The sequence below is a fragment of the Acinetobacter soli genome, assembly GCF_000760595.1.
Taxonomy (GTDB): Bacteria; Pseudomonadota; Gammaproteobacteria; order Pseudomonadales; family Moraxellaceae; genus Acinetobacter; species Acinetobacter soli.
Window position 1 is genome coordinate 1 of sequence record NZ_BBNM01000001.1, and the last position, 115,343, is coordinate 115,343.

118 protein-coding genes and 1 tRNA gene (1 of these 119 running past the window's edge) are annotated in these 115,343 nt (G+C 41.2%); 53 read left to right on the top strand and 66 right to left on the bottom strand.

Features of this window, described 5'->3' with window-relative positions:
- From Aso01_RS00005 to Aso01_RS00030, 6 genes are all read right to left on the bottom strand, one after another.
- On the bottom strand, window positions 1–657 hold a 657-nt coding region (locus Aso01_RS00005), incomplete at its 3' end, for a thioredoxin family protein (RefSeq protein ID WP_042065046.1).
- A gap of 113 nt (window positions 658–770) precedes the next feature.
- Window positions 771–1,682, bottom strand: a complete 912-nt coding sequence (locus Aso01_RS00010; protein WP_004938461.1) for a hypothetical protein — start codon at window positions 1,680–1,682, stop codon at window positions 771–773.
- Window positions 1,683–1,707: 25 nt separating this feature from the next.
- Window positions 1,708–2,814, bottom strand: a complete 1,107-nt coding sequence (locus Aso01_RS00015) for a toxic anion resistance protein (RefSeq protein ID WP_171063761.1) — start codon at window positions 2,812–2,814, stop codon at window positions 1,708–1,710.
- 32 nt (window positions 2,815–2,846) lie between these two features.
- Window positions 2,847–3,638, bottom strand: coding sequence for a hypothetical protein (locus tag Aso01_RS00020; protein ID WP_025094768.1), 792 nt, complete (start codon window positions 3,636–3,638; stop codon window positions 2,847–2,849).
- A gap of 162 nt (window positions 3,639–3,800) precedes the next feature.
- Window positions 3,801–5,054 (bottom strand): serine hydroxymethyltransferase, encoded by a 1,254-nt coding sequence (gene glyA, locus Aso01_RS00025; RefSeq protein ID WP_004938470.1) that lies wholly within the window; start codon window positions 5,052–5,054, stop codon window positions 3,801–3,803.
- Window positions 5,055–5,209: 155 nt separating this feature from the next.
- Complete coding sequence (locus Aso01_RS00030) at window positions 5,210–6,433, bottom strand: alpha/beta hydrolase (RefSeq protein WP_004938473.1); 1,224 nt, start codon at window positions 6,431–6,433, stop codon at window positions 5,210–5,212.
- A 177-nt stretch (window positions 6,434–6,610) separates the two neighbouring features.
- On the opposite strand from Aso01_RS00030, the gene Aso01_RS00035 reads away from it, so the two are divergent.
- Both Aso01_RS00035 and Aso01_RS00040 read left to right on the top strand, forming a co-directional pair.
- The gene (locus tag Aso01_RS00035; protein ID WP_004938476.1) at window positions 6,611–7,303 is read left to right on the top strand and encodes an exonuclease domain-containing protein; all 693 of its coding nucleotides are present in this window, start codon (window positions 6,611–6,613) and stop codon (window positions 7,301–7,303) included.
- 533 nt (window positions 7,304–7,836) lie between these two features.
- Window positions 7,837–7,913, top strand: a tRNA-Arg gene (locus Aso01_RS00040).
- 256 nt (window positions 7,914–8,169) lie between these two features.
- Here Aso01_RS00040 and Aso01_RS00045 read toward each other — a convergent pair.
- Window positions 8,170–8,745, bottom strand: coding sequence for a DUF2726 domain-containing protein (locus Aso01_RS00045; protein ID WP_004938479.1), 576 nt, complete (start codon window positions 8,743–8,745; stop codon window positions 8,170–8,172).
- 1,381 nt (window positions 8,746–10,126) lie between these two features.
- Between Aso01_RS00045 and Aso01_RS00055 the strand changes: the two genes are divergently transcribed.
- Both Aso01_RS00055 and Aso01_RS00060 read left to right on the top strand, forming a co-directional pair.
- Window positions 10,127–10,579: a BLUF domain-containing protein gene (locus Aso01_RS00055; protein WP_004938485.1), complete on the top strand. Its 453-nt coding sequence runs from the start codon at window positions 10,127–10,129 to the stop codon at window positions 10,577–10,579.
- A gap of 33 nt (window positions 10,580–10,612) precedes the next feature.
- Window positions 10,613–11,080: a BLUF domain-containing protein gene (locus Aso01_RS00060; protein WP_004938488.1), complete on the top strand. Its 468-nt coding sequence runs from the start codon at window positions 10,613–10,615 to the stop codon at window positions 11,078–11,080.
- Window positions 11,081–11,124: 44 nt separating this feature from the next.
- Here the strand turns inward: Aso01_RS00060 and Aso01_RS00065 are convergent, their stop codons facing one another.
- Complete coding sequence (locus tag Aso01_RS00065; protein WP_004938491.1) at window positions 11,125–11,607, bottom strand: pyridoxamine 5'-phosphate oxidase family protein; 483 nt, start codon at window positions 11,605–11,607, stop codon at window positions 11,125–11,127.
- 709 nt (window positions 11,608–12,316) lie between these two features.
- Here Aso01_RS00065 and Aso01_RS00075 point away from each other — a divergent pair.
- From Aso01_RS00075 to Aso01_RS00110, 8 genes are all read left to right on the top strand, one after another.
- Complete coding sequence (locus Aso01_RS00075; protein WP_004938498.1) at window positions 12,317–13,261, top strand: ABC transporter ATP-binding protein; 945 nt, start codon at window positions 12,317–12,319, stop codon at window positions 13,259–13,261.
- Window positions 13,258–14,031, top strand: a complete 774-nt coding sequence (locus Aso01_RS00080) for an ABC transporter permease (protein WP_004938501.1) — start codon at window positions 13,258–13,260, stop codon at window positions 14,029–14,031. The genes Aso01_RS00075 and Aso01_RS00080 overlap by 4 nt, the downstream gene beginning before the upstream one ends.
- Entirely contained in the window at window positions 14,028–14,843 is an 816-nt protein-coding gene (gene queF / locus Aso01_RS00085; protein WP_004938504.1) for an NADPH-dependent 7-cyano-7-deazaguanine reductase QueF, read from the top strand. Before Aso01_RS00080 ends, queF begins: the two co-directional genes overlap by 4 nt.
- A 22-nt stretch (window positions 14,844–14,865) precedes the next feature.
- Window positions 14,866–15,519: a hypothetical protein gene (locus Aso01_RS00090; protein ID WP_004938507.1), complete on the top strand. Its 654-nt coding sequence runs from the start codon at window positions 14,866–14,868 to the stop codon at window positions 15,517–15,519.
- A gap of 123 nt (window positions 15,520–15,642) precedes the next feature.
- Complete coding sequence (gene rodA, locus Aso01_RS00095) at window positions 15,643–16,785, top strand: rod shape-determining protein RodA (protein WP_004938509.1); 1,143 nt, start codon at window positions 15,643–15,645, stop codon at window positions 16,783–16,785.
- A 38-nt stretch (window positions 16,786–16,823) separates the two neighbouring features.
- Window positions 16,824–17,825, top strand: a complete 1,002-nt coding sequence (gene mltB / locus Aso01_RS00100) for a lytic murein transglycosylase B (protein ID WP_004938512.1) — start codon at window positions 16,824–16,826, stop codon at window positions 17,823–17,825.
- Between the two features lie 281 nt (window positions 17,826–18,106).
- Window positions 18,107–18,721, top strand: coding sequence for a septal ring lytic transglycosylase RlpA family protein (locus Aso01_RS00105; protein ID WP_004938515.1), 615 nt, complete (start codon window positions 18,107–18,109; stop codon window positions 18,719–18,721).
- Window positions 18,722–19,189: 468 nt separating this feature from the next.
- Window positions 19,190–19,633: an Mpo1 family 2-hydroxy fatty acid dioxygenase gene (locus Aso01_RS00110; RefSeq protein WP_004938518.1), complete on the top strand. Its 444-nt coding sequence runs from the start codon at window positions 19,190–19,192 to the stop codon at window positions 19,631–19,633.
- A 57-nt stretch (window positions 19,634–19,690) separates the two neighbouring features.
- On the opposite strand, the gene Aso01_RS00115 is transcribed toward Aso01_RS00110, so the two are convergent.
- From Aso01_RS00115 to rpsB, 3 genes are all read right to left on the bottom strand, one after another.
- Window positions 19,691–20,155 (bottom strand): DUF3465 domain-containing protein, encoded by a 465-nt coding sequence (locus Aso01_RS00115; protein WP_004938521.1) that lies wholly within the window; start codon window positions 20,153–20,155, stop codon window positions 19,691–19,693.
- 69 nt (window positions 20,156–20,224) lie between these two features.
- The gene (gene tsf, locus Aso01_RS00120) at window positions 20,225–21,100 is read right to left on the bottom strand and encodes a translation elongation factor Ts (RefSeq protein ID WP_004938524.1); all 876 of its coding nucleotides are present in this window, start codon (window positions 21,098–21,100) and stop codon (window positions 20,225–20,227) included.
- 138 nt (window positions 21,101–21,238) lie between these two features.
- Window positions 21,239–21,988, bottom strand: coding sequence for a 30S ribosomal protein S2 (gene rpsB, locus Aso01_RS00125; RefSeq protein WP_004938527.1), 750 nt, complete (start codon window positions 21,986–21,988; stop codon window positions 21,239–21,241).
- A gap of 208 nt (window positions 21,989–22,196) precedes the next feature.
- Between rpsB and map the strand changes: the two genes are divergently transcribed.
- The 3 genes from map to Aso01_RS00140 all read left to right on the top strand — a co-directional run bounded on the left by map (window position 22,197) and on the right by Aso01_RS00140 (window position 25,553).
- A complete protein-coding gene (gene map, locus Aso01_RS00130; protein ID WP_004938530.1) occupies window positions 22,197–23,021 on the top strand; it encodes a type I methionyl aminopeptidase in 825 nt (274 codons plus the stop codon).
- A gap of 203 nt (window positions 23,022–23,224) precedes the next feature.
- Entirely contained in the window at window positions 23,225–24,349 is a 1,125-nt protein-coding gene (locus Aso01_RS00135) for an OmpW/AlkL family protein (protein WP_004938535.1), read from the top strand.
- Between the two features lie 247 nt (window positions 24,350–24,596).
- A complete protein-coding gene (locus tag Aso01_RS00140; RefSeq protein ID WP_004938540.1) occupies window positions 24,597–25,553 on the top strand; it encodes a TauD/TfdA dioxygenase family protein in 957 nt (318 codons plus the stop codon).
- A gap of 130 nt (window positions 25,554–25,683) precedes the next feature.
- Here Aso01_RS00140 and sthA read toward each other — a convergent pair whose 3' ends face one another.
- Window positions 25,684–27,099 carry a Si-specific NAD(P)(+) transhydrogenase gene (gene sthA, locus Aso01_RS00145; protein WP_004938543.1) on the bottom strand — a complete coding sequence of 472 codons (1,416 nt, stop codon included), beginning with the start codon at window positions 27,097–27,099 and terminating at the stop codon, window positions 25,684–25,686.
- Between the two features lie 199 nt (window positions 27,100–27,298).
- Between sthA and lipA the strand changes: the two genes are divergently transcribed.
- The 3 genes from lipA to Aso01_RS00160 all read left to right on the top strand — a co-directional run bounded on the left by lipA (window position 27,299) and on the right by Aso01_RS00160 (window position 31,597).
- Window positions 27,299–28,312, top strand: a complete 1,014-nt coding sequence (gene lipA / locus Aso01_RS00150; protein ID WP_004938546.1) for a lipoyl synthase — start codon at window positions 27,299–27,301, stop codon at window positions 28,310–28,312.
- A gap of 328 nt (window positions 28,313–28,640) precedes the next feature.
- Window positions 28,641–31,139: an acyl-CoA dehydrogenase gene (locus tag Aso01_RS00155; protein ID WP_004938549.1), complete on the top strand. Its 2,499-nt coding sequence runs from the start codon at window positions 28,641–28,643 to the stop codon at window positions 31,137–31,139.
- 65 nt (window positions 31,140–31,204) lie between these two features.
- Entirely contained in the window at window positions 31,205–31,597 is a 393-nt protein-coding gene (locus Aso01_RS00160) for a carboxymuconolactone decarboxylase family protein (protein ID WP_004938552.1), read from the top strand.
- Here Aso01_RS00160 and Aso01_RS00165 read toward each other — a convergent pair.
- Window positions 31,594–32,646, bottom strand: coding sequence for a sensor domain-containing diguanylate cyclase (locus tag Aso01_RS00165; RefSeq protein WP_004938555.1), 1,053 nt, complete (start codon window positions 32,644–32,646; stop codon window positions 31,594–31,596). The two genes, Aso01_RS00160 and Aso01_RS00165, sit on opposite strands and share 4 nt — an antisense overlap.
- A gap of 508 nt (window positions 32,647–33,154) precedes the next feature.
- On the opposite strand from Aso01_RS00165, the gene proP reads away from it, so the two are divergent.
- Complete coding sequence (gene proP / locus Aso01_RS00170; RefSeq protein WP_004938558.1) at window positions 33,155–34,636, top strand: glycine betaine/L-proline transporter ProP; 1,482 nt, start codon at window positions 33,155–33,157, stop codon at window positions 34,634–34,636.
- A gap of 58 nt (window positions 34,637–34,694) precedes the next feature.
- On the opposite strand, the gene Aso01_RS00175 is transcribed toward proP, so the two are convergent.
- A complete protein-coding gene (locus Aso01_RS00175) occupies window positions 34,695–35,237 on the bottom strand; it encodes a cysteine peptidase family C39 domain-containing protein (protein WP_004938561.1) in 543 nt (180 codons plus the stop codon).
- A 233-nt stretch (window positions 35,238–35,470) separates the two neighbouring features.
- Here Aso01_RS00175 and ahcY point away from each other — a divergent pair, with 233 nt between their 5' ends.
- The 10 genes from ahcY to Aso01_RS00225 all read left to right on the top strand — a co-directional run bounded on the left by ahcY (window position 35,471) and on the right by Aso01_RS00225 (window position 46,154).
- Window positions 35,471–36,853 carry an adenosylhomocysteinase gene (ahcY, locus tag Aso01_RS00180; RefSeq protein ID WP_004938564.1) on the top strand — a complete coding sequence of 461 codons (1,383 nt, stop codon included), beginning with the start codon at window positions 35,471–35,473 and terminating at the stop codon, window positions 36,851–36,853.
- A gap of 73 nt (window positions 36,854–36,926) precedes the next feature.
- Entirely contained in the window at window positions 36,927–37,763 is an 837-nt protein-coding gene (metF, locus tag Aso01_RS00185) for a methylenetetrahydrofolate reductase [NAD(P)H] (RefSeq protein ID WP_004938566.1), read from the top strand.
- A 20-nt stretch (window positions 37,764–37,783) separates the two neighbouring features.
- Window positions 37,784–38,503 (top strand): 16S rRNA (uracil(1498)-N(3))-methyltransferase, encoded by a 720-nt coding sequence (locus Aso01_RS00190; RefSeq protein WP_004938569.1) that lies wholly within the window; start codon window positions 37,784–37,786, stop codon window positions 38,501–38,503.
- Window positions 38,504–38,773: 270 nt separating this feature from the next.
- A complete protein-coding gene (locus Aso01_RS00195; RefSeq protein WP_004938572.1) occupies window positions 38,774–41,044 on the top strand; it encodes an NADP-dependent malic enzyme in 2,271 nt (756 codons plus the stop codon).
- A gap of 87 nt (window positions 41,045–41,131) precedes the next feature.
- The gene (locus tag Aso01_RS00200; protein ID WP_004938575.1) at window positions 41,132–42,373 is read left to right on the top strand and encodes a multifunctional CCA addition/repair protein; all 1,242 of its coding nucleotides are present in this window, start codon (window positions 41,132–41,134) and stop codon (window positions 42,371–42,373) included.
- 448 nt (window positions 42,374–42,821) lie between these two features.
- A complete protein-coding gene (gene cydP / locus Aso01_RS15955; RefSeq protein ID WP_025094787.1) occupies window positions 42,822–43,010 on the top strand; it encodes a cytochrome oxidase putative small subunit CydP in 189 nt (62 codons plus the stop codon).
- Window positions 43,010–44,596: a cytochrome ubiquinol oxidase subunit I gene (locus tag Aso01_RS00210; protein WP_004938578.1), complete on the top strand. Its 1,587-nt coding sequence runs from the start codon at window positions 43,010–43,012 to the stop codon at window positions 44,594–44,596. The genes cydP and Aso01_RS00210 overlap by 1 nt, the downstream gene beginning before the upstream one ends.
- Window positions 44,593–45,738, top strand: coding sequence for a cytochrome d ubiquinol oxidase subunit II (gene cydB, locus Aso01_RS00215; protein WP_039909976.1), 1,146 nt, complete (start codon window positions 44,593–44,595; stop codon window positions 45,736–45,738). Before Aso01_RS00210 ends, cydB begins: the two co-directional genes overlap by 4 nt.
- A gap of 14 nt (window positions 45,739–45,752) precedes the next feature.
- Window positions 45,753–45,854 carry a cytochrome bd-I oxidase subunit CydX gene (gene cydX / locus Aso01_RS00220; protein WP_004938584.1) on the top strand — a complete coding sequence of 34 codons (102 nt, stop codon included), beginning with the start codon at window positions 45,753–45,755 and terminating at the stop codon, window positions 45,852–45,854.
- A gap of 3 nt (window positions 45,855–45,857) precedes the next feature.
- Window positions 45,858–46,154 carry a cyd operon YbgE family protein gene (locus Aso01_RS00225; protein ID WP_004938587.1) on the top strand — a complete coding sequence of 99 codons (297 nt, stop codon included), beginning with the start codon at window positions 45,858–45,860 and terminating at the stop codon, window positions 46,152–46,154.
- 38 nt (window positions 46,155–46,192) lie between these two features.
- Here the strand turns inward: Aso01_RS00225 and Aso01_RS00230 are convergent, their stop codons facing one another.
- From Aso01_RS00230 to ftsY, 4 genes are all read right to left on the bottom strand, one after another.
- Window positions 46,193–46,729, bottom strand: a complete 537-nt coding sequence (locus Aso01_RS00230) for a GNAT family N-acetyltransferase (protein ID WP_004938590.1) — start codon at window positions 46,727–46,729, stop codon at window positions 46,193–46,195.
- Between the two features lie 80 nt (window positions 46,730–46,809).
- On the bottom strand, window positions 46,810–47,448 hold the full coding sequence (locus tag Aso01_RS00235) for a DUF2057 family protein (protein WP_004938593.1): 639 nt from the start codon (window positions 47,446–47,448) through the stop codon (window positions 46,810–46,812).
- 163 nt (window positions 47,449–47,611) lie between these two features.
- On the bottom strand, window positions 47,612–48,208 hold the full coding sequence (locus Aso01_RS00240) for a nitroreductase family protein (protein WP_004938596.1): 597 nt from the start codon (window positions 48,206–48,208) through the stop codon (window positions 47,612–47,614).
- Window positions 48,209–48,402: 194 nt separating this feature from the next.
- The gene (gene ftsY, locus Aso01_RS00245; RefSeq protein WP_004938599.1) at window positions 48,403–49,524 is read right to left on the bottom strand and encodes a signal recognition particle-docking protein FtsY; all 1,122 of its coding nucleotides are present in this window, start codon (window positions 49,522–49,524) and stop codon (window positions 48,403–48,405) included.
- 231 nt (window positions 49,525–49,755) lie between these two features.
- On the opposite strand from ftsY, the gene Aso01_RS00250 reads away from it, so the two are divergent.
- A complete protein-coding gene (locus Aso01_RS00250; RefSeq protein ID WP_042065102.1) occupies window positions 49,756–51,099 on the top strand; it encodes a M16 family metallopeptidase in 1,344 nt (447 codons plus the stop codon).
- A 3-nt stretch (window positions 51,100–51,102) separates the two neighbouring features.
- Window positions 51,103–52,614 carry a M16 family metallopeptidase gene (locus Aso01_RS00255; protein WP_004938604.1) on the top strand — a complete coding sequence of 504 codons (1,512 nt, stop codon included), beginning with the start codon at window positions 51,103–51,105 and terminating at the stop codon, window positions 52,612–52,614.
- A 9-nt stretch (window positions 52,615–52,623) separates the two neighbouring features.
- On the opposite strand, the gene Aso01_RS00260 is transcribed toward Aso01_RS00255, so the two are convergent.
- Together Aso01_RS00260 and Aso01_RS00265 are read right to left on the bottom strand one after the other, a co-directional pair.
- Window positions 52,624–52,950, bottom strand: coding sequence for a hypothetical protein (locus Aso01_RS00260; protein ID WP_004938607.1), 327 nt, complete (start codon window positions 52,948–52,950; stop codon window positions 52,624–52,626).
- An 85-nt stretch (window positions 52,951–53,035) separates the two neighbouring features.
- A complete protein-coding gene (locus tag Aso01_RS00265) occupies window positions 53,036–53,395 on the bottom strand; it encodes a hypothetical protein (RefSeq protein WP_004938610.1) in 360 nt (119 codons plus the stop codon).
- A gap of 223 nt (window positions 53,396–53,618) precedes the next feature.
- Here Aso01_RS00265 and Aso01_RS00270 point away from each other — a divergent pair, with 223 nt between their 5' ends.
- The 3 genes from Aso01_RS00270 to Aso01_RS00280 all read left to right on the top strand — a co-directional run bounded on the left by Aso01_RS00270 (window position 53,619) and on the right by Aso01_RS00280 (window position 54,916).
- The gene (locus tag Aso01_RS00270) at window positions 53,619–53,852 is read left to right on the top strand and encodes an SEL1-like repeat protein (RefSeq protein ID WP_004938612.1); all 234 of its coding nucleotides are present in this window, start codon (window positions 53,619–53,621) and stop codon (window positions 53,850–53,852) included.
- Between the two features lie 126 nt (window positions 53,853–53,978).
- Window positions 53,979–54,353 (top strand): DUF2750 domain-containing protein, encoded by a 375-nt coding sequence (locus tag Aso01_RS00275; RefSeq protein WP_004938614.1) that lies wholly within the window; start codon window positions 53,979–53,981, stop codon window positions 54,351–54,353.
- A gap of 131 nt (window positions 54,354–54,484) precedes the next feature.
- Entirely contained in the window at window positions 54,485–54,916 is a 432-nt protein-coding gene (locus Aso01_RS00280; protein ID WP_004938616.1) for a CBS domain-containing protein, read from the top strand.
- A 103-nt stretch (window positions 54,917–55,019) separates the two neighbouring features.
- On the opposite strand, the gene Aso01_RS00285 is transcribed toward Aso01_RS00280, so the two are convergent.
- The 8 genes from Aso01_RS00285 to Aso01_RS00320 all read right to left on the bottom strand — a co-directional run bounded on the left by Aso01_RS00285 (window position 55,020) and on the right by Aso01_RS00320 (window position 61,400).
- Window positions 55,020–56,207 (bottom strand): vWA domain-containing protein, encoded by a 1,188-nt coding sequence (locus Aso01_RS00285; protein WP_004938618.1) that lies wholly within the window; start codon window positions 56,205–56,207, stop codon window positions 55,020–55,022.
- A gap of 12 nt (window positions 56,208–56,219) precedes the next feature.
- Window positions 56,220–57,071 carry an AAA family ATPase gene (locus Aso01_RS00290; RefSeq protein WP_004938619.1) on the bottom strand — a complete coding sequence of 284 codons (852 nt, stop codon included), beginning with the start codon at window positions 57,069–57,071 and terminating at the stop codon, window positions 56,220–56,222.
- An 18-nt stretch (window positions 57,072–57,089) separates the two neighbouring features.
- A complete protein-coding gene (locus tag Aso01_RS00295; RefSeq protein WP_025094797.1) occupies window positions 57,090–57,476 on the bottom strand; it encodes a hypothetical protein in 387 nt (128 codons plus the stop codon).
- Window positions 57,469–57,774, bottom strand: coding sequence for a YcgL domain-containing protein (locus tag Aso01_RS00300; RefSeq protein WP_004938621.1), 306 nt, complete (start codon window positions 57,772–57,774; stop codon window positions 57,469–57,471). Before Aso01_RS00300 ends, Aso01_RS00295 begins: the two co-directional genes overlap by 8 nt.
- Window positions 57,775–57,864: 90 nt before the next feature.
- A complete protein-coding gene (locus Aso01_RS00305; RefSeq protein WP_004938622.1) occupies window positions 57,865–59,007 on the bottom strand; it encodes a ribonuclease D in 1,143 nt (380 codons plus the stop codon).
- A gap of 218 nt (window positions 59,008–59,225) precedes the next feature.
- Window positions 59,226–59,822 carry a recombination mediator RecR gene (gene recR / locus Aso01_RS00310; protein ID WP_004938623.1) on the bottom strand — a complete coding sequence of 199 codons (597 nt, stop codon included), beginning with the start codon at window positions 59,820–59,822 and terminating at the stop codon, window positions 59,226–59,228.
- Window positions 59,823–59,835: 13 nt separating this feature from the next.
- Complete coding sequence (locus Aso01_RS00315; RefSeq protein WP_004938624.1) at window positions 59,836–60,165, bottom strand: YbaB/EbfC family nucleoid-associated protein; 330 nt, start codon at window positions 60,163–60,165, stop codon at window positions 59,836–59,838.
- Between the two features lie 44 nt (window positions 60,166–60,209).
- Window positions 60,210–61,400: an O-succinylhomoserine sulfhydrylase gene (locus tag Aso01_RS00320; RefSeq protein ID WP_004938625.1), complete on the bottom strand. Its 1,191-nt coding sequence runs from the start codon at window positions 61,398–61,400 to the stop codon at window positions 60,210–60,212.
- A gap of 139 nt (window positions 61,401–61,539) precedes the next feature.
- Here Aso01_RS00320 and Aso01_RS00325 point away from each other — a divergent pair, with 139 nt between their 5' ends.
- Both Aso01_RS00325 and Aso01_RS00330 read left to right on the top strand, forming a co-directional pair.
- A complete protein-coding gene (locus tag Aso01_RS00325) occupies window positions 61,540–62,637 on the top strand; it encodes an alpha/beta fold hydrolase (RefSeq protein ID WP_025094800.1) in 1,098 nt (365 codons plus the stop codon).
- Window positions 62,638–62,641: 4 nt separating this feature from the next.
- Window positions 62,642–63,514 carry an NAD(P)-dependent oxidoreductase gene (locus Aso01_RS00330; RefSeq protein ID WP_004938627.1) on the top strand — a complete coding sequence of 291 codons (873 nt, stop codon included), beginning with the start codon at window positions 62,642–62,644 and terminating at the stop codon, window positions 63,512–63,514.
- An 82-nt stretch (window positions 63,515–63,596) separates the two neighbouring features.
- Here Aso01_RS00330 and Aso01_RS00335 read toward each other — a convergent pair whose 3' ends face one another.
- The gene (locus Aso01_RS00335; RefSeq protein ID WP_004938628.1) at window positions 63,597–64,115 is read right to left on the bottom strand and encodes a hotdog fold domain-containing protein; all 519 of its coding nucleotides are present in this window, start codon (window positions 64,113–64,115) and stop codon (window positions 63,597–63,599) included.
- Window positions 64,116–64,448: 333 nt separating this feature from the next.
- Between Aso01_RS00335 and Aso01_RS00340 the strand changes: the two genes are divergently transcribed.
- The 3 genes from Aso01_RS00340 (at window position 64,449) to Aso01_RS00350 (ending at window position 66,495) form a co-directional block, all read left to right on the top strand.
- Window positions 64,449–64,718: a YARHG domain-containing protein gene (locus Aso01_RS00340; protein WP_004938629.1), complete on the top strand. Its 270-nt coding sequence runs from the start codon at window positions 64,449–64,451 to the stop codon at window positions 64,716–64,718.
- A gap of 31 nt (window positions 64,719–64,749) precedes the next feature.
- Window positions 64,750–65,163 carry an HIT family protein gene (locus Aso01_RS00345; RefSeq protein ID WP_004938631.1) on the top strand — a complete coding sequence of 138 codons (414 nt, stop codon included), beginning with the start codon at window positions 64,750–64,752 and terminating at the stop codon, window positions 65,161–65,163.
- Between the two features lie 240 nt (window positions 65,164–65,403).
- A complete protein-coding gene (locus Aso01_RS00350) occupies window positions 65,404–66,495 on the top strand; it encodes a porin (protein WP_004938633.1) in 1,092 nt (363 codons plus the stop codon).
- A gap of 39 nt (window positions 66,496–66,534) precedes the next feature.
- On the opposite strand, the gene Aso01_RS00355 is transcribed toward Aso01_RS00350, so the two are convergent.
- The gene (locus tag Aso01_RS00355) at window positions 66,535–67,161 is read right to left on the bottom strand and encodes a YidB family protein (protein WP_004938635.1); all 627 of its coding nucleotides are present in this window, start codon (window positions 67,159–67,161) and stop codon (window positions 66,535–66,537) included.
- Window positions 67,162–67,265: 104 nt separating this feature from the next.
- Window positions 67,266–67,727 (bottom strand): DUF6231 family protein, encoded by a 462-nt coding sequence (locus Aso01_RS00360; RefSeq protein WP_004938637.1) that lies wholly within the window; start codon window positions 67,725–67,727, stop codon window positions 67,266–67,268.
- 33 nt (window positions 67,728–67,760) lie between these two features.
- On the opposite strand from Aso01_RS00360, the gene Aso01_RS00365 reads away from it, so the two are divergent.
- Window positions 67,761–68,630, top strand: a complete 870-nt coding sequence (locus Aso01_RS00365) for a DUF2797 domain-containing protein (RefSeq protein WP_004938639.1) — start codon at window positions 67,761–67,763, stop codon at window positions 68,628–68,630.
- A 30-nt stretch (window positions 68,631–68,660) separates the two neighbouring features.
- Here Aso01_RS00365 and lpxB read toward each other — a convergent pair whose 3' ends face one another.
- The gene (gene lpxB / locus Aso01_RS00370; protein ID WP_004938641.1) at window positions 68,661–69,836 is read right to left on the bottom strand and encodes a lipid-A-disaccharide synthase; all 1,176 of its coding nucleotides are present in this window, start codon (window positions 69,834–69,836) and stop codon (window positions 68,661–68,663) included.
- 232 nt (window positions 69,837–70,068) lie between these two features.
- Between lpxB and Aso01_RS00375 the strand changes: the two genes are divergently transcribed.
- The 6 genes from Aso01_RS00375 to Aso01_RS00400 all read left to right on the top strand — a co-directional run bounded on the left by Aso01_RS00375 (window position 70,069) and on the right by Aso01_RS00400 (window position 76,637).
- Window positions 70,069–72,231 (top strand): TonB-dependent siderophore receptor, encoded by a 2,163-nt coding sequence (locus Aso01_RS00375; protein WP_039910081.1) that lies wholly within the window; start codon window positions 70,069–70,071, stop codon window positions 72,229–72,231.
- 62 nt (window positions 72,232–72,293) lie between these two features.
- Complete coding sequence (locus Aso01_RS00380) at window positions 72,294–72,587, top strand: hypothetical protein (protein WP_004938655.1); 294 nt, start codon at window positions 72,294–72,296, stop codon at window positions 72,585–72,587.
- Window positions 72,588–72,590: 3 nt separating this feature from the next.
- Window positions 72,591–74,162 carry a PepSY-associated TM helix domain-containing protein gene (locus tag Aso01_RS00385; RefSeq protein ID WP_004938658.1) on the top strand — a complete coding sequence of 524 codons (1,572 nt, stop codon included), beginning with the start codon at window positions 72,591–72,593 and terminating at the stop codon, window positions 74,160–74,162.
- Window positions 74,159–74,443, top strand: coding sequence for a hypothetical protein (locus tag Aso01_RS00390; protein ID WP_004938660.1), 285 nt, complete (start codon window positions 74,159–74,161; stop codon window positions 74,441–74,443). Before Aso01_RS00385 ends, Aso01_RS00390 begins: the two co-directional genes overlap by 4 nt.
- Window positions 74,444–74,547: 104 nt before the next feature.
- A complete protein-coding gene (locus Aso01_RS00395) occupies window positions 74,548–75,423 on the top strand; it encodes a sulfite exporter TauE/SafE family protein (RefSeq protein ID WP_039910083.1) in 876 nt (291 codons plus the stop codon).
- 122 nt (window positions 75,424–75,545) lie between these two features.
- The gene (locus Aso01_RS00400) at window positions 75,546–76,637 is read left to right on the top strand and encodes a 3-deoxy-7-phosphoheptulonate synthase (protein ID WP_004938664.1); all 1,092 of its coding nucleotides are present in this window, start codon (window positions 75,546–75,548) and stop codon (window positions 76,635–76,637) included.
- 53 nt (window positions 76,638–76,690) lie between these two features.
- Here Aso01_RS00400 and Aso01_RS00405 read toward each other — a convergent pair whose 3' ends face one another.
- Window positions 76,691–78,220, bottom strand: a complete 1,530-nt coding sequence (locus tag Aso01_RS00405; RefSeq protein ID WP_004938665.1) for a TerC family protein — start codon at window positions 78,218–78,220, stop codon at window positions 76,691–76,693.
- A gap of 754 nt (window positions 78,221–78,974) precedes the next feature.
- Here Aso01_RS00405 and Aso01_RS00410 point away from each other — a divergent pair.
- Window positions 78,975–79,439: a MarR family winged helix-turn-helix transcriptional regulator gene (locus Aso01_RS00410; RefSeq protein ID WP_004938667.1), complete on the top strand. Its 465-nt coding sequence runs from the start codon at window positions 78,975–78,977 to the stop codon at window positions 79,437–79,439.
- On the opposite strand, the gene Aso01_RS00415 is transcribed toward Aso01_RS00410, so the two are convergent.
- The 4 genes from Aso01_RS00415 to Aso01_RS00430 all read right to left on the bottom strand — a co-directional run bounded on the left by Aso01_RS00415 (window position 79,436) and on the right by Aso01_RS00430 (window position 84,984).
- Entirely contained in the window at window positions 79,436–80,095 is a 660-nt protein-coding gene (locus Aso01_RS00415) for an SOS response-associated peptidase (protein WP_004938669.1), read from the bottom strand. The genes Aso01_RS00410 and Aso01_RS00415 overlap by 4 nt on opposite strands.
- Window positions 80,096–80,233: 138 nt before the next feature.
- Complete coding sequence (locus Aso01_RS00420) at window positions 80,234–82,396, bottom strand: malate synthase G (protein ID WP_004938670.1); 2,163 nt, start codon at window positions 82,394–82,396, stop codon at window positions 80,234–80,236.
- A gap of 346 nt (window positions 82,397–82,742) precedes the next feature.
- The gene (gene zapE / locus Aso01_RS00425; protein ID WP_039909978.1) at window positions 82,743–83,885 is read right to left on the bottom strand and encodes a cell division protein ZapE; all 1,143 of its coding nucleotides are present in this window, start codon (window positions 83,883–83,885) and stop codon (window positions 82,743–82,745) included.
- Window positions 83,886–83,973: 88 nt separating this feature from the next.
- The gene (locus Aso01_RS00430; RefSeq protein WP_004938675.1) at window positions 83,974–84,984 is read right to left on the bottom strand and encodes an AraC family transcriptional regulator; all 1,011 of its coding nucleotides are present in this window, start codon (window positions 84,982–84,984) and stop codon (window positions 83,974–83,976) included.
- Window positions 84,985–85,137: 153 nt separating this feature from the next.
- On the opposite strand from Aso01_RS00430, the gene Aso01_RS00435 reads away from it, so the two are divergent.
- Window positions 85,138–86,649, top strand: a complete 1,512-nt coding sequence (locus tag Aso01_RS00435; RefSeq protein WP_004938678.1) for a flavin-containing monooxygenase — start codon at window positions 85,138–85,140, stop codon at window positions 86,647–86,649.
- Between the two features lie 46 nt (window positions 86,650–86,695).
- Window positions 86,696–87,604 (top strand): LysO family transporter, encoded by a 909-nt coding sequence (locus Aso01_RS00440; RefSeq protein WP_004938684.1) that lies wholly within the window; start codon window positions 86,696–86,698, stop codon window positions 87,602–87,604.
- Here the strand turns inward: Aso01_RS00440 and pyrF are convergent.
- A complete protein-coding gene (gene pyrF / locus Aso01_RS00445) occupies window positions 87,601–88,284 on the bottom strand; it encodes an orotidine-5'-phosphate decarboxylase (protein ID WP_039909979.1) in 684 nt (227 codons plus the stop codon). The two genes, Aso01_RS00440 and pyrF, sit on opposite strands and share 4 nt — an antisense overlap.
- A 112-nt stretch (window positions 88,285–88,396) precedes the next feature.
- Window positions 88,397–88,945 carry a helix-turn-helix domain-containing protein gene (locus Aso01_RS00450; protein ID WP_004938688.1) on the bottom strand — a complete coding sequence of 183 codons (549 nt, stop codon included), beginning with the start codon at window positions 88,943–88,945 and terminating at the stop codon, window positions 88,397–88,399.
- Window positions 88,946–89,033: 88 nt separating this feature from the next.
- Here Aso01_RS00450 and Aso01_RS00455 point away from each other — a divergent pair, with 88 nt between their 5' ends.
- Together Aso01_RS00455 and Aso01_RS00460 are read left to right on the top strand one after the other, a co-directional pair.
- The gene (locus Aso01_RS00455) at window positions 89,034–89,690 is read left to right on the top strand and encodes an AzlC family ABC transporter permease (protein WP_004938691.1); all 657 of its coding nucleotides are present in this window, start codon (window positions 89,034–89,036) and stop codon (window positions 89,688–89,690) included.
- Window positions 89,687–90,013, top strand: a complete 327-nt coding sequence (locus Aso01_RS00460; RefSeq protein WP_004938694.1) for an AzlD domain-containing protein — start codon at window positions 89,687–89,689, stop codon at window positions 90,011–90,013. Before Aso01_RS00455 ends, Aso01_RS00460 begins: the two co-directional genes overlap by 4 nt.
- Window positions 90,014–90,087: 74 nt before the next feature.
- On the opposite strand, the gene Aso01_RS00465 is transcribed toward Aso01_RS00460, so the two are convergent.
- The 25 genes from Aso01_RS00465 to Aso01_RS00585 all read right to left on the bottom strand — a co-directional run bounded on the left by Aso01_RS00465 (window position 90,088) and on the right by Aso01_RS00585 (window position 110,388).
- Window positions 90,088–90,453, bottom strand: coding sequence for a lipopolysaccharide assembly protein LapA domain-containing protein (locus Aso01_RS00465; protein WP_004938696.1), 366 nt, complete (start codon window positions 90,451–90,453; stop codon window positions 90,088–90,090).
- Between the two features lie 28 nt (window positions 90,454–90,481).
- Window positions 90,482–90,787 (bottom strand): integration host factor subunit beta, encoded by a 306-nt coding sequence (locus Aso01_RS00470; RefSeq protein ID WP_004938699.1) that lies wholly within the window; start codon window positions 90,785–90,787, stop codon window positions 90,482–90,484.
- 157 nt (window positions 90,788–90,944) lie between these two features.
- The gene (gene rpsA / locus Aso01_RS00475) at window positions 90,945–92,618 is read right to left on the bottom strand and encodes a 30S ribosomal protein S1 (protein ID WP_004938702.1); all 1,674 of its coding nucleotides are present in this window, start codon (window positions 92,616–92,618) and stop codon (window positions 90,945–90,947) included.
- 113 nt (window positions 92,619–92,731) lie between these two features.
- Window positions 92,732–93,412, bottom strand: a complete 681-nt coding sequence (cmk, locus tag Aso01_RS00480) for a (d)CMP kinase (protein ID WP_004938704.1) — start codon at window positions 93,410–93,412, stop codon at window positions 92,732–92,734.
- A 10-nt stretch (window positions 93,413–93,422) separates the two neighbouring features.
- On the bottom strand, window positions 93,423–93,857 hold the full coding sequence (locus tag Aso01_RS00485; protein WP_004938706.1) for an SRPBCC family protein: 435 nt from the start codon (window positions 93,855–93,857) through the stop codon (window positions 93,423–93,425).
- Window positions 93,858–93,957: 100 nt separating this feature from the next.
- Window positions 93,958–94,470, bottom strand: a complete 513-nt coding sequence (gene tadA / locus Aso01_RS00490) for a tRNA adenosine(34) deaminase TadA (RefSeq protein ID WP_004938709.1) — start codon at window positions 94,468–94,470, stop codon at window positions 93,958–93,960.
- Window positions 94,471–94,475: 5 nt separating this feature from the next.
- The gene (locus tag Aso01_RS00495) at window positions 94,476–95,600 is read right to left on the bottom strand and encodes an enoyl-CoA hydratase/isomerase family protein (RefSeq protein ID WP_004938710.1); all 1,125 of its coding nucleotides are present in this window, start codon (window positions 95,598–95,600) and stop codon (window positions 94,476–94,478) included.
- Window positions 95,597–96,310, bottom strand: coding sequence for a uracil-DNA glycosylase (gene ung, locus Aso01_RS00500; RefSeq protein ID WP_004938711.1), 714 nt, complete (start codon window positions 96,308–96,310; stop codon window positions 95,597–95,599). The genes Aso01_RS00495 and ung overlap by 4 nt, the downstream gene beginning before the upstream one ends.
- Window positions 96,311–96,364: 54 nt before the next feature.
- On the bottom strand, window positions 96,365–96,961 hold the full coding sequence (locus tag Aso01_RS00505) for a 6-pyruvoyl trahydropterin synthase family protein (protein WP_025095495.1): 597 nt from the start codon (window positions 96,959–96,961) through the stop codon (window positions 96,365–96,367).
- 164 nt (window positions 96,962–97,125) lie between these two features.
- A complete protein-coding gene (gene gspK, locus Aso01_RS00510; RefSeq protein WP_004938715.1) occupies window positions 97,126–98,094 on the bottom strand; it encodes a type II secretion system minor pseudopilin GspK in 969 nt (322 codons plus the stop codon).
- 16 nt (window positions 98,095–98,110) lie between these two features.
- On the bottom strand, window positions 98,111–98,734 hold the full coding sequence (gene gspJ / locus Aso01_RS00515) for a type II secretion system minor pseudopilin GspJ (RefSeq protein WP_004938718.1): 624 nt from the start codon (window positions 98,732–98,734) through the stop codon (window positions 98,111–98,113).
- The gene (gene gspI / locus Aso01_RS00520; RefSeq protein WP_004938722.1) at window positions 98,731–99,117 is read right to left on the bottom strand and encodes a type II secretion system minor pseudopilin GspI; all 387 of its coding nucleotides are present in this window, start codon (window positions 99,115–99,117) and stop codon (window positions 98,731–98,733) included. The genes gspJ and gspI overlap by 4 nt, the downstream gene beginning before the upstream one ends.
- Window positions 99,107–99,652 (bottom strand): prepilin-type N-terminal cleavage/methylation domain-containing protein, encoded by a 546-nt coding sequence (locus Aso01_RS00525; protein ID WP_004938724.1) that lies wholly within the window; start codon window positions 99,650–99,652, stop codon window positions 99,107–99,109. Before Aso01_RS00525 ends, gspI begins: the two co-directional genes overlap by 11 nt.
- A gap of 9 nt (window positions 99,653–99,661) precedes the next feature.
- Window positions 99,662–100,273, bottom strand: coding sequence for a TetR/AcrR family transcriptional regulator (locus Aso01_RS00530; RefSeq protein WP_004938726.1), 612 nt, complete (start codon window positions 100,271–100,273; stop codon window positions 99,662–99,664).
- Between the two features lie 38 nt (window positions 100,274–100,311).
- Window positions 100,312–101,085: a TatD family hydrolase gene (locus tag Aso01_RS00535; RefSeq protein ID WP_004938730.1), complete on the bottom strand. Its 774-nt coding sequence runs from the start codon at window positions 101,083–101,085 to the stop codon at window positions 100,312–100,314.
- Between the two features lie 15 nt (window positions 101,086–101,100).
- Entirely contained in the window at window positions 101,101–101,445 is a 345-nt protein-coding gene (locus Aso01_RS00540) for a PilZ domain-containing protein (RefSeq protein ID WP_004938732.1), read from the bottom strand.
- A gap of 2 nt (window positions 101,446–101,447) precedes the next feature.
- Window positions 101,448–102,434 carry a DNA polymerase III delta subunit-related protein gene (locus Aso01_RS00545; RefSeq protein ID WP_004938735.1) on the bottom strand — a complete coding sequence of 329 codons (987 nt, stop codon included), beginning with the start codon at window positions 102,432–102,434 and terminating at the stop codon, window positions 101,448–101,450.
- 14 nt (window positions 102,435–102,448) lie between these two features.
- Window positions 102,449–103,210 carry a 3-deoxy-manno-octulosonate cytidylyltransferase gene (gene kdsB, locus Aso01_RS00550; protein ID WP_004938738.1) on the bottom strand — a complete coding sequence of 254 codons (762 nt, stop codon included), beginning with the start codon at window positions 103,208–103,210 and terminating at the stop codon, window positions 102,449–102,451.
- Between the two features lie 9 nt (window positions 103,211–103,219).
- Window positions 103,220–104,227 carry a tetraacyldisaccharide 4'-kinase gene (gene lpxK, locus Aso01_RS00555; RefSeq protein WP_004938739.1) on the bottom strand — a complete coding sequence of 336 codons (1,008 nt, stop codon included), beginning with the start codon at window positions 104,225–104,227 and terminating at the stop codon, window positions 103,220–103,222.
- Between the two features lie 6 nt (window positions 104,228–104,233).
- Entirely contained in the window at window positions 104,234–105,958 is a 1,725-nt protein-coding gene (gene msbA, locus Aso01_RS00560; protein WP_004938741.1) for a lipid A export permease/ATP-binding protein MsbA, read from the bottom strand.
- 321 nt (window positions 105,959–106,279) lie between these two features.
- On the bottom strand, window positions 106,280–107,170 hold the full coding sequence (locus Aso01_RS00565; RefSeq protein WP_004938745.1) for a ParB/RepB/Spo0J family partition protein: 891 nt from the start codon (window positions 107,168–107,170) through the stop codon (window positions 106,280–106,282).
- Window positions 107,167–107,949 carry a ParA family protein gene (locus tag Aso01_RS00570; protein ID WP_004938750.1) on the bottom strand — a complete coding sequence of 261 codons (783 nt, stop codon included), beginning with the start codon at window positions 107,947–107,949 and terminating at the stop codon, window positions 107,167–107,169. Before Aso01_RS00570 ends, Aso01_RS00565 begins: the two co-directional genes overlap by 4 nt.
- Window positions 107,950–107,962: 13 nt before the next feature.
- The gene (gene rsmG / locus Aso01_RS00575) at window positions 107,963–108,601 is read right to left on the bottom strand and encodes a 16S rRNA (guanine(527)-N(7))-methyltransferase RsmG (protein WP_004938752.1); all 639 of its coding nucleotides are present in this window, start codon (window positions 108,599–108,601) and stop codon (window positions 107,963–107,965) included.
- Between the two features lie 69 nt (window positions 108,602–108,670).
- On the bottom strand, window positions 108,671–109,375 hold the full coding sequence (gene murU / locus Aso01_RS00580) for an N-acetylmuramate alpha-1-phosphate uridylyltransferase MurU (protein ID WP_004938753.1): 705 nt from the start codon (window positions 109,373–109,375) through the stop codon (window positions 108,671–108,673).
- Complete coding sequence (locus tag Aso01_RS00585) at window positions 109,372–110,388, bottom strand: aminoglycoside phosphotransferase family protein (RefSeq protein ID WP_004938755.1); 1,017 nt, start codon at window positions 110,386–110,388, stop codon at window positions 109,372–109,374. Before Aso01_RS00585 ends, murU begins: the two co-directional genes overlap by 4 nt.
- A gap of 120 nt (window positions 110,389–110,508) precedes the next feature.
- On the opposite strand from Aso01_RS00585, the gene Aso01_RS00590 reads away from it, so the two are divergent.
- Window positions 110,509–112,959, top strand: coding sequence for an LPS-assembly protein LptD (locus tag Aso01_RS00590; RefSeq protein WP_039909982.1), 2,451 nt, complete (start codon window positions 110,509–110,511; stop codon window positions 112,957–112,959).
- A complete protein-coding gene (locus Aso01_RS00595; RefSeq protein WP_004938760.1) occupies window positions 112,959–114,299 on the top strand; it encodes a peptidylprolyl isomerase in 1,341 nt (446 codons plus the stop codon). Before Aso01_RS00590 ends, Aso01_RS00595 begins: the two co-directional genes overlap by 1 nt.
- A gap of 94 nt (window positions 114,300–114,393) precedes the next feature.
- Here the strand turns inward: Aso01_RS00595 and hfq are convergent, their stop codons facing one another.
- Both hfq and miaA read right to left on the bottom strand, forming a co-directional pair.
- Window positions 114,394–114,909 carry an RNA chaperone Hfq gene (hfq, locus tag Aso01_RS00600; protein ID WP_004938763.1) on the bottom strand — a complete coding sequence of 172 codons (516 nt, stop codon included), beginning with the start codon at window positions 114,907–114,909 and terminating at the stop codon, window positions 114,394–114,396.
- Window positions 114,910–115,000: 91 nt separating this feature from the next.
- A protein-coding gene (gene miaA, locus Aso01_RS00605) for a tRNA (adenosine(37)-N6)-dimethylallyltransferase MiaA (protein WP_004938765.1) crosses the window boundary here: on the bottom strand, window positions 115,001–115,343 show its 3' end. Its footprint extends 602 nt past the window's final position; 343 of the gene's 945 nt are visible here — the last part of the coding sequence; the start codon falls outside the window, past its right edge; it ends in the stop codon at window positions 115,001–115,003.

The following is a 115,343-nucleotide window of genomic DNA, read 5'->3' on the forward strand; positions in this document are numbered from 1 at the left end:
GGCACCGACCACCAGCACATCAAAGGCAGCTTTGGCATTGATGGCCGCAGCGTCTTTTTCAGCCGAATTATTGTCGAGTTTAGCTACAATCTCTTCAAGCGTCATGCGGCCCTGACCAATATGCTGACCGTTTTGGAACACCATCGGCACAGCCATGATCTTGCGTTCTTCAACCTCATCCTGGAAGAAGGCACCGTCAATCATGGTGGCTGTTGCATTCGGGTTATAAATGGCAATCAGGTTGAGGGCCTGTACAACATCTGGACAGTTATGGCAGCTTAACGACACAAATACATCAAAATGATCGCTCACCTGCAAGCCTTTAATCTGCTCTAAAAGCTCAGGCGCAACTTTAGGGGCATAGCCTGATACCTGTAGCAACGCCAGAATCAATGAGGTGAACTCATGGCCCATTGGCAAGCCAGCAAAAAACACACGTGGCTGTTCACCCGCTTTGGCAATACCAAAGCTTGGACGGCGTGGATTCTGGCCATCAAAACGAGCGGTCACGCGATCAGAGAGTTCTGCGATTTCAGTCACCAGTTCTTTGATCTTTGCGGCTTTATCCGAATCATCAAGCGCAGCAACCAGTTCGATTGGGCTTTCTAAGCGTTCTAGGTAAGTTTTAAGTTGAGTCTTGATATTTTGGTCTAACATGCCTAACAGCTCCAAAGGAGTAAATAATTTAACTTGTTGAGAAGAATAAGATAAATGCATTGATAGGTGAAACGGTATGTTTTTATCAATACAATCGGTTTTTTGAATAAAAACTAAAATCGAGCTTCAATCCGCCGAATACGAGCTTTAAGGTTTACATTTAAGCCATAAAGTATTGCCCCAGCCAAAAACGCCACAAAGCTTAATCCCCAGCTCAATCGCTGAGTGACCTCACTGATACGTGATGCTTGACGTGCTTGCGCATCGATACTTTGCGCCATCGGTGTAATGCTTTTTCCGTAAACTTGATGCTGAATGGTCCACAATTGCTCGCGTTTGAGGCCGTATTCAAAAAAATGTGGATCCGTGCGTTCGGCACGAATCAGACTACTGGTGTAGGATACAGCAGCATCCTTATCTATGGGACGATGTAACAGCGCAGTTTGCGCGAGTAAATAATCTTTGACGGGTTGAGGTGAATGGGCTTGTTGTAAATATTGAAAAATCGGACTGGTCTGAATGCGCTGATCATATTGAACCAACTCAGCATACGCTTGCGCCTCATCACTTTGCTGATGATATTGGAGAAAGGTTAAGCCAGACCAAATCAAAATCCATCCAATAAGCCATGCCACAAAGCGTAAAATCAAAGATTTAAATCGGACTTTAAAAAAACGGAATTTTTTAAGTAGGCGTACAAAAATAAAAGCACCAAAAAAACTCACCGTAAGTTTGAGTATCAACCACCCCAACCATGACAATAAGGTTATTAAATAATCGGGTTGCTCATCGACAAACAATTGTCCCTCAAATCCCGCTGGAATATGAAGCTGCTTGATTTGTGTACTCAAATCAAAAAAGCCATAAATTACAGGCTGAAGTGTAAATGAAAACAATACCGCAAGTGCACATACACTGAGTGCAGCAATCCCGAATACACTTAAGCCTCGCTGTCTTTTTTTCAAATTGACAAGACGAGCTTGGATATCTTCGGGGTGAATGGGGTAATGTTTGACAGATGGCAATGTTTTCTCCCAAAGCGTATTTCAATCAAGTTTCTGTTTTGGTGCGACTTGAATCAATCACCAGTTGCTGCAAATTATCTTGTAATGCACGTAAACGAACGGTAGCTTCATCGCGCTTTTGCATGCCCTCTTTTTGAATCTGAATCACATCATTGACCGTTTTAATCAGCGTATTTTGAACGTGCTCAAGTGTTTCAATATCAATAACAGATCGTTGATTGGCCTTCGCGGTGTCAATTGAATTTTGATGTAGTAATTCTGCATTACGTCGTAAAAGTTCATTGGTGGCATCATCAATATGTTTGGCAAGCTGCACACTGTTTTGTTGCTCTTGCAAGGAAATTGCCAAGCTAATCTGATTTTTCCAAGCGGGTAATGTAATGTTTTTTATGGCATAAAATTTATCCACTAGCATTAAGTTATTCGATTGAATAATCCGGATCATAGGCAATGTCTGCATGGCGGATTGCTGCAATACTTGTAAATCACTCACACGCTTTTCAAGATTATTGGATAAATGATTTAAATCGTAAATGGCCTGAGTATGCTGCTGAGCATTGGAATCTTCGGTTAATTGCTGAATTTGTGCTTGTAATTGTTGCTGCTTGATTTTTCCTGCTGCAACCAAAACCCCGAGTTGTTTGTGTTCATCTTGTACAGCTGTAAACATTTTATCGAGAGTATTCACTCGAGTTTTTAAGCCGATTTGCGTGGTCTCGATCTCTTTTACCAAGCCATCAATCTGCTCTTTGGTATTGACAAAGTTTTGATCAAAGCTTTGTTTTGCGCCCTTCATACGATTCAGAAGTCCGCCAATCAGTGGAATGGTCGAGGTTTTAGGTTTATTTAAAATACTTGAAGTGTTGAGCTGTTTGGCCACGTGTACCACTTCGTTCAATTTCTTACCCGTTTCATCGAGATCCTTACTACGCACCAAGTGTAAAAGCTCGTCGGTATATGCAGAGGTTACGCTGGCAATGTCTTTACCATATTCGGCAACAGTAGCGTGATTTAAATCTGCAAGCTCACGATGAGCATCCTGCACATGAATAAAATCCTCCGGCTGTAAACCTAACGCTTTTAAATCCAATCCATCAAATTCATGCTGCGTGAGAGCAGTGTCGGATTTCATCACATTCGGCTGTTGGTCTGACTCAAACTGCGTCATGGTTCTACCCTCTTTTCTAATGATTGTCTTAAAATAGTTAATAAACTTTCGCGGCTATGATCAAGTTTTTGCAATTCAAGTGCCGAGCTGTTTTGCATACTTTGTTTCAAATGATATTGCCAAGCTGGAATCAGTACTTGCTGAGCTTCTTTAAAACGATCAAGCAAACCAAACGAGAGCTGTTGGGTTAAAAACATTTGCGTGATGGCAAGATCATTACTGGCTTGTAGTGTTTGCAAACTATTGATTTTTTTAGATAGCCGCTCTGAAAAGTGATCGAGTGGATGCTGATGGCGGATAAAAGCAGGATATTCACCCAAAAATTCTTGTGCAGCCACGATATAAAGTGCCATTTGTTCGCGCAGACCAAGTAACTGTTGAATTCGTGATTGTGATTTTTGAATTTCGACTGCAAGCTGCTGACTCAATCGATCCGCCTGCTCGATTAATGCATCTAATCCATGCAAATAATTGAGTTGTGTCTGATCATGCTCGATGTCTACGCCAAACCATTTTTGCAAACGATTAAAAGATTTTTTCTTAATGACCTTGTCAGATTTAGACAATTTATCAATCAAATGAGAAATCACACGACTTAAATCATGCGTAAGTTCAGGCGAAATTTGGTTTAGCAATACAGCCTGAGCTTGAATCAGCTGATCGGCATAGTGATTTAATCGGTACGGATTGTCGAGTAGTGGCACAAGATCCATACGTTTGATCGCCAAGACCTGTTTTGGGTCTGTATCAATCTGATCAAGCGGAATTAATGCATTCAACTGAGCCATAACCATGAATTGAACTGATGAATACCATCATAGGATGATTTTAAGTAAACACCTAGATGATAAACTTAGCAAGATGATGGATTTATGTTAAACATTTTTTACACACCCCAAAAACCGATATAAAAAAACCTCCCGGATGGGAGGTCTTTTTTTCAGTATGACTTAGTTCGCATAAACTGGGAACTTCGCACACACTGCTTCAACTTTTGCTTTTACTTCAGCGATCACGCTTTCGTCGCCTTTGCTATCAAGTACATCAGCAATCCAGCCCGCCAATTCACGCGTTTCAGACTCACCAAAACCACGCGTAGTTACCGCCGGAGTACCAATACGGATACCAGAAGTCACAAATGGTGAACGTGGATCGTTTGGTACGGCGTTTTTGTTAACGGTGATGTTGGCAGCGCCTAACCATGCATCAGCTTCTTTACCAGTGATGTCTTGTTTGATAAGTGACAACAAGAACAAGTGGTTGTTTGTACCACCCGATACGATGTCGTAACCGCGCGCGATTAACACATCTGCCATAGCTTGCGCGTTTTTAACAACTTGTTGTTGATACGTTTTAAATTCAGGCGTCATTGCTTCTTTAAAGCAGATTGCTTTTGCAGCAATAGCGTGTACAAGCGGACCGCCTTGATTGCCTGGGAACACAGCAGACTGAAGTTTCTTCTCGATTTCTTCATTTGCTTTCGCCAAGATCAAGCCAGAACGTGGGCCACGAAGTGTTTTGTGAGTCGTTGTTGTAGTAACGTCCGCAATTTGAACTGGGTTTGGATACACACCAGCTGCAACCAAACCAGCGATGTGTGCCATATCAACAAATAGATATGCACCCACTTGATCCGCGATATCACGGAAACGCTGCCAGTCGACAATACGGCTATAAGCAGAGAAACCAGCAACGATCATACGTGGCTTGTGCTCAAGTGCCAAACGCTCAACTTCGTCATAATCGATTTCACCAGTTTCTGGATTTAAACCGTACTGTACAGCATTGTAAGTTTTGCCAGAGAAGTTAACTTTTGCACCGTGAGTCAAGTGACCACCGTGTGCAAGGCTCATACCCAAAACCGTATCGCCTGCATTTAAAAGTGCAAGATATACCGCAGCATTTGCTTGTGAACCAGCATGCGGTTGAACGTTTGCATAGTCAGCACCAAAAAGCGCTTTTGCACGGTCAATTGCAAGTTGTTCGATTACATCTACATATTCGCAGCCGCCGTAATAGCGTTTGCCCGGATAACCTTCTGCATATTTATTGGTAAGCTTTGATCCTTGCGCTTCCATCACCGCAGGAGAGCAATAGTTTTCAGATGCAATTAACTCAATATGCGCTTCCTGGCGCGCATCTTCAGCTTCAATTGCTTTGGCCAATTCTGGATCAAATTCAGAAAGAGAAATGTTGGCAAACATTAGCGAGGGTCCTATGTAGTAGGGCTTTTAAGCCGTGCTAAGATTGGACGCTATTGTATCATGAAGTTTGAGTTTAAGCAGGGCGAAGTTGCTCAGTTATGCATAAAAATGGCTCATCCTGCGCGGATCAGCCGTTTTGCCATAAAAAGTTTAACTCACTGGGTAAACAAAGTATTTACGTCGGTGACAATATTGGAAATATTCAAGCTATACGCACTGCCGTGTGTCCAAGTCGGATTGGTAATAAAGTTGATATTCGTACCGGCTAATTTTGCTTCCGTAACAAGCTTGTTGGTTGCAATAAATGGCACCGTAGTATCGGCCTGCCCCTGATAAATCTTAATAGGCGTTGAAACTTTAACTGTTAGTGGTTGCCCATCTGTACTGGTAAAATTTTTCACTACAGGTAAATTGAGAAAGCCATCCTGAGTACGACCATAGCCAGTTAAGCTATTGTTGTTCTGATTAGCATACGCTGTCAGCCCTACCGCAAATGATTGTGCCAAGGCTGGCGCACAGACACTTTCTGCTTGAGCGGCAATTTTATCTGAAGGGCTTTTAAAAATTTGACTGTATTGCAAGGACGGATTTGGATTGCGCAGTCCGGCAGTAATTAAGGCTGTGTAAGTATCTAAATTGGTATATGTTGGAATTTGGACAGCCACAGGCTGGTTTGCAGCTGAAAGCTCCCCGGCGTTTAAAATAAGATCCAGATTTGATGCTGGTGCTACAGCGATTGTACCTTTATAGGTCAGCTTTGCACGCGACGCATATTGTGCTGCTCCGAGCGCGGCCTGTCCACCTTGCGAGTGCCCCACTGCGACCCACCTTGTGGCAGCTTTTGCTCCCAAATAGCTTTTTGCTGCTACAACCGCATCGGTAATTGAATACGCTTCACTTTTTACATTTAAGAAAGGATGAATTTCTTTACCATTCGGCTCTCCCAATCCTTCATAATCTGGTGCTACAACAACATAACCCTGCGCCAGCAACTGAGTGATCATGGTTTTTACATTTTCATCCATGACATTACGACTTGGCGCACAAATATCAGCCACACCTGTCGTTCCATGTGCCCAAGCCACAATTGGCCAACCTGCACTTGGTGGTGTACCTTTTGGTGTGAAAACCAGTGATGTTGCCAATACTTCTTGCCCACTTATTCCGAGCATTTTGTAAGTCATGACCACACTTTCACCAGCAACCTGATCCATACCAGATTGAGTATATGCTGCAGGTATTCCTACAACAGGATTCTGAATATTATTTTCAGGCACATTACTTGATGAGCTTGATGAATCGGAGTCACTACTATCATTACAGGCGCTTAGAAAAATACAGGCACTGAGTGTGGTTAAAACCATGAGATGTTTTTTCATTGTTGCTTTGTCCTTTAAGCTTCTTTGCTGATTGTATTTATTTTCTGTTTAAACATAGCGGAAAAGTTAGCGGTTCACAAGCATCGCTTGCAGGTTGATCAAACCACCTTTTAAAGGCTTTGCCTGATTACAAGAGAATGATAAATTGACAAATCACCTGTCAGCTTACTGAGCAATATGAACGCCATTATTTTAGATACCGAAACGCATCAGTTAAACGGTAATCCAATTGAAATTGCTTATGCGCCTGTAGAAATCTTTGAAGGTAAATTAACGCTCGACAAGAGTGAGCTATTTGATCAACTTTATAGTGTAGATGAGCCGATTTCATATGCTTCAATGGCCGTTCATCATATTCTAGAATCTGATCTGGAGCATCAACCACATTTCACGACCTTTTCTTTACCTAAGCAAACACAATACATTATTGGACATAATGTCGATTACGATATCAATGCAATTGCGAGATGTGGTGTCGATACCTCACAGATTAAGGCAATTTGCACATTGGCACTTGCGCGTAAAGTGTGGCCACAAGCTGAGGCACACAATATCTCTGCGTTGATTTATCTGATCTCAAAAGGCAGTACAAAAGCACGAGAAATGCTTAAAGGTGCCCATCGTGCCGATGCAGACATTATTCTGACAGCCAATATACTGATGCATATCGTACATCATTTAAATATTTCAAATATCGACGCCCTTTATGTCGCCTCGGAAGAAGCACGGATTCCTGAACAAATTAACTTTGGTAAACACCGTGGCACTGCAATCAAGGATTTACCACACGATTATGTGCAATGGCTACTACGTCAGGATGAACTCGATCCTTATCTTAAAAAAGCCTTGGAAACCAAGGCCATTTCATAAGTGAAATCCTGCCAGATTTTATAAAAAACAAGTTATATATTTAAGGTCTATTACTGATAACTGATAGACCTTATAACTATATAAGTCTTAAAAACTCGATCTTGAGTTTGATTTAGATGCGGTTTGTCTAAGTACATCTATGCTATTTTTGCATAGATGTACTAAAGCCACTCAACAATTTTAATTTTATTATAATTTTAAGGTTTTGTTTTCTATGATTTTTATTTTAAAAATTAAAACCAAGCTATTAGATGACGACTGGCACGTCTAAAAAATAATCGAACTACGACTAAAGACGAAGAAACATTTATTGAAATTCTTAGTATGATGCTATGAATTTTCAAAATATGCATATTTATAATTCTTATGGATATGCAAGATTTAGCCCTTTAGCCCATCTCGATGGGCTCTTTTTATTTGTACACCAATAAAGATCAATTGCTTACAATTGATGATTTAATAAACATAAGAAAAACTTCTGTGTATGAGTCACTTTACCCCAGGCCTTTTTTTGCCTATGATGTGCTTCGCATGCGCTCGTAGCTCAGTTGGATAGAGTACAGGTTTCCGAAGCCTGGGGTCGTGGGTTCGATCCCCGCCGAGCGCACCAATATTTCTTTAATTATATAGCTTACAACCTACTTTGGCGCAAATCTGGCGTAACATTATAAAATAGCACAGGTTCGAATTCACTTTCAGCGTTCCAAATCTTCAAAACAGAATTCATCTTTTTAATTCAACTTATACGGCTATAGAATCAGATTAGTTCAATCATTTGTTCTATGAAGTTGGACCATGCAAAAATGCTACATCAAAAAATCGATTTACGCTTGCACACCCGACACTCACCAATCAAGGTATCTGAACTATTCAGATAGCTTTTTCCGCTCCCCTAATTCTGATTGAAAAATAAAAGCATCTGTAATAATTTTGGTTTTTTCTAAATTTTCTTCAGATTCTTTGATTGGGTTAGATTCAGGAACAGATTGGGCGATGGGAAAAACCCCAAAATCTTTTTGTACTTGTGCAAAATCTGGGGTTCTCTTGTATCGAATCACTCGGAAACCTGCTTCAGCAACTAATGCATCTCTGTCTGCGTCTTTATCTTCTTTTCCGATATGTGATGAATCATCCAACTCAACAATTGCAACTATATTGAGTGATTTATCTAACACTACAAAATCTGCAACTTTACGATTGAATAAATTACGTGTTGGAAATCCTTTAGCAGTCATAAAAGCACTGAAAGCAACTTGCGCTAGAATGATGTGCTCTGGGAGTGCTTCTCTTAATCTAAAAAAAGTTGGTTGCTCATTCATCGTTAAGATGCGTTTGCCCTTAATGGGATTTCTTTGTTTACTTGCTTTTTTATCTCCTTTTAGTGTTGCAAGAACAAATACAACCACCCCAATCAGAACGATTAATACCAATAATGTAGACATCTTACACCTCTTTTTTTAATTATAAGTTAAAGTTTAGTATGCAAAGATCAATGAAGACTTAAAATTAAATTAGAATGTATTTATACAAACCTTTTGATTTAGTGATTAAGATCGTATCAGAACATATGTAGCTATGTATAGTGTTTTTAACATTGTGAATAAGATTAAAAAGTTACTTAAATAACTATGTTTAAAAAAATTTCTATTACTATATAAATTCCAAAAAAATCAAAATATCTATCACTAATCAAGCAACTAGTAAACTATAATTTTTTAAATTCAAATTCTAGTTAAAATTATGGCTACACAAAATATTTTATAAATAAAATTATTGAAATAAATAAAAAAAAACCTAAAATATAAAGACCATAATCTAAATTCTATTTTCATTCTTTATTTATATAGATTAATTTAATTTCTATATATCTGATTTTCTTTAATATAAGCATCAAACTTACTCCACCCGATTAAATATATTTTCATGACGATCATTGTACTTATGGAAATTAAAAGCATCATTAAAACATCAAGCGTCTGACTCAAGTAAAACAACATACCATAATAAAATAAATGACAAAGCAATGATGAAACAATAGTCTTAAAATAGAAGAAAGTTAGTAAACCAAAGATAATGGCACTTACGGTAATATTGACATATTTATGAATACCAATTCGGTAAAATATTACAATTAAAATAGAAACAATCATCATATACACAAATGATATAAAGATATTTTTAACAATCTGCATTTTGATGACCTTTTCGAATGAAAATAAAAATTTCCTCCTCCTTAGGAAGGTGTGTGCTAAGGAGGAGGAAACACGCTATACATTATCTAACTCGTAAGTCCCCTAATCTTATTCTTTTATTCTTTATAAAATTATTATAAAGGTGTTTAAGTTATTATTCATTTTTCTATGGAAAAAATGAACAAGATAATGTACGAACTGAGTATAGATAACTTACGCAAACTTAAAATAATCCATAGCTTACATGATTGTGAGAAATAGCTTACATTTGTCTATTTTTTATACAACATCAATTTTTAAAAATAATTTATATTTCAATAAATTCAAAATCTTATGTATACCATTTGGTAAATTTCTCACTATATACTTACAAAAACATATAAAACCACATGTAATTAGAAACATTTTATTTTGTATTTTTTTACTTATAAAACAGTGATTTAGTTTATAATATACATGAATCGGAAAATTCCTTATGAAAGAAGTGGCTTTGTCGATTAAAACTATGTATTGTGTGCGGCTTATCACATAAAGACCAATGCACACCTTACATTTCTTGTTTTACCACACGTGGGCGAAGTACCAGTGCCATTACCCACTAAAAACCTTATTGTTAGCTTTGGAAAATGTCATGGAAATGGTTAGAATCTTGTACGCAAGTAAAGCAAGTCATCTACACCCAGAATTAAAGCAAGATCTGATTGATATTTTAAACACTGCTGTTGATTTTAATTCTAGAAATGAAATAACAGGTGTACTATATTACGGATATGGTTACTTTGTGCAGTGCCTAGAAGGTGAACAATCGAAAATCGATACGCTTTTTTATCAACATATTCTTAAAGATTCCCGACATCAAAATTGTGAAATTCTATATCGTGAATCGATGCAACAGCGCCTTTTTAAACATTGGAGCATGAAGTTTGCACCTGTAAATAAACGGTTAGCTGATTTTTTCCAACAGACCCATCTAGATGAATTTAACCCTTATCTTTTGTCTGACTCAACAATACCGTCATTCATCCAGCTTTTAAGTGAAGAACCGCACACGTTGGCAAACCAGTATCATCATCCTAAAATTTGATTTCGATTTATTCTCAATAGCAGGACGTAGTTAATGAAAATAAGACTGTGCTACTCCAGCATACGACCAGTGGATGCTGGCGATTTGATTGAGAATTTGAATGATATTTTAAGTAAGGCTCGTGATTTCAATGCAAAGCACCAAATTTATGGTGTACTGTATTATGCCAATAATGCATTTTTCCAGTGCCTTGAAGGTGAAGAGGAAATCTTAAACGATCTTATGCAACGCATAATGCAAGACCCTCGTCACCATGAAATTAATGTGTTTAAAGCCATTGAAATTAAAAGAATTTATTTTAAAAAATGGTCGATGAAATATGTCCAAAAAAGCTCTAAAATTGACCTTTTTTTCCAACAGCTCAATGAAGATGGTTTTCACCCCTCCATGTTGAATGAGGATGTTCTACCCCAATTTGTGAATGAGTTGCTGCAAGAAGAGCAAACTAAGCTGCGCCGCAAGGTGGGGCTTCATCAGCGAGGAATTAACCCTTACCTGTAAAAAGCCCATCTCTACGGCGCTTATACAATTAACAGATCAATGGCTTATAATCGCATAGATTTCGATTCACCCAGATTGTCTTGCTCTCCCGTAACTGAAGCTTTGGCAAGCTTAAATAACGTCACAAGTTTTCCATCCCCTTCCCAATATTGCGCACCATGGCATGTGACTTGAATCAGTTGAATATCAGGATCGTGTAAACCTTCTTTAAAGAAGATTTGATAAGCAGGCGACCAGAGTTCTTCGAGCAACTGTGGATCATTAATACACTGCGCCTTACCGCTGATGGATACAAAAGAATCACTACTAGAATAAGCAAGGTTAACTTCTGGCTGTGATGCAATACTTTGAACTAATTCGGAGTGTTTGGCTCCGATGAAAAATACATTACCGTCAAATGATTTATTTTGTCTGGTCATAGGCGCACTATGTAAGTGTCCGTCATGATTAGTAAAAGTAACCATCACAATTCGACTATGCTGGATCAGTTTTTCAATTTTTTCGTAATCGTTTAAAGTGTTATCCATGATATTTTCTTCAATGTAAAAGTATCAATATGGCCTATTTATTCAGATATTTAAATTTCATCCTGTTCATGGTGTGTTGTATTTCAATACACAATCGTCAGTTCATGTTAATTTCGCATCAGTTCAAGAGAATAGCGGATGATCTTCATCGTCAATGTGAATAACCTTAAAGGTAAGATCCTTATAAACTAATTTCTCATTCACCTGAACACGATCAAGTTGGGTCCATAACTCGAAAGGAAAAAACTCCGATGTTGTTTTATAAATCCATAACCACTGACACGTTTCAGTTTTCTTGATTGGATCTACAATAAGGTCTTTCACTCGCATAAGATGGTGAATGTTCGAATATTTATCCTGTAAAGTAACGTGTCGATTATTCATAACTCTATCTTAATCTTAATTTATCAACTTAAGCCTTTTGTCATCTAATAGTTTATGCCAAAGTGCTTCTAGATCACACGTTCCAATATATCATAAGTGTTTTTTTATATTTCTTAAAATACATAATGTATCCTATTTTATGCTTATTGTTTCGTTTTACTTAACAATTTTAAAAAGCATCATGCTAAATAACTATATTACACATCACATAGTATGTCTGTTTTTTCAGCGTTCTATATTTCGTTCCGCTCAATCCCATCTTATCACTTGGTTTATTTTTCGATATCACTCAAAATAGTACTATTAAATTAAGTGTGAGCGTTTCATGACTGATGCCTTGATATTACGTGATTTGTCCAAAACTTATCGTAATGGATTTCAAGCCTTAAAAGGAATCAACCTAACTGTTCCGGAAGGTGAATTTTATGCGCTTCTAGGTCCAAACGGTGCTGGAAAATCGACCACCATCAGTATCATCAGTTCCTTAACAAAAAAAAGTGCTGGTGAGGTCAATATTTTTGGCCATGATTTAGACAAGCAACCTTCCCGTGCAAAACAATGCTTAGGTGTTGTGCCACAAGAGTTTAATTTTGGCCATTTTGAAAAGACCTTCGATATTCTGGTGACACAGGCTGGTTATTACGGCATCCCTAAAAAACTTGCCGAGCAGCGCGCAGAATTGTATCTCGAAAAATTAGGGCTTTGGGAAAAGCGCAACATGCAGGCCAGAATGCTTTCTGGCGGTATGAAGCGTCGACTAATGATTGCCAGAGCCATGATGCACGAACCAAAGTTACTGATCCTTGATGAACCTACCGCAGGTGTCGATATCGAGTTGCGCCGTTCGATGTGGGATTTTCTAGTCGAGATGAATAATGCCGGTACTTCAATCATTTTAACCACGCATTATCTTGAAGAAGCCGAAATGTTATGTCGCCGCATTGCAATTATTGATCGGGGCGTGATTAAAGAAGACACCACGATGAAAAGCTTCTTAAATCAGTTAAGTGAAGAGTCTTTTATTTTTGATCTGGCAGAACCAGTTGAGTTATCGAATGATCTTAACATTATTGGGGTGCGCTTTAATTTGATCGATCCGCTGACACTTGAAGTGACACTAGATAAAGCACACAGTATGAATGATTTGTTTCAGCTTTTAGAAGCACAAGGCATTCAAGTCCGCAGTATGCGAAATAAGTCCAACCGACTTGAAGAATTATTTGTACGTATGGTCGAAAAAAATCTAGAGCAACAAGGAGCGGCACAATGAATTTTAGTCAGCTCTGTACAGCCTTCGGTACCTTAGTACGTAAAGAAATTCGTCGTTTTATGCGGATTTGGCCTCAAACACTGCTACCACCTGCCATCACCATGAGCCTGTACTTTATTATCTTTGGTAATCTGGTCGGTTCTCGTGTCGGTCAAATGGGTGGATTCAGCTACATGCAGTTTATTGTGCCGGGTCTGATCATGATGGCTATCATTACCAACAGTTATGCAAATGTCTCGTCAAGCTTTTTTAGTGCCAAGTTTCAAAAAAGCATTGAAGAACTGATCATGAGCCCAGTACCTTTACATCTCATTTTATGGGGCTATGTGGTTGGAGGCGTGTTTCGTGGGGTTTTGGTGGGCATTATTGTGACCATGATGAGCCTATTTTTTACCGACCTTTATATACATAACTGGTTTGTGACTATTTATACCGTCTTGGTCACATCCTTTTTGTTCGCTTTAGGTGGATTCATCAATGCCGTATATGCCAAATCGTTTGATGATATCTCGATTATTCCCACTTTTGTTCTTACCCCTTTAACGTATTTAGGTGGCGTATTCTACGCCATTAGTGCTTTGGGGCCATTTTGGCAAAAATTATCGTTGATCAATCCAATTGTGTATATGGTCAATGCATTTCGCTATGGCATTTTGGGTCAGAGCGATGTCAACGTTTCATTGTCACTGATTGTGGTGACCTTGTGCTGCGTTCTTTTATATGGCGTAGCGTATTATTTACTTTCTCGTGGTTCAGGAATGCGTGAATGAGTGTAGAAAAATCTCTTTTAGGTAAAGAAACAGAATATCCAACAGCTTATGAACCCAGCATTTTGTTTCCTATTTCACGTTCATCTTCACGTGAACAATATGCAAACATTACAGGTGTTTCTCAGGGCAAAGATTGGTGGCATGTTTTTGAGCTTTCTTGGCTCAATCAAGACGGGATTCCACAAGTTGCAATTGGACGGATTACCCTTCCCGCAACCTCTGAAAATCTGATCGAGTCAAAATCATTAAAGTTATACTTTAATAGTCTAAACTTTCATCGTCTTGTGTCTAAAGCAGCACTAATTGACCTTGTTGAAAAAGATTTGAGTCAAGCTGCCAATGCAAAGGTCGGCTTTGAGTTGTTTGATGTAGATGCGCTCGAGATCAGCCAACCGTCTGGAATCTGTATCGATCAATTCAAACCAGCACGCTTAGAGTCACATCCAGATGCAAGCTTGCTTGCGCTAGATGCTGATGACCAGTCACAAATCGAAGTGAATTTATATTCACATCTATTACGCAGTAATTGTCCTGTGACTGGACAGCCGGACTGGGGAACAGTTTTCATTCGTTATCAAGGTATTAAGCCTTGTTATAACAGTATTCTCGCGTATATTATTTCTTATCGTCAGCACAATGGCTTTCATGAGCAATGCGTCGAGCAGATGTACGCCGACATATGGCAAAACTTAAAGCCTGAAAAACTGATGGTGTACGCAACCTATACGCGACGCGGTGGTTTAGACATTAATCCGTGTCGTGTATCTGACTTGTCATGGATGCCAAGCCCTATTCGATTGGCCCGACAATAAAATCAATAATTGAGGATCAGACATGCCATTTTTTGGTTTTACTCCATCTGAAGCATTGCTTAAAAATATTCAGACAGGTATCGAAAAAAAGAACTCAAGTGAGCCACTGTATCCATTACGCGATCAGGTAGCCCTACAAATCAATGATGAAATTATTGATGCGCTTTTAATCGAACTTGTTCGTCGCTTTCCAGAGAGCGATAAACGTGAAACCGCTGAAAAATTGGCAGGCTATGTCAAATCAACCGTTGCCGTTTTGCTTAAACAACTTTTAAGCAAAGCGCCCAATGATGTTGTAAAACAGTCCATCGAGTTTTCCGAACGTAGTTTATTTAAAACCACTGAAGGAGAATATAAAGTCGGTGAGTCACTTGATCCAGGTTTGGTCACAAATCTGAAGCATAGTTTTGCCGAAATTCAAGCAGGTAATGCTGTCGACAAGCAAGCACTGGCTGAACTTTATAAGCAATTTGCAGATGCCACGATCCGTCATTTTATGATTGAATTTAATAAAACACTGGATTTAGGCATGATCAAACGCAAGGCTGCAGATATTGGCGCCGCCGCAGTGACCAAAGCCGTTCATATCGCCATCGATAAGCTGATTCCAAATCTAAATCGCTTAGAGTTAAAAGCGCTCGCTGAGTATCATGATACGTTATTTTTTAGCAACTAAAACATAGCGCAAAAAAACCTGGATTTTTCCAGGTTTTTTTATTGCAAAATATGGATATAGATTGCCTAAATTAAGGGATATGTTAGCATGCGCCATGCATTGATTATTCCTTTGTAAAACCTTATGTCTCCAAGCTCTCAATACAAATTTCTACGCCAGGCGCCGCGCGATGGCTTAAGCACAGCAATGCTTCCATCCAAATGGCAAAGATTACATATTGATCCTTGGTTATGTTCTTTTTTGATTTTAAATGCCTGTCTTGGGCTGACTGTCTTATATAGTGCCTCTGCACAAGATATCGGGTTAGTCTCTAAGCAAGCCATGAGCTTTGGAATTGGCTTTATTGTCATGTTGACGCTCGCACAAATTCCACCGAAGGTTTATCAAGCATTTTCTCCTTATTTTTATCTGTTTGGCCTCTTTTCACTGATTGCTGTAATGGTATTTGGTGAAATTCGCATGGGTGCACAGCGCTGGATTGATATTCCCGGTTTCGGAAGTGTACAACCCAGTGAGTTCATGAAAATCGGTATGCCAATGATGGTGGCGTGGTTTTTATCGCGTAAACCGCTTCCGCCGAGCGTTCCCAATGTCATGATCACCATGCTTTTGGTGGGAATTCCATTTCTTTTAATTGCAGAACAACCTGACTTGGGTACATCTTTACTGGTATTGGCCAGTGGGTTATTTGTGTTGTTTTTAAGCGGGCTCTCTTGGAAACTCATTGGTGCTGCAGTTGCTGGCGCAGGACTTTTAATTCCAATTGCGTGGGAATTCTTGTTACATGATTATCAGCGACAACGTGTACTCACACTCTTGAACCCCGAGGCAGATGCGCTCGGTACAGGCTGGAATATTATTCAATCAAAAACAGCCATTGGTTCAGGTGGATTTTCAGGTAAAGGCTTTTTAGAAGGCACTCAATCACATTTACACTTTTTACCTGAGGGTCATACCGACTTTATTATTGCAGCCTACTCCGAAGAATTTGGTTTGATTGGTGTCACCATTTTAGTGCTGCTGTATTTTGCAATTATTTTTAGAACATTCCAGATTGGATTACAGTGCTTTCATAACTACGGCCGCCTTGTTGCAGGGTCGTTAGGTTTGTCCTTTTTTGTTTATGTATTTGTAAATGCTGGCATGGTTAGTGGTATTTTACCCGTAGTGGGTGTACCGCTTCCGTTTATGAGCTATGGCGGCACCGCAATTATTACCCTGATGGCGACTTTTGGACTGGTTATGTCGATCCACACCCATCGATAATTATATTTTTTTATTTTAATTCAGGAATTTATAATACTATGTTGAACATGGTAGTGAAGCAACCATTTAGACGTTTTTTACTTCTCGGCAGTTTTTTTCTTACTGCCAGCTGCTCTCAGGCGAACGACTTTATCACCGATCCAAATTATTCAGGCTTTAAGCAAAAAACGATGGCCACTTATGGTCTGACTGCCGAGCAAGTCGACAATGCGATGTCAGGCGCCAAAAATCTTCCCAATATTTTAAACATCATGACACGTCCGGGTGAGAGTAAGCCATGGTATGACTATAAAGCCATGTTTTTGAGCGAAGGTACTATTCAGCGTGGTGTACGTTTTAAAAATCAGTACGCAGATGTTTTAAACCGCGCAGAACAGCAATTTGGTGTGCCGCAATCGATTATCTTGGGTATTTTAGGGGTCGAAACAGGCTATGGCGCAAACAAAGGCTCGTTTATCACGCGTGACGCACTTGCGACTCTGGCTTTTGGTTACCCTCGCCGAGCAGATTATTTTAGTGATGAATTAGGTGCTTTGATCGCTTGGACATATAAAGAAGGCTACCCAACCAACAGTATCGTGGGTTCTTATGCGGGTGCGATTGGTTATCCTCAATTTATGCCAAGCAACATTACCAAGTTTGGTGTTGATTACGATGCAAGTGGGCATATTGACCTACGCAATTCTGCTGAAGATGCAATTGCGTCAATTGCAAATTACCTTGCTCAAAATGGCTGGCAACGAAATCAACCGATTGGATTTGCCGCACGTTATACAGGTAATACGCCAGATACAATTATTGCAAAGGATCTAACCCAGCCTACCCCTTATGGCGCACTCAAAACGCAAGGTGTTACGCCGCTAAATCCGATTGTGAAAATCGATGATCTTGACTTGGTGAACGTTATACAATTACAAGAAAATTATGGTCCTATGTACTATATTACCTATCCAAATTTTCAAGTCATTACGACCTATAACCGCAGCAGAATGTATGCCACAGCGGTTTGGTTGTTGGGTACCGAAGTCGCCAGTAGATGATGGAATTTTTTAAAAATATATAAAAGTCAATAAATATTTTTGTTAAAAAGAGCACTAAATAGCCATTTTAAACTTAATGTTACAATTTAGGTTATTTTTTGCTCATTTTTTGTGAGATTTTGTCCTTTTTGTAACTTTTTTACTTCAAACACTAGACACTCTGCAAAGCCGATGAATATCATCCCCCTCCATAAAGCAATTGCAAAAGTGAATAAATTAGGCTGTTCACATTATTTTGGCTACTTGCTAAGCCTTGTGAATTGTCTCTAGGAGTTTAAGTAATGCAGTTAACGTTAAAGTACGCTTTAGCACTCAGTATTGGACTGGCAGTTATCCAGTCACAAGCAGAAATGGTTCCTGCATCATCTCTTAATGGCGATGCAGACGGTTCAAGCTTGGCTGCTCGCGTCTTGAATAAAGATTCGCAGAACAACTTCAATTCCCATTTCTCTAATTTAAATAGTCTTTCAATCACCGAAAGTTCGGGTGACAAAATCCGTCGTCAAACTATCGCGGCTAAAATCGAGATCCCTGAAGAAGAGCCTTCAGTGATTGAAAAATTAAACTCTGTAGCATCGAACACTGTTCGTAAATTTAGCCAGACCGGTATCGCATCTTGGTATGGTCGTCAGTTTCATGGTCGTAAAACGGCTAACGGTGAAACTTTCGACATGAACGAGCTTACTGCAGCACACCGTAGTCTGCCGCTGAATTGCTACATTCGCGTGACCAACAAAGACAACGGCAAAAGTGTCGTGGTTAAAGTCAACGATCGAGGTCCATTTCATGGCAATCGAGTCGTAGATTTATCTTACGCAGCAGCTAAACGCATTGGACTCGCGAGTGCGGGTACAGGCAAAGTAAGTATTGAGCGTGTTGATGGTCCAAATTCATAAGCTTTAGCTCCTTCACTTTTGCAATAAAGAGGCCACCATCCGGTGGTTTCTTTATTTTTGTTCGATACATTCTTGTTCTGATGTGTGAATGTTTAAGTTAAAATGATTAGCCGTGGTTCACAATGCAATTTTACGAAACGATCACTTTTTAAACACAAAAACTAACCAAATTGTAGCTTAGTCTTAATTTGCTCTGATTCGCGTGCTATACAACAAAATCTCTCCAAAGCTACCCTAGTAGCAAAAATGTTTAAAGATGCGGTTTAACGCGAGCTTATAAGGCAAATTCGAGAAAGTTTTAAGGTCACTTTTGCTCAAAATGGTTTTTCCAATTGTTTTAAACGTTTTTGGCGATGAATTTTACATTTTTTAGATTTGTTCGCCCGAGTCAAAAATCTGTTTTGACCGCATGCATATTGTGTTTTATATTCGTTAAGTAAAGGAATAAATAAAACAAGGATGATCCACATGAAAACCATTACGGAATGGTTTGACGAATACAGCCAAAGCCATCAAAACCAAACCAATAAAAAAATTCATTGGGTGTGCGTACCTGCAATTTTGTTTTCAATTATTGGTTTGATTTACCATTTTAGTGCATTACTGACCGCACTCCTGATTGTACTTTCACTGATATTTTATGCACGATTAGATTTAGTCCTTGCCGTGGCAATGGCGGCTCTAGTTGCTGTCATGGCATGGCTGATCTATGTATTGCCTGTTGGCGTGGGGTTTTATATTGGTGTTTTTATTGTGGCGTGGATTGGGCAATTCTACGGCCATAAGGTTGAAGGCAAAAAACCTTCCTTTTTAAAAGATGTACAATTTCTGTTGATTGGTCCGCTCTGGTGCATGGATGCCTACTTGGCTAAAATTTTACCCAGCTGGAAAAGTAAACAACAATTAAATTAACACAGACTCTCGGCATTTAATGAATAACTTAAATGTTTCACTGGAAGCATCTCTTCATTACTGATAGATGCTTCCATTAAATTTTAGCCAGCCATTTAAGTGCCTGCCTTTCGGGTCACGATGCGTCCAGTGTATAACACCGCCTTTTGGCGTGTACTCATATTCACCATAAAACTCTACACGATCACCTTTTTGCAAGCCTTGTAAACGCGGCGATAAGTTGATGTTATGTGCAATAAGTACTGTTTGACCATTTTCCAATCTTAAGATAAATTTCTGGTGCCGTGACCCTTGATTATCGTCAGGCAAAACGGCTTTGACCTGCCCTGCTCCTTGTACCTGAACATTGCTTTTTTTCTGCTCGAAAGCCAATTTGATTGCATCGTTGTTAAAATCTTGAGTAGTGACTTGCGATGTTTGAATTTGCGATGCAACATGAGGCTCACGTTGGTTTAAAATAAAAAAATACACCAGCAAAAAGGCGATAACAACCACAACGATGTAGGTATTTATTTTTTTCATTTTTAAAATATCCATTTTTGTCTAAAAAAAAGCCCCTAAATTAGGGGCTTTTTTTTACAAAATAAGTAATTATTTTGCAGCGGCTTGAGCAGCAGCAACTTCTTCAGCGAAGCTCATTTCTGCTTTTTTCTCAATACCTTCACCCACTTCGAAACGTACAAATTCAACAATAGTCGTTTCAGTTGCTTTAAGTACATCAGCAACTTTCTTGTCATTGTCGATTACATACATTTGACGATCAAGTGCAACTTCGTTCAAGTATTTATCAACTGAACCAGATACCATTTTTTCTACGATATTTGCAGGTTTGCCAGATTCAATTGCTTTTGCTTCAGCAATTTCTTTCTCTTTTGCAACTAGATCTGCTGGTACTGCATCAGCACTTACCGCAACTGGATTGAACGCTGCAACGTGCATTGCAATACCTTTACCAGTTTCTGCGCTACCTGTAAATGATACAACAACACCGATGCGAAGACCGTGTTTGTAAACTGCAAGGTTTTGACCTTCAACAATTTTCGCACGACGAACTTGGATGTTTTCACCAATTTTTTGAACAAGAGCAATACGCGCTTCTTCAACTGATTGACCGTCTTCCAATTTAAGTTCAGCAATTTTTTCAGCTTCAGTTACACCTGAAGCAAGAATTGCTTTTGCAACCGCATTAGAGAAGTTAGAGAAGTTTTCGTCTTTTGCAACGAAGTCAGTTTGACAGTTTACTTCTACCAATGCTGCTTTGTTACCGTCTTGAACGATTGTGATCGCGCCATCAGCTGCAATGTTACCTGCTTTTTTCGCTGCTTTTGCTTGACCAGATTTACGAAGGTTATCAATCGCAAGCTCGATATCGCCATTCGCTTCTGTTAATGCTTTTTTGCATTCCATCATTGCAAGACCAGTACGGTCACGTAATTCTTTTACCATGCTTGCAGAAATTGCAGTCATGTTGTTCTCCTAAATAGGTAGAAAAAGTAAATCTTTGAACAAAAACGGCCCAAGGAAACTCTGGGCCGTTTGCTTTTTTTCGACGCTTAATTTGCCACCCTTACATGTCGCAAAAATGACAATCAGGCGTCAAACGCATTAAGCCTCAGAAGCAGCTGCTGCTTCTTCGCCTTTAGCTTGAGCATTCGCTTGAGATTGCGCGTATTCTTTACCAGCAAGAATTGCATCAGCCATAGCTGAAGCATATAAAGTTACTGCACGAATCGCATCATCGTTACCCGGGATAACGTAGTCTACGTTGTCTGGGTTAGAGTTTGTATCAACGATACCAATTACAGGAATACCAAGGTTTTTAGCTTCTTTAATTGCAATCGCTTCGTGATCAACGTCGATTACAAATAATGCGTCAGGTAAACCACCCATGTTTTTAACACCGCCTAAAGAACGCTCAAGTTTCTCCATCTCACGGCTACGCTCTAATGCTTCACGCTTAGTCAGCTTAGCAAAAGTACCATCTTGAGATTGAGTTTGAAGATCTTTCAAACGGCTGATAGATTGGCGAAGTGTTTTCCAGTTCGTCAACATACCACCTAACCAACGGTGATCTACATATGGTTGACCAGCGCGTTGAGCTTGTTCACGGATGATGTTAGAAGCAGCACGTTTAGTACCAACGAACAAAACTTTGTTCTTTTTGCTTGCTAATTGGTTAGCGAAGTTCAAAGCATCATTTAACGCAGGAACAGTGTGCTCAAGGTTGATGATGTGAATTTTGTTGCGTGCGCCAAAAATGTATTGACGCATTTTTGGGTTCCAGAAACGAGTTTGGTGACCAAAGTGCGCGCCTGCTTGAAGAAGGTCGCGCATGCTTACGTTGTAATCTGCCATTTTCTTTACCTTAAAGTTGGGTTAGGCCTCCATATGTCCGCATTCTCCACCTATTGCTAGGCACCCAGAGTAATGTGACGACATATGTGCGGATTTTTTCCTATTTCATCTACGCAATTCATAAAATATATTCACGAAAAGCATTTGATAAAATGGGCGGGTATTTATACCATAACTGCTTTGAAATTACCAAAAGTTTTTAAGTATCATGAATAGTACGTACACGGCTCCAAGTCGACTGATTAAAACTCCTGAAGAAATTGAAAAAATGCGTATCGCAGGACGACTGGCGGCTGAAGTTCTTGACATGATTAAACCGTATATTCAGCCAGGCGTGAGCACGCTTGAGCTGGATCGAATCTGTCATGATCATATCGTCAATGTTCAACAGGCCATTCCGGCATGTCTGGGCTATGGCGCAGCGCCAGGTCGTCCAGCGTTTCAGCACACCATTTGTACCTCTGTTAACCACGTGGTGTGTCACGGGATTCCATCTGCTGAAAAGATTCTCAAAAAAGGCGATATTTTAAATATCGACGTAACTGTGATTAAAGATGGTTACCATGGCGACACCAACATGATGTATGTGGTAGGTGGAGAAACTTCAATTCTAGCAAATCGTTTATGCAATGTGGCACAAGAAGCCATGTACCGCGGCATGCAAACGGTTCGTGCCGGCTCATTTATTGGTGACATTGGTCATGCCATTCAAAAGTATGTCGAATCTGAGCGTTTCAGTGTGGTGCGTGAATATTGTGGTCATGGTATCGGGACTGTATTCCATGATGAGCCACAAGTTTTACACTACGGTCAGAAAGGCACTGGCATGCAACTCGAAGCAGGCATGACTTTTACCATTGAGCCAATGGTCAACGCTGGTGTTTGGCAAACCAAATTGCTTGGCGACAAATGGACTGTGGTCACCAAAGACCACAAATTCTCTGCACAGTTTGAACACACGATTTTGGTGACTGAAACTGGACTCGAAGTGCTCACTGCTCGTCCAGAAGAAGATTTGTCTCGTTTTATGTAAAACTTAAAATTTGTGTGTTTAAAAGGCCATCAAGATGGCCTTTTTTATTGACTTTAGCGTTCATTCATATTTCCTTCATAATTCCAAACTTCATTTCTTTTTGCTACATATGGAATATTTTATTTTACAGGATCTGCTCGTTTTAACATTTAAGATGTTTTTTAGAAAAATGATCACAAAAACTGGACATGGAGTCCCTTCAAATGAACAAATCTTTTGCTGGCTTAATGACAAGCCTCTTATTCATTTCTGCGCATAGCCATGCTGCCTCACCTTACTTTAGCTTAAAAGATGGCGATGGATTTAAACGCTTTTCCGTTTCAGCTGGCTGGTTACATGCCATGCCGCAAGGGAAAGCCAACCCCGTTAGAATCAATACCCCAATTGCCGAAGGTACACAGTCTAAAGTAGGTGATGTCTCGACGGATAGCGTACTCAATGCCATTGACCAAAGCACTGTTTCAGGTAAGGCATGGTATACCCTACTTAATTCGGGCTATAAGGGCTTACTTGGAGGTAATACCTTACCTGCGGCATTATCTGGTACTGCAACCATTAATGGCTTGTCACAATGGGAAGCACCAAATTCGGGTCTTGAAGCCGATGATGTCGATACTCTTGGCCTACTGTTTAACTATAATTTTACTGATAATTTATCGCTTGAGATTAAAGGTGGTATCCCGCCTAAGGTCGATATTTTAGGTAAAGGTACAATTTATGCACCTCTCTCTGGCGCTGCCACTCCCTTAAAAGACGGTTCGTTGCTGGGTAATGCCTTGGGTAATATTATTGGTTCAGCAGGTGGTAATATCCCACTAAAACAAGACATCAAAATTACAGATTTATCTCAAGGGAAGCGTGCTTCATCTGTACGGGCATGGTTACCTGCAGCAGAACTACAGTACCAGTTTGGTAAATCTGGTGTAAATAAATTCAGACCCTACGTGGGAGTGGGCGTGATGTATGCCTATTTTAATGACATTAAGCTAAACCCTGGGATTGAATCCGATCTGATCACCGCAGGTAATATGATCCGGAACATTCAGGACAACAAAGCGGGCGCAGCATTAGATAAAAAAACATCAAGCGCCAATCCAGTGGTAAAAGTAGATGCAGCCGATGCATTCGCACCGATTGCCACAGTGGGTGCAACTTATGACTTTAATGATAGCTGGTTCGCAGTGGGTTCTGTGTCTTATGCCAAACTTAACAGTGAAGCAAAAATTACGGTTACCGATGGTAATACTGGCGCAGAGCTAATCAACTCAAAAACAAAAATCGATATTGATCCAATCATTACTTATGTCGGTGTCGGTTATCGTTTCTAAATGCAAGATTAAGCTGTTTTAAATATAAATTAAAAGCAACTTCGGTTGCTTTTTTTTACATAAGTGAGATTAAAAAGAAAGAGTGTCGAATGTGACTATTGTTATCTGATAATAATAAATAGATAAAAAACAAAAGACTGTACTAAGATTCCAGCTTTTCATAATCTATTCACTTTTTATCATTTCATTGTTTGTATGGGATTTCATATGCTCAAAACCAGCCAAATTAGAATACGAGTAGATTTACATGAGCAGTCTCACACCACTCTCACAAGCGATCCATAATGCGCCGCGCTGGCATGAACCTAAACATCTTCAACCTAGTGAAGAAATTCAGATTCAACCACTTGAGCATGCTGCTTTGGGTGCTATTGTGACTGGGCTCGATGCAAAAAAAGCGCAAACTGGCGAAACCATCTTTAAGTTAAAACAGGCTTTGGCACAGCATCTGGTACTTATTTTTAAAAAACAGCAACTCGATGATTTACAGTTTTTAGCATTTGCCAGTTATTTTGGCTCAATTTTCCGACCAAGCAAAGACAATCCCGTGTTGGGATATGATCTGGAAACAGGCGTACCACCCGATGTTGTACCCGTATCTAATGCCGTGGGGCACGGCGACTATACAGGGCACGGCGAACTGGCACCCCATGCCGATCACCAATGGACACCTCTACCCTCTTTTGGTTCATTGCTGTATGCAATTGAATTACCCAAAGCGGGTGGAAAAACATCATGGATCAATACCATTGCAGCCTATGAAGCACTCGACGACGATCTCAAACAACATATTCGTTCACTGCAATTGATTACTTACAATCCATTTGTACGCGCTCAAAGCAACGACGGTTCAAAAGCTAATGGGCATACTCCATTGTATCGTTTTGATGATCAGCCTGTCTTAGGTCATGCTTATCCTCAGCCACTGATTCGGACACATGCAGAATCTGGCAGATCAGCTCTTTGGCTCAGTGCAAAAAATGAAGTTGAACTGGTAAATTACAATGATATTGCCGGGGCAGAATTAATTGCACGCTTACGCGAACATTTGGCTCAACCTGAATTTCGCTATACGCATGATTGGGAAGTCGGAGATATCGTGTTTTGGGACAATCAAGTTACCTTACATGCACGTGAGACTTTTCCTTCAGAGCAGCGACGCTTATTAAAACGTATTAGTCTGGCTGGTGGTCGTCCGTTCTAATTGTCATAAAAGTATCAAATTTTTTTGATCTAATAAAAATAAAAAACAAAAATAATGTTCAACTTATCAACGCAAAAGCCCGTCAAACGACGGGCTTCATTTTTAGCTACATCATACTCAAGTTTAAATCTTAAAATAAACGATTTAGACCATTCAATGCTGCAACACGGTAGGCTTCAGCCATGGTCGGATAGTTAAAGGTCGTTTCCATAAAATACTTTAATGTATTATTTGGACTTTGCATTACAGCCTGACCAATGTGAATAATTTCAGACGCATTATTACCAAAACAATGAATCCCTAAAATTTCCAAGCTATCGCGGTGGAACAAGATTTTAAGCTCGCCCACAGTATCACCCGTAATTTGTGCGCGCGCCAAATGACGAAACGATGATTGTCCTACTTCGTAAGGAATTTTTTCTTCTGTCAGCTCTTGCTCAGTTTTACCAAAACACGAAATTTCTGGAATGGTATAAATACCAGTTGGAATATCGGTTACAGGTTTTACGTTTTCTTCGCCACTCATATTTGCACCGGCACAGCGCCCTTGGTCATAAGCTGCTGATGCTAGAGATGGCCAACCTACGACATCGCCCGCGGCATAGATATTTTCCACTTCAGTCTGATATTTCTCGTTCACTGCCAGCTGGCCACGGCCATTTGGTTTCAGGCCAACATTTTCTAAGCCCAAACCATCGGTATTACCTGAGCGTCCGTTACACCACAAAATCGCATCGGCTTTGATTTTTTTACCACTTTGTAAATGTAACACCACATAATCATCGTGCGTTTCCAGATAATCAATTTGTTCATTATGACGAATCAGCACGCCTTGTTCACGTAAGTGATATGACAATGCATCGGCAATTTCATCATCGAGATAGCTCAGAAGCTTATGTTGCGTGTTAATCAAATCGACTTTGTGATTCAAACCAATAAAAATTGATGCATATTCACAGCCAATTACGCCTGCGCCGTAGATAATAATTTTATGAATGGTGTAGTCGAGATCTAGAATCTTGTCTGAATCAAACACACGTTTATGATTAAAGTCTAGACCTTTGGGTTGATAAGGACGGCTACCGGTCGCAATCACAAGTTGATCAAAAATAATGGTTTCTTTGATTCCTTCAGGCGTAAACACCAACACCGTATTTTGATCTTGAATGTATGCACGACCATTGAACACATCAATATTGTTTCGATCGTAAAAACGAGTATGTGTAGATACTTGTTGCTGAATCACGCGATGGGCATTACTGAGTACCTGTTTCATGGTGAATTTTTTCCATTCACCCACTTTTTGAAACATTGGATCACGTTGATAACGAATAATACTTGATACTGTCTGACGCAATGCCTTACTCGGAATCGTTCCGACATGGGTACAGTTTCCACCCATCTGTTCACGAATATCTACAATTGCAACACGCTTACCTGCTTTTGCAAGCTTCATTGCCGCGCCTTCGCCCGCAGGTCCTGAACCGAGAACTAACGCATCATATCTGATGAAATTCCCACTAACGACCTCTTTCTTACGTGGCATTTAAAGCTCCTTCAATCCGATCAGTTGAAACATTTTATAATAAATAGGGGCACTATGCTGCCCAATAATGTATTTCTCAAGCCTATATTATGCAATAACGACATTTTTTATATGAATAATGAATTTGCCCCATTTTAGACTAAGTCCGTTATAATAATGTCAATTAAAATTCTCGCGAATAACATTGGAATTGTTAACTATGTCTGAAAACCGTAAACCTGAACAGGGTGTAAAACTACGTGGTGCGGAAAAAGTAGCCCGAATTCCTGTAAAAGTTGTTCCTACGGTTGAAGTACCGCGCAAGCCAGACTGGATTCGCGTCAAAATGACGGCACCAGAAGAGGTGCAACGAATTAAGACCACTTTACGTGCACAAAAACTTCACACGGTATGTGAAGAAGCTGCTTGTCCGAATCTGCCTGAATGTTTTGGTGGTGGCACAGCAACCTTCATGATCATGGGCGATATCTGTACGCGCCGTTGTCCGTTTTGTGATGTTGCACACGGTCGACCAAATGCACTAGATGCAGATGAACCTCGCCACATGGCAGAAACCATTGCCAATTTAAAGCTTAAATACGCGGTGATTACCTCTGTTGACCGTGATGACCTTCTAGACGGCGGTGCACAGCACTTTGTCGACTGTATTAAAGAAGCGCGCGCATTAAGCCCGACCACCTTACTTGAAATTCTGGTACCAGATTTCCGTGGTCGTATGGATATTGCGCTTCGAATCATGACTGAATGTCCGCCAGATGTGTTTAACCATAATATCGAGACGGTTCCACGCTTGTACAAAGCAATGCGTCCAGGTTCTGATTATCAGCATTCTTTAACATTACTTAAGATGTTTAAAGAATATTGCCCAGATATTCCAACCAAATGTGGCTTGATGGTGGGTATTGGCGAAACTGAAGAAGAAGTGATTGCCCTACTTGATGATCTGCGTGCGCATGATGTCGATTACGTCACGATCGGGCAATATCTACAACCCTCTAAACAGCACGCACCGATCGATCGATTTGTCAGCCCAGAAGAGTTTGAGCGCTATGCAGAGCATGGTCGTAAACTCGGTTTTCGTAATATCTGGTCGGCACCAATGGTACGTTCAAGCTACTTTGCAGATCGTCAGTATCATGGTGAGCCAGTCCCTGCTGTTCGTCGTAAAACAGATCCAGCCAAAAAAATTAATGTACAAACTATCGAAGCCTAAATTTAGTTTAGCTTCAAAGTCGAAAAAAGCCTCTCATTTTGAGAGGCTTTTTTTTGTTGAAAAAACGCCAAATTAGTTTAACGTTTTGTGACAAATCAACAACATAGCTCACATTTTTTACATTTTAATATACAATAGTCATTGAAAGTACAAAAATAACTTGTTTATCTTGATCAATATAAAGGGAAATACAAAATTAATTCATGATTAATCAGATTGCCCCTAAAAACGACAAATCGCGTCATTGATTCAAATAAAGAAGTTCCTGTTTTAGTTACCTGTTAGCGCATTAATTTTAATTCTAAATGCAACAACCCAAGGAGTAAGTATGACTTTTTTCCTGTTTATCGTTGCTCTACTGGTACAAATCTTCACTGTTTGGGCTGTATTTTATTTCAGCGTTTCCAGAAGTGTCGGAAGTATTGTGACCATTATTGTGGCCTTGGCCTGTGCTTTTGTATTTACTGCATGGTCACTCTTGTTAGGTATTCCACTTATTCTGCTCAGCGTCATCTTGCTGGTCGATCCATTACGCTTTGGTCTGATCACTAAACCTGCCTATAAAACTCTAGCCAACTCAATGCCAAGCATCAGCACAACAGAACAAGAAGCGCTTGAAGCAGGCACAAGCTGGTGGGAAAAAGAACTTTTTACAGGCGCACCTGATTGGAATACATTCAATGCCTATGCTTTTCCACAATTATCTGAAGAAGAGCAAGCCTATCTGGACACTGAAGTTGAACAACTTTGTAGCATGTTAGATGAATGGGAAATTCATCATAAAGGTAAAGATTTACCCGAGCATGTATGGCAATTCATTAAAGATAAAGGTTTTTTAAGTTTAATTATTCCTAAATCTTACGGCGGTAAAGAATTTAGTTCATTTGCGCAAAGCCGCATCATGAGTAAAATTGCTTCTCGCTCCCTCACCGCTGCTGTAAGTTGTATGGTGCCAAACTCATTGGGACCAGGTGAGCTTTTGATGCACTACGGCACAGACGAACAAAAGCAACGCTACTTGCCGGGTTTGGCTGCTGGTACAGAAATTCCATGTTTTGGTCTAACAAGTCCAGAGGCCGGTTCAGATGCTGGTGCAATTCCCGACACAGGTGTAGTGTGTTACGGCGAATACGAAGGTCAGGAAGTTCTTGGCTTACGTATGAACTTCTCTAAACGTTGGATTACCCTCGCACCAGTTGCGACTGTGGTGGGTCTGGCATTTAAACTTTATGATCCGGATGGATTGCTTGGCGATACGTCTAAAAATGAATACGGCATTACCTGTGCCTTAATTCCTGCCACACATCACGGAATTCAGATTGGTGCGCGGCACTATCCTGGCTCGCCATTTATGAATGGTACTGTAGAAGGCCGTGATGTTTTTATTCCAATCGACTGGATTATCGGTGGCCCTAAAAATGCTGGGCGTGGCTGGCGTATGCTCATGGAGTGTCTCGGTGTTGGCCGTGGTATTTCACTTCCTGCACTTGCAACGTCTGCAGGCGAAATGAGCTATTTGACGGTGGGTGCATTTGCTAAAGTACGCGAACAGTTCAAACTGTCTGTAGGCAAGTTTGAAGGTGTGCAAGAAGCCACCAGCGATATTGCCAGCGATACGTATATGCTTGAGGCATTTCGCTACTTTGTGACCTGTGGTCTAAATGAAGGCGGCAAACCTGCTGTCATGACCGCCATGGCGAAATATTACGCCACTGAAACTATGCGTAAAGTTATCAACCATGGTATGGATGTTGTCGGCGGACGTGCGATTCAGCTTGGACCACGTAACTTTTTGGCCCTGTCTTATCAAGCCATTCCAGTTGCAATTACAGTTGAAGGCGCCAATATTCTTACCCGCTCATTGATGATCTTTGGGCAGGGTTCGATGCGCTGTCATCCCTACTTGTTTGATGAACTACAACTGCTTCAATCGAACGACAAGCAATCTGCGATCAAGCAGTTTCATGAGATTTTGTTTAAGCATCTTGGATATACCTTTAACCGTGGGGCGCGCTCATTTGCTTATGGCTTTACCGGGGGATCAAGCGATTCACCCGTCATTTCGGATGACTTTACCCAGCCTTACTACAAGATCATCAATCGCTTTAGTGCCAATCTTGCACTGACTGCGGATATGTCTTTGGGACTACTGGCAGGTGATATTAAACGTAAAGAAATGCTTTCGGGTCGTTTGGCCGATATCCACGCGCATATCTTCATTGCCAGTGCGATTTTGAAATACTACGCTTATGGTACAAAATCGGAAGCAGAACAACTGCATGCAAAATTAGCACTGGAAAAATCACTTTATACCGTTCAAGAAGCATTTTTCGGGTTATTTGAAAACTTTCCGGTCAAACTGGGTGCAGCTTTGGTCAAATTCGTGTGCTTCCCGCTTGGTCGCCCACTCTCCAAACCAAGTGATGATCTTAAACAAGCTGTAGCGGATTTGATGATTAAAGAAAATCCTTTCCGTGCCGAGCTTAAAAAGCATGTGTTCTATACACAAGATCCAGATGATGTGACAGGTCGACTTGAGTCTACGTTCCAGATGCTCCTGCAAATTGAACCACTCTGGCATAAGTTTAAAAAAGCTGAATCTAAAGATCAGTTTAAAGGTCTTACTTTTGAAGAGCATATTACAGATGCGGTGAGTCAGGGTTTTATCACTGAATCTGAAGCACAAAGCCTGATTGTCTATAATGCAAAACGCTTCGACAGCATGCTCACCGATGTGTTTGATATGCAACTCAAGGAAGATTTAGAGCTGGATAATCCTCATCTTCCACGAACAGGCGAAGCAACCTTCGATCTTGATCGTATTTAACTCAATCGATAGATTATGGTAAAAGCGTCTTCGGACGCTTTTATTTTATTGAGAGGAAAATCGAAATGTCACGAGACGACTATAATAATGGACTGAAAATACGCACCGAAGTCATGGGCGAGCACTTTGTTAAACGTGCCCAAGACAATACCGTACCTTTTACAGCACCATTGCAGGATTGGATCAACGAACATGCATGGGGGTCGACATGGCAACGTGACGGTGTTTTACCACGTAAATACCGCTCATTGATTACCCTAGCGATGCTGACAGCACTCAAAGCTCCCACTGAACTCAAAGGTCATGTTCGCGGTGCATTGAACAATGGATGCACTGTAGAAGAAATTCAGGAAACCTTGCTGCACTCATTGCCATATTGCGGCGCACCAGCAGCACAAGAAGCGTTTCGTGCGGCGCTTGAAGTAATTGAGGAGTATCAACTCAAGCAATCTGATTAAAACAACTGGATACCGTTTCTTCCATGTCGTTTCACCAGATATAGCGCCTTATCTGCGACACCAAACCAGTCTGAGACAGACTGTGCACTCTCAGATGAGGCAATCCCGATACTGACTGTGGTAAAAAAAGCTGAATCTGTCGACAATCTAATCTGCTGTACAGCAGATTGAATGTTTTGCGCCAACTGAATAACATCCTCATCAGATCGATTCATAACAATAATCGCAAGCTCATCCCCACCAAACCGAGCCGGTGTATCTTCAGGTCCACTCATTTGTCGTAAAAGGTCTGACATCTGACTTAAAAAGTAATCACCTTCATCGTGACCATAGTTATCGTTGATGTGTTTGAAATAATCTACATCCAGAAGCAGTAAATGTGCGGTCACGCTACTATTTTGCGTCTGAGCAAAAGTCGTTGCTAAACGCTGCTCAAACAACCTTCGATTGGGAATTTGTAGTCGGGGATCTATTAAGGCAATACGCTCATATTCATGGTTTTTATCAATTAATTGGATTGCCAGATTACGGGTGAGCACACTCAGCGACATCAAATAGATCGTCGCCAATGGTAATGACCACCACACCATTTGGGGGCTCAACGCGAGATTTAGCTTAAAGCCAGCCAATCCCCACACCATAATCAGTGTAATAAATAGTGCGATGAGCGAAGGTCTTAGAATCTTCCATCCGCCCGCTGCATATCGATCTGAAATTAAAATTGCCAATAATATCAACGAGGGAAAAGGACTCAATTGCATCATTGCGATCCAGAAGCCACCCAATGCACCGTCAATAATCAAACTGATATTGGTTAAGCGCACCACATTTGAGGAATTCATCGCAACTACATAGGCAGTTAAAGGCCAAATTAATGCATTAAAAGCCAATAACACATAAAATTCGTATTTATAATTTAAAAAATACAGAACCGATGCGATTGACATGAAGCACAGCAATGAGCCAACTTGACGCATTACAAAGATTCGAAAAACATAACGTTTTCGACGCGTCATTAAAATTGTGTTGTCCGTTTTTATGTATGGCATGATCGGCTGCTATATAAAAATTGAAAGTAACTGCCTATACGTTCTGAAAAAGTAGATCCATCACTTTTGTCATTATTAATTCTAACTGTCTTTTTAGTGAAATATAATAGATTTACTTCATAATTCCATTTTTTTTATATGCGGTATCCAAAAACCCAATATATATCACATATTATTCAATGAAATTGAATCCTACAACCTAACCAGAAAATTACGATAAATATTTATTATTTTGCTTAATACCAAAGTAATTTAAATTTTTTTACATAAAACACGTACAGCATGTACAGATTGTTCATGATCATGCAACACATCAGATCGCGTGTTCGTCTTAAACTTATAATCAATTGATATTTAATTAGTTTAAGCACAGTTAAAACAGCCAAATTTGCCATTTTGATTGCGCAACAAACTGATTATTGGTTCGATTTTATGCATATGTTCTCTAAACATCACTTTACTTTGTTAAAAAGTTAAAGTGAGTTTAACCACAAGGAACCGTTGATTCATGTCTAGAAAAACAACAACACCACTCGGTATTGATGATGTCGAGATTGTCGACTACGACAAGACCAAAAAAGCTATTAAGGCTGCAGCTCTGGGGAATGCAATCGAATGGTTTGATTTTGGTGTATACGGCTACGTCGCCTATATCTTAGGTAAAGTATTTTTTCCAAATGCTTCACCCAGTGTTCAAATGATTGCAGCACTGGCCACTTTCTCTATTCCTTTTATTTTCAGGCCTCTTGGGGGGCTTTTTTTTGGTCGTTTAGGCGATAAATATGGCCGGCAAAAAGTTTTAGCGATCACCATTATCATCATGTCTGTGAGTACCTTTGGTATTGGCTTAATTCCCTCTTATGAAAGCATTGGAATATGGGCACCAATTTTACTGTTAATTGTGAAAATTGCGCAGGGCTTTTCCGTAGGCGGTGAGTATGCAGGCGCCGCAATCTTTGTGGCCGAGTATTCTCCAGACCGTAAACGCGGCTTCATGGGGAGCTGGTTAGATTTTGGCTCTATTTTGGGTTTTGTGGTCGGCGCAGGTGTTGTTTCAGTCATTAGCTTCGCCGTAGGCGAAAATGCCTTTATGGAATGGGGCTGGAGAATTCCGTTTTATCTTGCACTGCCTTTGGGTCTGATTGGATTGTATTTACGCCATAGCTTAGATGAAACACCTACATTTCAAGCCCATACTGAAACTCAAAGCCAATTAAAAAAACCGAAAAAAATTGGATTTATGCAAATCTTGCGTCAGCATAAACGTAGTTTAATGGTGTGCGTGGGTCTGGTTATTTGTACCAATGTCACCTACTACATGCTACTTACGTACTTGCCCAGCTACTTTTCGCATAACTTAGGCTATTCAGAAGATCATGGCGTGCTGATCATTATCGCAGTTATGGTGGGTATGTTATTTGTACAGCCTTTTGTGGGTATGCTGAGCGATAAAATCGGACGTAGACCATTCGTGTTTGCGGGCAGTATTGCGCTTGTATTGTTTGCTTATCCTGCATTTGTATTACTCGACACCAACAACACCCTATTGATCTTTTTAGGCTTGTTAATTTTAGCGCTGTCATTAAATATGTTGATTGGTGTAATGGCATCTACCCTGCCTGCATTGTTTCCAACCGAAATCCGCTATAGCGCGCTTGCAATTGCCTTTAATATTTCTGTTGTCATTGCCGGTTTGACACCAACCATTACAGCCACTTTGGTTGAAACCACACACAATATTATGATTCCGGCTTATTATCTGATGGTTTGTGGTGTATTTGGAATTATCACCGCAATTTATCTGAAAGAAACCGCCAACCTACCATTAAAAGGCGCAACGCCAATGGCAGTGGACAGCGATGAAGCGGAAGAGTTACTTGAGCAATATCACGGTAATATCGAACAAAAAATTGAGCAAATTGATGAGCAAATTGATGCGTTGCAAAAAAAACGCGACAAACTTGCTAAACAACATCCAGATATCGATTAAGTCATATAAATAAGTGGGCAATATTGCCCACTTTTTTAATGCTATTTAAAAGAATATTTTAGTTTAACTTGGCCGAATGCATCAGTTGAACCCGACGATCATCGATCAGGATCACTTGTCGGCAAATGCCCTCGGCCTTGCGCTGATGCTCAAATACGAGCTTTGGCATTGGGTCAAAACTATCAAAAAAACAGATCTCTTGATCGTCAATACTATATACCAAAGACTGATTTCCTATTCCATCCAGCGTGTCATACGAGACAATGGCCATTTTGCCCTGTTCAATTGCTGTTTGAATCGCCTCGTAGGAGATTGCAGGTTCTATAGCAATATCACGCGTACGTGCTTCCTGATAAAGCTTGCGTTCACTGGCATCGATATGCGGATCTTCATCGGTATAAAAAGCCACCTGAAAGCCAAGCGTATCGAGTGCCACTGCCAATGCAATGGTAAAAGTACCCTGCTCCGGATCGTGCTGACATAATCTTGCAATTTCGCCAACATCCATTTCAATACCGTGATGTTGAAACAGCATCCATAAAGAAAAAACCCCACAATTGGCCTCAAGATGAAGTAATGATTCAGGAATATTTAAAGCCATCGAATTGAGCTCGCTGTTTATTTATGCGAATCATACACAAAACAGCGTTGGCACTATAGTGATTTCCAAGTACAATACTTCACTAGTCGAGGGATGCTGCGACGATTGATTGGCACTAAGAATCAATTCGCCAGGCTCGACGATCGGTCAATTGAAAGTGCTTGCACCAACTGACCAACAACGGCATCCGCGAACTGAATGATCAATATTTGTTTTTTTAATAGGAGATCGTGATGAACGCGGTTAATGCTTCATTTACTGATTACAAAGTTGCTGACATCTCTTTAGCAGAATACGGCCGTAAAGAAATTAAACTTGCAGAAGCTGAAATGCCAGCTTTGATTGGTTTGCGTAAGCGTTATGCAGCAGACAAACCACTTGCAGGTGCAAAAATTCTGGGTTGTATTCACATGACCATCCAGACTGCTGTACTTATCGAGACTTTGGTTGAACTTGGTGCAGAAGTACGTTGGACATCATGCAATATTTTCTCGACACAAGATCATGCAGCAGCAGCAATTGCGGCGCGTGGTATTCCTGTATTTGCATGGAAAGGCGAGACAGAAGAAGAATACAACTGGTGTCTTGAACAGCAGATCAATGTGAACGGCAAACCATGGGATGCCAACATGATCCTGGACGATGGCGGTGACTTAACTGCACTTGTTCACACCAACTACCCTGCGCTTTTAGACCGTATTCACGGGATTACAGAAGAAACCACGACAGGTGTTCAGCGTCTACTCGAAATGTGGAAAGATGGCAGCCTGAAAGTACCTGCAATCAACGTAAATGATTCTGTGACCAAGTCAAAAAATGACAATAAATACGGTTGCCGCCACTCTCTAAACGATGCGATCAAACGTGCAACGGATATGTTTTTATCAGGCCGCCGTGCATTAGTGATTGGCTATGGCGACGTAGGTAAAGGTTCTGCTCAATCACTTCGTCAAGAAGGCATGATTGTACGTGTGACTGAAGTCGACCCGATTTGTGCTATGCAAGCCTGCATGGACGGTTACGAAGTCGTTTCACCGTACAAAAACGGTATTCAAACGGGTAAAAAAGAAGACATCAACCTTGATCTTCTTCAAAACACCGATTTGATTGTAACCACAACTGGTAACTACCATGTTTGTGATGCTGCAATGCTTGATACTTTAAAAGCGGGCGCAGTGGTATGTAACATCGGTCACTTCGATACCGAAATTGATACCAACTACTTACGCGGCTATAAGTGGGTTGAAGTGAAGCCACAAGTTCACCAAGTTTACCGCACAGAAAACGACCAAGATTACTTGATCTTGCTTTCTGAAGGCCGTCTGGTTAACTTAGGCAACGCGACTGGTCACCCTTCACGTGTGATGGATGGTTCATTTGCAAACCAAGTATTGGGTCAAATGCATTTGTTCCAAGAAAAATTTGCTGATCTTCCTGCTGAAGAAAAAGCGGAAAAAATTCGTGTAGAAGTACTACCGAAGAAACTTGACGAAGAAGTTGCTGCTGCAATGGTGGTTGGCTTTGGTGGTGTGCTTACACAACTGACAAATGTTCAGGCCGACTATCTGGGTGTACCAGTTGAAGGTCCATACAAGTCTGACGCTTATAAGTACTAAGAAATATAGGGCAGACGTTTAACGGACTGCCCTTTTTTCTGGTATCGTTTCACTGAGTTAAAAGGATTTGATGATGACCAAACGTGTTCCAATTTCATTTGAGTTTTTCCCACCTAAAACAGACATTGGTGCTGAAAAGTTAATTACAGTACACCAAGATCTACAGCAGCTTCAGCCAGAGTTTTTTTCGATTACATATGGTGCAGGCGGTTCAACACGTGAGCGTACCCTTGCAGCAATCAAAGAATTCAATGGTAAAGGCACGCCTGTTGCACCACATTTGTCGTGTATTGGCGATGATAAAGCCAGAATTGCCGAATTGCTTGATTTATATGTTGCGCAAGGGATTAACAAAATTGTGGCATTACGTGGTGATCTACCTTCAGGTCAGGTGGGTTTAGGCGAACTGCCGTATGCTCAAGATCTGGTTAGATTTATACGCGAGCATTCTGGTGATCATTTTCATATTGAAGTTGCAGCCTATCCTGAAATGCACCCTCAGGCAGAAACATTCGATCAAGATATTCAGCGTTTTACTGAAAAAGTCAATGCAGGCGCAAATTCTGCGATTACACAGTTTTTCTTTAATCCAGATGCGTATTTTTACTTTTTAGATCGCCTTCAAAAGCAAGGCATTACCATTCCGGTCGCTCCGGGAATTATGCCGATTACCAATGCCAGTAATTTGATACGTTTTGCTGACGGTACTGGTGCAGAAATACCGCGCTGGATTCGCAAACAACTACAAGCATACGGTGATGATAGCCGCAGTATCAAAGCATTTGGTCATGAAGTGATCCTGAAACTCTGTGAGCGCCTCATCGATGGCGGCGCACCAAGTTTGCATTTTTACACCATGAACACCACAGAACCTACTCGCCAACTCGTTGTTGATTTAGGTTTGAACTAACTTTTTTGAGTCACATCCCAATGAACCGTTTTTTTATCGAAGCAGATCTTCATGTCGACACGCAACTCTTGTTAACCGAGTCTGTATTTCATCATTGGGTTCGTGTGTTGCGCGCACAATTGAATGATCAGGCTGTTTTTTTTAATGGTCAGGGCGGTGAATATCATGTCCGCCTTATTGAAATCAATAAAAAAAATGCCACTGTACAAGTCGAGGCATTTGATGCAACGGATCGTAGCCCACGCTTTAAAGCCTTGCTTGGGCAGGTCATGAGTAAAGGCGATCGTATGGATTATGCAATTCAGAAAGCCACTGAACTAGGAGTCGATCAGATTCAACTTCTTACCAGTGAACGCTGTGAGATGCGTCTAAAATACGATCGTGATCAAAAGAAGCTGGATCATTGGCAAAGTGTAGCAATCGCGGCATGTGAACAATGCGGTTTAAATCGTGTGCCTCAAATTTTAGCACCCATTGCACTTCATGAATGGTTGCAGTCTGATTCACTTCCAGCGACCAAATTGGTACTGGCCCCCGAAAAAGAGCAATCCCCCGTTTTGCAACATGCAAATCAGGCACTGGCTTTACTGATTGGCCCCGAGGGTGGCTTGAGCGAATCTGAAATCAGTGCGGCCAATCAAGCAGGCTTCATCAACTGGTGTATTGGTGAGCGTGTACTACGCACGGAAACCGCACCTGTAGTTGCTTTATCAATTTTGAACTATCACTTTAGTGCTTAACATTTTGGTGATCTAATCACCTCAACTTCATATTCAACAAGCGATGCGCTATTAATCGCTAAAATCTATAAGTTAGATCACGCAGGGTTTTTTTCAAAAAAAATCTGGTCAGTGTGGTCTGACCTCGCTATACAGGTAAAGGCGAACTTTATTGAATTTTGATATTTTTTGACTGTGAGAAGTATCGAACTAATGATATATTCGATTGAATTTAGCCCATTACACCCCCTGTATTTGACTAGTTAAACACTTGTAACAACCGAGACTCAGATGGACGATCAATCATTAAAACAGGCTGCTTTGTATTACCACGAAAACCCAACTCCGGGGAAAATCAGCGTTACGCCGAGTAAGCAGCTTGTCAATCAGCATGACTTAGCACTTGCATACTCACCTGGCGTTGCGGCTCCATGTTTAGAGATTGAACGTGATCCTTCAGCTGCTGCAAAATATACGGCACGTGGTAACTTGGTCGCCGTTGTCAGTAATGGTACTGCTGTTTTAGGTCTAGGCAATATCGGACCTTTGGCATCTAAGCCAGTGATGGAAGGTAAAGGCGTTTTATTTAAAAAATTCGCTGGTGTAGATGTATTTGACATCGAAATTGATGAAAATGATCCAGACAAAATTGTGGATATTGTTGCAGCGTTAGAACCTACTTTTGGTGGGATCAACCTTGAAGACATCAAAGCGCCAGAATGTTTTTATATCGAGAAAAAACTTCGTGAACGCATGAACATTCCTGTGTTTCATGACGATCAGCACGGAACAAGTATTATTGTCGGTTCTGCCCTATTAAATGCACTTCAAATCGTCAACAAAAAGATTGAAGACATTAAAATTGTGGCATCAGGCGCAGGTGCAGCGGCACTTTCTTGCTTAGATTTACTTTGTGCTATTGGCGTAAATAAAGAAAATATTATCGTTGCGGACTCACGCGGCCTAATCACAACTTCTCGTGACGGCTTGGACGATTCCAAAAAACGTTATGTTCAAGACATTACTGCCACTCAACTTCACGAAGTGATGGCGGGAGCAGATATGTTCCTTGGCCTTTCAGCTGCGGGTATTCTCACCAAAGAAATGGTGAAGGTGATGGCTGAAAACCCAATCATCTTTGCTTTGGCCAACCCAGATCCTGAAATTTTACCTGAAGATGCGCATGCTGTGCGTCCAGATGTCATTATGGCAACTGGTCGTTCAGACTATCCAAACCAAGTAAACAACGCACTGTGCTTCCCGTACATTTTCCGTGGCGCATTGGATGTGGGCGCAACCACAATCAATGAAGATATGAAGATTGCTTGTGTACACGCGATTGCGCGTATGGCACACATTGAAGCCGATGCTGCAACTTACGGTGAGAAATCAGCATCTTTTGGTCGTGATTACCTCATTCCACGCCCGCTTGATCAACGTTTGATTCTTGAAATTGCACCTGCCGTAGCAAAAGCAGCAATGGATTCTGGCGTAGCGACTCGTCCAATCGAAGATTTTTCTGCGTATCGCCAAAAACTGTCTGAGTTTGTATATAACTCAGCGTTTATTATGAAGCCTATTTTCTCTCAGGCAAAAACCGATCCTAAACGTATCGCATATGCTGAAGGTGAAGATTACCGCGTGTTACGTACAGCACAAATTGCAGTGGACGACGGTATTGCCTTCCCTGTTTTGGTTGGTCGTACTGCTGTCATTGAAGCCAATATCAAAAAATTGGGGCTTCGCTTGGAAAATGGCGTAAACGTTGAAATTGTTGACCAAGAAAATAATCCGCTTTACGAAGAGTTCTGGAAAGATTACTACCAGATTATGCAGCGTAAAGGCGTGACTGTTGAATATGCTCAACGTGAAGCTCGTCGCCGCTCGACCTTAATTGCAGCGATGCTGGTGAAGTTTGGTAAAGCAGACGGTATGCTTTGCGGTACTTATAGTAGCTACGATATTCATTTAGACTTTGTTAGCAACATTATTGGGCTTAAAGAAGGTTCAAATACGTTCTTCACTCTCAATGCCTTGATGCTTGAAGATCGTAACTTGTTTATTGCAGATACTTATGTCAATACCAATCCAAGCGCAGAACAACTGGTCGAAATGACTATTCTGGCAGCTGAAGAAGTGCGTCGTTTTGGTATTACACCACGTGTTGCACTCCTTTCACACTCAAGCTTTGGTAGCAATCAGCATGATCCAAGTGCGCAAAAAATGCGTGAAGTGCATCGTTTACTCAGTGAACGTGCGCCTGAGCTTGAAGTTGAAGGCGAAATGCACGGTGATGCAGCACTTGATGAGAGCATTCGTCATTCTGCATTCCCAAGCTCAAGCTTTAAAGGTTCTGCAAACTTGTTGATCATGCCAAATCTTGATGCGGCAAACATTTCGTTTAACCTGTTAAAAGCAACGTCTGGTAACAACGTGACGATTGGCCCAATTTTGCTTGGTGCTGCAAAACCTGTACATATCTTGACGCCAACAGCAACAACACGTCGTGTGTTAAACATGACCGCCTTGACTGTAGCAGAAATTCAGCAAAGTGAAGCATAAGCCTTTGCTTTATTGAAAAGCACATTTTTGTGACTTGTGAAAACCTCTGTTCTGTAGCATGATTGCTTAAGGAACAGAGGTTTTTTCATGCACGTGTATTTAGTCGGCGGCGCCGTTCGAGATCAGCTTTTAGGTCATTCCTATCACGAAAAAGATTACGTGGTAGTGGGTGCAACCCCACAACAATTACTCGATCAAGGTTTTACCCCCGTGGGGAAAGATTTCCCCGTTTTTCTACATCCAAAAACAAAAGAAGAATACGCACTCGCCCGCACCGAACGTAAATCGGGAACGGGTTATCATGGTTTCAATTTTTTCACCGCGCCAGAAGTCAGTTTAGAAGACGATCTGATCCGTCGGGATTTAACCATCAATGCCATGGCCATGGACGATGCTGGAAATGTTTATGATCCCTATGGTGGCCAAGATGATTTAAACAACCGGATATTACGTCATGTATCCGAGGCATTTGTCGAAGATCCTTTACGAGTATTACGTGTAGCTCGTTTTGCAGCCCGCTATACAAAATATGGCTTTCAAATTGCCGATGAAACCTTACAACTTATGCAGCGGATCAGTGCATCTGGTGAACTTGAATGTTTAACAGCGGAACGTGTATGGAAAGAAACATCGCGAGCACTGATGGAAGAGCACGCAGATGTTTACTTTCAGGTTTTACGCGATTGTGATGCACTCAAAGTACTTTTTCCAGAAATTGATGCGCTGTTTGGTGTACCGCAGCGGCCAGAATATCACCCCGAAATTGACTGTGGTATTCATACCTTGATGTCTTTAAGACAAGCGTGTAAAGCGAACTATTCACTTGATGTACGTTATGCGGTACTGGTTCATGATTTAGGTAAGGCCCTCACCCCCAAAGAGATGCTACCGCGGCACATCATGCACGAAGAGCGAGGAATCCCACCTGTCGAGGCATTGTCTGATCGGTTAAAAGTATCAACACAAACCAAACAGCTTGCGCTTGCAGTATGTAAAGAACACTTAAAATGCCATCAAGCGATGTCGCTCAAGCCCGGTACGTTATGGCGTTTATTACAACGCCTAGATGTGTTACGTCGACCTGAACGTGTAGAAGCCTTTATACAAGCCTGTGAATGTGATGCACGTGGACGCCTAGGACTCGAAAATCGTCCTTATCCTCAAGCATCATTTTTATATGAGGCGATACAAGTGGTCCGCTCAATCAAGGCACAAGATTTACCCGCTGACATTAAGGGGCCGGAAATTGGCGAAATGTTGATTCAGTATCGTATTGATGCGCTTGCTTCACTTAAACAACGTCATGAGCGATCTGAACATAGCTCATAAAAAAAAGCCTCGAGTGTTCGCACTCGGGGCTTTTTTAATCAAGACAGTCACTTCTTCTGATTAATACATCATACTTTAATATGTATTCAATTCATTCCTAATTTTTTATTTTTTAATCTTTATCTATTTAATTCAATTTTATCCACAATTTAACCCAACCAAAATACTTGGTTTAAAATATTAAAAAAATATAGTTAATTCTGATTAATTCACTCAGAATTAACTTAATTAATCTTACTAATTTTATCAGAATTACATTAATCCCAACCATTTCAATAGGATTAAAATAAAAACCCAACTATTTTAATATGAATTAATTTATTATTATTTAAGTTTATGATTTATATATTAATATTAAACCTTTTTAAAATAAATTATTAAATTATATTTATTTTAAATTGTTTTTATTTAATAATAAAAATAACAACTCAATCTATTTGATTAAATAATGAAATCAAATCAGAATTTAGATAAAAAGCTAATTCGAGAATTAACTTTAATATTAATCTTAAAGTTAATTCTTCTAATATCAATCAAACTTATTTGGTTTGATCATCCTACAACTCCCAAAAACTTTGACCATCACGCTGCTGAGCATATTGCTGGCAGTTTATCCTCAAGCAAGGAGACACGTTGATGATTTCAGAAAGCGTTGTCGATCTTTCGCGGTTCCAGTTTGCCATGACTGCGATGTATCATTTTTTATTTGTACCATTGACGCTTGGTCTAGCATTTCTGCTGGCGATTATGGAAACCACTTATGTGATTTCTGGCAAACAAATCTATAAGGATATGACCCAGTTTTGGGGAAAACTTTTCGGGATTAATTTTGCGCTCGGTGTTACCACAGGTCTAACAATGGAGTTTCAGTTCGGAACCAATTGGGCATACTATTCTCATTATGTTGGAGACATTTTTGGAGCACCTTTGGCAATCGAAGGTTTAATGGCTTTTTTCCTTGAATCAACCTTTATTGGCCTGTTTTTCTTTGGGTGGGACAGATTATCTAAAGTTCAACACCTTGCTGTCACGTGGCTCGTCGCGATTGGTTCCAATATGTCAGCATTGTGGATTTTAGTCGCCAATGGCTGGATGCAAAATCCTGTGGGTGCAGCATTTAATTATCAAACAATGCGCATGGAGCTCGTCGATTTCTCAGCATTAATTTTCAACCCTGTTGCACAGGTCAAGTTTGTTCATACGGTGTCTGCTGGTTATGTCACAGGCGCCGTATTTGTGCTGGCCATTTCAAGCTATTATTTACTTAAAAAACGCGACCTTCCCTTTGCACGCCGTTCTTTTGCAATTGCTGCCATTTTTGGCATGGCCTCAATTTTGTCGGTCATATTGCTTGGAGACGAGTCAGGCTATGAACTAGGTGATGTACAAAAAACCAAACTTGCTGCAATTGAATCTGAATGGGAAACTCAATCGGCTCCAGCAAGTTTTACGCTCTTTGGTATTCCAAATCAGACAGAAATGCGAACCGATTATGCAATCAAAATACCTTATGCATTAGGTTTGATTGCAACACGATCAACCACAGAGCAAGTGACCGGCATTCAGGACTTAATGCGCCAGCATGAAATTCGGATTCGAAATGGTATGCATGCTTATCGAGAGTTAGAGCAGTTGCGCGCTGGCGAACGTTCATTAAAAGTATTGACCTCTTTTGAGAAAAACCAAAAAGATCTCGGTTATGGTCTGTTACTGAAAAAATATGCACCCAATGTTGTTGATGCCTCTGAAGCCGACATTAAAATGGCGGTTAAAGATTCAATTCCAAATGTAAAAGCCTTGTTTTTCTCATTTCGTGCCATGGTTGCAGCAGGCATGCTGATGTTGCTGCTATTTATTTTAGCCGCTTGGGCCGTTGCAAAACGCAATGCAGAAAACAAACCTTGGCTACTCAAATTTGCGCTTTTCGCTCTTCCTCTACCTTGGATTGCTGCACAAACAGGCTGGTATGTCGCAGAAGGCGGCCGTCAACCTTGGACAATTGGTGAAGTATTACCAACCCATTTATCAGCTTCAACTTTAACTTCACATGATGTATGGGGATCAATCTTAGCGCTTGCAACGTTTTATACCGTTTTACTGATTATTGAGATGTATTTAATGATCAAATTTGCACGACTAGGTCCAAGTGCTTTGCACACAGGCAAATATCACTTTGAACAGCCACAGCCGCAAACGTTCTCGACTGGTGAGGTAAAATCATAATGGAATACGAACTATTAAAAATCATTTGGTGGGTTTTGGTTGGCGTATTACTCATCGGATTTGCACTGACAGATGGCTTTGATATGGGGGCTATGGCCATTATGCCTTTCGTTGGTAAAACGGATACTGAAAGACGTAGCGCAATCAATACAATTGCCCCGCATTGGGATGGCAATCAGGTCTGGTTTATTACTGCAGGGGGCGCATTATTTGCTGCTTGGCCTATGGTCTACGCTGTCGCATTTTCAGGTCTATACTGGGCATTACTCTTGGTCTTATTTGCGCTTTTTTTAAGACCGGTGGGGTTCGATTATCGTTCTAAGCTCGAAAATACGACATGGCGTAATGCGTGGGACTGGGCGCTTTGTATTGGAGGTGCAGTACCTGCTTTAGTTTTTGGTATTGCATTTGGCAATCTCTTTTTGGGAATTCCATTTAATCTTGACGACACCTTACGCTCCACATATAGCGGTAGCTTTTTTGGTTTATTAAATCCATTTGCGCTGCTGTGCGGTGTGGTTAGCCTCTCTATGCTATGTGCACATGGTGGATCATGGCTGATGCTTCGTACAGAGGGTGATCTGTATAAGCGCGCAGCGCGGACAACACGTTATATGTCTATCGTTTTTCTGATGGGTTTTGTTGTTGCAGGCGTTTGGCTGTTTATGGGTCATATTAACGGATACAGCTTCGCAAGCCATATAAACACTAACGCCGCTTTAAATCCTCTTGCAAAAGTTGTAGTGACCACTGCAAATCCTGGCTGGATGAATAACTACCATACTTATCCGGTCACATTGCTTGCTCCCCTCATCGCTATTTTAGGTGCATCGCTGGCGACTGGTGGCAGCGTAACAAATAGAGCAGGTTTAAGTTTTACCGGAACCAGCCTAAGTATTATCGGATGCATTCTAACTGCTGGCTTTGCGCTCTTTCCTTTTTTACTGCCATCGAGTGTTCAGCCAAATTCGAGTTTAACGCTTTGGGATGCTGTCTCTAGTCAAAAAACATTGGGCGTTATGACCATTGCGGCCTGTATCTTTGTACCACTCATTTTGCTATATACCGCGTGGTCGTATTACAAAATGTGGGGCGTCATCACCAATCAACATGTTGAATCTCATTCACATCATTTGTATTAAGACGGAGAACGCTTATGTGGTACTTTGCATGGATTTTAGGAATATTGATGGCCTGTTTTGCCAGTGTATTAGGGGCACTTTATATTGAACATCATCAGAATCTCGATGAGGATTAGATCATGTCAGTCGATATATACACTCCTTTACATCATCGATTCATAAGCTGGACTAGACCGATCTCATTTTTAATGGCTTTACCACTGGCCGCAATCATGATGGTCTATCCGAATCTCATGCTTGATCAATATGGAAATTATAGTCACGGTGCTTTAACACTGATCATGTTTGGGATTTGCGGTGGATTTGTTCATGGCGTGGGATTTATTCCAAAATTTTGGCTTTGGAAACTGCTCTTTAACCCGTTAATTTCTTGGCCACTCATGCTGTTGGGCTACGTACTGTGGTATTTACCCTAGAACTTATTTATCCACCCTGCTTAGGGAGGGTGGATAATTTAAATAGATTTATATAGATGAATCAACTCAATCGGCACACATGGTACGCCGACATCTGCATCAACCGGATAAGGTTCTGTATGGCCGCTTTTGATATAGCCTGCACGCAAATAAAATGCGATAAGCTCAGTCCTGACATCTAGTACATACATTTCAAAAATTTTCAGATTTGGATACTTCTGAAGCGCATAGGCTTCAGCCAAAGATAGTACTTGTCGTCCTAATCCTAAATTTTGATATGCTGGTGCTACGCAATAAGTGCCAATTTCAACCCGATCTTTGTTAGAGCTTAAGGCCAGACAAGCAACAGTAACAGGACTATGCTGGCTTGCAGTGAAAATTTCTCCAACCAAAAGCGTTACGTTGCTCTTATAAAAGAGCTGCTTCAACTGATCGAAACCAATACGTTGCCCTTGTACCAGCCCTTGCTCTGAGGTCCAGCTACGCTGTCCGCCAGCTCGATACGATTGATTAATGATCTCGACTAAAGTTGTTAAGTCGTCAGGTTGTGCTTCTCGAATAGTGAGGTTATGCATGCGCTATTTACACAAAAATTCATACCCTCAAACTACTCTAAATGCACTTTAATTCCAAAAAAATTCAGTCAGTTATATATTTACTGTGCTTGCTCTGCCAACCAGGCCATAAATTTTTGACGTTCAGCGTTGGAGGACTTTTTCCAGACATCAACTAAACTCTGGTCATTAGCAGCAACCGAAGCCGTATTTGCTGTATGAACCGTTGTGTAGACAGGTGCTGGCTGCTGAATCGCTGTTGTCTTTTTTTGCGTCAGATCATAGGCTTTACCAAAAATACCACCACTTAACCAAGGCTTAGATTGTGTATTGGCACCTGTTTGCTGAACAAGCAATTGATTGGCACTGTTATACAAACCAATGGTCGGTTGTTCGGCATATTTTTTGGCAGCCTCAAACTCTTGAGGTGCATTGATCAATGCAAGGCGATAGGTTTGATTGTCTTGTAGTGCAGGTGTTTTCAATGTAATTACACCTGATTTTAAAATGTCATGCTCACCATCATTATGACCAAAGTAGCCTTGATAACGAACACTTAGGCTATTTTCACCTGAATCGACTTTAAACACATTTTTAGTGCCACGAAATAGTCCGCTATTCACTTCTTGATCATTGACAGCAAGAATTACAATTTCTTCTGGTGTGGTCAATGTTGCAGCTGCGAACACAGAGCTGCTTAACATCAATCCCAGTACAGCAGCAGTTAATCTAAATGTCATGGCCTACCTTCTTTTGGATCATTTTTTCGATTCAGTGCAGGCACTATGCAACGAGAGCATGACAATTTTATGACACTTATGCGAATTAACTGATGATTAGTTCAATAAATCTATTTATAAAAAAAGAGCATCCTAGATGCTCTTTTTTTATATTCAATATGAATTAGTTAAAGGTTTTAAAACGCTCTTCGTCATTCATAAATGTTTTTTCACCCGCTGGTGCTTCAATTGAACCAAATACCAGTTGTGCACGAAGCTTCCAGTTCGCTGGAACGTCAAAAGTTTGTGCAACTTCTTCATCAATAATTGGGTTGTAGTGCTGTAAAGATGCGCCAATGTTATGATCTGCAAGCGCAGTCCATGTCGCAAATTGTGCAATTGCAGACGAATGTTCAGACCATACTGGGAAATTATCAGCGTAAGCAGCGAATTGCTCTTGTAACCCTTTAATTACATTTTGATCTTCATAAAACAATGCTGTACCAAAACCTGCAGCAAAGCTATCAATCTTGGCATTGGTCCCTTCAAACGCATCTGCTGGTACGATTTTACGCAATGTTTCACGTACGATATTCCAGAACTGATGATGTGACTCACCAAATAAAATCACGACGCGTGATGACTGTGAGTTAAATGAAGACGGGCTATGTTTTACGGCATCTTTAATGATGTCTTCGATCTGATGTTGCTCTAGGGCAACATTTTTACCAATAGCATAGATTGAGCGGCGTTCTTTAATTTTGTCTAAAAATGAAACCATTTTTTGTGTCCTATCGATTTAAGGCACGCAGGCCAGTTGTCTTTGAATGAGTCAAGTTTATCGAGGTCATATGTTGAAATCAGTATTAAATGTACGACATATCGTTTTATTTATAGGACAGTTTTATATTATTAAGCAGATTGAAACAAAAACTCCACATAATGTGGAGTTTTGAAATCAAACTAAGCGATTTGTTACTTCTCAGTTTCAAATAACGCTGCAACAAATGATTTAGCAGAAAAAGGACGCAAATCGTCAATTTTCTCACCCACACCAATAAAGCGAATGGGTACATGAGTACGACTTGCAATATTGAAAAGTACGCCACCTTTTGCAGTTCCATCCAGCTTCGTGATCGTTAGTCCTGTTAATCCAACGGCCTGATCAAACTCTTGCACTTGATTAATCGCATTTTGACCTGTTCCAGCATCAACCACCAACATGATTTCATGCGGTGCAGTTGCATCAATCTTTTGCATGACACGTTTTACTTTTTTGAGCTCTTCCATCAAATTGCTCTTGTTGTGTAAACGTCCAGCCGTATCTGCAATCAGAACATCTATTCCTTTAGCACGCGCACTTTCAAAGGCATCGAAAATAACCGATGCACTGTCTGCGCCATGGCCTTGCGCTACAACTGGAATGTTATTGCGTTCACCCCAGATTTGTAATTGCTCAGTGGCAGCAGCACGGAAAGTATCGCCAGCAGCCAGCATGACTTTCTTTCCTTCGCCCTGTAAACGTTTTGCAAGTTTACCGATGGTGGTGGTTTTCCCCACACCGTTAACACCTACCATTAAAATCACATACGGCGCCTTATTCGGATCGATATGCAACGGTTTAACGCGTGGTGCAAGCAGTGCTACAAGTTCTTCTTGCAAAGCCTTATATAACGAGTGCGAATAAATCAAATCGCCACGCGCAGTTCGTTCGGTCAAGTTGGTAATAATAGTTTTGGTTGCTTCGACACCAATATCGGCCACCAGTAATTGCTCTTCAACCTCTTCGAGCAACTCATCATCAATTTCTTTACCACCAATCAGAATATTTACCATTCCGTCGGCAAGGTTCCGACGGGTTTTGGTTAAACCTTCTTTCATTCGACTGAAAAAACCACCTTTTGCTGATGTCTCTTCAGTCTGTTCAGTTTCTATTTTTTGTTCTTGTACAGCAGGTGTAGGGGCTGCGGTGAAATTTGTTGTATGAGATTCAACAATAGGCACATCAACTGCTGGTAAATTAGGTAACGTGACATCGTCATCACCGATATCAGCATCTATCAAGAATTTATTGTGCATATTGGATTGCTGTTGCATGCCGATTCCCTTGAAAAGCAGCGGGTTAAAAGCGAGAGTTTAACACAGTTTCAGCGCCATGCCTGTGAATATCTGGCACAGGAAGCGGCATAACTAAATCACAACAGGAAAACATTGTTTTCAAAAAATGTTTTTTCAACAATAGAACTCAAGATCAAGCGCCTTGTCACGGATTGGATTGTGTTAAAAGCGAAATATAAGACATTTTTACGTAAAGGCGTTCATTCCTTTTTGTGTGGTTTAAGTGTTTTAGTTGTATGTAAAGTATCGACGCTACAAGCGGCTGAGAGTCAGTTATCGCGTAGCATTGTAGAAAGTACACTTCCAAACGGTCTGAAAGTCATTATCCGTGAGGATCACCGTGCCCCGATTGCAGTGGTGCAACTCTGGTATGGTGTGGGAAGTGCCGACGAACCCGGCCATCTTATGGGAATTTCGCATGCTTTAGAGCACATGATGTTTAAAGGCACCACCAAAGTACCAGACAATGAGTTCACTCGCTTAAGCCGAATTTACGGCGGCCGTGTCAATGCTGCAACTGCGAGTAACTACACCTATTACTATCAGTTGTATCCTAAAGCCTATTTACCATTGGCACTCGAACTCGAGGCCGACCGAATGAAAAATCTGCGCATGAGACAGCAAGATTTCGATACCGAAATTCAGGTGGTGATGGAAGAGCGTCGCCAGCGAATCGAAGATAAACCGACTGCTTTAGGATTTGAACGCTTTCAATGGCTTACCTATCCCACCAGTACCTATCGACAGCCTGTCGCTGGATATATGAAAAATCTTCAAAATCTCAAGCTTGATCAGCTCAAAGACTGGTATAAGACTTGGTATACACCAAACAATGCAACATTGGTGATTATTGGAGATGTAGATGCAGAGCAAACACTCAAACAAGTTCACACCTACTTTGCTTCAATCACATCGTCTCCCTTACCCGCACGTAACGATTTGCTCGAATTTGAACGTGTTGGCTACCGACATATGGAATCCAGTTTAGGTGTACAGGTCCCTAACCTTTATATGGCATGGAATGTTAAATCTTTAGTCACCGCTAAAAATCCGCAGGATGCCTATGCGTTGAGTATTATTCAATCCATACTCAATGGTGGTGTTTCTTCACGCTTACAAACTGAGCTGATCCGCAAAAAGAAAATTTTAACATCGATCAATGTCAGTTATGAACCATACAATCGTGGCGATAGCTTGTTTACCATTACCGCACTGCCTGCGCTTGGCATATCACTTCGTGATGCACAGTACGCTATTCAAGAAGAGCTAGACCAACTTAAAACTCAGCCTTTAGATAACAATGAACTACAACGAGTAAAATCAAGGTTCGTTTCACAGTTGGTGTTTAGCCAAGACGATATTGCAGGACAAGCACACATGATTGGAAATCTCGAAGTGAACGGATTAAGTTTTCGTCTGATTGACGAACTGCCAAGCCACTATGAAAGCGTTCAGCCACAAGATATTCAGCGCGTTGCAAATGCTTATTTTGTTCGAGACAACCTGACCACACTGTACTTGCAACCCGCTTCTAAAGATACACAGGCAGATTAACCCATGAACAAAGTCCTCTGCCTAAAACCATTTCAATTACTGCTACTATCAAGTTTTTTATGTACCACGGTCTACGCCGAAATAACCGATTCGGCAAATGTCATGGCAGAAACTGAAAGCGGACAACTTAAATCACTTCAACAGCTTAGAAGCCTAAAAAGCATATCAGACGATTTGACCAGTAGCGCACCGTATGTGGTCGAACTGCCCGCTCCACAAGGCATTCGCTCACTATTTGTAGAGTCGCAGGCGCTGCCAATGGTCGATATTCAATTGACCTTTAACGCCGGCTCTGCCAGAGACGAATCACTTGGCAAGGGACTATATGGTATTGCGAATATGACGGCCAAACTGCTTGATGACGGAACACCCGATTTAAGTGCAGCGCAAATTGCAAATCGTTTTGAGCAATTGGGAGCAAAGCTAAACGTACAAGCTTACCGCGATATGTTTGTGATTCGCTTACGTGTACTGTCTGATCCCCAGAAGCTTAATCCGGCTGTCGATTTAATGCTCGATCTGATTCAACATTCAAGCTTTGAGCCTTCGGGACTCAATTTGATACTAAGCAATACCAATGTGGGACAAAAACAGCTTCAGGAAAATCCGGAACGTTTAAGCAATATTGCTTTGTACCGTGCAATTTATGGCTATCATCCCTATGCAGAGCCAACTAGTGGCACCGTAGCCAGTACAAAAAAACTCACACCCGTCTTATTAAAACAATTTCGCGATACATTTCTAGTGGCGCAAAATATGAACCTCGCTATAACAGGACAGCTCAATGCACTAGAAGCCAAGCAATTATCAGCACGTATTTTTGAACGCCTTCCTCAAGGGCAACTTGCAGCACCACTACCAGATGCACTTGAGCAACAGGGATTTGATGTCCGAATTCTACCTTATGCAGCCACACAGGCGCATGTCAGTATGGGGCACCTAAGCTTGAAACGTAGCGATCCTGACGTTCTAGCGCTTGAAGTTGCCAATCAAATGCTCGGAGGGAATGGCTTTAACTCGGCACTCATGAAAGAATTACGTGTTAAACGCGGCTATACCTACGGCGCATACAGTTCGTTTAGCTTCACCCAATCTTCAGGACTTTTCCAGCTTAATTATTCCACTCAGCAAAAACAACTTTTTGAAAGCATCCGCGTGGCGCATCAAACCTTAATCAACTTTGTAAACACACCAATTGATTCAAAGCAACTTCAAGAAACCAAAATAGGCATGCTACGTGCATTTCCAATGAGCTTTAGTAGCAATGCCAGTATTAATGCCCAACTCGGAGCAATTGGCTTTTACAGGTTGCCATCGGACTATTTGACAGAATATCCCAAAGCATTGAATGCGCTTAAAGCAGAAGATATTCAGCACGCCATTCGTCGTCACCTTCACCCCGACCGCCTTACCGTGATTGTGGCAGGTCAAGATATCAGTTCAGAACAGATTGAAACACTTTTAAAAGAGAATCTGCACAACTTATCAAGCTCGGCAAAGTCTGTACAAAAATAGCTCAATCGTCTATTGTGGGTCGTCTAAAGAAATTGCTGGATAATAACGCGCTTGAGATTTTTCAAATTGATACGCATGCATCAATTTTAAATAATCACCCAAATCAATCTCAGATTGCTGCAATATGCGCTTGGCCATAATTTGCGTTTTTGGATTATTGGCCTGCTGCGAAAGTGCCACGATATGACGATAATATTGAGTCTTAATCGGCTTATGAAGAGATTGAAAACCAAAGAAAAGAATTGCAGAAATAATCAGAATAACGACGGCATTATAGATTCGTTCAATTTTAAATTCTGACTTAAGTTTTAAAATGTTTTGTTTAGATATGAGCATACCCTACCTCGAATCTGAAGTAGTGTATGACTCATTGAGACTTTTCACAAGTAATCGTGTGAAATGAAACGCATTTTTGAGCACATTAACTGGTTAATGCGCGCACAAAAGCAAAATATAAAATAAATGCAATTAACAAAAGCGTAACGCCAATTGCAAAATAACTTAGTCCCCCTTCGGCATCTGCGGGATGCAAATCATCTTCGTCGGCCAAACGAAGCAGCTCTCCATCGTAAATACGATAAAACTCAGCTTTAAGCTCTGGATCAAGCTGGCGAGTATAATCATACACGCGTTTACGCTGTGCTAAGCAGTAGTCCCCTAAGTGAATCTCTTGGTGAAATACCGCCTCGTCAAGCTGTTGACGATGATATTGAGCCAAGGCAATAATGTCATTACGATCAAAAGGGATGCCAAAGTTAAAGCCATCAATCGTGGTTATCATGTTTTTCTCCTTTGATATAATTCTTCAATTGATTTTAATAAAAAATATTTCAGTTCATTGTTTAATCATGTAAACTTGAAATACAATAAAGTTACCCCACTTATTGTTTGACTTATCCACTAAAATGTAATATTAGTTTAACAATGAACTGTTAAATTGGTTCGCAAGACTGAGATAAGTCTAAAAATGTAATCATAACTACAACTATAAGGAGTTTTTAACTATGATTCAGCAAATCTCTCATCATGAGTTAGAGCATGTGTATGCAACTGCAGTCAACACAATTCAATCACAAATGAATTTTCAAGACGCAGTAACACAGCTCGAAGAAGCGGCCCGTGCCGGCCATGGTAAAGCGGCATTGTTCTTGGCAGAACTTTATTATCAAGGTTTTCGCGTAGAACGTGATTCTATGAAAGCCCAGTACTGGCAAAAGATGGCCACAATGCAAGCATAATGAAACGTCACCTAGGTGGCGTTTTTTAATGTCCGGTTAAAAAAAATTACGATTTTATTCAAGACTTAAACGAAACTTAAATCTTTCTTTTTTATAATACAAAAGCATTTTTAGAACATTTATATCATGAGACGCATTACTCACCTTCCCCCAGCTTCTAAAGATTTAATTCTCAAAATTTCAATTCTTAAAACAATGATGTACTGCGGTACACTTTGGGGTCTTTACCATCAAGGCTGGGCAATTAAATCCGACGAAGACAGCTTCATTTTTCCCTTTTGGTTAAATGGTGTACAAGCTCATCGTTATGCCAAAAAGCATTGGCCTAATTATGTTCCAAAAAAAATCAAGCCGCAGGATTTTCAAACCGCTTTATTACCCACCTTAAAGCGTTTAAACGTAACGCCTGCCTTGTTTAGTTCATCGCAGTGCAAATTTAAACTCTCAACTACGCAAATGAGTCATTTCTTTTTTGCGCAATCTCAGTTGAATGTAATGTAAATCCATCTCGTCATAAGTTTTTTTGTAGGAAGTGATTTTTTTGCATAATTGTTGATCAGCCCATATTTGAATTTTGCTTAATTCAAGTTAAGTTTAATGGGAACAACAAAAACATCCAGAGGGACCCGAATATGACCAATGTCGCCCAAGTTTTACATGAAAAACGTGAACACACCGTATATACCATTTCACCGGACGCAACAGTACTTGAGGCCATCACCCTCATGGCAGACAAAGGCATTGGTGCGCTGGTTGTGGTTGAAAATGATGCAGTAGCGGGAATATTGTCTGAACGCGATTATATGCGCAAGATCACGCTGATGGAACGTTCCTCAGACAACACGTTGGTCAGCGAAATCATGACTGCAAAAGTTTTTACAGTTGATAAATCATTTAGTGTAGAAGATTGCTTACAGCTCATGACAGACCGACATTTACGTCACCTTCCAGTGGTCGAAAACGGTAAACTTCAAGGGCTTATTTCAATTGGTGACTTGGTCAAGGCTGCTATGGAAGATCAACGTCAGTTGATCGTACAGCTTAAGCAATATATCTCGGGTTAAGGCTATAAGTTTAAAGCCGTACACGCGCCTAGCACATCGTTGAAGGTGGCTAAGCGTGTGTTTTAGTCACAACATCAATAAATAAAAGCACCTTCATCAATCATTATCGAGATAAATAACGTGTCATGTCCTCAACCCCTTTGAGGGTCATGGGATACATATGCTTCTCAAAAATTTCATCAATCTGTGCAATGGTTTGTGTGTATTTCCAATACCCTTCTTCTTCTGGATTTAACCACGCAGTTTTATCAAAGTGCTGACGCAAACGGCGTAACCACACTTCACCTGACTCGTCATTCATATATTCTACCGAGCCACCAACCGATCTTAATTCATACGGCGCCATACTGGCATCACCAACAAAGATCACACGATAATCACGGCCATAAGTATGCAACAAGTCCCAAGTGTTTAAGCGGCTTGAGGTACGTCGATAATTATCCTTCCAGACGTAATCATATAAACAATTATGGAAATAAAAGTATTCAAGTGTCTTAAATTCAGTCTTTGCAGCGCTAAATAATTTTTCACATTGCGCCACATGGGCATCCATCGAGCCACCAACATCAAATAACATCAATACCTTAATGCGATTGCGTCGCTCTGGAACCATTTGCACATCTAAAATGCCTTGCTTGGCTGTTTCATGAATAGTTTTGTCGACATCTAGCTCTTCGGCAGCACCTTGACGCGCAAATTTACGTAATCGCCTTAATGCGAGCTGCATTTGCCGAGTACCTAAAACTTGCTCATCATCCAGATTTTGATATTTGCGTTGTTCCCAAACCTTAACCGCAGATTTTTTTCGCCCCGGCCCACCAATGCGAACACCCTCGGGATGATCGCCAAATGCACCAAATGGTGAAGTACCCCCTGTGCCAATCATCCGATTGCCACCTTGATGCTTCTTATGCTGTTCTTGAAGACGTTCTTCGAGCATTTTCATTAGTGCCTCGATCGAGCCTGCCTTTTCAAGTGCTTCTCGTTCTTCAGGCGATAAATGCTTTTCTAATAGTTCTAGATCAAACCAGTCTTTGGGGAGTTTTTGAACCTGTTTAAGCAGCTCATCAAGATCATAGGTTTCGATACCATCAAAATAGTCTTTAATGGCACGATCAAATTTATCGAAGAAACGTTCGTCTTTGACCAAAATAGTTTTGGCCAATTCATAAAATTCCTCTTGATCCGCAAAGACAACGCCTTGAGCAATCGCCTGATTAAGATCAATCAGCTCACGTGTTGTGACCGGAACACCATACTTGCGTAGCGTATAAAACAATCGAACGAACATGGCGCACCATCCTTAACGACGTGTCATAAATGCTAGTCGTTCGAGTAACTGTACATCCTGTTCATTTTTAATCAATGCGCCATATAACGGAGGTATGGCCTTGGTACGATCATGATTACGTAAGATATCTTCAGGCATATCATCGGCCATAAGTAAGCTGAGCCAGTCGATCAGTTCTGAGGTAGAAGGTGGCTTCTTTAAATTAGGCACTTGTCTGAGTTTAAAGAAAATCTGAAGTGCTTCATTGACCAAGGTATTTGAGATCTGCGGAAAATGCACATCAATAATTTCGCGCATAGTCGCTTCATCTGGAAATTCAATATAATGAAAGAAGCAGCGGCGTAAAAATGCATCGGGTAATTCTTTTTCGTTATTCGAGGTAATAATCACGATCGGACGTTGAATTGCACTAATCGTTTCACCAGTTTCGTACACGTAGAAAGACATTTTATCTAGTTCGTGCAGTAGGTCATTTGGAAACTCGATGTCGGCTTTGTCAATTTCATCAATCAACAACACACATCGCTCCTCGCTACGAAAAGCTTCCCATAATTTGCCAGGTTTAATATAGTTTTTTATATCATAAACACGATCATCGCCTAACTGACTGTCACGCAAGCGAGAAACGGCATCATACTCGTAGAGGCCTTGCTGTGCCTTCGTGGTAGATTTGATGTGCCACGTAATGAGCTTCATGCCTAAACTTTGCGCGACTTCTTCTGCCAGCAAGGTTTTACCAGTGCCCGGTTCGCCCTTAATCAACAGCGGTTTTTGCAAAGCGCGCGCTGCTTTTACTGCCAGTTTAAGACCTTCAGTTGCAATATACTGATCTGTACCCGTAAATTGTTGTGCGTCGACAGTCATGTTTTACCTTTATTTTTATTAAACAGAGGATGTGTCCTTGTTCGCGCTATAGTTTGACCATAAATAGCCAATCAATAACCCAAGTCCTGTTACAAATAAAATTAAAGACAAATTTGCCCAAATAAGCGGTTGCTCTTTAGTGAGTACACCAAAAATCACACCAAAAATAGCAGGTGCAATTCCGGCATTCACTCCTTCAGAAATTGTGGGCGTGGCCAGTACGGCAAACAGTACAATCCACGTTACGCCACCAATTAGTCGCGGTAAGCGTTTTGCGATACTGTACCAGCACCACAAAACAATTAGGGTTCCGCCCACATAAGCGGTTATGGCAATGCTGTCTTCAGGAACTGAATCCAGCACTGAAAGTAAGCCGCTCCAAATTCCTGCAAGTTGTTCAAGCACCACGTAATCCCTCTGGCTCATCAGATAAGTTGATAAACCCTTCTGGCGGCATTTGGATAAAAAAGCCTTTTGTTTCAAGTGAATCGAGGACATGCAAAACATTGACACGTGCAAGTTTGCGCGTTTGAGAAAGCTCAAGATGCATGACAAATGTCGGACGACCAAATGCCGTACGCAATGTTTCAGGTAAGATTTCTAAAGGATCTTTGCCTTCTACATCATCATTTGGGTAATCTGGACGAGCTATATAAACGTACATCTCATCTTTCTTACTCGATCTGTAAATATCACAGTGCATAAATCACAACTCTCAAAACTCTAAAAAAGCATACATTAAAAAAATCAACAGATACATGAATGTTTTTCAACGCACCAGTCGTACCACATTTTAAATTTCTATCTTCATTTGCGTCGATAGATACTGTTCATCTTGTTGCAAAATCGCAATCAAAGGCTCGGTCAAAAGGCGATAGCGCCAGCCAAGCAGGTATTCGGGTAATTCATCTTCGTGGCGATGAAACACCACATGTTGATACAACGCATTTAACCATTTCTTACGCAGCAAGACTTCTTTGGGTACCTGCGTTTCATTCACGACATTGTCAATCAATTGATTCATTTTACTCGTAATTTCTTGAGATGAATGTCGGATTGGTCTGGCCATACGTAGTGGCCATTCGTGCTGCTCAGGTAAAAATTTGAGTAAATCTAGAATAGTTTTGCCATGCTCTCGCACGATATTGGGACGGATATCCTTAACTTGCGACAACTGAAAGGTATTTTTTGGATTTTTTTCGACCAGATCAATCATGGTCGCATTTTTTAAGATAAAACTGCGTGGCTGGTTGATCGCCTTAATCAGTTGTTCACGCCACACAGTGAGTTGCTGTAACTGCATCAGTTGACGCCGCGAATGGCGATAATTCGCAACATCGGTATACAGTAAATGCTGGGGTGTTTCGGTTCCAATTTCTTTGGTCAGATGCTGGCAGTCTTCGATCACGAAATCGCACAATTGTTTGGCTTGTAATTGCGCTTTGATTTCATCAGACAATTGTAAAATATAAAGCACGTCATTGGCGGCGTATTGGAGCTGTTCTTCACTGAGTGGTCTTGCGAGCCAGTCAGATCGGGTTTGGTCTTTTTCGATATCAATATTTAAAATGAGTTTGAGCGCGGCCTGATAACTCACTTGCAAACCATGGCCTAAAAAAGACAATCCCACTTGGGTATCAAATACATTGTCTAGATATTTACGCTGCGCATAATGATAAATCAGATCGATATCTTCGCCGCAGGCGTGAAAAACGTTTTGCTCTGCTGCAAAAAGCTTATTCCAAAATTCACTTAAATCGAGTGTGGCCCCATCGAGTAAAAAGACAGTACCATTTAAATTGATTTGAAAAACACCTAATTTAGGCCAAAGCGTATCCACTTTGATGAACTCTGTATCCAGCCCATACACTGAACATTGGTTCATGATTGATAAAACATCAGCAAGTTGATCTTGCTGCTGGATAAACTGAAACATTTTTTCCCGATTTAGCCACAAGGTGCATTTAATATTCTGGCATATATATACCACTTCAATTGCAACTTTTGCCAGACAAACTATTCCTAATATTTTATTTTTTAGACAAACCCACAAAATCGCTTATTTTATAAGCACATTCTTCATTTTATAGTGACCTGCACATTCTAAAATATGCAGGTTCAAATAGACCAAATGATAAAAATCATTCAAAAAGACTATTTCATTTGCATTCGATTATGCACAGCCTGACTCAGGGTATGGCTATCGACATATTCAAGCTCACCGCCTTGAGGTACACCTTGTGCAATGCGTGTCATATGGATCGGTAAATGCTTGGTGGCTTCGAGCAAATAGTGCGCAGTTGCCTGACCTTCTACCGTTGCATTGGTTGCTAGAATCACTTCTTCAATTTCACCCTGACTCAAACGGTGAATCAGTTGCGGAATACCGATTTCTTCAGGCCCAATACCATCTAGAGGCGACAGATGCCCACCCAATACATGATATTTACCGCGAAAGCTTCCGCTTTGCTCTATGGCCATGACATCTGCGGGTGATTCCACCACACAGAGTACCTGCCCGTCACGTTCATTAGATAAGCAAATATCACAGACCTCATTTTCAGTCAGTGAATTGCAAATACGACAGGCATGAATATGACTTGAGGCTTCATGTAGCGCATGAGACAGCGCAAACGCGCCTTCTCTATTTTTCATGAGCAGATGCAAAGCCATGCGCTGAGCCGATTTCGGCCCAACACTTGGTAAAATTCGCAGTGCTTGAACAAGTTGTTCAAATCGATCGCTAAACACGCTTTATGGGTCCTTAAAATAAACCAGATAGGCCAGGCGGTAAGCCCATGCCTGCATTTGCACCTTTCATTTTTTCTTCTGCAACTGCTTCAGCTTGACGTACCGCGTCGTTTACCGCAGCAGCGATTAAGTCTTCAATCATGTCAGGTTCATCTTGTAGCAGATCCGGACTAATCTCGATACGTTTGACAACAAAACGGCCTGTCATGGTCACTTTAACTAAACCACCACCCGCTTCTGCCTGTACTTCGGTTTTTGCAAGCTCTTCTTTGGCCTTTTTGGTATTGGCTTCCATATCTTTTTGCATGCGCTGTGCTTGCTGCATAAGCATATTAATGTTCATCGGGATTCCTCCAAAAACAGTAAATTTGTTTGACTGTATATAAATTAGATCAGATCAAGTCCGCGTTCGATATCACGGATGATATCAGATACATCTTCCAACCCCGCAGATAAACGAATCAAACCTTCTTGAATACCTGCGGCCTGTTTCGCTTCAGGCGATAATTTACCATGGGTTGTGGTTGCAGGATGCGTAATCGTCGATTTGGCATCACCAAAGTTACCTGTAATTGAAATAAATCGAGTGTTATCGATTACTTTCCACGCACCTTCACGGCCACCTTTCACCACAAAAGAAACAATGCCACCAAAACCTTTTTGCTGCTTGGCTGCACGTTCATGACCAATATGCTCTGGTAAACCCGCATAATAGACTTTTTCCACTTTCTCATGTTGGTTGAGCCATTCCGCGATTTTTTGTGCATTTTCACAATGCACTCTCATTCTGAGTTTCAGCGTTTCAAGCCCTTTAAGGAAAATCCATGCGTTAAAAGGACTCATCGATGGCCCTAATGTACGTACCACGCCAAAGACTTCCTCAAGCAACTTATGGCTACCTGTGACTGCACCACCTAATGCACGGCCTTGCCCATCGATGTATTTGGTTGCAGAGTAGATCACCAAATCTGCCCCTAATTTGAGGGGCTGTTGCAATACAGGTGTACAAAAGCAATTGTCGATCACCAGCATGGCATTTTGTGAATGAGCAATTTCTGACAATGCGGGAATATCAGCAACCTCAGCTAACGGGTTCGATGGCGACTCTGCAAATAAGATTTTTGTTTCAGGACGTAAGGCATTTTTCCATGTATCCATGTCGTTTAAATCGACAAAGGTAACCTCTACACCGAATTTTGCGATGTACTTTTCAAACAAAGCCACAATTGAACCAAAAACGGCACGCGAACAAATGACATGATCGCCCGCTTTTAAAAATGCCATACAAACTGACAAAATTGCGCCCATTCCCGAGCTAGTCGCAATCGCACGTTCTGCACCATCCATTGCCGCTAGACGCTTTTCAAACATGGCCACCGTTGGATTGGTAAAACGAGAATAAATATTGCCCGACACTTCACCTGAAAATTTTGATGCCGCTTCAGCTGCATTTTTATAAACAAAAGATGACGTCAAATAAATCGGCTCGGCATGTTCGCCTTCAAAGCTGCGGTTATGACCGGTTCGAATGGATAATGTGTCTACTTGATATTCTAATTCATCGTCATGGCTATGCATTGCTGTGCTCTCAGTCTTAAGACCGCTCATATAAAAATGCCAACATTTTGAGCGTGTCATGTATTTAAGGTCAAGGTAAAAGATCAATTAATCGCTTAGACTGCATCCAAACCCTTTCGGATTTTGGAAAATGCAAAGAATGGATTCACTCAAATCCCTTATTCACAACCAGCAGATCAAGCTTAAACATCTTTCGGCTCGACTCTTTAGGGAAGAATCTCTCGTTATTTCTCAAACTACGCCTTATCAGGTGATTGGTGAGTTTGGGCAAACACGCATCCGCTATTATGCAGCAAGCACCAAACGATATAAAGAACCTCTGGTTTTTGTTGCACCGCTTGCCATCAACATGGCCATTTACGATCTTTATCCGTATCGCTCATTGATTCGTTACTTTCAAGAAAACGGATTTGATATCTACCTGATTGACTGGGGCCGTTTAAGCTATCGTGATCGACATCTGAATTTTTTATCGTTCATCGATGACGCCCTACCGCGTTATTTAAAGATGATTTGCACACATGCCAAAAGTGATCAGGTGTCGTTGCATGGCTGGAGTATGGCTGGGATTTTTGTCATGCTCTATAGTGCCTTGCATCATGCGAAGCATGTAAAAAACCTGATTGTACTGGGAAGCCCTATCGATAGTTATGCCTCGGGAAGAATTGGCAAGCTGTATCGTTTTGTCCATAACACCATCCAAAAAAATCCGTCTCTTGAACGTCGCATTTATGCGGGTTTACCCAAAAAACTGATTCATACGCCGGGCGTGTTAAATGCGTTGGGATTTAAAATTTTAGATCCTAAAGGCTGGATTGATGGTCACGTACAGTTACTTAAAAATCTTGAAAGCAAAAAACTGGTTCAGGAGCATGCCACACTGAGTCACTTTTTAAATAACATGATTGATTATCCGGGGGGAATCAATCAGGACATGCTATTTAATGTTTGGCTACAAAATCCATTAAAAGATGGCAAAATTCAGCTTAAAAATACCATAGTCGATCTAAAGAATATTGATTGCGCGCTTTTGGTGGGTGCAGGTCGTTCCGATCAGCTCGTCACAGCAGACGCGGTAAAACCATTAATTAAATTGACAAACAGTACAGATGTCACGTTTACTCTTATTCCGGGTGGACATCTGGGTTTGATGTCGAGCCAAGCCAGTTCCGAAGAGTTTTGGCCGCAGTTTAAAGATTGGTTAATACAACGTTCAACGCAAATAAAGAAAGAGTAAATCTATGATTCAATCAGTTGCATTTATCGGTTTAGGCGCTATGGGATATCGTATGGCGTCGCATTTACCGAAGCATTTTGACACGGTCTATGTATGGAATCGAAACTTTGAAAAAGCCAAACAACACGCCAATGAGTATGGTACTCAGGCAGTTGAACTTGAACAGGCTGTACAAGCCGATGTTATTTTTTCATGTTTACCTACTAGTACAGATGTCGAAAACCTGATTGAATCGTTACAACTTAAACCTGGCACTATCTGGGTAGATTGTACCAGTGGCGTGCCAGACTCAGCGCGCACCTTGTCTGAAACACTTAAAGCCCAAAATGTAGATTATCTCGATGCACCAGTGAGCGGTCAGACCATTGGCGCCGAAAATGCAACACTTACCGTGATGGTCGGTGGTGATGCCGCTGCCTTTGAGCGTGCCTATCCGGCGATGCAAGCGATTGGTAAATTGATCAAACATGTAGGTACATCTGGTGCGGGCTTTGCCGTGAAGGCCGTCAACAACATGTTGCTTGCAGTTAACCTGTGGTCAGTGGCAGAAGGATTTACTGCACTCAAAGCCCACGGCGTTAATTTAAATGAAGCGCTAGACTGCATCAATGCCTCAAGCGGAAAAAGTGGCGTGACTGAAACCGTGTTGCCTCAGCGTGTGTTAAATCGAAGCTTTCCGGTCACATTTGCACTTCCGCTCTTAGCAAAAGACACTGGAATTGCATTAGATTTACTGCAATCTGCAAAACTTCCTGCACCAGTGATAGGATTAACGCAAAGCCTGATTCAAGCCGCAAGCGCAACAGCCGACGAAAATAGTGATTTTTCTGCGGCTGTAAAGTTTTATGAATCTTGGAGCAAAATCACACTTGAATAGCCAAAATTTTAAAAGTCGCATGCTTTTACTATAAGCTATTCATACAAGTCATTTTTAGGTAAGAGAATCATCTAGTGTTCTTTTACCTTTTTTTATTCTTTTCTGTCACCCAAAGGGTAATGACACCATCGACCACCAACACGCCATCGGCTGTGTGTGCCTGAACCTGAATTTCAAAATCACCCGTATGCCAATCTTGTGCAATCGAAGCGGTCAGCTTGATATCTGAATCGGCCTTCGCCAAATAACTGACTTGCATTCCTTTGGGTAACCAACGTAAATGTTTTGGAACAGATGCTTCTGCTAATACGCCCATTACAAATTCAAGTCCATTACAAATGGCAATCACGTGCACTGTACCAATATGATTTTCTAAAGATCTTCTTTTCTTGATATGGGCGATACAGCTTTGCGTATCTAAATGCTCAATCACAGGATCAACTGTTTTAAAATAAGGTGCGACCCGGCTCACTACTTTAGATAAAACCGTTAAACCACCCGGTATATGGCGGAGTGATTTAAATAGCGCCAATACATCATTTTCATGTGGATGCGGCTGCTTTAAAAATTTTGCTTTTAAACTTGAAATATAATGACTCATGTCTTTGCTCTTTTGAGAATTTGATTGCATTACACTGGGGTGATCTTAATTGCCGTACTCAAATCACGCACTAAACTGAAATTGAGGGTATCACCCAGATGCACTTTTGATAATAATAAAAACTGAACCACTCGTTTAAAACCATAAAAACTAAGCTATTTTTATCGCTTTATGAAGTATTACAGGAAGTATCGGCGCTTTTTTACAAGATATGGATGAAATATGAAGCGAAATTACACTTGAGTAATTATTCAGCATTGAATTATTTTTGAAACCCCTTATATTGGGAAATAGGTCGTTACAATTAAGTCGACGATACAAGAGGAAAAGCGCATGAATAAGCTTGCTGTTGCATTTTTTACTGGACTCATTACCTTGAGTGGTGCCTCAGTGTTCGCTGCAACACCTGAACAAGAGTGTAAAAAACTGCAAGATGATTACAACCTCATTTATGCAGCAAAAGGCTTCTGCTTTAAAGATCCGGAAGCGAAAGCCAAATATGGTAATGATAACTGCTTTACCACCAAGCCAAAGTTTTCAGACAAAGAGCAGCAACGACTTGACCAGATCAAAGATCGTCAGAAAGAATTGAACTGTAAATAATCCCTGCTGTTGATGTTGATAAGGAATAAACATGGCTTACGATGACCAAAACATTTTTGCGCGTATTTTACGTGGTGAACTTCCGGCTATAAAAGTGTATGAAGATGATCACGTGCTTGCATTTATGGATATCATGCCTCAGGCCGATGGTCATACACTTGTGATACCAAAAACTCCTGCTGAAACTCTGCTGGATTTACCAGCTGATGCAGCAGCCTACATCATTCAAATTGTGCAAAAAGTTGCGCAGGCAATTGAGAAAGCACTTGATGCCAAAGGCATTGTATTAATGCAATTATCTGGTGCGGCGGCAGGTCAAACGGTTCCACACGTACACTTTCATCTGATTCCAAGTTCAATTCATGAACTCGGCCGCCATGCAGCCCAAATGGGTGATCAAGAGAAAATTGCTGGGTTTGCAGAAAAAATTAAAGCTGCACTCTAGTCGTTATAGAAATTAAAAGGAGCTTCGGCTCCTTTTTTATTGATCAATTTAAGCATATAGATTAAAGATAAGTTTTCCATAACTCGTCATTAAATTGTCACTTAGTCTTCACCCCTTTGTAACAAAGTTTGCAGATACTGCTTAGCAAGTTGGTGAGCTTATGTAACTTTTTGTACAGAAGCAAACTTATAAAAGTGAATTGGATCTTCTGCCAGTTACAAAAAATCGTGGAGATATTTAATGAAAAAATTGCTTCTTGTTGCTGCTGTTTCAACGTTGGGGTTTAGTACTGTTCAAGCTGCACCTACACTATATGGTAAGTTGAACGTGACTTTGGATCAGGCTGATAATTTCGACTTTGCAGGCAACAACGTGACAGCGCTTAACTCAAATGCTTCACGTATCGGGATTAAAGGCGAAGAAAAATTAACCGATAAACTTTCTGTACTATATTTGGCAGAATGGGCAATTTCGACTGATGGTTCTGGCTCTGACGGTGACTTGAATGCGCGTAACCGTTACTTGGGCTTAAAATTCAAGGATATCGGCAGCCTTAAAGCAGGTAAATACGATTCTTACTTTAAAACTGCGGCGGGTAACAACCAAGACATCTTTAACGATCACACCATTTTGGATATGACCTCTGTACTACATGGTGAAGAGCGTCTGAACAACGTGATTGGCTTTGAAACTGATAAAAATCTGATCATTCCGGGTTTGCAGTTCAATATCATGGCGCAGCAAGGCGAACAAAATACTGGTGACAACACTGCTTTGGGCCAAGAAGGCAAACGTAATGGCTTTGGTGACAGTATTTCAACCTCACTCAGCTACGAAAACAAAAATTATGGTTTGGCTGCTGCTATTGCAGGTAACTTTGGTGTGGCTGGTAAATACAATGCCTACAACCTTTCTGGCATTTACTCAGATGCAATCCGTCTGACCGGTTCAGTTGATTTTGCAACTTATGGTCTAGATGGTTTTGTGGTAGGTGCGTTATGGCAAAATGCCAAACCAACTGACGATACTGTATCGACCACTGCAAGCTCTGTTGTGACCTCATACCGTGGGCTTGAAGAAGATGCTTATGGTATTACTGCAGCGTATGCGTTCCCATCAACACCATGGAAACTCAAAGCTGAATATATTGCCTCAGATACGTCTGTAGATACGCGTTCAGATCGCAAGATTTCACAATATGGCCTTGGGGTAGACTACAACCTCAATAAGCAAGCCCGCTTGTACGGCGTGTTGGCTCAGCAAAAACGTGACTGGTTAGCTAGCGATGATAAGCGTACCGTGATTGGTTTAGGTATGGAATACAATTTCTAAGCCTTACAGCTTACATAAAATAAAAGGGCTAATGCCCTTTTATTTTTTTAAGAAACCCGAAACCAAATTAAGCACATTTTGAATATCTTGATTGGCTTCTTGTGAGTTGGTTTTATCGCCTTGAGGCGTTAACGAGTTGATAATTTGTGGCAAAACTGACGAAATAGCACTATATACATCCTGCTTAGGTGCTTGAGTTTGCTGTGCCACCTGCTCGACCTCTTGATCATCAAAAAGCTGCTCAACCTGCTCCTTAGCCACATCGTGGTTGTTGGTTTGCTCAGGATCCACCCAGCTTTGCACCTGAGTACCCAGACCTGCATTTTTAAGCTTATCGAGCGCGCCTTGCAAACCACCTTGCTTTTGAATCCATGCCAAAATAAGTGGTACAACTGCAATCAGTAACGTTTGCGCTGTACTTTTGCCTGCTCCCGTTGCCGATGTATTTGAGCTGTTTCCAAACTGATTGAGCACTGAGCTTAAAATCCCGCCTAATCCAGTATTGGTATTTTGCTGCGGATTCGCTTGTTGCTGCTGCGTTTGGCCACTGAGTTGCCCAAGTACACTACCTAAAATTCCACCCAATCCACTATTTTGCGAAGATTGAGCATTATTGCCAAGCGCCTGCTTTGCGAGCGTTTCAACAATATTTTTTAAATCTGTCATTGTTTGAATCCTGCCATCATTTTTTCTATCGTCTTAAACAGGATAGAAAAAGCAGAGAGCGGATTCAAAATACAATTTGTATTTTTTTACTTAACAATGATGTATTACCAACGAAATTTATCCCAGTTTTCAGGGTTGGCCCAAAATTTGGAGTTAAACCAGTCTGGTACATGTTTATAAGTCAAAATATTAAATTGCCATAACGCAAAATCTGCATCGTGAAGGGTTTTATCAATTAACTGGGTAAATCCTAATGAGCGCAATAATTTCTCGTCTTGTCTTTTACTGACCACCACAATCCGTTTGGCCATTAAATCACGCAAACGGACCAGTACTTGCGCTTTTTCTGTCTCTGAAATCTTTTGCATTTCAGTGGTATCAAAAACAACAAAACCCAAATCATAACGCTGCGTAAAAGGAAGACTTAAAAACGCATTTACGCTAAAATAATGCCACTGAATTGCGCTATTTTGGTCAATATTCTGACCTATACAAAGTGCAGTATGTATGGGCTGTTCACTTGATAAATCGTCTAGCATAGAAGTGATGACATTCTGTTCAGCCATAACTGCAACCTTTCTTGATGAGAGTTTAAATTCATGGAACTACAAGGCATTTGCCATAAAATGCACGCAGCTGCCAAAGACTGTAGTGTAACTGATCCACACACAAGCAAGGCAAATGTTGAATACAAATTTGTTCTAAATCGTTCAGAAGTTGATCTTCCATTTGTACCGGGCCAAGAAGTCGAAATTGAATGGACAGGTAATATTTATTGCACTTCTTGTGGTGCTAAAACACCTAAATCATATGCACAGGGTCACTGCTTTAAATGCTTTAAAACCAAAGCAGAATGTGACCTATGTATTATGAAGCCCGAAACCTGTCATTATCATTTGGGTACCTGCCGTGAAAATGAGTTTGCACACAATGTGTGCTTTCAGCCGCATATCGTTTATTTGGCGAATTCAAGTGCATTAAAAGTGGGAATCACTCGTATCAGCCACATGCCAACCCGATGGCTTGATCAAGGTGCGACACAAGCCTTACCTATTTTTCGTGTTGGTTCGCGTCGTTTATCGGGTCATATCGAAACTTTATTTGGCTCTCAGGTTGCAGATAAAACTGACTGGCGTAAGCTACTGAAAGGTGAAGCAGAGCCGCTAGACCTTATAGAGCAACGCGATCAGCTTGTGCAAGAATTTGCACCTAAAATTCAGGCGATTCGGGATGAGTTTGGACAAAACCTTGAATTTAATGAAACGATTGAATTGCTTGAAAATGAAAAACCACGCGAATTTATTTATCCGGTAGAGCAATATCCAGAAAAAATTAAATCATTGAATCTGGATAAAACCCCTACCATTCGTGGTGTTTTACACGGGATTAAAGGTCAATATCTGATTTTCGAACAAGGCGTGATCAATGTTCGAAAGTATTCAGGTTATGAGCTGATTATTCGTACTTAAATTCAGTTAAAGGAGCTAATCGCTCCTTTTTTAGGTCTGAATCAATTTCAAAATTGCATCTACAGGATTTTCTGTATCACCCGAAATAAGTTGTTTATGCATACTCAAGTGCTGCAAGGCTTGCAGTTGAGCCGTTTCCGTATGCATGAGCCTCTCTATTTCATTGGCTAAACGCTCGGGAGTCGCATCAGACTGAATCAGTTCTTCGATGACTTTCTTGCCGGCTATAATGTTGGGTAAAGAATAATACTGAATTTTGACCAGAAGTTTGGCAATGATATAAGTGATGGTATTTAACTTATAAAAAGTGACCATTGGACGATGTAATAGCATCGCCTCTAAGGTTGCCGTGCCTGACGCCAAGGCGACAACATCACTGGCATTCATCACCTGACGACCAATCTTAGATTCTTTGTCTTTATTTTCGAGCACATGGATTTTTTTCGCCCATGAACTTGGCTTACTTTGCAAATGGGCTTGGATCTGAGCTTTACGTTGCTCATTAATGGCGGGCATTAAAAATTCAAGTTCAGGATGTTGATTCGAAAGACGCTCGGCTGCTCCCATTAAAAGCGGCATTAATCGTTCGACTTCGCCCTTACGACTTCCCGGTAAAAGTGCAATATAATTTTTTTCAGGATCAAGATTTAAAGCCTGTTTTGCTTCAACTAAAGGATTTTTTAATGGTAACTGCTTGGCCAGAGGATGTCCCACAAAAGCAGCATTTACCTGATGCTGCGTATAAAAATTTTTCTCGAATGGAAATAGGCACAGCACCAAATCAATCGTTTTTTTAATGCCATGTACCCGACCTTGCCGCCAGGCCCAAACAGACGGACTCACATATTGAACGGTTTTAATCGGAAGATTATTTTCTTTTAATGTTTTAGAAAGACGTAAATTAAAATCTGGTGCATCGATGCCTATAAATACATCTACCGGGTTCTCTGCCCACTTTTGTACCAAGCCATCTCGGACCGCAAAAAGTTTTTTTAAGTCTTTAAGTACTTCAACGATACCCATCACCGATAAGGTTTCCATCGGATAATAGCTTTTAAATCCTTCGGCGATCATTTGTGGGCCACCAATGCCTTCAAATTCTGCATCAATGCCTTGCGCTTTAAAGCTGCGCATTAACTCAACGCCTAGCGTATCGCCAGATACCTCACCAACCACAATTCCGATTTTTAATTTTTGGATAGCCAAATGACGAGCCTTTTAACGAATTCACAAACACGCTTTGATAGTAACATACTCAAATTTGGAAAATAATTTTTCTATTAATGAGTGCCTTGAGAGTAGCAAAAAATTAAATCATGAATTCAAAATAACGTTGATTCATTATTTTACAATCCAAATTAACGATAAATAAATGATTGTGAGTTACACAAACAAACAATAAAATTAATGATAATTATTTTCATTCGTAAATATGGATATGAACGCTCCACGCTCCCACCTGTTTAAACTTTCTGTCGTTGCGCTGGCAATTTCTCAAGTGCAATTGAGTTATGCTGAAGATGCCACACTGCCAGTCATCAAATTGCAAGCAGAATCAAATGCCGAGCAAAGTTCTGAGCAGACCAAAGCATACATCATAAAAAAAAGCAGCAGTGCCACCAAACTCAACATCGATGCGCAGGAAACACCCCAAACGATCAATGTAGTTACACGCCAGCAAATTGATGATTTTAAGTTAAATTCGACGCGAGATGTTTTGGCTCATACGCCTGGCGTAACTGTACTGAATCAGGAAACCGAACGAACGACATATATGTCACGTGGCTATGAAATTTCAAATATCCTTACCGATGGCGTTGGCTTTCCATTAACCAATTACAATTACAACAATACCAACCCAGATACCTATTTTTATGATCGTGTGGAAGTCGTAAAAGGTGCAGATGCGCTCAATAGTGCTTTTGGAGACCCTGGTGCAACCATCAATAATATTCGCAAGCGTCCAACTAAAGATTTTCAGGCGAGTGCAGGCATAAGCTATGGTTCTTGGAATACCCAGCGTTACGAAGCCGATATGTCTGGATCACTGACTTCAGATGGAAGTGTCCGTGGTCGAGTCATGGGTTACGAGCAAACCGGTGACAGTTATCTCGATAAATACTCACTGGAGAAGAATGGTTTTGCAGGAATTTTAGATGCTGATTTGACAGAAAGCACCACATTTACAGTGGGTTATAGCGAGCAAAATCATTTACCAAATGCCAATAATTGGGGAGCTTTGCCACTCTTAGATGCTCAAGGTCAACAAATCAGTTACAGCCGTAGTTATAACCCTGCACCAAATTGGGCATACTGGGACGGTAAAATCCAAAACGCATTTGCTGAACTCAAGCAAAAACTTGGCGATACATGGACTGCCAAGCTGACCTATAATTATGAAAAAAATAAAAAAGACAGTCGACTACTGTATTACTACGGCTATCCGAATGCTGATGGCTCAAATGTCTCACTTTATGCAGGAGGTTATAAGGAAGTAAATCGTCGTAATCAATACAACTTTGACTTGAGTGGCGAATATACGCTCTGGGGCAAAAACCACGAAGCTAGCGTTGGCTATAGTCATGTCAACAGCAAACAAAAAGATCAGCAATCGACTGGCTTTATTAATGACAGCAATGTGAACAATGACTACTCACAAGGTTATTTAAGACAACTTACCACCAATTGGGCCAGTTGGACGCCTCAATCGGTCACATGGTCAGATTTTGCCGAATCTGCTAATTATGAGCAAAACGTCGATTCAATCTATGCAGCGACGCGCCTGCATTTATCTGAAAAGCTCAAATTTATTTTAGGTGGTAATTACATTAAGACTGAGAGTAAGGGAATAAGTTACGGTTCAGATATGTCGTTTAAAGACGATAAGGTGTCACCATACGCAGGCATTACTTATAGCTTTACGCCTGAATACATGGGCTATGCCAGCTATACTTCAATTTTCAGACCGCAAACAGGGATTGATCAGGCAACCAATCAAGCACTTAAGCCAATCGATGGTAAAAGTTACGAGTTAGGCGTGAAAAGTACATGGTTAGATAATGCATTGGTTGGAAGTTTAGCCGTATTTAAAACCGAGCAGAATAATTATCCACTGAAATCTTCAGACGGAAATCCACTGAATAGGAAAACGCTAACAAGTGATCTGGAATCTCAAGGTGTTGAAGTCACCCTAGCAGGCCAAATCACTGATCACACCAATATAGCATTTGGTTACACACAATTTAGCCTGAAAGATAAAGTCAATGGTGGACAAGCACGTACCTATAATCCAAATCAAACCATCAACCTTTTGGCGACCTATACAGTGCCTGCATTGCCAAAACTCAAGCTCGGTGCAGGTTTGCGTTGGCAAGATGCCACAAAACAATCCGATGTAGGTTTAGGCACCTCTTACCTGATTAAACAAGATGCCTATACATTGATCGACCTGATGGCAAGTTACGATGTGAATGAACATTTGAGCATACAAGCCAATGGTAAGAATGTGACCAACAAAAAATATTTAAACAGCTTTCCAGACGGTCAGGCCTATTATGGCGAGCCTGCAAATTATACCGTCAGTGTAAAGTTTAAATACTAAGACTTTATGGCCATGAAGCAGCATGCTGCATAGCCAATTGCTGCTTTGGGAAACTGGTTACCATGAAAAAAACTGCACGTCTCGATTACACATATACCATGGCTGTAATCTATCGATTTATCCTTGCTTTTATAGTGGGTTTTGTTGCAACAGCACTGCTTTCAGTTGCCCTCACCTCTATTTTAAATTTAGTACAACCCAAAGCAGAGTCGATTTATCTCGCAGGCTTTCTTTCAATATTATTTTATGTATTTTTTGTGATCTTCTCTTTTTGTATTCATTCACTTGTCAAATTAAGTCTATTCAGTGGCTTAGTTTGCTTATTTTTCTACCTGCTCATTGTAGGAGTAGCTTGAGCCATGCAAAAAAATATTCGTCAATCTATGGCATGGTTACATTCTTGGACAGGTCTTTTACTGGGCTGGCTACTTTTTGCAATCTTCTTGATGGGTTCGATGTCGTATTACCGTCACGAAATCACCATGTGGATGCAACCCGAATTAGCTCAGTACAATGTCGCTCAAGAAACAGCCCTCAAAACAGCCTATCAATATCTAGATGTGCATGCATATGATGCTAAATCATGGTATATCGGTGTAGCATCTGAAAAATCACCTGTGAATAATGTGTATTGGCAAAAAGCAGATGGTGGATTTGAACGCAAAACTTTAAATCCAGCCACAGGTCAAGAGCTGCAATTATCTGCGACCAAAGGCGGTGATTTCTTTTATGAATTTCACTTCCAGCTTTTTGGCGTACCCTATCTGGTTGGCCGCATCATTGTGTGTATTGCTGCCTTTATCATGTTGATTGCTTTGATTTCGGGCATTATCACGCATAAAAAAATCTTCACCGACTTTTTTACTTTAAGAACATTTAAATCGCAGCGCTCTTGGCTTGATTTTCACAATGTTTCTTCTGTACTGGCTTTACCGTTTTTTCTGACCATTACATTTACCGGACTGGCTATTTTCTTTTATATTTACCTGCCCTGGGGGATGCAAAAACTCTATCCTGACGACCCCTTTCAGTACTTTAAAGAAATTCGTGCTAAAGCTACCGAGCAAACTGTTGTACCGAGTACACGCCAAGATTTACCAATCAACACACTGCTTGCTACAGTACATAAAGAATGGGGAAATACAACATTCGATTCTGTAAGCGCGCAAAACCCGAACACTACACACAGTCAAATTACGTTCACGCAAAGCAAAGATGAAACGATTACCCAAAATCGTCCAACACTGACCTTAAATGCTCAAACTGGTGAAGTGATAGCCAACACCCGAAATGACAGTGCTATTGCAACATTGAGTTTTGGCGTATATGGCTTGCACATGGCAACTTTTGCACAACCCCTACTTCGCCTTGCCTTCTTTTTCTCGGGTATTTTGGGGTGTTTTATGATTGTCTCAGGATTATTACTATGGAGCTTAAAACGTCAATTACAAAATAAACAGCAGCGTTTTCATTTTGGGCATTATTTGGTAGATCGGCTCAATGTGGCGTCATTTGTGGGCTTACCGATTGCTATGCTGAGTTATTTATTTGCAAACCGTTTAACCGATGTACAGGCTTCTACAGCAAATTATGAAATTATCAGTTTCTTTACTGTCTGGCTCAGTAGTTTTTTGCTGGCGCTTGTTACGCCAAGACAATTACTGTGGAAATCACAACTGAGCGTTTTTATTTTTTGTTCGATTTCCCTCGCATGTTTTAATCTGATGTATCTCGTTCAGCACGATTATGTTCATCATATCTCAAGCTATTGGATTTTTTTACGTATTGATCTTATGCTGATTGTATTTGCCGGACTGGCTTTGTTTATTTTAAAAAATATTCATCCCATTCAAACGCATGCACACAAGAAATTAAGTAAAAAAATTCATTCTGCCAAAAACACTAAAAACACTGAGGTCAATGCCTCATGATTGATCTCATTGCCTTTTTATTGATTTTACTCGGTATGTTCTTGCTTTACGCTGTGAGTACAAAACAGATAGAAAAAACCAAAAAATCAAGATTTCATCTACTCACCCGATCGGCATCCATCACCAGATGTATCGCTTGGTTATGTTTTCTTGCTGCGTGCGGATCACTTACTTATATTTACGGCAACAGCATTGGAATTGTGAGCTGGTTTATTTTTGCAACGCCGCTGGTTTTTTTATTGATTTGTACAGTAAACGATCTCAAAGCAAAAGCTAAATAATTGCTTTAGCGTTTTTTTGCATAAGCAAATCATTTTTCATCACAACCATTTATCTCAAAAAGTCATAAGATATGCATGTTTTGTGTATTTGGCTGATTAGTGAAATGTTTGGTCCTTTTGAGTTTATTTTGGCTGGTGTGTTGGTAGGGTTTTGTGTCGGTATTACAGGTGTTGGTGGCGGCTCACTGATGACACCTATTCTAATTAGTTTGTTTAGAATTGAACCGCATATCGCGATTGGTACAGATTTGCTCTATGCCGCGATTTCAAAATTTTGTGGATCAATGGTCCATGCTAAAAAGCTCAATATTGTATGGCCAATCGTGCTTTGGTTAGCGGTGGGAAGTATTCCCGCGTCTTTTGCGACCTCTTGGGTACTTGAGCATTATTTGAGTCAATCTACACATTATAAAGCAGTCTTAACTATGGTATTGGGCTTTATGCTCACGCTTACAGGTATTTCTATTATTTTCCGCTCACGCATTGAAAAGTTTTTCATGCGCTTTCGTAAGCCAGATACTACTCAAATCAATGCTGAAAACCTCACCACCAATAAACGCATTTATGTGGTGATCATGGGTATCGTGCTGGGTGTGTTTGTGACCTTATCTTCGGTAGGTGCTGGTGCCTTTGGAATCATGGCCTTGATTATCATGTTTCCAAATTTACCCATGATTCGTATTATTGGTTCTGATGTGGTACATGCCGTCTTGCTCACCTCGGTCGCAGGTTTAAGCCATATGAGTGCAGGTAATGTCGATTTCGTACTCCTGATGTGGTTATTGGTTGGGTCTATTCCTGCCATCATTATTGGTACTTTAATCAGCTCAAAAATGCCAGAAAAACTGATTCGTAAAATTTTGGGTATCACCTTGTTTGCTCTGGGTGTCAATTTTATGATCAATCCAGTGAAGGCAAAACCAGTACAAAAACCTGCTGTTGTAGAACAGCACACACCTGAAAAAACCACTAAAGTTTAAAGGATAGAACGGGTTAATCGATTTTTTTAAACGATTAATCCGTGCCAACTATAGCTTTATCATTCTCGTTTCATGGTATATTCAGTAAACAGAAAACCAGTAAGATCCAGTCAGTGACAGCAATGAATACTTTACAGTCCAATCCAGTTTCACAGCCAGATATCGATGATGTTAACATCAAAAGCATTCAACCTCTTGTAACCCCTGCCGAGCTAAAAGCAGAGTTGCCATTGACAGAAAGTGCCTATCAAACCGTATTACATGGTCGTGAAACCATTCGTAATATTCTTGATGGTTCGGACAAACGTGTCTTTGTTGTGATTGGCCCATGTTCTATTCATGATCCAAAAGCTGCTCATGAATATGCAGATCGTTTGAAAGTTCTCAGCGAAAAAGTAAAAGATACGCTTTACATCGTCATGCGCGTTTATTTTGAAAAACCACGTACCACAGTGGGTTGGAAAGGTTTGATTAACGATCCAGATATGGACGATTCTTTCAACATTGAAAAAGGGTTACGTATTGGACGCAAACTTTTACTTGAGTTGAATGAAAAAGGCTTACCTTGCGCAACTGAAGCACTCGATCCAAACTCACCGCAGTATTATCAAGATTTAATTTCGTGGTCAGCGATTGGCGCGCGGACAACTGAAAGCCAAACCCACCGTGAAATGTCGTCAGGTCTTTCATCGCCTGTAGGCTTTAAAAATGGTACCGACGGCGGTTTGACGGTTGCGACCAACGCGATGCAATCGGTTAAACACGGCCACAGCTTTTTGGGCCTCAATGAAAATGGTCAGGTTTCGGTTATTCATACCAGCGGAAACCCGTATGCACATGTGGTACTGCGTGGTGGTAATGGTAAACCAAACTATGATGCTGGCTCAGTCGCTGAAGCAGAAAACGCCTTGGCTAAAGCGAAAGTTAGCAATAAAATCATGATCGATGCCAGCCATGCGAACTCAAACAAAGACCCGTACTTACAGCCTCTAGTTCTAAAAAATGTGACCGAACAGATTTTAGAAGGCAACAAATCGATTGTTGGCCTGATGGTTGAAAGTCACTTAAAAGGTGGACGTCAGGATATTCCTGAAAATCTGTGTGACTTAGAGTACGGCAAATCCGTTACAGACGGCTGTATCGATTGGGACACCACTGAACAAGTGTTACTTGAAATGCACGAAACGCTCAAAACCGTTTTACCATCGCGTTAATTTCTTATATAAAAAAAGCTCTCATTCATGAGAGCTTTTTTTTACATTTCAAATTAATCAGTTGGATATATAATTTTCACTAATTTGATTCGATTGCCGTCCATTTCAATCACTTCGAAGTAAATTGTTTCGTACACAATCGAGGTACCCACCTGCACTTCTGTTTGGGTCTTGTCTAAGATTAAACCTGCCACACTGATATAGTCAGCATGATCTGGCATCAGCTCAATCATGCCCAGCTCCAATTCAAGCTGGTAAAGATCTAATAAACCATTGGCATGCCACGTACGCTCATCGACTTTAATCAAATCCAGTTGTTCGTCGGCATCTGGAAACTCACCCGCAATCGCTTCAAATACGTCTAGCGGTGAAATCAAACCTTGTACCACACCAAATTCATCACTGACCAAGACCAATGAACCTTTTGAGGTTCTGAGTGTATTAATTGCATCAATCACTTTCATTTTTTCAAAAATGAAAATTGGTCGCTGACGTTTGAGTACATTCGAAAGTTCATCTGCATCATCTAAGGCATCAATCAAATCCTTAGCACGTGCAATTGTAATGACTTTATCCAGACTTCCTCGACATACCGGAAACAGACTATGTGGCACTGAGAGAATTTGTTCGCGGATAACGTCATGATCTTCATCGATGTTGATCCATGAAATTTGCGTGCGAGGCGTCATGATCGAGGCCACCGAGCGTTCTGCAAGTGTCAATACACCTCCAATCATATAACGCTCTTCACTCACAAACAGGCCATCCGTATCTTTTTTATCAATTGGCGTACTGATTTCGTCTTTTTCACCCATCAGTTTAAAAATTGCATTTGCAGTCCGATGACGCAATGGAATTTTGGCTTGATGTTTTTCCACATTACGCTGCGAAAACTGATTAAAGGCTTCAATCAAAATTGCAACGCCAATACCCGAATAGATATATCCTTTTGGAATATGGAAACCAAAACCTTCTGCAATCAAGCTAATGCCGATCAGCAACAAGAAGCTTAAGCACAAGATTACTACAGTTGGATGTCGGTTAACAAAGTTAGTCAATGGTTTAGATGCGATGAGCATGACAATGACGGCAACAACAACGGCTGTCATCATGACATAAATGTTATCGACCATACCGATCGCGGTAATGACAGAATCTAAAGAGAATACTGCATCAAGTACAATAATCTGCGTTACCACTGCCCAGAAACTGGCATAGGCCACTGAAGAATTTGTTTTGATTTCAGGTTTGCCTTCCATTTTTTCATGCAGTTCTGTAACAGCCTTGTACACCAAAAATAATCCACCAAAAAGCAGAATTAAGTCGCGACCGGAAAAACTGTAATCGAAGATAAAAACCAAAGGTTTGGTTAAAGTGACAAGCCATGAAATGACAGACAATAATGCCAAGCGCATGACCAAAGCCAATGAAAGGCCAATCACGCGTGCTTTATCACGTTGTTCAGGAGGTAATTTGTCGGCCAAAATGGCAATAAAAACGAGATTATCAATCCCTAAAACAATTTCCAATACAATTAAAGTAAGCAGCCCCACCCATATTCCTGGATCTAAAAGAAACTCCATCTTTAGATCTCCATCTTCTTATTTAAGGATGAGTAACACAATAACCTACACGGCGACGGATCCATATGGATAACCTCTACTTTTGAAAAACTTAAAATCATTATGCATAATTTTTTAAGGTTTTTTTAATTTTTTTGTGATTTTTAAATATTTTTTTACGTTCAATTTTTTAATTAAAAACAACTTATCGTATTTCTTTGTAAAACTGACAAAACAATCATTATTGAGTCGATCAAGTCTTTAAATCACCATTTATTTCACAAATTTTATTCATGTAAATACACTCAAGATGATTTTAAGTCAGCTTATTGATCAGTTTTTCTAATCAATTACTTGACATATGAAGTTGTTAAAATATTAAAAAATATGATCAATCTCTCAAAGTTACAAAATAATGTTTTAAGCATCAAATAAAAAGTAGAATTCATAAATTATAAAATCCGATAATGATTAAATAATAAACAATATATCAATTTGATAAATATGGGAATTTTAATGAAAAAAATTGTGGGAATTTTATCATGAGTTAAATTATTATTTAATTTATCTATATATTTTGTGTAATTTTTATAGCAAGAAAATTACTCTACTTTTACAATTTTTATTTAAGGCAAGCTTAAATAATTTCTTTAAAGAATGACCAGTTAGGTTATATATTTTAAGCGCAAATTGAAAAAAATACGTTGCTTATAATTCAATATTTAAAATAAGATTACATTAAGGGATGAAAATTAAAACTGTTGAGGATGCAGGTATGACTAAAAAATATGATCGCTTCTTGCCATCAGAGAAGTCCTTCGACGTAAATAACTTTCCTTATTACTGGATCAGTCAAGTTCATGCCCAATATGTCATTAATATCGATAATGTGCTGAAAAAATACGGTCTCGATAATTCACGACGCCGCATCTTGCTGGCACTTTATTCAAGACCTAATGCCAGTGTTTCAGAGCTGTCTGAAATGGTCATCTCAAAAATGTCGACGACCACCAAAATTGTCTATCGACTTAAAGATGAAGGCTATGTAAATACCTACTCTTGCGATGGTGATGCTCGAATTACACGTGTAGTGCTTACCGATCATGGTATGCAAATGATACACAAGATTAATGATTTGACTGGCGCTGTACTGGAGCAGTCTTTCGAAGGTCTAACGCCTTTGCAAATTGAAAAGATGATCGATGGCCTAAAAATCCTGTTTAGAAACCTTTCCAATTAATCAAAAAAATTCAGTTGATTGGTTTGCTTAGTGCGATTGAGCTTAGGAACATAGGCACATTCAAACTCTTCAACTGGAAAACCTTCAATAAAAGATTCAATATCTGGAATGGTCAAACTAAGCCACTGATCCAGGCGCTCTTCGGGAATCACCACCACAGAGCGCTTTACATCGCCCGGCTCATGGAACTCTCTCATCATAGGATGATCAATCGCATCCATGGTAATCATGGTCGCTGAGCGAATCACTTGGTCATCAATCTTGCAAATCTCATAAAGTGCCGCAATAAAAAACGCTTTTTTATCCTTACGCCTTACACACCAACGCTGTGGTTTGCCTTGAATATATTTGGCTTCATAAAACTCAGTGACCGGAATCACGCCAAATTGACATTTGGTGGTTGGCTCAAAAAAACTTGCTTTCTGTAGTAGCGTTTCACTTCTGGCATTATAAGTTTTCTTGGCGATCGTAAGATCTGTTGCCCATTTAGGTACCAGACCAAACATGACCTCGCGCCATTGATATTCACCGTCTTTTTTAAACATTAATGGCAAGCTATAGCCCGGATAAACCTCATCCACATATTCAAAATCAATCATGGGCAACTGCTGTTGTTTCAATTGCTCCAATGTCAACGGTTTAAAATTGGCACACATTAATGTTGTCTGATGACCTATTTTGATTGGTGTCTTAGTGTAAAACCGAGACGGATTGAGGGTCAATTGATTACACATAAATCGATAAAAAAAACCGCAACATATGTTGCGGTTTTTTCGCGGTACACGGCAGCTTACTTAGTCGCCTGTGTAACCTTTAAGTTTTAAACGTGCAGCATGTAGTAGAGGTTCGGTATAACCTGAAGGTTGTTCACCACCTTTGAAAATCAAATCTGAAGCAGCTTGGAATGCAATTCCTTCAAACCCAGGCGACATCGGCGTGTACTCTGGATCATTGGCATTTTGTTCATCCACTACTTTCGCCATACGCTTAAGCACCTCTTCAACCTGTGCTTTTGTCACGATACCGTGACGCAGCCAGTTTGCAACGTGCTGTGAGGAAATACGTAAAGTCGCGCGATCTTCCATTAGGCCAACGTTATTAATGTCTGGCACTTTCGAACAACCCACACCTAAATCAACCCAGCGTACAACATAACCAAGAATACCTTGGCAGTTATTTTCTAGCTCTTTGGTAATCTCATCGGCAGACCAGTTAGTTTCTGTGGCTAATGGTGGTGTCAGCAAGTCATCAAGTGAAATCGGCTGTGTACTTAACAGCTCTTGTTGACGCTCTGTGACATTGCACTGATGGTAATGGATGGCATGGATCACCGCACCAGATGGCGAAGGCACCCAAGCACATGATGCACCTGCTTCAGGATGCTCAATCTTGGTGTTATACATGTCTAGCAGCATGTCTGGTTTTGGCCACATGCCCTTGCCAATTTGTGCTTTTCCACGTAAACCTGCTTGCAAACCAATCATAACATTGCGGTTTTCATAAGCTGGGAACCATTTTTGTCCTTTGATCTCACCCTTACGAACAAAAGGACCGGCTTCCATGAAAGTATGAATCTCATCACCAGTACGGTCCATGAAGCCTGTATTAATAAAGATGGTACGATCTTTGGCTTGGGCAATACAGTTTTTCAGGTTGACCGAAGTACGACGCTCTTCATCCATAATACCGACTTTGAGCGATTTTTCAGGTAAGCCAAGCGCCTTTTCAACGCGCTCAAACAGCTCAACCGTAAATGCAACCTCCTCTGGGCCATGCATTTTTGGTTTTACAATGTACATCGATCCTTTGCGCGAGTTCTTAATGGTATTTTGACCTTTAATATCCACCACGGAAAGCAGTGGCGTAATCAAGGCATCCATAATACCTTCGTAAATTTCTTCACCATCAACCAAAATTGCAGGGTTAGTCATCAGGTGCCCCACATTACGTAGCAGCATCAACGAACGGCCATGTAAAGTTGTGGTTCCACCAATCAAGTTTTTACATGTACGATCTTCACTGAGTTTACGTGTGATAGTTTTGCCATTTTTTTCAATTGACTCTTGCAATGTGCCTTGCATGAGCCCTAGCCAGTTACGATAACCTTCGACTTTTTCCTCTGCATCTACCGCAGCGACTGAATCTTCTAAATCCTGAATGGTCGTGATCGCAGCTTCAAGCACAAGGTCTTTCACCCCTGCTGCATCTGTTTGACCAATTGGACTGGTCGCATCAATTTCGATAATGACATGTAAACCATTATTTTTAAGCACGATTTCAGTTGGTGCTTGTTCATCGCCATTAAAACCAACAAATAAGGCTTCATGTTTCAAGGTGGTGCTTTCACCAGATTTTAATTGAATCACCAGTGCATTATGCTCAACGCTATATTTCACTGCATCTGAATGAGAGCCTTGTGCCAATGGGAATGTTTCGTCTAGAAAGTTTTTCGCAAATGCAATCACTTTTGCACCGCGCGCAGGATTGTATCCCTTGCCTTTCTCAGCTCCTCCTTCTTCAGAGATCACATCAAAGCCATATAGCGCATCATAGAGTGATCCCCAACGCGCGTTGGCAGCATTCAGTGAATAGCGTGCATTACGTACAGGAACCACCAATTGTGGTCCAGCCAGCAGTGCAATTTCTTCATCCACATTCTCTGTGGTAATTTGAAAATCTTCGACTTCAGGTAATAAGTAACCAATTTCTTTGAGAAAGGCTTTATAAGCACCTAGCTCAAATGTGTTATTGCGATGCCATTCATCAATTTGAGCTTGTAAATCATCTCGCTTCGCCAAAAGTGCCTTATTTTTTGGGCTCAGATCGACAACGACCTGCTCAAAGTTTTTCCAGTAGGTTTCACTGTCTAACCCCGAAGCAGTTAACGCTTCATTTTCTATAAAATCGTAAAGTTCTTTCGCAATCGCGAGCTTGCCTTTTTGAATACGTGCCGTCATCGTCTTTCCTGATATTGCTACTTTTTATACAAGAGATTCTAGTATAACCATTTATACCATCCTGAATAGCAGAATCACATTGTGAAATAACAAACATTTCACAGTAAAATTAAGCACCCAATTTACTTCGTTGTGTCTTGCAATCTCAGAAACTGAATTCTTGGTTTAAAGTATATAAAGTATGATCCATGTTAAAAAATAGCCAAAATTGGCTGGTTTATTCAACATATCCAAAACAACATGATTAGTTATAGCAAAATTTTTAGATTATTAAACAGATTTGAAAAATAATTTTTATGTGGATTTAAATATAATAAGGCATTCAAAATGAATGCCTTATCTTTAATTATGATGTTTTTGCGTCATCAATTTGTCGGTGAGCTGCGTGTAAATAATCGTCCGACTGCATTTCAAGCAAACGCGAACGAGTTCGCTCAATTTCAAACGCCAGTTTCTCGCCTTCGTATAACTCAATAATTGAATCTTGCGAAGTAAGTAGGAGCTTTACGCCGCGATCGTAAAATTCATCAACCAGATAAATAAAACGACGTGTGCCTTCGGAGAGGTAATCATTAAGATGCGGAACATTGCTTACCAAGACTGTATTGTAGATATTGGCAATCTCAATAAAATCGGCTGGACTACGTGGCTTAACACACAATTCTGAAAATTCACACCACAGTACATCTTCGGTATGGCCTAAGGTTTCGACAATCCGGTTATTAATGGTAATCGGCTCTTGAGAAACCGTTTGTGAAAGGGTAATTGCCTCAAAACGCTGTGTCATCCATTCACTTGCATCAGCACTTAGCGGATATTTAAACAGCTGTGCCTGCTTGAGAACGCGAAGTCGATAATCCACACCTGCATCGACATTTAAAATAGTACAGTTTTTTTGCAATAAATCGATGGTAGGTAAAAAGCGATCACGGTGAATACCATTTTTATATAACCCTTCCGGTGCAATATTCGAGGTAGCCACCAAAGTCACGCCACGCGCAAACAGCTTTTGAAACAGGTCACTTAAGATCATAGCATCGGTGACATTCGATACAAAAAACTCATCAAAGCAGATAATCACGGCATCTTTATAAATTTTGTCTGCAACTTGATCGAGAGGATTGCGCTGACCCGAAAGCTTGTTGAGCTCACGATGTACATGCTGCATGAAATGATGAAAATGCATGCGTGTTTTACGACGAAATGGAATTGACTCAAAAAATTGATCCATCAGCCAAGTTTTGCCACGTCCAACACCGCCCCACATATATACACCTTTTGGTGAAGTTTGACGGCGAAAACGGCGAAAAGCCTTTTTAGATGCCTTATAACGATTTAACAGTTCTTGCCAAACACGCTCAAGCTCACTGACCGCTTGGGCTTGAGCTTCATCTGGCATGAATTGTCCGGACGCTAGCGCTTGTGCATAGCGTTCTGCTGGCGATAAGGGCGTAAAAGCGGTATTGTGCGAAGCGCTACTATTTGACATATCGTTCTGTGCTATCTGGGTCTGATGAAAAGTATATTAGATGTTGGTTGAATACATATAGAACTTTAGCTGCATAATGCAACACAACTTATTTACCATAGCGCCGGGGGCTTTGTCCAAACCATCGCTTAAATGCATGATTAAATGCAGCAGGTTCAGAGTAACCAAGCAATTCTGCAATCATTTCAATTGAGTATTCTTTATATTCCATAAGTTTGAGTGCTTTATCCTTAATTAATTGTTCACGTATTTTTTTATAGCTGGTGTCGTGTTGCTGTAATTGGTGTCGAAGTGTTCGCTCAGGTATATTTAGCGCAAAAGCCGTTTCTGCCATCGTTGGAATAACACCTTGTTGTAACTCCAGATAATCATGCACTTGCTGCACGAGCAGTGGTTGCTTTTTTTGCTCGGCATTTAAGCGATCAATTTCTGTCTGACATTTCACCTCATATACACGATGCGTAATTGCATCGGCAGATGGAATTTTTACATCCAACACATCCGCATCAAGACTAAAAGCCGCACACGTATGGCCAAAATGCAGATTAAGACCATAATAATCGTAATATTGATGCAGTATTTGAGGGTCCTGAGGTGCTGAAAATGGCAATTCAACCCGAATCTCTGGCGCCATGAGCCCCATCATTTTATAAATATCTTGAATAAACTTATAAGTGCCTGAGACTTCACACTGTGCTCTGAGCAAACCTATTGAAGAGTTTAAATCTGATGGTCGGTATACTAAAGAAGTTTTTGCTGTGGTCGTGATTAGGTCTAGTTCACCTGAAAGATGAGTCAGTTTTTGATATTCAATGCCTTTACAAATCGCTGTGCGGATACTGTCACTCGTAACAAGCAGCATTAATAGAGGGCCATAACCTGCCAATGCATAATGCTGCCCAATAAACAGTCCGTTTTCAGGCGCAACATCTTTTCCAATCACATACTGGATGTCCCACTCAAGTGAGTCATGAATGATCGAGTTCGGATCGATTGCATCGAGCTTAATTCCAATGGATGCCAAGCGTGTATCTACGTCGATACCCGCATTCCGCATACCTTGGATAAGATACATAAGTCCGAGGATGGAGCGCTTCATTCTTTCAACTATATTAAAACTACCAAAATGTTTTACTATAAATACCAATTAATTTTAATTGCCGAATCTATCAATTTTAATGGCAGTGCAATCATGGAATTTACAGATAGCAGTCTTTAATCTCATGCTTAAGGTTTAACCAAGGAATAAATCATGCAGCATGCATCTCATCAAAAGATTCAAACAATAAAGATTGCCATTATTGGAGCAGGTTTTGGCGGTTTAGCCATGGCCATTCGACTGCTCCAAAACAATATTCGTGATTTTGTCGTGTTAGAAAAAGCAGCAGATTTAGGTGGAACATGGCGAGACAATCAGTATCCGGGGGCAGCCTGCGATGTTCAGTCGCATATGTATTCCCTTTCATTCGCTCCCAAAACTGACTGGTCTAAACGCTATGCAGAAGCCGATGAAATTTTTGGATATATGCAAGATCTAGCAGCGCGTTATCAATTCAAAGAATTTTGTCGTTTTGAACATGAAGTCATTTGCGCAAAATATGATGAAGATGGATGTTATTGGCATATCGATATTAAAGACCAAGCACCACTTCAAGCACAATTCTTAATTTTTGCTTCGGGGCCTTTGCATGTTCCGCAAATCCCGTATATTAAAGGCATTGAAACATTCAAAGGAAAAGTGTTTCACTCATCTCAATGGGATCACAGCTACGATCTAAGTAATAAGCATGTTGCATCGATTGGCACAGGTGGTAGTGCAATTCAATATATCCCCGAAATTGCACCTCAAGTCAAACAGCTTTACGTGATGCAGCGCACCGCAGCATGGGTTATTCCGCGCGATGAACGACGTTATTCAAAGCTGGATCAAGCATTATTTAAACACTCTGAAGCGTATCGCAAACTGCATCGTACTCGACTGTACTGGAGCAATGAATCGCGGGTTGTACCGATTGTTAAACCCACCATTATGAAATACGGGCAAAAACTGGCAGAAGCATTTATTCGTTATCAGGTAAAAGATAAGCAACTTGCCAAAAAACTTACACCCGATTTTGTCATGGGGTGTAAGCGAATTCTAATATCGAACAAATACTTCCCGACGTTTAATCGAGAAAATGTAGAACTTGTTACAGACGGCATTCGGGAATTAAAAGCACATAGCATAGTGACCAATGACGGTAAAGAACGCCCCATTGACTGTTTGATCTATGGCACGGGCTTTGTAACCGATCCGCGCATTTATCTAAAAAAGTTTGAATGCTATGGCAAGCAAAATATCGAACTCAAAACAGCGTGGAAAAATGGACCAGAAAGCTATTATGGTATTTGTACGGCAGGCTTTCCAAATCTGTTTCAGTTACTCGGCCCCAATACCGTATTGGGTCATAATTCAGTGATTTTCATGATTGAATCACAAGTCGACTATATTCTACAGTTAATTAGAAAAGTCGATCTGTCACAATGCAGCGCCATTGAGGTTAAACAAGAACAACAAGATCGATTCAATCAAAAAATTCAACAGCAATTGCAAGGTACGGTATGGCAAGCAGGAGGATGTGTCAGTTGGTATCAAACCCAAGAAGGAAAAAACTTTTCACTCTGGCCAACGTATACTTGGCAATACTGGCTTCAAACCCGTAAAGTTGATATCGCGGATTATCATCTCTGGTCAAGTCGGGATGCAAAAAAGATTGCAGTATAATTGATGATCGTCATAATAAGTAAGTTGTCTACAGCTTACTTATTTCATGCAATCTCTTCTTCTTATTACACAAATTTTAATTGTAGGTACTCTGGGTTATTTTTTGGGGCCTCGTTTATCTCAAACATTGCAGAAGCTCGTATTTAAAGTACTGCCTTATTTTTCTTATTTGCTACTTATGGCGGTCGCTTTTGAATTTAGCTTTGCATTTCATCAGCTCAAAGATCCACAACAAATTTTGCCAACTGCGCTGATTCTAGCTTTCACGACCACATGTGCTTCGTTTGTAGTGTGTATGCTTGCCTATCAGCTTTTAGATCGTGATAGCGTGCAAGGTAAAATTTCATTTTCACTATTTTTAAACGCAATTAAAAATATCAGTCATGCCTGTCTGGCCTTAATGCTAGGGGGAGCTATTGGCGCCATCTGTTTATGGCAAAACTGGGATCCGCACTTTAATAGCTGGTATTTATTGTTATTGTTTATTTTCCTCATTGGGATTGAACTGGCTTTTACACGCTTAGACAGATCATGGCTCAGCTGGAAAATACTGGTGGTCCCATGTGCTGCAATTTTAGGGTCTTGTTTGGCAGCGTTGGGATGTCATTACTTTCTACACGACCTTTCACTTAAAGAGATCTTCGCGCTCTCTCAAGGATACGGCTGGTACTCGATGTCTGGTATTTTACTGACACAGCTACATTCTAGTGACCTCGGTGGAATGGCGCTCTTGACCGATTTGTTTCGCGAAATTTTTGCAATATTGTTGATGTATTGTTTTGGCTGGCGATTCCCTCGCTCAGCAATTTCTAGCGCAGGTGCTACATCGATGGATGCTACGCTGGCCATGGTCAAGCAGTCATGCGGCACACATTATGTGCCGTATGCGATGGTCAGCGGCATTATTCTGTCATTGCTTGCACCAATTTTGATGAGTTTGGTGCTTATGCTTTAAGCAAGGCTAGATAAAATACTTTTGAGCATTTCATTTGGATTTTCTGCACGCGTGATTGGGCGACCAATCACCAAGTGCGTCGAGCCATCCAGCATGGCCTGTTTCGGTGTCACGATGCGCTTTTGATCATCAGCATTGGCGCCTTCAGGTCGAATACCTGGGGTCACCAACGCAAAATCTTGACCTAAAAGATCACGCAATATCTTTGCTTCTTGCGCCGAACATACCACACCATCAAGACCGCTTTCTTTAGTAAGTTGAGCTAAGCGTTTTACCTGTTCAGACGGCTCAATATCTAGACCAATATCACGTAAATCTTCACGACCCATCGAGGTTAATACAGTCACGGCAATCAGTTGTGTCTGATAGTTTCCTGCTTTAAGACGTTCAACGCAGGTTTCCATCATTTTACGACCACCCGAGGCATGAACGTTCACCATCCACACCCCCAAATCTGCTGCCGCACATACGGCTTGTGCTGTGGTGTTTGGAATGTCATGAAATTTCAAATCGAGGAATAGTTCAAAACCGCGATCTTGCAAAATTCTGACTGTTTGCGGCCCATCGTGAGTAAATAGCTCCTTGCCTACTTTGACACGACAAAGTGATGGATCGAGCTGATCTACAATGCTCAAAGCGTCATATTGGCTCTTTGCGTCTAAGGCAACAATAATACTCACGAATCTAATTCCACAGCTTAAAATTCGGGTAATTATAGATGTATTCATGCTTTGCACAAAGCATGAATGTGGTTTTTATCAAAAAAAGCGTCTAAGACAAGTCCAATCGACCTTATCTTTGTTCAGAGATCAGTATTGCACGCGTATCTGCTTCAAGCGCCTCAAAAATGTGTTCCTGATCGGCCGGATAACAAATGTAATCACCCTCGTTCAGAATCTTAGGCTCAGATGTCAGCCCCACTCTGGCTCGCCCTTTCATAATGACAATGTGCTCAACACTTCTAATCGGATGTGGATGACTTAATCTTGGTTCTCCCATTTGCGTGGTTAAAATATATAGGTCTCGACGAGCACCCGTCGGACATACCGCAAGAAGGATGGCCTGATAGTGCGCTACTTCGGATGAAACCGATGGCCCCTCGCCAAATCGAATAATTTGAGTCTGGGGGCTATGACTTTCCATTAATTTTGCAAAAGGAATATCCAGTGCAACACACAGCGCCCATAATGTCTCAAGGCTTGGATTACCTTGAGCAGCTTCAAGTTGCGATAAGGTAGATTTTGCAACTCCAGCGCGCCGTGCGACTTCTGCCAGTGACAAACCAGCTTTTTGTCTTTCTCGCTGTAAATTTTTAGAGACAATTTCAATGGGCAACGACATAACTCACCATAAAAAACGATTGTTCGTTTTGACGAACGATGTAGAATAAACTATTATAACGTACGTTCGTTTGATATAAAAAACAATCATGTCAACCAAAACATACATTTCTCTCGCTAAAGCCATCATATTGATTTCCATTGCGATTGGTATCGTTGGTCTATCACTTGGCTCGGTCGCTGCCAGCTTTGGGCTTCCTATGTGGATTCCAGTACTGTTATCTGTGAGTGTTTTAGCGGGCGCGGCAGAATTTACTTTTATTGGTATGGTTGCTTCTGGTGCACATCCAATTTTTGCAGCATGTACAGGTATCCTGATTAATTTACGTCACTTGCCTTTTGGCTTATCAGTCGCAGAATTTATCCAAAATAATCGTTTAAAATTTTTGGCCTGCCATATTATGAATGACGAAAGTGTCATGTTCGGTTTAAGTCAATCGGATCTGGTACTCAAAGCTAAGGCCTACTGGTTCTGCGGTATTTGCATTGCAATTTTTTGGCCTTTAGGCGTTATCTTAGGCTATATTTTGGGTCGATTTATTCCAGATATTTATGCGTTTGGTATCGATGCCGCTTTTCCAGCAATTTTATTTGCGCTCATTATGCCGATGTTAAAAAACAAGACCACCCGGAAACGCGCTTTTCTTGGTGCAGGACTTTCGCTGACCTCAATCCCGTTTCTTGCAACAGGATTGCCTGTTTTAGTTTCAATGTTGGCCCTTTTACTCGGAAGAAAATCGAAATGAATACTAATGAAATCATTATTTTTATTGGAATTATGGTGCTTTCAGCGGGTACTTATCTGATTCGTTATACTGGCTTCTATCTTGCCCACCAAATTTCGTTTCAAGAAAAACACAAACAACTCATGTCTGATGCTGCATGCGTATTGTTATTCACGTTAGCCGTTTTTAACACGTTATTTGAACAAGATCAGTTTAGTGGAATGAGTAAGCTAATCGGTGTGCTCGTGGCAATCGGTATTGCTTGGAAAAATGGCTCTTTGGTATTCGTCATTCTTTCGGCCGTAGGCACCACTGCAATTTTACGCTTTCTCGGAATTAAATAAAAAAAATGGCCCATAGATGAGAGAGCCATTTTATTTGTAATCATCACAACTTAAAAAACCAATCTGTATGCTATTTAAAGTGGATTACGGTTTTGAGGTTCAGGTTGCACATCTAATACAGTTTTTTCGTGTCTTACACTGGCTGCGGCCTCGGCAGCAGCTATCTGAGCAGTTTGAATCTGCTCTTTACGTAAGTATTCGATATCTTTACGTAGTCTTTTAATTTCCCAGCTTTTCTGGATTACTTTAAAGACTAACACCCCTAACAATAGGCCGATGACAACGCCGAGCACCAAAGTCAGTAAGAGTAACAAGCCCAATCGCATAGCAGGAACTTGAGTAAACAATAAGTCGACCGGTAATTCTGTTGGATTTTGAAGTACCAATGCTAATGAATATCCGAACAAAATAACGAGTAATGCGACAAGTATATAACGCATAAAGACCTCATTTTATTGAGTTTATAATTTATTTAGTAATTGCCTCATTCACGGCATCACGAAGTGCTTTACCGGGCTTAAAATGAGGAACAGCTTTTGCAGCAACTTCAACCGATCTACCTGTTTTAGGGTTACGGCCTACACGAGGTTCTCTATGATGCAACGCAAAGCTCCCAAAACCACGAATCTCGATACGATTATCATTTGATAATGCATCGATCATTTGGTCGATCATGATTCTGACTGCTTCTTCAACCAAAGGTTCAGCCAAATGTGGATTTTTTAAAGCAATACGTTCTATTAAGTCAGACTTGTTAAGTGCTTCAGTAGTCATCGATGACCTCTTTAATTATTGCTGCTTTGAATTAAGTTTTATAATAACCTGTTTAAATACAAAACGGTAGCGCAGTACACTAATACTACGCTACCGTTTACAGTAATTGTATAAAAAGTACCAATTAGTTACACTAACCGTACTTTTTTAACAGTACTTATTTCATTTGCGCTTTAATCAAGTCACCAATAGTCTTAGGACCATTGTCTTGAGATACAGAAGCTGTACGAAGGTTCGCAACCGCTTCTTTCTCTTCAGCTTCGTCTTTCGCTTTGATAGACAAGTTGATAGAGCGAGATTTACGATCTACGTTGATGATTTTCGCTTCAACTTCTTGACCAACTTCTAGGAACTTAGTTGCATCTTCAACGCGATCACGGTTGATTTCAGATGCTTTTAGTGTCGCTTCGATTTCGTCACCTAACTTAACAGTAGCGCCTTTAGCGTCTACAGCAGTTACAGTACCTTTAACCAACGCACCACGTTCGTTCGCAGCTAAAAAATCGTTGAATGGATCGCTGTTCAATTGCTTGATACCAAGGCTGATACGGTTGCCTTCAGCGTCTACAGACAAGATAACCGCTTCAACAGTGTCACCTTTCTTGTAACGACGGATAGCTTCTTCGCCTTGTTCGTTCCAAGAAATATCAGACAAGTGTACTAGACCGTCGATACCACCTGGTAAACCGATGAAGATACCGAAGTCAGTGATTGACTTGATCGTACCAGAAACTTTTTCGCCTTTCTCGTGTGCTTTAGCAAACTCTTCCCATGGGTTAGCACGAGTTTGTTTGATACCAAGAGAAATACGACGACGCTCTTCGTCCACTTCAAGAACCATAACATCAACTTCGTCACCAATCTGAACAACTTTAGATGGGTGGATGTTTTTGTTAGTGTGGTCCATTTCAGATACGTGAACAAGACCTTCAACGCCTTCAGCGATTTCTGCGAAGCAACCGTAGTCAGTCAAGTTAGTTACACGTGCTTTAACGATAGAACCTTTAGGGTAACGGCTCATGATCGCTAACCATGGATCTTCACCAAGTTGTTTAAGACCTAGTGATACACGGTTACGCTCGCGGTCAAATTTAAGTACTTTAACAGTAACTTCTTGACCCACTTCAACCACTTCAGATGGATGCTTGATACGTTTCCAAGCCATGTCTGTGATGTGAAGAAGACCATCAATACCGCCAAGATCAACGAACGCGCCGTAATCAGTAAGGTTTTTGATGGTACCAGTAACAGTTTGACCTTCTTCAAGCTGAGCAAGAAGCGCTTCACGGTCAGCTGAAGATTCAGCTTCCATTACCGCACGACGAGAAACAACAACGTTGTTGCGTTTTGCATCAAGCTTGATTACTTTAAACTCGAGCTCTTTACCTTCAAGGTGAGTCGTGTCACGGATAGGACGAGTGTCAACCAATGAACCTGGTAGGAACGCACGAACTGGACCGATGTCAACAGTGAAACCGCCTTTTACTTTACCAGAGATAACACCAGTAACGATTTCGCCGTCTTCAAAGATTTTTTCAAGTTTAGTCCAAGTTTCAGCACGTTTAGCTTTTTCACGTGACAAAACTGTTTGACCCATACCGTTGTCAAGCGCTTCAACAACAACGTCAACAGTATCACCAACTTGAACTTCAAGTTCACGTTGATCATTTAAAAATTCAGTACGGTCAACAACGCCTTCAGATTTAAGGCCAGTGTCAACAGTTACCCAGTCACTATCGATGCTAACAACAACACCTTGGATGACTGCACCCTTTTCTACATTGAGGTTTAATTCACTTTCTTCAAAGAGGGCTGCAAAAGATTCGGTCATGATATACCTGATAAAGTCAGCGGTCTTGGATCAGACAAGGCCGGTTTAGTTAAGTCTCTACATAGTCCGTGTAAAACTGATCAAGCTATGCTTCAACTGATTGTTAATTTGTTTTAGGCCAGACGAAGATCGATGTAATCTGTCATTAACTGAAAAACATCGTCGATAGATAACGCCGAACTGTCGATAATATAGGCATCGGGTGCAGGACGCAGAGGGGCAACCTCTCGTTCCATATCACGCTTATCACGTGCCTGTATATTGGCCAAAATGTCGTTTATTTTAACATCAAGCCCCATACCCTGCAACTGTTTTACACGGCGCTCTGCGCGAGATTCTGCCGATGCAGTGAGGTAAATTTTCGCTTGTGCTTCCGGAAAAATCGCAGTGGCCATATCACGACCATCGGCGACCAAACCAGGTGATTGAATAAATGCGCGCTGGCGATCAAACAATGCTTGACGAAGCTCTGGCACAGCAGCCACCTTCGATGCGTATTCACCCACATGCTCTGTTCGAATCGTTTTGGTGACATCTTGCCCTTCCAGATCGATCGATATTCCACCAGATTGAGTATTAAATTGAATATCCAAATGCTGTGCAATCTTCACACATTCATCTAGCTGATCTGAAAGCTGATCGAGTAGCTGTTTGTTGTGCAATGACAGCCCCAGCAAACGATACAATGCGCCCGAGTCTAGAAGATGAAATCCGTAATGTGATGCAAGCTTTGCCGCAAGCGTTCCCTTACCTGATCCACTTGGACCATCGATTGTGATGATATGCGCTGTCATTGAATTATGGCTAACCTATCAATTTTGCTAATTTTGAAAAACCTAGTGTAATGGCTGACTTGAGTTGTGCAAGAATTAATTTACTTACAAAGGGTACTTTTGCTGTTAATTCAATCGTATAAATCACTCGCGTACGTGTATCTGAGAGTGCTTCAAACTCGATAATCCCAATATGATGCTTAATTAATGGATTATGAATCAATTTATATTCAATACGCTTATTTTCTTCTAAATAAGTGATTTCTTCTTGTATGGGTTTAACTGGACCCAACCCCATTCTTCGAATTGATCCAACTCCATCTGGCCGTGCCGGATCAGATGAGTCTTTCACACGCACAACCTGTATAGGAGCAAATAGCTTGTTATAGGCAGAGTGTTTAGACAAAACATCAAAAACCTGATCGATAGACGCATTAAATTCTTTTTTTACCGTTATTGCGTTCATATGCTTCCCTTTGACAATTCGAATTGTCAAATCAACATACTCAATTTAATGCAATTACGCAAGGTCATCATTTTCAGAAAATGTGTGCATTCAGGTCAATTTAATCTGAGCTTTGTGCACTATATTGCAATCGGAGTAATCGCTTTTGTTCACGGCGCTTTTTAAAAAAGTCACTCAGTTGAGTCGAACATTCTTCTTGCAAACACCCATACTCATAAATAAATTTATGATTGAAATAACCCAAGTTTAAAAGTTGACGCGCACTCACAAGCGAACCAGCTTTTGGCTCAGTAGTGGCAAACACGACGCGATGTATGCGCGCATGTACCAAAGCCCCCACGCACATTGTGCATGGCTCTAAAGTGACATAAAGGGTCGCATCTTCAGGGAGTCGATAATTCTGAATTGACTCGCATGCCATTCGGATGGCACGGATTTCAGCATGTGCAGTAGGATCATGCAAGCTGATTGGCGCATTATAACCTGAGCCAATGATCTTATTTTGGCTCACAATAATGGCACCCACTGGCACCTCGTTACATGCACCAGCAACAGCGGCTTGCTCGAAAGCAAGCCGCATCCACTGTTCATCTGTTTCTTTTTGATCAGACATTTTGCTTAATTCATAATGCCGTAATGCTTCAATAGCTCATTCCAGCTTGCAATATCCGTCACAGGTGGATGGTCACCTAAAATCCCTTTCAAACTTAAATCTTGGGTATTTTTCCATGCTGGAGACAAATCCTTATCGACCAGACGCGCACGCACTCCTTCTACAAAGTCAGGATGGCGAATTTTCCAGTCTGAGATTTGCGCTTCAAGCTTAAACACTTCGTCCCATGCATGTACTTTTCTGCCCCATTGCCACAACAACCAAGTGATTGCAGCAGTGCTTGGAGAGCCTTTTTGCAAGTTTTCACTGGCCTGACGTAGCCAGTCGCTTCGAGCATCAATTAACCCGACAATCGACTGATAATCCTGTTCGAAGTTTTGACCCTTACATACACTATGAATCACATCGAGTGAATTTTGTAGCGGACCCGCTGCAACAGGACGATGCAAACTATTTAACGTGTCATCAATGGCTCTAAAGTTTCCTGCTGGATAATGATTCCAGTCGATATCCAGTACTTTTTTAAGTACATTGTCACGCTGCGCATCACAAATGTGGGTCGCCCAGCCGATACTATAGGCCCCTGCCGCGGTCATGATGGAACCCGTTAATCCGGTAAACAACCCTACAGGCCCACGGTCGGCCAGAAAACGACTGGCTCCTACATCAGGATAAAGGCCGATATTGATTTCTGGCATTGCCAAGCGTGAGTACGGGGTAACCAGTCTGAATGGTGCAGCCATAAATAGACCAAGACCACCACCCATTACATAACCCTCACCCCAAACAATGATGGGTTTGGCATAGTTATGTAGCAGCAAATCAAGCGCATATTCTTTTTCAAAGAAACGATTTGCACTGTCGACTTCCTGATTAATCACCAGTTGTCTTAATTTGCGTACATCTCCACCTGCACAAAATGCTTTTGGCGTAGTGGAATCCAACCAAATGGCTTTTACTTCGTCATCTTCATGAAACTCTTCAAACACCTGCAACAGCGCGGTGACAATCGACTCATCAAGTGCGTGTAGGGATTTCGGACGGTTAAGACGGATAATACGCCAACCATTACTTGCTTCTTCAACAATTAAATCCGGATGATAACGTGTTACGTCGGAAGAATTACTCATGCGTCCAGCTGCCAGTCTATTGGCTCAATGCCATGTTGTTTCAGATAATTATTTGCTTTGGAGAATACTTTACATCCAAAAAATCCACCACGATTTGCGGCAAGTGGAGATGGATGCGCTGCTTTTAATACCAAATGTTTTTCACGATCAATACGCTGACCTTTACGTTGTGCGTAAGCACCCCATAAAATAAAAACAATATGTTCACACTGCTCATTTAATACATCAATCACGGCATCGGTAAACTGCTCCCACCCTTTACCCTGATGTGAAGTCGGCTGTCCTGCCTCAACGGTTAAAACACTGTTCAGTAGTAATACACCTTGATCTGCCCACTTGGTTAAATCACCATGCTTGGACAATGGTATGCCTAAGTCAGTATTGAGCTCGTGAAAAATATTTCGAAGTGAGGGTGGCAGCGTAATGCCTTTTTGCACAGAGAAACTTAGCCCATTGGCTTGGTTGGGCCCGTGATAGGGATCTTGTCCTAAAATCACCACTTTGACATCAGCCAACGGTGTTGTATTAAGCGCATTGAAGATTTGCTTACTTGGCGGATAGATGATCTTGTCTTGATTTTTTTGCTGCATCAAGAATTCACGCAGGTCATCCATGCGTGAACTTAACAAAAATTCCGCTAAAGAATACTTCCAACTTTCATCCAACTGAACTTTACTGAGTTTTTCATGTTGTTGCTCAGTCAACTGCATTTTTTCATCCTAAACGCTTATTTCATACCATGTAATGATGAGTGATAGGTTGAGTTAAACCTGAACCTGTAACTCAACCTGTGGATTTTTAAATCGATTACCTTGCTTTAACTTCTCATACATTAGTGCATCTGTCCATTCAGTTTGCACTTGTTCTGAGAAAATAATATCTTGCAAATGAAGTTGTCCCATTTGCGGGTTTTCAATATCTTCAATAAAGCTTTGCGCATATCCTGTATCTGTTTCATGCACAATCACAGAATATACCTCGACATCCCCTTCACCATTTTGCGTGATGGTTGAGTTAAGCACCTGTTGCGCTAGATAAAAGAAAATACGTGAAAATTGCTCCGCAGATGGCGACACTGGCAATGATACCCAACGCGCACTAAACTGTTTGCACGCCTGAATATATTCAGGACTGTCGTCTTGCCAGAAACAGATCGCATGATCAAAACTGTCATACAGCTCTTTAATCACACCTTTAAGCAACCCAAAATCGTAAACCATCTGACCATGATCGAGTTTATTGGCTTTAAGTAGCAATTCAACTTTATAGCTGTGACCGTGGATTGAACGTTTGCAACGATCTGAGGTACAGTTACGCACAATATGCGCATTTTCAAATTTGAATAACTTACGAATTAACATGCGTCCGATCAAACTTCGACAACTAGATCGTACATTATAGATCAATTCGTCAGGCATTACATTTCTTTTAACGTTACTGACAATTAGCAAAACGTCTTAATTCAACTCAATTGCGTATTTTTCTTCTTCAAATACCTCAAAATTCATGATTGCTCTACTAAAAATTAGTCCATAGCAGCTTTGGGCACAGATGCTAAACTACGAGAATACACATAAACTTTTTTATTGATACGTACCAGATCGCTCGTAAACTGACGTTTACGCTCACTTAACAACACCTCAATGTAAGCTCTGAAATAATCTGAGCGGACATCGAGCAAATTTTTAAATTTGTTCTGGTTTTCCGCACTGACCCCCTTAAAGGCATCAAGCGTCCACAATTCATCTACACTTTTAAAGTATCCCATATTGGACATTTTCTCTTGTAGTGCGTTTTGAACGGCTGCCGGATTTAAACTGGTATCCAAGCTGGTCAAGAGTAGCGTAGATGCCGTATTGATATTGACTTTAGTCGGTGCATTTGAAGGTAATGCTGTGACATAAGGACGTATTAAATCAAAATTTTTACCCTCAAATCCGCGAACCATACGCAGCTCATCTACACTATGAAATTTTGTGTTGGCTGCCAAATAAGGACGGCTCAAACCTTGATAATAGCTACTTTCTGCGCCAGCAGAACCCGACACTTCATCATTACGATCTTGCCAGTCAATCACTGCTTCACTTAACTGTGGTGACAATCCCACACGTACCAGTAACTGCTCAAACCATGCTTTGGCATTTTCATCAACTTTATCTTGCGCATCGACCAGATTATTCAGATTAAATTTTCCCGATTCGTCTTTTAATACGCCAGAGACAAAACCATCTTCAACCGGAAACGGTGGCATAGGCTGAGCCCAGATTTCTGCTGGATGATCTGCTTCAGCCGCATTTTGTGCATCTTGCACCAGCAATTCGGAAAAAAATGCTTCGGCACTTTTTGCATATAACAGGGATTGGTTTTGACGGATTAGATATCCTGTATTTTGTGCCGTATTGCTCTGATGTTTTACAATAGATGCTGCCAAAATCGTTGCCAAAGCCACCATTACCAGAATCGTGATTAACGCAACGCCTTGCTGTCGTTTCATCGGTTTATCCTTTGGCCTATGATCCGTTTACACTCATAAATTGAGTATCTAAAAGCGGAAAAATCCATTCATAGTTTACATCTGAACGCTGTACATCAATCTTAAGCCCTCGCGGCAGGCGCTGCATGCTGGTAGGCTGACTTAAATCTGCACCCGCCTCAGGCCACTGGTTGAGTATCTGCGGATTCAACACGGTTATTCGAAATTGATCTACATTTTTGAGCAGTACACTCGATTCTGGCTGCTCGTTGTTGGTGATATTCAGGCTACGGTATTTCAACCGATATACCATCTTTTCACTGGGTACATAACGATATTCAATACGTTCGTATGGCGCGAGGCCCTCTTTGAGCGGATCACTCACTCCTGCCTTGCTAAATTGCAAACTGGTATCACTCAGGCTGAGTGCAGGCCGGATTTGTCCGTTGATATTGGCAGTCATCGGGATGAGCTGCAGTGAATCTCGAAGTATAATTTGATAGGCATCTTGCAACTCAAAAATCTGAAGCTCATGTTGCTGGTTGCGTTCCTTGGTCTTAATCAGATAGTCAAAAATTTTCCAGCCCAATGCAGAAAGAACCGCAAAAATCGCAATCGCCACCAAGAGCTCAACCAGCGTAAATCCCGATCTTTTTTTCATGAGACGTTTTCTTTAGGTGGATAATTGAAAAACACCATATGCGTAATTCCCGCTTCAACTTTGTTTTGCTGAGGATCAAAGCGGCTGATCTGAATTTCAATCCGCTGTACGTTTGGACTAATCGTCGTCTGTGCAGTTTTATCGACTTGCCACGTTTCACCCTGAGACGTCACTTGCTTTGAGGATGTGCCTTGCATCCATTCACGATTAATTTGCATCATGGCGGCTTCGTTCATTGCCACGAATTGTGCTTTGGTTCTTAATACGGCATTGGCTGTAGACTGAGTATACTGCATACCGAGCTTAGTCAAGGCCACTGCAGCGGTTGCAAAAATCGCGAGCGCCACCATCACTTCTAATAATGTAAACCCTTTAGTTTTCATTTATTTTACCCAAGTGATCTACTTCAATTTCTGCACCGACTGGTGTCTGGGCAGAATAAAACTGGATGCGAACAGGTTTAACTTCGCCATTTCCTAACCAGACCAACTGAGGCGCCTGTTGCCCCACCAGATCCTGATTCGATGCGGCACGATAATCGTAATCTACAGGCCGAATTTGAAAGCTGACATTGGTAGGCAATGAGCGCACTGGAAGGTCTTTGTAGACTTGCCATTTGTTATTGGCCTGAATGACGGTTTGAGCAGACGGTTCTATGTACTCAAGTATCTGGTAGCCAAATGGGCGTACATCGGTTTGTGGAAGTGTTGCCAGTGCTAGAATTCGCCCCTGATCTGTAGCTTCGCGATTAATACGCTGTAAATCCAAGAGAAAGAACTCGCGCGCCTGCATGGCTTTACGCTGATCTACACCACTTATATTCAAAACAATCAGTGACGCTAAAATTCCAACAATTACAATGACCACCATCAGCTCGACCAAGGTAAAACCGGACTGCCGCAGTGGTTTATTGTTCATGTGGATACTCTAAACAAAATGAGGTTCTTGAAGATGTTTTGGAAGCGCCAATGCCTGATCAATATAGGCCACGCGTAAAGTATCGCGAGATCCTAAATAGCGCTGATAAAAACTCGAATTTAAAATAGCCGCTGCGCCATGGGTCAGCGACCAAATTGCAGCCAAATAGTCCCGCACCGGCATGGTACTATGAATTTCTTCAAGATATTTTTCAGTCATGTTGATGATGATTCTCAAGCGCTGTTTGCGCACCTGATACAACTCTTGAAACAGATGATAAATTCCCTGACCAGTAGTCGATAAGCGTTCTTCGATTTGATGAAATAACACTGTACGTTCGGGGTGATGTAAATGATGCAACATAAAGAATGCCAGATGCTCTGGAAAGGTTTTTTCTTTGTCCTGTACCATTTCTAGCAACATGCGCTCATTACGGACAATGAGCAGCATATACAATTCATCTTTACTCTGAAAATGCTTGTACAGCGTTCCTTTGGCGAGATCCAGTTCAGCAGCCAAGGCATCAAGTGTCATACCGGCTTCTCCATTGTCGAGAAGAAGTTGCTCTGCCACTTCAAATATTAATGCTTCTCTTGCCCTGAACTGAGCTTGTCGATCCATCTTCACGCCGTCACTCGCTTATCTATGTCATTTTAAAGTTATGTGTTTGCAAGGAGATTTTCAAAATTTTGACGTGTAATCAATGCAATCTCCTCGAGTGATTTATCATATACATCACTCAACGCTTTGGCTACATATGGCACGTATTTTGGTTCATTTGATTTACCGCGATACGGTACTGGCGCAAGATATGGACTGTCGGTTTCAATCAGCAGACGATCAAGCGGCACTTGTTTGGCAACATCGCGTAAATCTTGCGCATTTTTAAACGATACAATTCCCGAGAACGAAATATAATAACCGCAGTCCAAAGCAGCTTTAGCGGTTTCCCAGTCTTCGGTAAAACAGTGCAAAATACCGTGTGACGATTGCTCTGCACGAATGATATCAATGGTATCGGTCTTGGCAGAGCGTGTATGCACCACCACAGGCTTTCCAACCTGTTTGGATGCCTGCAAATGTCGCGCAAAACAGGCCTTTTGCTGATCGACGAATTCCGCACTGTGATAATAGTCGAGCCCTGTTTCACCAAGTGCCCAGACTTTTTCAGGTTGAGCCAATTCGACCAAATACTCTGTCGTTGCTCGTGCCATGACTTCAACATCTTCACACGGATGCACCCCTACGGTATACCCGACATCTTCATGACGCGCTGCAATCGCTGATAATGCGATATGGTCATCAAGATCGACAGAGATGCTCATAAATTTAGATACACCTGCCGCGCGCGCTTCGTTTAGTGCCTGATCCAAATCGCCACCATATGGCGTTAAGTCGAGCATGGTTAAATGACAATGCGTATCTACAAACACAATTCTTTCCTAAAACTACATGGTAAAATTTGAGCGATCTGAGGACATACTACCTGCCAAAATTTTTTCGGCTTCAGTTTTATAGTATATACCTCGCTCTCCAGAGAGCTGTATGGCAAACCCTTGTGGTTTGATTCCAGCTTGCTTACGAGAAATCCAAATGACTTTTCCCGTAAGTGGAATTTTCAGTGTTTGTTCAGGCAAGGTTGCAAGAACAAATATCTCTTCGCCTAACGTGACTGATTCTCTAGAAGGGATAAACAAGCCGCCATCTTGTACAAAATGCATGTAACTGGCTTGCAAGGTTGCCCGATCCGGAATGTGCACATGAATCAGGCCGCCACTAATTCTCGATTCCATGTTCAACTCCCATTAACGTTCATGAGCTGAATAAACAATTGATCGATCACAAGATTGGTTTGAACATTCTGTCCGATCAATTGTTTTGAATGCTGGATCTGCGCATAAAGATCAAAGAGTTGTTCAAGTGCATACTCACCCGACAGTTCCTTAAAGTCCAAATCAATATTCTTAGGATCCTGATTTAGCTTGACACAAATTAAATCACCCAACAAGTATTCAAACATGATCAGCGAATCTGCCGCCGCTAGCTCTTTTTGCCACTTCGATGCAATCATCAAGGGCATATTTTTCTGTTTGACCAGTTTAATCCAGTCAGATACAAAATCACGGCGCTTATTAAACCAGTCAGCTTCTGCAAGCTCTATCGCCTTGAGCGGCATGTCATTGCTCAAATTTAACAGAAGCTGAATTTCTGCTGGATCGAGCGTTGGTAGTTGTTCGCTTAAATAGTCCTGTGCCTGATCAAAGGTCATTCGATCCAGTGAAAAATGCTGAAGGCGACTTCGAATGGTTGCCGGAAGCTTCAGATAATGATCGGCAATCAAGATAATCAATACTTTCTCGCCGGGTTCTTCAAGCGTTTTCAGTAGTGCATTTGCAGACGCGATATTTAAAGCCTCTGCTGGCTCAATCACAATAACGCGCCAGCCATCGACGGTTTGCTGCACAAACGGCAGCAGATCGCGGATTTTTTCAATCTTGATTTTAGCATTTTGTTTTTTATTGTCGTCATCGGTAGTGATATACACATAATTTGGATGAGTATCCGATTTAAGCCACTGACAACTGATGCATTCACCGCACGCACCTTCTGGTTTTTTTTGCGTGCACAGCACCCAGCTTAAAAAATGCAATGCAAAAGCGTGTTTGCCACTGCCCGACTTTCCATAAAATAACAGGCCATGACCCAATTGAGGGAAACGTCCTGTGAGCGATTTCCACACTGTAGCTTGCCAAGGATAAACCTTTGCTTGATGCTGTTTCACGCCATCATTTCCAATTAATCAAAATATGAAACAGGCAATGCGTTTAAACGCGCCAGATCTTCAGGTGTATCCACACCCGGTGGAAGTGCACTGTCTGCAACAGCAATGGCAATACGATGTCCATTTTCGAGTACACGAAGCTGCTCCAAACTCTCAAGTTTCTCAAGCACACCTTGCGACCATTTCACATATTCTTGTAACAGGCTCACGCGATACGCATACAAACCCAAGTGACGGTAAGCGTGATCAAAACTTGATGAAACCTGTTTCTGAGCTGCAGCACGGTCGTACGGTATTGTGGCGCGACTAAAATACAGGGCTTCTTGCACATTGTTCATGACTACTTTGACAATACTGTCACGCTCGAACTCATCTAAAGAATGAATCGACTCACATAAAGTCGACATCGAGCAATCTGGCTTAGCCACCAACAGTGATGCGACCTGTTGCACCAGTGCTGCAGGTAAGAGCGGCTCGTCGCCTTGAACATTGACAATAATATCGTCTTTGCCCCAGCCCTTAATACGTGCTACTTCACTTAATCGATCTGTTCCTGATGGATGAGCAGGATTGGTCATGACCACATCGATTTGCTCTGCACGACAGACTTCGGCAATTCGCTCATCATCGGTTGCAACGCATAGATCATCAAAACCCTCTACTTTTTTGGCCTGATCAACCACACGTAAGATCATCGGACGCCCATGAATCTCAAGCAATGGCTTTCCAGGCAAACGAGTACTGGAAAATCGAGCCGGGATGACAATATGTTTCATATGAATGTCCTAAGAAAAGCGAATTCCAAGTGTTGTAAGCTGCTCTTCAAGCAAAGTGTAGCAGGCGTCGGATAAAACTGCCTCGACGGGAACCACCCAAATTTTTCGACTAAATTCCGGGTGCTGTTTTAGTAAGGGCAGTAATTTTACAGCATCTTTTTCAGTGGTAATAATGGCGTGCCGATCCTCAAATTCAAGATCTGCCAGTTGGTAGTCGTGATGATCTGGGAACTCATGACATTGAAAATCATGGATTCCCATCGACTCTAAAGTGGTATAAAACCGCTGCGGAAAACCAATCCCCACCACTGCATAAAAACTCTCATGAGGATTAAAAAGAGAGACATCATGGGTAGGCGACATTAAATAAGGTTCACTTGGCTGTAAAAACATATTCAACGGCGACTCAGACGCATGACCATGCTCGATTACTGTCGCGCCAACCAAGCGCTGTTTGGACTCCCGTAGAAATCCTTCGGGCAATAATTTTTCATTGCCCAAACCGCGGTTTAAATCCAGTACAATCCACTCCAGATCACGTGCCAGCGCCCAGTGCTGTAATCCATCATCACTAATAATCAGATCAAGCTGATGATGTTTGATGAGTAATTCGGTTGATGCTTGACGATTCGGGCCGACAGCCATCGGCACATGGGTAGACTGAACAATTAAACAAGGTTCATCACCCACTTGTTCGGGTGTCGAGGTTTGAGTAACCAGCGCAGGAAATGGGCCTTCAGCACCATAACCCCGACTAATTACACCCACGCGGACGCCCTTGAGCTGCAAATAGTTGACCAACCGAATCAGTAATGGCGTCTTGCCGCTTCCTCCTACCGTAATATTCCCAATCACCAGTACAGGTAGCGGCGCACGATATACCGATTTCAGTTTTGTATCGAATAAAGATTTATTTAGCTTTGAACCGGCACAATACAACCAAGACAGTGGACGCAGCAACACCAACCATTTGGCTTGACGGTTCCATGCATCTTGAATGATCTGTGCCAGAGACATGAATCTTTATTCCTCAAAATTACGCTGATGCAACTGGAAGTAAGCGCCCTGTTTATCTAACAGCTCTTGATGTGTACCTTTTTCAACAATCTGTCCTTTATCCATCACCACAATCATGTCGGCATTTTCAATGGTGGACAGACGATGCGCAATCACCAGTGTGGTTCGATTTTGCATCGCTTCATCGAAAGCTTTTTGAATGAAATGCTCGGATTCATTATCTAGCGCACTGGTTGCTTCATCCAAAATCAAGATTGGCGCATTTTTTAAAATCGCACGTGCAATGGCAATACGCTGGCGCTGACCGCCAGAAAGATTCAGGCCTTGAGCACCGAGTACCGTGTCGTAGCCTTGAGGTAAATTCATAATAAATTCGTGCGCATAGGCGGCCTTTGCTGCCGCGATGATATCTTCATCTGCCGCACCTTCAAGCTGGCCATAAGCAATGTTTTCACGCACTGAACGGTTAAACAACACCACCTGCTGATTCACCATCGCCACTTGCTGACGCAACACCGAGAGCTCAATATCACGAATTGGAATACCATCAAGATATAGTCCACCCGAAGTGGTTTCCTGAAAGCGAACCAACAAATTCACCAAAGAGGTTTTACCAGCCCCCGAACGACCAACCAAAGCAATGGTTTGGCCTGCCTGAATATCCAATGTAAAATCTTGAATGGCCTTTACACCGGCTGCATATTCAAGTGTCACATGATCAAAGCGTACACCGCCTTCAAGTTTTGGCGTTAATACACCTTTATTTTCTTCTGTCGGCAAATCGAGTACTTCAAATACCGAATACGCCGCCGCAATACCGCGCTGAAGTTTTTCATTGACATCGGTCAAGTTCTTTACAGGCTTAGCCAAAAGTCCCGCTGCGGTAATATATGCCACAAACTCACCCGCAGAGGTATCGCCTAAAATTTGTGGACGAAGTGCCAACCATACAATCAAGCTCATCGCCATCGCCATGACCAACTGAACCAGCGGGCTATTTAGATTTTGCACGATCACCATTTTCAAGCCGCGCTTTAAGTTGTCTTCAGATGACGTATAAAAACGCTTTTGTTCTGAAGCTTCACCTGCAAAGCTTTTGACCACGGCCTGACCCGCGATACTTTCTTGAACCACATGGTTCACATCGCCCATGGTGTTTTGCACCTGTATAGACAGTTTACGCATGCGCTTCGATGCTTTACGCACCAAAAAGCCAATAATCGGCATAAAAATAAAGATACATAGCGTAAGACGCCAGTTGGTGTAGAGCAGATAACCCAATAACCCCATGGTCACCAAACCATCTTTCACCATAATTTTTAATGATTCAGAGGAAGCTGCCGTGAGTTGCTCGACGTTGTACATGATCTTGGCAGAGATATGCCCAGAGGAATTGTCGAGGTAGTACTGCGAGGGCAGACGCATAAGTTTGGCATAAACTTCTTGTCGAATACTAAAAATGAGTCGACGCGAAATCACCGCAGTGTAGTATCCACCCATAAATAAGCCAAGACCACGGAAGAAGACCAGTAATACAATTAGCAAAGGAAACCAGTCTAAGTCTTCTCGACTACCGAGTTGAATGGCATCAATAATATATTTTAAGAGTTTTGCGACTGATACTTCGGTTGCGGCATTTAAACCAAAACCAATCAGCACCAACAAAGCGATACCCCAATAAGGTTTTAAATAGGATATTAGACGTATATAAACCTTAAAATCTTGCTTCACTCAATCAACCTCTAATTCGGCACTAGCATAATATCAAGTAGTGCTTAGCGTTCCTTAGCTTGCTTCACTCATCTCGATGAGCCAACAACAGCAGTGTAAACCACCAGCATTCACCTTGAACAAATAAACATACTAGATGCGAGCTGGAGTTTAACATACTTCAATACTTGCACCGTATGGTTTTGGTGGCAGATGTTGTTGTCTTAAGCTTAAAAAAGTATGAATTTTCAATAAAAATAAGGCATCAATACCGTTCATATCGACGCCTTATTTCATACATAAAAGCTATAGCAAATCAGTCCGCGTATTTAAACCAAATAATTACGCATCTGGCAAACACAGGGTGAGAATACCATCTAGCTCATCAAGTGAATGGTACTGAATCACCAACTTACCTTTACCTTGTTTGTTGTGATCAATTTTAACCTGAGCACCAAAACGCTCAGATAAACGCTGGGTTAATTGCTCAATATCTGGTGGTGTTGCCTCTTTAGGCTTTGACTGTTTCGGCTGATTCCACTCGCGAACCAACTGTTCGGTTTGACGAACCGACAGGTTTTTATCAATGATGACTTTTGCAATCGCAATTTGATCTTTTGCCTTCAAGGCCAGAATGGCACGGGCATGACCCATATCGAGTTGCCCTTCTTGCATGAAGTCTTTAATCACATCATCGAGACTGAGTAAACGCAGAAGATTGCTGACTGTTGTTCTTGCCTTGCCCACCGTTTCAGCAATTTCCTGATGACTCAGACCAAATTCGTCATGAAAGCGTTGCAATGCCAAGGCTTGATCAATTGGATTGAGATCTTGACGCTGGATATTTTCAATCAGAGCCAATGCAATGGCAACCTGATCATTTAAATCACGAACAATTGCAGGAACCTGTTTTAATCCAGCCAACTGTGCTGCACGCCAGCGACGCTCACCCGCGATAATTTCATAACTAAACTGATCATCTTGAATCGGACGAATCACGATCGGCTGCATCACACCATGTTTTTCAATTGATGCTGCAAGCTCTTTTAAATCTTGTTCTTGAATAAATCGGCGTGGTTGATACTCACCACGCTTTAACAGATCAACATCGACTTGTTTCAGCTGACCATGATCAATTGCCTGTGCTTCAAGCTGGAGTTTTTCTTTTTGAATCGAACCAAGTAATGCATCGAGTCCGCGACCTTTTGCCAAACCTCGTTTTTTTGTGGTCATGCGCTGGTTCCTTTTTTCACTTTGCTTTTCTTCAACATCTCGGCAGCCAAGTTTAAATACGCCACTGCGCCTTTAGAACTTTTTTCAAAGTAAATAATCGGCAAGCCGTGTGCAGGCGCCTCGGCCAATCGAACATTACGTGGAATAACCGTATCGTAAAGCTTTTTACCAAAGAACTGCTCAAGCTCTGCCGATACATCACGTGTCAGTGCGTTTCGAGCATCATACATGGTACGCAAGACACCAGTGATCTGTAAATTCGGATTGAGCGCCTGCTGAATACGATCAATAGTCTGGGTTAAGTCAGCCAGACCTTCTAGCGCATAATATTCGCACTGCATCGGAATGATCACACTATCGACCGCAGCAAGCGCATTGACTGTAATGAGACTCAAACTTGGTGCACAATCGATCACAATATAATCAAACTTATCACGAATGGTATCTAGCGCTTTTTTTAGAATAAACTCGCGACCATCCTGCTCTGCAATTGCCAATTCGACGCCTGCCAAGTCACGGTTAGAACCTAAAACTTTGTAGCCGACCTCAGCCTTGGTAATAGCGGTTTCAATCGGAACTTCACCCAGTAAAACATCGGTTACTGAATACAACAGGTCATTTTTTTGAACACCCGACCCCATTGTGGCATTACCCTGTGAATCCATATCCACGAGCAATACCCGTTTTTTCAATACCGCTAAAGAGGCCGCCAGATTTACAGCTGTCGTGGTTTTACCTACGCCACCCTTCTGGTTTGCAATCGCAATAATCTGAGCCATGAGAACCCCAAACTTAATTTTTTAATTGTTGCAATAAAAGCAAATGACGCTGCTCGTCCAAACGTGGAACACGCAGTTCGATCACTTGACATGAAAATTCAGTTTTTAACTGTTCGGCCTCTTCGGTTGGTACCAAGCCTTTCATTGCTGCAATCACGGTTGAATCGTGCATATACGGACGTGCTGCCGCAACAAAATCTGACAGCGATGCAAAAGCACGACTGGTCACCACATCAAATTTACCCAAATCTTGGATCGAGTCTTCGTTTTCAACGCGGGTTTGTACTGCAATGACATTTTTTAATTTTAAATCTGCAATAAATTGCTTGAGAAAACGAATTTTTTTACCGTTCGAATCGAGCAATACACAATCACGCTCAGGCTGACACAAGGCAACAATCATGCCGGGCATTCCGCCGCCTGTGCCAACATCTAAAAGACGTCCTGCTGGTAAATCCTTTAAAATGCTTAAACTATCAAGCAAGTGCTTGACCAGCATTTCTTTTGGATCGCGAATTGCGGTCAGGTTATATGCCTTGTTCCATAATACCAAGGCATCTTGATACTTTAATAACAATCCTAAAGCATCATCGCTTAGATTCAACCCAAGGGACTGACTGCCCTGTTTTAACTCTTGGAAAAATGGATGCATATCCGCTTCACATCTTAAAAATTTAGGGGAAGTATACCGATTTCTCGGTCTACGCCTAGTCTCTACCGCTTAGTGAATACACAGTTGACTGTAGAAACCTTGCTTAATTTGTTGATCTAACAGGCTTAATCGCTCTGGGGTACCTACATCAACCCAATCTGCCTGCATTTTCTGTGCGCTTGCGCGTCCATCAAGCATAGCTTTTTGCAATAAAGGTGCCAAAGGTCTTTTGCCGTCACTTAAACCCGCAAACAGTTGAGGCGATATTACTGCCAAACCACTATAGGTTAATGCCTCACCCGCTACTGCCTGCTCAAAGGTAAAGGCGCGCTGTTTGGCCAGTATAAAGTCACCTTTTGGATGCTGCACAGGATTATCGACCAAAACCAGATGCACCAAATTATCATGCAGTTCAATTTCAGTAAGTTCATTAAACGCCATGGTGGTCCAGACATCGCCATTAACCAGCAAAAAGGGATCTTGCCCCAAAAGCGGTAATGCTCGAATAATTCCACCTGCCGTTTCAAGCCCTTCACCTTCATGCGACCAGAGGATATTTACCCCCAGAGCAGTACCATCTCCAAGCGCCTCGACCAGTTTATCTGCAAGCCACGCCGTATTGATGACAATATCAGTAATACCGACTTTTTTGAGCTTTTCAATATGCCATACGATTAACGGTTTGCCGCCAACTTGAAGTAGCGGTTTAGGCGTGTGCAAGGTCAATGGACGCATGCGATTGCCGAGTCCGGCGGCCAAAATCATCGCCTTCATGCTGCAACACTCTCAAAGGTGCCGTAAGTTTCTTCAAACTTAGGTAAAACTTGTTCCATCATATAACGTCTAAATTCGGCAAGTTCTGGGTAAGGCTGACTTTCTTCCAGCAAATACCACATGACTCGCGGAAGATCTTTCAAATATCCTGATTTACCGTCACGTACAAATAAGCGCACAAAAATCCCTAAAATTTTGATGTGTCGCTGAATGGCCATCCAGTCAGCATCACGCTTAAAGGTTTCAAAACTACGCGCTACTTTTACTTGAGCTGGCAACAACGTATAAAAAGTTTCAAACCATTGGTAAACACGGCTTGGGTCCCACTGTACGTAAGCATCACGTGTGATCGAGATCAAATCATACGTGTCAGCACCAATTACTGCATCCTGAAAGTCAATCACACCGAGTGTCTCTTCATTGCCCAGTTTCATGAGGTTACGGCTGTGAAAATCTCGATGCACAATGACTTGTGGCTGAGCCAGTGCATTTTTGGCGAGCAAATCAAAGGTCTGCTGAATCAATTGTTGCTCATCTGAATCAGGCTGAATCTCTAGCGCAGGCAGCATCCACTCGGTGAGTAAATGCATTTCTGCCATCAATTTTTCGTAGCTATATACTGGAAATTGATCTTGAGGCGGTATCGATTGCAAATGAATGAGTTGTTTAAACGACTGCAAATAGTAGGCATCAACTGTCTGGTCATTAAGTAAAGTCGAAAGCAACACATCGCCAAAATCTTCAAGCAATAAAAAACCTTGAGCTAGATCTTTGGCCACAATATGCGGAACACGAACACCATGCCGATCAAAAAACTCGTCAATTTGAACAAATGGCACACAATCTTCTTTTTCTGGTGGCGCATCCATTAACATATAGGTATTATTTTTGTATTCGACTCGCGCATAACGGCGAAAACTTGCGTCTCCGGCAAGAAATTGAATTCTAAAATCGCTTGAATTTAGAATCGAAGTAAGCCAGATATGTATCAATTGTTCACGTTGTGTATTCATTTGCAATAAAATCTAAAACGGGCTGAGATTTTGAAGTTCTAAGTGTAGCCACTTATAAACTTTTTCTCTATGATGCGACAATAATTAATTGCGTTTTAGCATACTTGGTTAATGACACAAATGAAGTATCAGTTTAAATTTAATCCGTTAGCAGCTGCTATTTTTACACTTTTGTGTGGTAGCACCATACAATCAAGCTATGCTGAAGCCAACGATACAGCTTCGACTGTGGACAATAAAAGACTCAAGGACAGTATTCAAAAAGCCTATCCGGGACAAGAGTTTTTTGAGCAGTATTATGTCGAGAAATCATCTCCGGAAGCTCAGGTGCGTGATACCAAATCATTGAGTTCCGCTTTTTGTAGCGGTACATGGATTACTCCGATCAGTCCGACCACACAAGCTGTTGACCCTAAAGAGGCCACATCTACAGTCACAGCAGACTATGCACATTACAATCCGAATGGCGATTCAGAACTTGAAGGCAATGTTCTGATTGATCAGCAAGGCCGATCTGTGCGTGCCGATAAAGTCACGATCGATAAAAGCCAAACCTATGCCAACGCGCAAGGGAATGTGCAGCTTGCACAAGCTGGATTGCTGGCCAAAAGCGATCAGGTTAATTACAACCTGAAAACCCAGCAAGGTGATTTAAAAAATAGCTATTATATTTCTGAGCAGCAACATGCGCATGGCCGTGCAGACCTGATTCAGCGTACCTCACCGGATGTACTGGTGCTGCACAATGCCACCTATACCACTTGCCCACCCGAGCAAAAGCCAACTTGGAAAATTCAAGCCAAAGAAATTGAACTAAATCAGGAAACCGGGCGTGGTGTAACCAAAGGTACCAAGTTATATGTAAAAGATGTCCCTGTTTTGGCAGTACCGTATTTTAATTTCCCGATCGATGACCGCCGAACCACCGGGATTCTTAACCCAAACTTGGGTTTCTCAAACGATGGTGGGCTTGAACTCACCGTACCGGTTTATTTGAATCTTGCGCCAAATTACGATGCAACGGTTACTCCACGATATATTTCAGATCGTGGAATGATGCTAGAAAGTGAGTTTAGGTATTTAACCGAAAATTTTGGTCAAGGTCGTATTTGGGGTGGCTACTTACCAAGTGATGATCGATACAATAATCAAGATCGTAAAGATTTTAACCTTTTGCACAAATGGCAAATTAACGATTATTTAACGGCAGATGCAGAATATCACTACGCCTCTGATAAAGATTACATCACCGACTTAGATACCAATCCAGATTCTAAAACCGATTTGAATCTACGCCGTGCGGCCACTCTAAAGTATAAAAATCAAATCCCTGGTCTGACTGCGCAATTAAAAGTTGAAAATTTTCAAACTCTTGACAAAACAGTCGATGATGTTGATAAACCTTATGCACGCTTGCCGCAGTTCTTGCTCAACTATGTGACGGGCAATCCGCTTGGTTTGCAATACGAATATAACAACGACACTGCGTACTTTAAAAAGAACATTGATAATGCTGCTAATTATAGTACTCAACCAAGTGGAACACGTTTTTATAATCAGTTAGCAACAAGGTATAATTACCGTACTCCTTGGGCCTTTGTAATTCCAGAAGCTTCAATTCGTAGTATCAACACCTTCTACGATCAAAATACAGTCGAAAATCTAGGATTAAACTCAGACAACAAAAGTAAATCAGTCGTTGTGCCACAATTTACTTTAGATACTGGTCTAATTTTTCAACGTGATGGTAAGTACCTTCAAACCATTACACCACGTGCATTTTATGCCTATTCACCTTATAAAAATCAAACAGATTATCCAAACTTTGATACCACATCCGCTTCAATCAACTACGATCAGCTCTTTAGCCCGTATCGTTTTTATGGTCATGACCGTTTAGAAGACAACAACTTCCTTTCTTTGGGCGTTAGCTATAGCTTGTTTGATACCGAAGGCCTTGAACGAATTCGTGCAGGTGTTGGCCAAAGTTTTTATTTCTCTGATCGCCGTGTGACACTAACAAACAGCACTGACACTGAAGATACGTCTAAAACATCAGGGCCGATTGTCAGTATCTCGAGCCAGCTGACAAACAAGTTTACAGTAAGTGCCAACTCGGCATGGATGTCTAATGGCAATAATTCTCAGCACGATTTCCAAGCCTATTTCACAGGTGACAACGGAAATCTTTATAACGTTGGTTACTTTAACCGCAAGGAAATTGTAGATCGTCAAGTGGCGTACGATGCGGCTGTTGCATCATTTGTACAACCAATCAAGAACAACTGGCGTATTATGGGCCATGTTCAATATGACTTCAGAAACAACGTCGCACGTGAATACCTGCTTGGCGTAAATTATGAATCATGTTGTTATGCGGTTTCTGTTTACGGCCGTTCTTACTACAACGATCTAGACGATCCGAAAGATCCGAACGTCAACGTTAAGCGCGCGGTGATGGCAGAAATCACATTTAAAGGATTAGGCGGCTTAAACAACAAGTTAGCTTCTTTATTGGAAAATCGCGTTTTAGGCTTTAAAGAAATTAATCAATCTTGGACACAACGTTAATGAAGACAAAGTATTTGAAACAGTTATTTAAAACAACCGCGCTGGCTCTGGTTGTTTCTTCATCAATGCAAAGTTTTGCAGCGCCAACAGACGAAGTCGTTGCAATTGTGGACAATAGCGTCATTCTTAAAAGCGATTTAGATCAAGGTGTCACTGAAGCAACACACCAGCTTGAAGCACAAAAAAAAGGGCTTCCACCACAAAACTTCTTGCAACGTCAGGTGCTTGATCAGTTGATTTTACGTGAAGCCCAACTTGAAATGGTGAAACGTTATAACATCAAGATTGATGAAAACACACTCAATGATGCTGTACTCAAAGTAGCTGGTCAGTCAGGTATTAAATCACTCCCTGCCTTTCAACAGAAACTCGATGGTATAGCACCGGGAACTTATGCAGCACTGCGTGCTCGTATCAGTCAAGATTTGGCAATCAATCGCTTACGTCAGCAGCAAGTCATGTCACGTATCAAAATTAGTGATCAAGACGTTGAAAACTTTTTGAAGTCACCTCAAGGTCAGGCAATGCTTGGTAGTCAGGTTCATGTTATTCATGCGCGTATCTCTGCCCAACAAGGAGTAGATCCGCAGCAGCTTGCCAAAGTTGCGCAAGATGTAAAACAAGCCTTGAATGAAAGTAATGACATTGCGGCGATTGGTAAAAAATTCTCAACCAAAGACGTTAAGGTCGAAGGTGCAGACATGGGATACCGTGATCTTGCCGACCTGCCTTCCGAATTAGCTGCGCGTGTTAGTCCACTTCAGCAAGGTCAAACTACCGAGCTGATTAATGTTCGTGATGGCATTCATGTTTTGAAATTGATCGAACGAAAAAGTAGCGATCAAAAAGCCATGGTGACCCAATACCAGACGCGCCATATTTTAATTCAGCCGTCTGAAGTCATCAGTCCGGATATGGCCAAACAAACTATTGATAGCATTTATAATCGTTTAAAGTCGGGTGAAGACTTTACCACACTCGCCGCAACCTACTCTTCTGATACAGGCTCAGCACGTGATGGCGGAAGTTTGGGCTGGGTAACGCCGGGCAGTATGGTGCCACAGTTCGAAGAGAAAATGAAAAATACACCAGTCGGACAAATTAGTCAGCCATTCCAGACTCAATATGGATGGCATATTCTTGAAGTCACTGGCGTTCGTGAAAAAGACATGACTCAAGAATATCAAGAACGTATGGCACGTCAGATCTTGGGTGAGCGACAGTTTGATAGTGAACTGGATAGCTGGTTGCGTGAAGTACGTGCCCATGCGTATGTACAAATCAAGGATCCGGAACTTGATACAAAATTGCAGCGAGCAAAAGCTATAGCAGCACAGTAATCATTTAATAGAACCAGCCAAATGCTGGTTCTTTTTTATATTTTAGATAAAAAAAACCTCAGTCATATCGACTGAGGTTTTTTACTGAAACAGATTAACGGTTGTTAGAATCGTCGTCCTGTCCATCTTCGAATTTTGTATCGTTGTCAAAGCCAGAAGCGCCTTGACCGCCGAAGCCACCTTGACCGCCGAAGCCACCTTGACCACCAAAACCACCTTGACCACCGAAGCCGCCTTGACCGCCGAAGCCGCCGCCTTGACCACCGAAGCCACCTTGACCACCGAAGCCACCTTGACCACCGAAGCCACCGCCTTGACCGCCGAAGCCGCTACCTTGACCGCCGAAGCCACCACCCTGACCACCAAAACCACCTTGTGGTGCACCAGCTGGCGCGCCTGCTGGACGTGGGTTACGTGCAGGAACTACAGTTGAAATTGCATGCTTGTAAACCATTTGGCTTACCGTATTTTTTAGCAACACTACGTATTGGTCGAAAGATTCAATGTGACCTTGTAATTTAATACCATTCACAAGAAAGATTGACACAGGAATACGTTCTTTACGGAGAGAATTTAAGAACGGATCTTGTAATGTTTGACCTTTAGACATTTTATAACTCCAAAAAAATTAAAATCAGCGCAAAAAACCATCTTTATTTTTCAATTAAAATTTATAAAAAAGATAGTATGTAAATTTTGCTTTATCCATAAGAGTTTCGCAAGTCTTGTTGAGCCTGCTTTATAGTTAAATAAGTTTTAAAATAGTGCTTTTCTTGCAACGAACGTAACCAAGTGTATTGACGTTTCGCAAGTTGTCGTGTCGCGAATAATGCCTTATCTTCCATTTCCCTCCTATTTATGTGACTTTTATCACTTTTTAACAGAAAATCGAGTGCTTGACGATACCCGACAGACCGCATTGAAGGTAAATTTTCATCCAAATCGTATTTTTTAATTAAAGCTTCCACCTCATTTAAAAAACCGATATCCCACATTTTGAGCAATCTTTGCTCAATTCGCTGGTGTAATTCTACCCGATCTGGC

Excerpts from the sequence above, each read along its gene's own strand:
- Aso01_RS00015 (WP_171063761.1), bottom strand. The coding sequence starts at position 2,814 with ATGAAATCCGACACTGCTCTCACGCAGCATGAATTTGATGGATTGGAT.
- Aso01_RS00020 (WP_025094768.1), bottom strand. The coding sequence starts at position 3,638 with ATGGCTCAGTTGAATGCATTAATTCCGCTTGATCAGATTGATACAGAC.
- glyA (WP_004938470.1), bottom strand. The coding sequence starts at position 5,054 with ATGTTTGCCAACATTTCTCTTTCTGAATTTGATCCAGAATTGGCCAAA.
- Aso01_RS00030 (WP_004938473.1), bottom strand. The coding sequence starts at position 6,433 with ATGAAAAAACATCTCATGGTTTTAACCACACTCAGTGCCTGTATTTTT.
- Aso01_RS00035 (WP_004938476.1), top strand. The coding sequence starts at position 6,611 with ATGAACGCCATTATTTTAGATACCGAAACGCATCAGTTAAACGGTAAT.
- Aso01_RS00045 (WP_004938479.1), bottom strand. The coding sequence starts at position 8,745 with ATGTCTACATTATTGGTATTAATCGTTCTGATTGGGGTGGTTGTATTT.
- Aso01_RS00055 (WP_004938485.1), top strand. The coding sequence starts at position 10,127 with ATGGAAATGGTTAGAATCTTGTACGCAAGTAAAGCAAGTCATCTACAC.
- Aso01_RS00060 (WP_004938488.1), top strand. The coding sequence starts at position 10,613 with ATGAAAATAAGACTGTGCTACTCCAGCATACGACCAGTGGATGCTGGC.
- Aso01_RS00065 (WP_004938491.1), bottom strand. The coding sequence starts at position 11,607 with ATGGATAACACTTTAAACGATTACGAAAAAATTGAAAAACTGATCCAG.
- Aso01_RS00075 (WP_004938498.1), top strand. The coding sequence starts at position 12,317 with ATGACTGATGCCTTGATATTACGTGATTTGTCCAAAACTTATCGTAAT.
- Aso01_RS00080 (WP_004938501.1), top strand. The coding sequence starts at position 13,258 with ATGAATTTTAGTCAGCTCTGTACAGCCTTCGGTACCTTAGTACGTAAA.
- queF (WP_004938504.1), top strand. The coding sequence starts at position 14,028 with ATGAGTGTAGAAAAATCTCTTTTAGGTAAAGAAACAGAATATCCAACA.
- Aso01_RS00090 (WP_004938507.1), top strand. The coding sequence starts at position 14,866 with ATGCCATTTTTTGGTTTTACTCCATCTGAAGCATTGCTTAAAAATATT.
- rodA (WP_004938509.1), top strand. The coding sequence starts at position 15,643 with ATGTCTCCAAGCTCTCAATACAAATTTCTACGCCAGGCGCCGCGCGAT.
- mltB (WP_004938512.1), top strand. The coding sequence starts at position 16,824 with ATGTTGAACATGGTAGTGAAGCAACCATTTAGACGTTTTTTACTTCTC.
- Aso01_RS00105 (WP_004938515.1), top strand. The coding sequence starts at position 18,107 with ATGCAGTTAACGTTAAAGTACGCTTTAGCACTCAGTATTGGACTGGCA.
- Aso01_RS00110 (WP_004938518.1), top strand. The coding sequence starts at position 19,190 with ATGAAAACCATTACGGAATGGTTTGACGAATACAGCCAAAGCCATCAA.
- Aso01_RS00115 (WP_004938521.1), bottom strand. The coding sequence starts at position 20,155 with ATGAAAAAAATAAATACCTACATCGTTGTGGTTGTTATCGCCTTTTTG.
- tsf (WP_004938524.1), bottom strand. The coding sequence starts at position 21,100 with ATGACTGCAATTTCTGCAAGCATGGTAAAAGAATTACGTGACCGTACT.
- rpsB (WP_004938527.1), bottom strand. The coding sequence starts at position 21,988 with ATGGCAGATTACAACGTAAGCATGCGCGACCTTCTTCAAGCAGGCGCG.
- map (WP_004938530.1), top strand. The coding sequence starts at position 22,197 with ATGAATAGTACGTACACGGCTCCAAGTCGACTGATTAAAACTCCTGAA.
- Aso01_RS00135 (WP_004938535.1), top strand. The coding sequence starts at position 23,225 with ATGAACAAATCTTTTGCTGGCTTAATGACAAGCCTCTTATTCATTTCT.
- Aso01_RS00140 (WP_004938540.1), top strand. The coding sequence starts at position 24,597 with ATGAGCAGTCTCACACCACTCTCACAAGCGATCCATAATGCGCCGCGC.
- sthA (WP_004938543.1), bottom strand. The coding sequence starts at position 27,099 with ATGCCACGTAAGAAAGAGGTCGTTAGTGGGAATTTCATCAGATATGAT.
- lipA (WP_004938546.1), top strand. The coding sequence starts at position 27,299 with ATGTCTGAAAACCGTAAACCTGAACAGGGTGTAAAACTACGTGGTGCG.
- Aso01_RS00155 (WP_004938549.1), top strand. The coding sequence starts at position 28,641 with ATGACTTTTTTCCTGTTTATCGTTGCTCTACTGGTACAAATCTTCACT.
- Aso01_RS00160 (WP_004938552.1), top strand. The coding sequence starts at position 31,205 with ATGTCACGAGACGACTATAATAATGGACTGAAAATACGCACCGAAGTC.
- Aso01_RS00165 (WP_004938555.1), bottom strand. The coding sequence starts at position 32,646 with ATGCCATACATAAAAACGGACAACACAATTTTAATGACGCGTCGAAAA.
- proP (WP_004938558.1), top strand. The coding sequence starts at position 33,155 with ATGTCTAGAAAAACAACAACACCACTCGGTATTGATGATGTCGAGATT.
- Aso01_RS00175 (WP_004938561.1), bottom strand. The coding sequence starts at position 35,237 with ATGGCTTTAAATATTCCTGAATCATTACTTCATCTTGAGGCCAATTGT.
- ahcY (WP_004938564.1), top strand. The coding sequence starts at position 35,471 with ATGAACGCGGTTAATGCTTCATTTACTGATTACAAAGTTGCTGACATC.
- metF (WP_004938566.1), top strand. The coding sequence starts at position 36,927 with ATGACCAAACGTGTTCCAATTTCATTTGAGTTTTTCCCACCTAAAACA.
- Aso01_RS00190 (WP_004938569.1), top strand. The coding sequence starts at position 37,784 with ATGAACCGTTTTTTTATCGAAGCAGATCTTCATGTCGACACGCAACTC.
- Aso01_RS00195 (WP_004938572.1), top strand. The coding sequence starts at position 38,774 with ATGGACGATCAATCATTAAAACAGGCTGCTTTGTATTACCACGAAAAC.
- Aso01_RS00200 (WP_004938575.1), top strand. The coding sequence starts at position 41,132 with ATGCACGTGTATTTAGTCGGCGGCGCCGTTCGAGATCAGCTTTTAGGT.
- cydP (WP_025094787.1), top strand. The coding sequence starts at position 42,822 with ATGAAATCAAATCAGAATTTAGATAAAAAGCTAATTCGAGAATTAACT.
- Aso01_RS00210 (WP_004938578.1), top strand. The coding sequence starts at position 43,010 with ATGATTTCAGAAAGCGTTGTCGATCTTTCGCGGTTCCAGTTTGCCATG.
- cydX (WP_004938584.1), top strand. The coding sequence starts at position 45,753 with ATGTGGTACTTTGCATGGATTTTAGGAATATTGATGGCCTGTTTTGCC.
- Aso01_RS00225 (WP_004938587.1), top strand. The coding sequence starts at position 45,858 with ATGTCAGTCGATATATACACTCCTTTACATCATCGATTCATAAGCTGG.
- Aso01_RS00230 (WP_004938590.1), bottom strand. The coding sequence starts at position 46,729 with ATGCATAACCTCACTATTCGAGAAGCACAACCTGACGACTTAACAACT.
- Aso01_RS00235 (WP_004938593.1), bottom strand. The coding sequence starts at position 47,448 with ATGACATTTAGATTAACTGCTGCTGTACTGGGATTGATGTTAAGCAGC.
- Aso01_RS00240 (WP_004938596.1), bottom strand. The coding sequence starts at position 48,208 with ATGGTTTCATTTTTAGACAAAATTAAAGAACGCCGCTCAATCTATGCT.
- ftsY (WP_004938599.1), bottom strand. The coding sequence starts at position 49,524 with ATGCAACAGCAATCCAATATGCACAATAAATTCTTGATAGATGCTGAT.
- Aso01_RS00255 (WP_004938604.1), top strand. The coding sequence starts at position 51,103 with ATGAACAAAGTCCTCTGCCTAAAACCATTTCAATTACTGCTACTATCA.
- Aso01_RS00260 (WP_004938607.1), bottom strand. The coding sequence starts at position 52,950 with ATGCTCATATCTAAACAAAACATTTTAAAACTTAAGTCAGAATTTAAA.
- Aso01_RS00265 (WP_004938610.1), bottom strand. The coding sequence starts at position 53,395 with ATGATAACCACGATTGATGGCTTTAACTTTGGCATCCCTTTTGATCGT.
- Aso01_RS00270 (WP_004938612.1), top strand. The coding sequence starts at position 53,619 with ATGATTCAGCAAATCTCTCATCATGAGTTAGAGCATGTGTATGCAACT.
- Aso01_RS00275 (WP_004938614.1), top strand. The coding sequence starts at position 53,979 with ATGAGACGCATTACTCACCTTCCCCCAGCTTCTAAAGATTTAATTCTC.
- Aso01_RS00280 (WP_004938616.1), top strand. The coding sequence starts at position 54,485 with ATGACCAATGTCGCCCAAGTTTTACATGAAAAACGTGAACACACCGTA.
- Aso01_RS00285 (WP_004938618.1), bottom strand. The coding sequence starts at position 56,207 with ATGTTCGTTCGATTGTTTTATACGCTACGCAAGTATGGTGTTCCGGTC.
- Aso01_RS00290 (WP_004938619.1), bottom strand. The coding sequence starts at position 57,071 with ATGACTGTCGACGCACAACAATTTACGGGTACAGATCAGTATATTGCA.
- Aso01_RS00300 (WP_004938621.1), bottom strand. The coding sequence starts at position 57,774 with ATGCACTGTGATATTTACAGATCGAGTAAGAAAGATGAGATGTACGTT.
- Aso01_RS00305 (WP_004938622.1), bottom strand. The coding sequence starts at position 59,007 with ATGTTTCAGTTTATCCAGCAGCAAGATCAACTTGCTGATGTTTTATCA.
- Aso01_RS00315 (WP_004938624.1), bottom strand. The coding sequence starts at position 60,165 with ATGAACATTAATATGCTTATGCAGCAAGCACAGCGCATGCAAAAAGAT.
- Aso01_RS00320 (WP_004938625.1), bottom strand. The coding sequence starts at position 61,400 with ATGCATAGCCATGACGATGAATTAGAATATCAAGTAGACACATTATCC.
- Aso01_RS00325 (WP_025094800.1), top strand. The coding sequence starts at position 61,540 with ATGGATTCACTCAAATCCCTTATTCACAACCAGCAGATCAAGCTTAAA.
- Aso01_RS00330 (WP_004938627.1), top strand. The coding sequence starts at position 62,642 with ATGATTCAATCAGTTGCATTTATCGGTTTAGGCGCTATGGGATATCGT.
- Aso01_RS00335 (WP_004938628.1), bottom strand. The coding sequence starts at position 64,115 with ATGAGTCATTATATTTCAAGTTTAAAAGCAAAATTTTTAAAGCAGCCG.
- Aso01_RS00340 (WP_004938629.1), top strand. The coding sequence starts at position 64,449 with ATGAATAAGCTTGCTGTTGCATTTTTTACTGGACTCATTACCTTGAGT.
- Aso01_RS00345 (WP_004938631.1), top strand. The coding sequence starts at position 64,750 with ATGGCTTACGATGACCAAAACATTTTTGCGCGTATTTTACGTGGTGAA.
- Aso01_RS00350 (WP_004938633.1), top strand. The coding sequence starts at position 65,404 with ATGAAAAAATTGCTTCTTGTTGCTGCTGTTTCAACGTTGGGGTTTAGT.
- Aso01_RS00355 (WP_004938635.1), bottom strand. The coding sequence starts at position 67,161 with ATGACAGATTTAAAAAATATTGTTGAAACGCTCGCAAAGCAGGCGCTT.
- Aso01_RS00360 (WP_004938637.1), bottom strand. The coding sequence starts at position 67,727 with ATGGCTGAACAGAATGTCATCACTTCTATGCTAGACGATTTATCAAGT.
- Aso01_RS00365 (WP_004938639.1), top strand. The coding sequence starts at position 67,761 with ATGGAACTACAAGGCATTTGCCATAAAATGCACGCAGCTGCCAAAGAC.
- Aso01_RS00375 (WP_039910081.1), top strand. The coding sequence starts at position 70,069 with ATGAACGCTCCACGCTCCCACCTGTTTAAACTTTCTGTCGTTGCGCTG.
- Aso01_RS00380 (WP_004938655.1), top strand. The coding sequence starts at position 72,294 with ATGAAAAAAACTGCACGTCTCGATTACACATATACCATGGCTGTAATC.
- Aso01_RS00385 (WP_004938658.1), top strand. The coding sequence starts at position 72,591 with ATGCAAAAAAATATTCGTCAATCTATGGCATGGTTACATTCTTGGACA.
- Aso01_RS00390 (WP_004938660.1), top strand. The coding sequence starts at position 74,159 with ATGATTGATCTCATTGCCTTTTTATTGATTTTACTCGGTATGTTCTTG.
- Aso01_RS00395 (WP_039910083.1), top strand. The coding sequence starts at position 74,548 with ATGTTTGGTCCTTTTGAGTTTATTTTGGCTGGTGTGTTGGTAGGGTTT.
- Aso01_RS00400 (WP_004938664.1), top strand. The coding sequence starts at position 75,546 with ATGAATACTTTACAGTCCAATCCAGTTTCACAGCCAGATATCGATGAT.
- Aso01_RS00405 (WP_004938665.1), bottom strand. The coding sequence starts at position 78,220 with ATGGAGTTTCTTTTAGATCCAGGAATATGGGTGGGGCTGCTTACTTTA.
- Aso01_RS00410 (WP_004938667.1), top strand. The coding sequence starts at position 78,975 with ATGACTAAAAAATATGATCGCTTCTTGCCATCAGAGAAGTCCTTCGAC.
- Aso01_RS00415 (WP_004938669.1), bottom strand. The coding sequence starts at position 80,095 with ATGTGTGCCAATTTTAAACCGTTGACATTGGAGCAATTGAAACAACAG.
- Aso01_RS00420 (WP_004938670.1), bottom strand. The coding sequence starts at position 82,396 with ATGACGGCACGTATTCAAAAAGGCAAGCTCGCGATTGCGAAAGAACTT.
- zapE (WP_039909978.1), bottom strand. The coding sequence starts at position 83,885 with ATGTCAAATAGTAGCGCTTCGCACAATACCGCTTTTACGCCCTTATCG.
- Aso01_RS00430 (WP_004938675.1), bottom strand. The coding sequence starts at position 84,984 with ATGAAGCGCTCCATCCTCGGACTTATGTATCTTATCCAAGGTATGCGG.
- Aso01_RS00435 (WP_004938678.1), top strand. The coding sequence starts at position 85,138 with ATGCAGCATGCATCTCATCAAAAGATTCAAACAATAAAGATTGCCATT.
- Aso01_RS00440 (WP_004938684.1), top strand. The coding sequence starts at position 86,696 with ATGCAATCTCTTCTTCTTATTACACAAATTTTAATTGTAGGTACTCTG.
- Aso01_RS00450 (WP_004938688.1), bottom strand. The coding sequence starts at position 88,945 with ATGTCGTTGCCCATTGAAATTGTCTCTAAAAATTTACAGCGAGAAAGA.
- Aso01_RS00455 (WP_004938691.1), top strand. The coding sequence starts at position 89,034 with ATGTCAACCAAAACATACATTTCTCTCGCTAAAGCCATCATATTGATT.
- Aso01_RS00460 (WP_004938694.1), top strand. The coding sequence starts at position 89,687 with ATGAATACTAATGAAATCATTATTTTTATTGGAATTATGGTGCTTTCA.
- Aso01_RS00465 (WP_004938696.1), bottom strand. The coding sequence starts at position 90,453 with ATGCGTTATATACTTGTCGCATTACTCGTTATTTTGTTCGGATATTCA.
- Aso01_RS00470 (WP_004938699.1), bottom strand. The coding sequence starts at position 90,787 with ATGACTACTGAAGCACTTAACAAGTCTGACTTAATAGAACGTATTGCT.
- rpsA (WP_004938702.1), bottom strand. The coding sequence starts at position 92,618 with ATGACCGAATCTTTTGCAGCCCTCTTTGAAGAAAGTGAATTAAACCTC.
- cmk (WP_004938704.1), bottom strand. The coding sequence starts at position 93,412 with ATGACAGCGCATATCATCACAATCGATGGTCCAAGTGGATCAGGTAAG.
- Aso01_RS00485 (WP_004938706.1), bottom strand. The coding sequence starts at position 93,857 with ATGAACGCAATAACGGTAAAAAAAGAATTTAATGCGTCTATCGATCAG.
- tadA (WP_004938709.1), bottom strand. The coding sequence starts at position 94,470 with ATGTCTGATCAAAAAGAAACAGATGAACAGTGGATGCGGCTTGCTTTC.
- Aso01_RS00495 (WP_004938710.1), bottom strand. The coding sequence starts at position 95,600 with ATGAGTAATTCTTCCGACGTAACACGTTATCATCCGGATTTAATTGTT.
- ung (WP_004938711.1), bottom strand. The coding sequence starts at position 96,310 with ATGCAGTTGACTGAGCAACAACATGAAAAACTCAGTAAAGTTCAGTTG.
- Aso01_RS00505 (WP_025095495.1), bottom strand. The coding sequence starts at position 96,961 with ATGTTAATTCGTAAGTTATTCAAATTTGAAAATGCGCATATTGTGCGT.
- gspK (WP_004938715.1), bottom strand. The coding sequence starts at position 98,094 with ATGAAACGACAGCAAGGCGTTGCGTTAATCACGATTCTGGTAATGGTG.
- gspJ (WP_004938718.1), bottom strand. The coding sequence starts at position 98,734 with ATGAAAAAAAGATCGGGATTTACGCTGGTTGAGCTCTTGGTGGCGATT.
- gspI (WP_004938722.1), bottom strand. The coding sequence starts at position 99,117 with ATGAAAACTAAAGGGTTTACATTATTAGAAGTGATGGTGGCGCTCGCG.
- Aso01_RS00525 (WP_004938724.1), bottom strand. The coding sequence starts at position 99,652 with ATGAACAATAAACCACTGCGGCAGTCCGGTTTTACCTTGGTCGAGCTG.
- Aso01_RS00530 (WP_004938726.1), bottom strand. The coding sequence starts at position 100,273 with ATGGATCGACAAGCTCAGTTCAGGGCAAGAGAAGCATTAATATTTGAA.
- Aso01_RS00540 (WP_004938732.1), bottom strand. The coding sequence starts at position 101,445 with ATGGAATCGAGAATTAGTGGCGGCCTGATTCATGTGCACATTCCGGAT.
- kdsB (WP_004938738.1), bottom strand. The coding sequence starts at position 103,210 with ATGAAACATATTGTCATCCCGGCTCGATTTTCCAGTACTCGTTTGCCT.
- lpxK (WP_004938739.1), bottom strand. The coding sequence starts at position 104,227 with ATGTCTCTGGCACAGATCATTCAAGATGCATGGAACCGTCAAGCCAAA.
- Aso01_RS00565 (WP_004938745.1), bottom strand. The coding sequence starts at position 107,170 with ATGACCACAAAAAAACGAGGTTTGGCAAAAGGTCGCGGACTCGATGCA.
- Aso01_RS00570 (WP_004938750.1), bottom strand. The coding sequence starts at position 107,949 with ATGGCTCAGATTATTGCGATTGCAAACCAGAAGGGTGGCGTAGGTAAA.
- rsmG (WP_004938752.1), bottom strand. The coding sequence starts at position 108,601 with ATGCATCCATTTTTCCAAGAGTTAAAACAGGGCAGTCAGTCCCTTGGG.
- murU (WP_004938753.1), bottom strand. The coding sequence starts at position 109,375 with ATGAAGGCGATGATTTTGGCCGCCGGACTCGGCAATCGCATGCGTCCA.
- Aso01_RS00585 (WP_004938755.1), bottom strand. The coding sequence starts at position 110,388 with ATGAATACACAACGTGAACAATTGATACATATCTGGCTTACTTCGATT.
- Aso01_RS00590 (WP_039909982.1), top strand. The coding sequence starts at position 110,509 with ATGAAGTATCAGTTTAAATTTAATCCGTTAGCAGCTGCTATTTTTACA.
- Aso01_RS00595 (WP_004938760.1), top strand. The coding sequence starts at position 112,959 with ATGAAGACAAAGTATTTGAAACAGTTATTTAAAACAACCGCGCTGGCT.
- hfq (WP_004938763.1), bottom strand. The coding sequence starts at position 114,909 with ATGTCTAAAGGTCAAACATTACAAGATCCGTTCTTAAATTCTCTCCGT.